The sequence below is a fragment of the Agromyces sp. LHK192 genome, from assembly GCF_004006235.1.
In the GTDB taxonomy this organism is placed as follows: domain Bacteria; phylum Actinomycetota; class Actinomycetes; order Actinomycetales; family Microbacteriaceae; genus Agromyces.
The window spans coordinates 1,202,699-1,317,754 of the sequence record NZ_CP034753.1 but is presented as its reverse complement, the minus strand read 5'-3'; the positions used below and the strand labels follow the sequence as shown (position 1 = coordinate 1,317,754).

101 protein-coding genes and 2 tRNA genes (2 of these 103 only partly in view) are annotated in these 115,056 nt (G+C 70.9%); 37 read left to right on the top strand and 66 right to left on the bottom strand.

The features are described 5' to 3' along the window. The 6 genes from ELQ40_RS05870 to ELQ40_RS05845 form a co-directional block, all read left to right on the top strand. Positions 1-1,016: the 3' portion of a BTAD domain-containing putative transcriptional regulator gene (locus ELQ40_RS05870; RefSeq protein WP_164863489.1), read on the top strand. 3,211 nt of this gene lie to the left of the window's left edge; the window shows 1,016 of its 4,227 coding nt (coding positions 3,212-4,227); the start codon falls outside the window, past its left edge; the stop codon is at positions 1,014-1,016. A gap of 66 nt (positions 1,017-1,082) precedes the next feature. Further along, positions 1,083-1,997, top strand: coding sequence for a pseudouridine-5'-phosphate glycosidase (locus ELQ40_RS05865; protein WP_127792845.1), 915 nt, complete (start codon positions 1,083-1,085; stop codon positions 1,995-1,997). Then, positions 1,981-2,916, top strand: a complete 936-nt coding sequence (locus tag ELQ40_RS05860) for a carbohydrate kinase family protein (RefSeq protein ID WP_240665961.1) — start codon at positions 1,981-1,983, stop codon at positions 2,914-2,916. Before ELQ40_RS05865 ends, ELQ40_RS05860 begins: the two co-directional genes overlap by 17 nt. Before the next feature lie 32 nt (positions 2,917-2,948). Then, positions 2,949-3,173, top strand: a complete 225-nt coding sequence (locus ELQ40_RS05855) for a hypothetical protein (RefSeq protein WP_127792844.1) — start codon at positions 2,949-2,951, stop codon at positions 3,171-3,173. A 78-nt stretch (positions 3,174-3,251) separates the two neighbouring features. After that, positions 3,252-5,411, top strand: coding sequence for an ABC transporter ATP-binding protein (locus ELQ40_RS05850; protein ID WP_240665960.1), 2,160 nt, complete (start codon positions 3,252-3,254; stop codon positions 5,409-5,411). A 171-nt stretch (positions 5,412-5,582) separates the two neighbouring features. Beyond that, complete coding sequence (locus ELQ40_RS05845) at positions 5,583-6,389, top strand: hypothetical protein (RefSeq protein ID WP_127792843.1); 807 nt, start codon at positions 5,583-5,585, stop codon at positions 6,387-6,389. 25 nt (positions 6,390-6,414) lie between these two features. Here ELQ40_RS05845 and ELQ40_RS05840 read toward each other — a convergent pair whose 3' ends face one another. Continuing rightward, positions 6,415-6,987, bottom strand: coding sequence for a TetR/AcrR family transcriptional regulator (locus ELQ40_RS05840; RefSeq protein WP_127792842.1), 573 nt, complete (start codon positions 6,985-6,987; stop codon positions 6,415-6,417). Positions 6,988-7,114: 127 nt separating this feature from the next. Between ELQ40_RS05840 and ELQ40_RS05835 the strand changes: the two genes are divergently transcribed. Then, a complete protein-coding gene (locus ELQ40_RS05835) occupies positions 7,115-7,975 on the top strand; it encodes an alpha/beta hydrolase (RefSeq protein ID WP_127792841.1) in 861 nt (286 codons plus the stop codon). Positions 7,976-8,088: 113 nt separating this feature from the next. Here the strand turns inward: ELQ40_RS05835 and ELQ40_RS05830 are convergent, their stop codons facing one another. Further along, positions 8,089-8,493 (bottom strand): DUF1622 domain-containing protein, encoded by a 405-nt coding sequence (locus tag ELQ40_RS05830; protein WP_127792840.1) that lies wholly within the window; start codon positions 8,491-8,493, stop codon positions 8,089-8,091. Positions 8,494-8,748: 255 nt separating this feature from the next. Continuing rightward, a complete protein-coding gene (locus ELQ40_RS05825; protein WP_127792839.1) occupies positions 8,749-10,611 on the bottom strand; it encodes a phosphoenolpyruvate carboxykinase (GTP) in 1,863 nt (620 codons plus the stop codon). A gap of 125 nt (positions 10,612-10,736) precedes the next feature. On the opposite strand from ELQ40_RS05825, the gene ELQ40_RS05820 reads away from it, so the two are divergent. The 4 genes from ELQ40_RS05820 to ELQ40_RS05805 all read left to right on the top strand — a co-directional run bounded on the left by ELQ40_RS05820 (position 10,737) and on the right by ELQ40_RS05805 (position 14,668). Continuing rightward, positions 10,737-12,179, top strand: coding sequence for a helix-turn-helix transcriptional regulator (locus ELQ40_RS05820; protein WP_127792838.1), 1,443 nt, complete (start codon positions 10,737-10,739; stop codon positions 12,177-12,179). Between the two features lie 103 nt (positions 12,180-12,282). Then, complete coding sequence (locus ELQ40_RS05815) at positions 12,283-12,675, top strand: PadR family transcriptional regulator (RefSeq protein ID WP_127792837.1); 393 nt, start codon at positions 12,283-12,285, stop codon at positions 12,673-12,675. Beyond that, complete coding sequence (locus tag ELQ40_RS05810) at positions 12,672-13,646, top strand: permease prefix domain 1-containing protein (RefSeq protein WP_127792836.1); 975 nt, start codon at positions 12,672-12,674, stop codon at positions 13,644-13,646. Before ELQ40_RS05815 ends, ELQ40_RS05810 begins: the two co-directional genes overlap by 4 nt. After that, positions 13,643-14,668, top strand: a complete 1,026-nt coding sequence (locus ELQ40_RS05805; protein WP_127792835.1) for a hypothetical protein — start codon at positions 13,643-13,645, stop codon at positions 14,666-14,668. The genes ELQ40_RS05810 and ELQ40_RS05805 overlap by 4 nt, the downstream gene beginning before the upstream one ends. Positions 14,669-14,710: 42 nt before the next feature. Here the strand turns inward: ELQ40_RS05805 and ELQ40_RS05800 are convergent, their stop codons facing one another. The 3 genes from ELQ40_RS05800 to ELQ40_RS05790 form a co-directional block, all read right to left on the bottom strand. Next, the gene (locus ELQ40_RS05800; RefSeq protein ID WP_127792834.1) at positions 14,711-15,499 is read right to left on the bottom strand and encodes an SDR family NAD(P)-dependent oxidoreductase; all 789 of its coding nucleotides are present in this window, start codon (positions 15,497-15,499) and stop codon (positions 14,711-14,713) included. A gap of 111 nt (positions 15,500-15,610) precedes the next feature. Continuing rightward, a complete protein-coding gene (locus ELQ40_RS05795) occupies positions 15,611-17,125 on the bottom strand; it encodes a glyceraldehyde-3-phosphate dehydrogenase (protein WP_240665959.1) in 1,515 nt (504 codons plus the stop codon). Positions 17,126-17,300: 175 nt separating this feature from the next. Next, complete coding sequence (locus ELQ40_RS05790; protein ID WP_127792833.1) at positions 17,301-17,597, bottom strand: hypothetical protein; 297 nt, start codon at positions 17,595-17,597, stop codon at positions 17,301-17,303. A gap of 162 nt (positions 17,598-17,759) precedes the next feature. Here ELQ40_RS05790 and ELQ40_RS05785 point away from each other — a divergent pair, with 162 nt between their 5' ends. From ELQ40_RS05785 to hpaD, 7 genes are all read left to right on the top strand, one after another. After that, complete coding sequence (locus ELQ40_RS05785; RefSeq protein WP_127792832.1) at positions 17,760-19,436, top strand: thiamine pyrophosphate-binding protein; 1,677 nt, start codon at positions 17,760-17,762, stop codon at positions 19,434-19,436. Positions 19,437-19,504: 68 nt separating this feature from the next. Then, positions 19,505-20,290: a 2-oxo-hept-4-ene-1,7-dioate hydratase gene (gene hpaH / locus ELQ40_RS05780; RefSeq protein WP_127792831.1), complete on the top strand. Its 786-nt coding sequence runs from the start codon at positions 19,505-19,507 to the stop codon at positions 20,288-20,290. Then, positions 20,275-21,084: an HpcH/HpaI aldolase/citrate lyase family protein gene (locus tag ELQ40_RS05775; RefSeq protein ID WP_127792830.1), complete on the top strand. Its 810-nt coding sequence runs from the start codon at positions 20,275-20,277 to the stop codon at positions 21,082-21,084. Before hpaH ends, ELQ40_RS05775 begins: the two co-directional genes overlap by 16 nt. A 207-nt stretch (positions 21,085-21,291) precedes the next feature. Next, positions 21,292-22,920, top strand: coding sequence for a fumarylacetoacetate hydrolase family protein (locus ELQ40_RS05770; RefSeq protein WP_127792829.1), 1,629 nt, complete (start codon positions 21,292-21,294; stop codon positions 22,918-22,920). Continuing rightward, positions 22,917-23,618, top strand: a complete 702-nt coding sequence (locus tag ELQ40_RS05765) for a GntR family transcriptional regulator (protein ID WP_127792828.1) — start codon at positions 22,917-22,919, stop codon at positions 23,616-23,618. The genes ELQ40_RS05770 and ELQ40_RS05765 overlap by 4 nt, the downstream gene beginning before the upstream one ends. An 8-nt stretch (positions 23,619-23,626) precedes the next feature. Continuing rightward, positions 23,627-25,123, top strand: a complete 1,497-nt coding sequence (gene hpaE, locus ELQ40_RS05760; RefSeq protein WP_205649440.1) for a 5-carboxymethyl-2-hydroxymuconate semialdehyde dehydrogenase — start codon at positions 23,627-23,629, stop codon at positions 25,121-25,123. Position 25,124: 1 nt separating this feature from the next. Beyond that, positions 25,125-26,267 (top strand): 3,4-dihydroxyphenylacetate 2,3-dioxygenase, encoded by a 1,143-nt coding sequence (gene hpaD, locus ELQ40_RS05755; protein WP_127792826.1) that lies wholly within the window; start codon positions 25,125-25,127, stop codon positions 26,265-26,267. 305 nt (positions 26,268-26,572) lie between these two features. On the opposite strand, the gene ELQ40_RS18760 is transcribed toward hpaD, so the two are convergent. Continuing rightward, complete coding sequence (locus tag ELQ40_RS18760) at positions 26,573-27,262, bottom strand: hypothetical protein (protein WP_164863488.1); 690 nt, start codon at positions 27,260-27,262, stop codon at positions 26,573-26,575. A 278-nt stretch (positions 27,263-27,540) separates the two neighbouring features. On the opposite strand from ELQ40_RS18760, the gene ELQ40_RS05745 reads away from it, so the two are divergent. Continuing rightward, the gene (locus tag ELQ40_RS05745; RefSeq protein WP_127792825.1) at positions 27,541-28,974 is read left to right on the top strand and encodes an aldehyde dehydrogenase family protein; all 1,434 of its coding nucleotides are present in this window, start codon (positions 27,541-27,543) and stop codon (positions 28,972-28,974) included. Between the two features lie 123 nt (positions 28,975-29,097). Then, the gene (locus ELQ40_RS05740) at positions 29,098-29,685 is read left to right on the top strand and encodes a TetR/AcrR family transcriptional regulator (protein WP_127792824.1); all 588 of its coding nucleotides are present in this window, start codon (positions 29,098-29,100) and stop codon (positions 29,683-29,685) included. 58 nt (positions 29,686-29,743) lie between these two features. Here the strand turns inward: ELQ40_RS05740 and ELQ40_RS05735 are convergent, their stop codons facing one another. Beyond that, on the bottom strand, positions 29,744-31,774 hold the full coding sequence (locus tag ELQ40_RS05735; RefSeq protein ID WP_240665958.1) for a primary-amine oxidase: 2,031 nt from the start codon (positions 31,772-31,774) through the stop codon (positions 29,744-29,746). Between the two features lie 75 nt (positions 31,775-31,849). On the opposite strand from ELQ40_RS05735, the gene ELQ40_RS05730 reads away from it, so the two are divergent. After that, positions 31,850-32,494, top strand: a complete 645-nt coding sequence (locus tag ELQ40_RS05730) for a hypothetical protein (protein WP_127792823.1) — start codon at positions 31,850-31,852, stop codon at positions 32,492-32,494. Here ELQ40_RS05730 and ELQ40_RS05725 read toward each other — a convergent pair. Beyond that, positions 32,491-34,023 carry an APC family permease gene (locus tag ELQ40_RS05725; RefSeq protein ID WP_240665957.1) on the bottom strand — a complete coding sequence of 511 codons (1,533 nt, stop codon included), beginning with the start codon at positions 34,021-34,023 and terminating at the stop codon, positions 32,491-32,493. The genes ELQ40_RS05730 and ELQ40_RS05725 overlap by 4 nt on opposite strands. Positions 34,024-34,232: 209 nt before the next feature. On the opposite strand from ELQ40_RS05725, the gene ELQ40_RS05720 reads away from it, so the two are divergent. Next, positions 34,233-35,198 carry a helix-turn-helix domain-containing protein gene (locus ELQ40_RS05720; protein ID WP_127792822.1) on the top strand — a complete coding sequence of 322 codons (966 nt, stop codon included), beginning with the start codon at positions 34,233-34,235 and terminating at the stop codon, positions 35,196-35,198. 67 nt (positions 35,199-35,265) lie between these two features. Here ELQ40_RS05720 and ELQ40_RS05715 read toward each other — a convergent pair whose 3' ends face one another. The 8 genes from ELQ40_RS05715 to topA all read right to left on the bottom strand — a co-directional run bounded on the left by ELQ40_RS05715 (position 35,266) and on the right by topA (position 45,105). Beyond that, complete coding sequence (locus ELQ40_RS05715) at positions 35,266-35,889, bottom strand: isochorismatase family protein (RefSeq protein ID WP_127792821.1); 624 nt, start codon at positions 35,887-35,889, stop codon at positions 35,266-35,268. Positions 35,890-35,979: 90 nt separating this feature from the next. Then, a complete protein-coding gene (locus tag ELQ40_RS05710) occupies positions 35,980-37,494 on the bottom strand; it encodes a D-alanyl-D-alanine carboxypeptidase/D-alanyl-D-alanine-endopeptidase (RefSeq protein WP_127792820.1) in 1,515 nt (504 codons plus the stop codon). A gap of 150 nt (positions 37,495-37,644) precedes the next feature. Then, a complete protein-coding gene (locus ELQ40_RS05705) occupies positions 37,645-38,628 on the bottom strand; it encodes a Gfo/Idh/MocA family protein (protein WP_127792819.1) in 984 nt (327 codons plus the stop codon). Positions 38,629-38,716: 88 nt separating this feature from the next. Next, positions 38,717-38,792: transfer RNA gene (locus ELQ40_RS05700), tRNA-Thr, on the bottom strand. 95 nt (positions 38,793-38,887) lie between these two features. Beyond that, on the bottom strand, positions 38,888-40,408 hold the full coding sequence (locus ELQ40_RS05695) for an alpha/beta hydrolase (RefSeq protein WP_127792818.1): 1,521 nt from the start codon (positions 40,406-40,408) through the stop codon (positions 38,888-38,890). Then, on the bottom strand, positions 40,405-41,625 hold the full coding sequence (locus ELQ40_RS05690; RefSeq protein WP_127792817.1) for a DNA polymerase III subunit delta': 1,221 nt from the start codon (positions 41,623-41,625) through the stop codon (positions 40,405-40,407). Before ELQ40_RS05690 ends, ELQ40_RS05695 begins: the two co-directional genes overlap by 4 nt. Before the next feature lie 67 nt (positions 41,626-41,692). Continuing rightward, positions 41,693-42,313 (bottom strand): dTMP kinase, encoded by a 621-nt coding sequence (tmk, locus tag ELQ40_RS05685; protein ID WP_127792816.1) that lies wholly within the window; start codon positions 42,311-42,313, stop codon positions 41,693-41,695. Further along, positions 42,310-45,105, bottom strand: a complete 2,796-nt coding sequence (topA, locus tag ELQ40_RS05680; protein WP_127792815.1) for a type I DNA topoisomerase — start codon at positions 45,103-45,105, stop codon at positions 42,310-42,312. Before topA ends, tmk begins: the two co-directional genes overlap by 4 nt. 183 nt (positions 45,106-45,288) lie before the next feature. Between topA and ELQ40_RS05675 the strand changes: the two genes are divergently transcribed. After that, the gene (locus ELQ40_RS05675) at positions 45,289-45,525 is read left to right on the top strand and encodes a hypothetical protein (RefSeq protein ID WP_127792814.1); all 237 of its coding nucleotides are present in this window, start codon (positions 45,289-45,291) and stop codon (positions 45,523-45,525) included. A 72-nt stretch (positions 45,526-45,597) separates the two neighbouring features. Here ELQ40_RS05675 and ELQ40_RS05670 read toward each other — a convergent pair whose 3' ends face one another. The 5 genes from ELQ40_RS05670 to ELQ40_RS05650 form a co-directional block, all read right to left on the bottom strand. Next, entirely contained in the window at positions 45,598-45,939 is a 342-nt protein-coding gene (locus tag ELQ40_RS05670) for an Rv3654c family TadE-like protein (protein ID WP_127792813.1), read from the bottom strand. After that, positions 45,936-46,280: a TadE family type IV pilus minor pilin gene (locus tag ELQ40_RS05665; protein ID WP_127792812.1), complete on the bottom strand. Its 345-nt coding sequence runs from the start codon at positions 46,278-46,280 to the stop codon at positions 45,936-45,938. The genes ELQ40_RS05670 and ELQ40_RS05665 overlap by 4 nt, the downstream gene beginning before the upstream one ends. After that, the gene (locus ELQ40_RS05660) at positions 46,261-46,491 is read right to left on the bottom strand and encodes a DUF4244 domain-containing protein (RefSeq protein WP_127792811.1); all 231 of its coding nucleotides are present in this window, start codon (positions 46,489-46,491) and stop codon (positions 46,261-46,263) included. The genes ELQ40_RS05665 and ELQ40_RS05660 overlap by 20 nt, the downstream gene beginning before the upstream one ends. A 61-nt stretch (positions 46,492-46,552) precedes the next feature. Then, positions 46,553-47,626: a type II secretion system F family protein gene (locus ELQ40_RS05655; protein ID WP_127792810.1), complete on the bottom strand. Its 1,074-nt coding sequence runs from the start codon at positions 47,624-47,626 to the stop codon at positions 46,553-46,555. Further along, a complete protein-coding gene (locus tag ELQ40_RS05650; RefSeq protein ID WP_127792809.1) occupies positions 47,623-48,765 on the bottom strand; it encodes a TadA family conjugal transfer-associated ATPase in 1,143 nt (380 codons plus the stop codon). Before ELQ40_RS05650 ends, ELQ40_RS05655 begins: the two co-directional genes overlap by 4 nt. 540 nt (positions 48,766-49,305) lie before the next feature. Here ELQ40_RS05650 and acs point away from each other — a divergent pair. After that, a complete protein-coding gene (gene acs / locus ELQ40_RS05645; protein WP_127792808.1) occupies positions 49,306-51,261 on the top strand; it encodes an acetate--CoA ligase in 1,956 nt (651 codons plus the stop codon). Between the two features lie 82 nt (positions 51,262-51,343). Here acs and ELQ40_RS05640 read toward each other — a convergent pair whose 3' ends face one another. Both ELQ40_RS05640 and ELQ40_RS05635 read right to left on the bottom strand, forming a co-directional pair. Then, on the bottom strand, positions 51,344-51,811 hold the full coding sequence (locus ELQ40_RS05640; RefSeq protein ID WP_164863487.1) for a RidA family protein: 468 nt from the start codon (positions 51,809-51,811) through the stop codon (positions 51,344-51,346). Beyond that, positions 51,811-52,038 carry a hypothetical protein gene (locus ELQ40_RS05635; RefSeq protein WP_127792807.1) on the bottom strand — a complete coding sequence of 76 codons (228 nt, stop codon included), beginning with the start codon at positions 52,036-52,038 and terminating at the stop codon, positions 51,811-51,813. Before ELQ40_RS05635 ends, ELQ40_RS05640 begins: the two co-directional genes overlap by 1 nt. A 182-nt stretch (positions 52,039-52,220) precedes the next feature. Between ELQ40_RS05635 and ELQ40_RS05630 the strand changes: the two genes are divergently transcribed. From ELQ40_RS05630 to ELQ40_RS05620, 3 genes are all read left to right on the top strand, one after another. Next, entirely contained in the window at positions 52,221-54,899 is a 2,679-nt protein-coding gene (locus ELQ40_RS05630; RefSeq protein ID WP_164863486.1) for a transglycosylase domain-containing protein, read from the top strand. Between the two features lie 11 nt (positions 54,900-54,910). Continuing rightward, on the top strand, positions 54,911-55,873 hold the full coding sequence (locus ELQ40_RS05625) for a metallophosphoesterase (RefSeq protein ID WP_127792805.1): 963 nt from the start codon (positions 54,911-54,913) through the stop codon (positions 55,871-55,873). Positions 55,874-55,951: 78 nt separating this feature from the next. Further along, positions 55,952-56,028 (top strand) — tRNA-Pro (locus ELQ40_RS05620). Positions 56,029-56,141: 113 nt separating this feature from the next. On the opposite strand, the gene ELQ40_RS05615 is transcribed toward ELQ40_RS05620, so the two are convergent. Next, positions 56,142-57,443, bottom strand: coding sequence for a UDP-glucose/GDP-mannose dehydrogenase family protein (locus tag ELQ40_RS05615; protein ID WP_127792804.1), 1,302 nt, complete (start codon positions 57,441-57,443; stop codon positions 56,142-56,144). Positions 57,444-57,518: 75 nt separating this feature from the next. Between ELQ40_RS05615 and ELQ40_RS05610 the strand changes: the two genes are divergently transcribed. Continuing rightward, positions 57,519-57,983, top strand: a complete 465-nt coding sequence (locus ELQ40_RS05610) for a VanZ family protein (RefSeq protein ID WP_127792803.1) — start codon at positions 57,519-57,521, stop codon at positions 57,981-57,983. 9 nt (positions 57,984-57,992) lie between these two features. Then, positions 57,993-58,496: a VanZ family protein gene (locus ELQ40_RS05605; RefSeq protein WP_127792802.1), complete on the top strand. Its 504-nt coding sequence runs from the start codon at positions 57,993-57,995 to the stop codon at positions 58,494-58,496. Between the two features lie 13 nt (positions 58,497-58,509). Here the strand turns inward: ELQ40_RS05605 and ELQ40_RS05600 are convergent, their stop codons facing one another. The 7 genes from ELQ40_RS05600 to ELQ40_RS05570 are packed head-to-tail and all read right to left on the bottom strand — an operon-like array spanning position 58,510 to position 66,505. After that, a complete protein-coding gene (locus ELQ40_RS05600) occupies positions 58,510-60,219 on the bottom strand; it encodes a S8 family serine peptidase (RefSeq protein ID WP_127792801.1) in 1,710 nt (569 codons plus the stop codon). After that, positions 60,219-61,382 (bottom strand): glycosyltransferase family 4 protein, encoded by a 1,164-nt coding sequence (locus ELQ40_RS05595; RefSeq protein WP_164863485.1) that lies wholly within the window; start codon positions 61,380-61,382, stop codon positions 60,219-60,221. Before ELQ40_RS05595 ends, ELQ40_RS05600 begins: the two co-directional genes overlap by 1 nt. Beyond that, the gene (locus ELQ40_RS05590) at positions 61,379-62,338 is read right to left on the bottom strand and encodes a glycosyltransferase family 2 protein (protein ID WP_127792799.1); all 960 of its coding nucleotides are present in this window, start codon (positions 62,336-62,338) and stop codon (positions 61,379-61,381) included. The genes ELQ40_RS05595 and ELQ40_RS05590 overlap by 4 nt, the downstream gene beginning before the upstream one ends. Beyond that, positions 62,335-62,946 carry an acyltransferase gene (locus tag ELQ40_RS05585; protein WP_127792798.1) on the bottom strand — a complete coding sequence of 204 codons (612 nt, stop codon included), beginning with the start codon at positions 62,944-62,946 and terminating at the stop codon, positions 62,335-62,337. Before ELQ40_RS05585 ends, ELQ40_RS05590 begins: the two co-directional genes overlap by 4 nt. Continuing rightward, positions 62,943-64,316 carry a wax ester/triacylglycerol synthase domain-containing protein gene (locus ELQ40_RS05580; protein WP_164863484.1) on the bottom strand — a complete coding sequence of 458 codons (1,374 nt, stop codon included), beginning with the start codon at positions 64,314-64,316 and terminating at the stop codon, positions 62,943-62,945. Before ELQ40_RS05580 ends, ELQ40_RS05585 begins: the two co-directional genes overlap by 4 nt. 10 nt (positions 64,317-64,326) lie before the next feature. Continuing rightward, a complete protein-coding gene (locus tag ELQ40_RS05575) occupies positions 64,327-65,268 on the bottom strand; it encodes a glycosyltransferase family 2 protein (RefSeq protein ID WP_127792796.1) in 942 nt (313 codons plus the stop codon). Next, complete coding sequence (locus ELQ40_RS05570) at positions 65,252-66,505, bottom strand: glycosyltransferase family 4 protein (RefSeq protein ID WP_127792795.1); 1,254 nt, start codon at positions 66,503-66,505, stop codon at positions 65,252-65,254. Before ELQ40_RS05570 ends, ELQ40_RS05575 begins: the two co-directional genes overlap by 17 nt. Positions 66,506-66,769: 264 nt before the next feature. Between ELQ40_RS05570 and ELQ40_RS05565 the strand changes: the two genes are divergently transcribed. The 5 genes from ELQ40_RS05565 to ELQ40_RS18745 are packed head-to-tail and all read left to right on the top strand — an operon-like array spanning position 66,770 to position 72,516. Then, positions 66,770-67,615, top strand: a complete 846-nt coding sequence (locus tag ELQ40_RS05565) for a hypothetical protein (protein WP_127792794.1) — start codon at positions 66,770-66,772, stop codon at positions 67,613-67,615. A gap of 2 nt (positions 67,616-67,617) precedes the next feature. Then, complete coding sequence (locus ELQ40_RS18755; protein ID WP_164863483.1) at positions 67,618-69,195, top strand: O-antigen ligase; 1,578 nt, start codon at positions 67,618-67,620, stop codon at positions 69,193-69,195. An 8-nt stretch (positions 69,196-69,203) separates the two neighbouring features. After that, complete coding sequence (locus ELQ40_RS18750) at positions 69,204-70,091, top strand: glycosyltransferase family 2 protein (RefSeq protein ID WP_164863482.1); 888 nt, start codon at positions 69,204-69,206, stop codon at positions 70,089-70,091. Next, on the top strand, positions 70,088-71,644 hold the full coding sequence (locus tag ELQ40_RS05555; RefSeq protein ID WP_164863481.1) for a lipopolysaccharide biosynthesis protein: 1,557 nt from the start codon (positions 70,088-70,090) through the stop codon (positions 71,642-71,644). The genes ELQ40_RS18750 and ELQ40_RS05555 overlap by 4 nt, the downstream gene beginning before the upstream one ends. Next, entirely contained in the window at positions 71,641-72,516 is an 876-nt protein-coding gene (locus ELQ40_RS18745) for a GDSL-type esterase/lipase family protein (RefSeq protein WP_164863480.1), read from the top strand. The genes ELQ40_RS05555 and ELQ40_RS18745 overlap by 4 nt, the downstream gene beginning before the upstream one ends. Positions 72,517-72,575: 59 nt before the next feature. Here the strand turns inward: ELQ40_RS18745 and ELQ40_RS05545 are convergent, their stop codons facing one another. The 16 genes from ELQ40_RS05545 to ELQ40_RS05470 form a co-directional block, all read right to left on the bottom strand. Beyond that, positions 72,576-73,529: a glycosyltransferase gene (locus ELQ40_RS05545; protein WP_127792791.1), complete on the bottom strand. Its 954-nt coding sequence runs from the start codon at positions 73,527-73,529 to the stop codon at positions 72,576-72,578. Between the two features lie 28 nt (positions 73,530-73,557). After that, a complete protein-coding gene (locus ELQ40_RS05540) occupies positions 73,558-75,021 on the bottom strand; it encodes a sugar transferase (protein ID WP_164863479.1) in 1,464 nt (487 codons plus the stop codon). 284 nt (positions 75,022-75,305) lie between these two features. Next, positions 75,306-76,508 (bottom strand): glycosyltransferase, encoded by a 1,203-nt coding sequence (locus tag ELQ40_RS05535; protein ID WP_127792789.1) that lies wholly within the window; start codon positions 76,506-76,508, stop codon positions 75,306-75,308. Beyond that, positions 76,505-77,065 (bottom strand): DapH/DapD/GlmU-related protein, encoded by a 561-nt coding sequence (locus tag ELQ40_RS18740; RefSeq protein WP_164863478.1) that lies wholly within the window; start codon positions 77,063-77,065, stop codon positions 76,505-76,507. Before ELQ40_RS18740 ends, ELQ40_RS05535 begins: the two co-directional genes overlap by 4 nt. A gap of 14 nt (positions 77,066-77,079) precedes the next feature. Next, entirely contained in the window at positions 77,080-78,402 is a 1,323-nt protein-coding gene (locus ELQ40_RS18735) for a hypothetical protein (RefSeq protein WP_164863477.1), read from the bottom strand. A 128-nt stretch (positions 78,403-78,530) separates the two neighbouring features. Continuing rightward, complete coding sequence (locus ELQ40_RS05525; protein ID WP_127792788.1) at positions 78,531-79,808, bottom strand: polysaccharide pyruvyl transferase family protein; 1,278 nt, start codon at positions 79,806-79,808, stop codon at positions 78,531-78,533. A 71-nt stretch (positions 79,809-79,879) separates the two neighbouring features. After that, positions 79,880-81,082 carry a heparan-alpha-glucosaminide N-acetyltransferase domain-containing protein gene (locus ELQ40_RS05520; RefSeq protein WP_164863476.1) on the bottom strand — a complete coding sequence of 401 codons (1,203 nt, stop codon included), beginning with the start codon at positions 81,080-81,082 and terminating at the stop codon, positions 79,880-79,882. Positions 81,083-81,086: 4 nt separating this feature from the next. After that, entirely contained in the window at positions 81,087-81,938 is an 852-nt protein-coding gene (locus ELQ40_RS05515) for a universal stress protein (protein ID WP_164863475.1), read from the bottom strand. Between the two features lie 126 nt (positions 81,939-82,064). Further along, positions 82,065-82,571, bottom strand: coding sequence for a hypothetical protein (locus ELQ40_RS05510; protein ID WP_127792785.1), 507 nt, complete (start codon positions 82,569-82,571; stop codon positions 82,065-82,067). A gap of 81 nt (positions 82,572-82,652) precedes the next feature. Further along, positions 82,653-84,308, bottom strand: a complete 1,656-nt coding sequence (locus tag ELQ40_RS05505; RefSeq protein WP_127792784.1) for a DUF4012 domain-containing protein — start codon at positions 84,306-84,308, stop codon at positions 82,653-82,655. Positions 84,309-84,731: 423 nt separating this feature from the next. Next, positions 84,732-85,904 (bottom strand): aminotransferase class I/II-fold pyridoxal phosphate-dependent enzyme, encoded by a 1,173-nt coding sequence (locus ELQ40_RS05495; protein WP_205649439.1) that lies wholly within the window; start codon positions 85,902-85,904, stop codon positions 84,732-84,734. Further along, the gene (locus tag ELQ40_RS05490) at positions 85,901-86,917 is read right to left on the bottom strand and encodes a GDP-mannose 4,6-dehydratase (RefSeq protein WP_240665956.1); all 1,017 of its coding nucleotides are present in this window, start codon (positions 86,915-86,917) and stop codon (positions 85,901-85,903) included. Before ELQ40_RS05490 ends, ELQ40_RS05495 begins: the two co-directional genes overlap by 4 nt. Then, positions 86,914-87,978 (bottom strand): sugar phosphate nucleotidyltransferase, encoded by a 1,065-nt coding sequence (locus ELQ40_RS05485; RefSeq protein ID WP_127792782.1) that lies wholly within the window; start codon positions 87,976-87,978, stop codon positions 86,914-86,916. Before ELQ40_RS05485 ends, ELQ40_RS05490 begins: the two co-directional genes overlap by 4 nt. Positions 87,979-87,986: 8 nt before the next feature. After that, on the bottom strand, positions 87,987-89,123 hold the full coding sequence (gene neuC / locus ELQ40_RS05480) for a UDP-N-acetylglucosamine 2-epimerase (protein WP_127792781.1): 1,137 nt from the start codon (positions 89,121-89,123) through the stop codon (positions 87,987-87,989). Further along, positions 89,120-90,148 carry an N-acetylneuraminate synthase family protein gene (locus ELQ40_RS05475; RefSeq protein ID WP_127792780.1) on the bottom strand — a complete coding sequence of 343 codons (1,029 nt, stop codon included), beginning with the start codon at positions 90,146-90,148 and terminating at the stop codon, positions 89,120-89,122. Before ELQ40_RS05475 ends, neuC begins: the two co-directional genes overlap by 4 nt. Beyond that, positions 90,145-90,774 carry an acetyltransferase gene (locus ELQ40_RS05470; RefSeq protein WP_127792779.1) on the bottom strand — a complete coding sequence of 210 codons (630 nt, stop codon included), beginning with the start codon at positions 90,772-90,774 and terminating at the stop codon, positions 90,145-90,147. The genes ELQ40_RS05475 and ELQ40_RS05470 overlap by 4 nt, the downstream gene beginning before the upstream one ends. An 89-nt stretch (positions 90,775-90,863) precedes the next feature. Between ELQ40_RS05470 and ELQ40_RS05465 the strand changes: the two genes are divergently transcribed. Beyond that, a complete protein-coding gene (locus ELQ40_RS05465) occupies positions 90,864-91,589 on the top strand; it encodes an acylneuraminate cytidylyltransferase family protein (RefSeq protein WP_127792778.1) in 726 nt (241 codons plus the stop codon). Positions 91,590-91,599: 10 nt separating this feature from the next. Here the strand turns inward: ELQ40_RS05465 and ELQ40_RS05460 are convergent, their stop codons facing one another. Both ELQ40_RS05460 and ELQ40_RS05455 read right to left on the bottom strand, forming a co-directional pair. Next, the gene (locus ELQ40_RS05460) at positions 91,600-92,892 is read right to left on the bottom strand and encodes a hypothetical protein (RefSeq protein WP_127792777.1); all 1,293 of its coding nucleotides are present in this window, start codon (positions 92,890-92,892) and stop codon (positions 91,600-91,602) included. Between the two features lie 49 nt (positions 92,893-92,941). Beyond that, positions 92,942-94,393: a lipopolysaccharide biosynthesis protein gene (locus tag ELQ40_RS05455; protein ID WP_127792776.1), complete on the bottom strand. Its 1,452-nt coding sequence runs from the start codon at positions 94,391-94,393 to the stop codon at positions 92,942-92,944. A gap of 394 nt (positions 94,394-94,787) precedes the next feature. Between ELQ40_RS05455 and ELQ40_RS05450 the strand changes: the two genes are divergently transcribed. Beyond that, positions 94,788-95,285 (top strand): DapH/DapD/GlmU-related protein, encoded by a 498-nt coding sequence (locus ELQ40_RS05450; protein ID WP_127792775.1) that lies wholly within the window; start codon positions 94,788-94,790, stop codon positions 95,283-95,285. On the opposite strand, the gene ELQ40_RS05445 is transcribed toward ELQ40_RS05450, so the two are convergent. Genes ELQ40_RS05445 through ELQ40_RS05415 form a run of 7 tightly spaced genes read right to left on the bottom strand, consistent with a single transcriptional unit; the run spans position 95,282 to position 102,645 of the window. Next, on the bottom strand, positions 95,282-96,526 hold the full coding sequence (locus tag ELQ40_RS05445; protein WP_127792774.1) for an O-antigen polymerase: 1,245 nt from the start codon (positions 96,524-96,526) through the stop codon (positions 95,282-95,284). The two genes, ELQ40_RS05450 and ELQ40_RS05445, sit on opposite strands and share 4 nt — an antisense overlap. Before the next feature lie 46 nt (positions 96,527-96,572). Continuing rightward, a complete protein-coding gene (locus ELQ40_RS05440) occupies positions 96,573-97,352 on the bottom strand; it encodes a glycosyltransferase family A protein (RefSeq protein WP_127792773.1) in 780 nt (259 codons plus the stop codon). Beyond that, positions 97,349-98,224, bottom strand: a complete 876-nt coding sequence (locus tag ELQ40_RS05435; protein WP_127792772.1) for a glycosyltransferase family 2 protein — start codon at positions 98,222-98,224, stop codon at positions 97,349-97,351. The genes ELQ40_RS05440 and ELQ40_RS05435 overlap by 4 nt, the downstream gene beginning before the upstream one ends. Next, complete coding sequence (locus ELQ40_RS05430) at positions 98,224-99,660, bottom strand: sugar transferase (protein WP_255424723.1); 1,437 nt, start codon at positions 99,658-99,660, stop codon at positions 98,224-98,226. Before ELQ40_RS05430 ends, ELQ40_RS05435 begins: the two co-directional genes overlap by 1 nt. Positions 99,661-99,686: 26 nt before the next feature. Then, positions 99,687-100,613: a hypothetical protein gene (locus ELQ40_RS05425; protein WP_127792771.1), complete on the bottom strand. Its 927-nt coding sequence runs from the start codon at positions 100,611-100,613 to the stop codon at positions 99,687-99,689. Further along, the gene (locus tag ELQ40_RS05420; protein ID WP_127792770.1) at positions 100,603-101,187 is read right to left on the bottom strand and encodes a low molecular weight phosphatase family protein; all 585 of its coding nucleotides are present in this window, start codon (positions 101,185-101,187) and stop codon (positions 100,603-100,605) included. Before ELQ40_RS05420 ends, ELQ40_RS05425 begins: the two co-directional genes overlap by 11 nt. Further along, positions 101,188-102,645 (bottom strand): polysaccharide biosynthesis tyrosine autokinase, encoded by a 1,458-nt coding sequence (locus tag ELQ40_RS05415; RefSeq protein WP_240665954.1) that lies wholly within the window; start codon positions 102,643-102,645, stop codon positions 101,188-101,190. It abuts the gene before it with no gap. 104 nt (positions 102,646-102,749) lie between these two features. Between ELQ40_RS05415 and ELQ40_RS05410 the strand changes: the two genes are divergently transcribed. Further along, positions 102,750-103,481 (top strand): CPBP family intramembrane glutamic endopeptidase, encoded by a 732-nt coding sequence (locus ELQ40_RS05410; RefSeq protein ID WP_127792769.1) that lies wholly within the window; start codon positions 102,750-102,752, stop codon positions 103,479-103,481. A 39-nt stretch (positions 103,482-103,520) separates the two neighbouring features. On the opposite strand, the gene ELQ40_RS05405 is transcribed toward ELQ40_RS05410, so the two are convergent. From ELQ40_RS05405 to ELQ40_RS05365, 9 genes are all read right to left on the bottom strand, one after another. Beyond that, positions 103,521-104,141, bottom strand: coding sequence for a thymidine kinase (locus tag ELQ40_RS05405; protein WP_127792768.1), 621 nt, complete (start codon positions 104,139-104,141; stop codon positions 103,521-103,523). A gap of 65 nt (positions 104,142-104,206) precedes the next feature. Further along, on the bottom strand, positions 104,207-105,358 hold the full coding sequence (locus ELQ40_RS05400; protein WP_127792767.1) for a hypothetical protein: 1,152 nt from the start codon (positions 105,356-105,358) through the stop codon (positions 104,207-104,209). Further along, entirely contained in the window at positions 105,355-106,620 is a 1,266-nt protein-coding gene (locus tag ELQ40_RS05395; protein ID WP_127792766.1) for a sensor histidine kinase, read from the bottom strand. Before ELQ40_RS05395 ends, ELQ40_RS05400 begins: the two co-directional genes overlap by 4 nt. Before the next feature lie 164 nt (positions 106,621-106,784). Then, complete coding sequence (locus ELQ40_RS18935; RefSeq protein ID WP_205649436.1) at positions 106,785-108,920, bottom strand: intein-containing Rv2578c family radical SAM protein; 2,136 nt, start codon at positions 108,918-108,920, stop codon at positions 106,785-106,787. Positions 108,921-109,138: 218 nt separating this feature from the next. Next, complete coding sequence (locus tag ELQ40_RS05385; RefSeq protein ID WP_127792765.1) at positions 109,139-110,944, bottom strand: ATP-binding cassette domain-containing protein; 1,806 nt, start codon at positions 110,942-110,944, stop codon at positions 109,139-109,141. Positions 110,945-111,226: 282 nt separating this feature from the next. Further along, positions 111,227-112,768 carry a malate:quinone oxidoreductase gene (locus ELQ40_RS05380; RefSeq protein ID WP_127792764.1) on the bottom strand — a complete coding sequence of 514 codons (1,542 nt, stop codon included), beginning with the start codon at positions 112,766-112,768 and terminating at the stop codon, positions 111,227-111,229. A gap of 23 nt (positions 112,769-112,791) precedes the next feature. Then, positions 112,792-113,961, bottom strand: a complete 1,170-nt coding sequence (locus ELQ40_RS05375) for an ROK family transcriptional regulator (RefSeq protein WP_127792763.1) — start codon at positions 113,959-113,961, stop codon at positions 112,792-112,794. Positions 113,962-114,165: 204 nt separating this feature from the next. Further along, positions 114,166-114,990 (bottom strand): ABC transporter ATP-binding protein, encoded by an 825-nt coding sequence (locus tag ELQ40_RS05370; RefSeq protein WP_127792762.1) that lies wholly within the window; start codon positions 114,988-114,990, stop codon positions 114,166-114,168. Beyond that, on the bottom strand, positions 114,987-115,056 hold the 3' portion of the coding sequence (locus ELQ40_RS05365; protein WP_127792761.1) for an ABC transporter ATP-binding protein. It continues 830 nt past the right edge of the window; 70 of the gene's 900 nt are visible here — the last part of the coding sequence; the start codon falls outside the window, past its right edge; its stop codon occupies positions 114,987-114,989. The genes ELQ40_RS05370 and ELQ40_RS05365 overlap by 4 nt, the downstream gene beginning before the upstream one ends.

Genomic DNA, 115,056 nt, shown 5'->3' with positions numbered 1-115,056 from the left:
ACGGCCACCTCGTCGTGAACGGATTCGACCCGGGCGGCAGCGCGTTGATGCTCGAGCGGATCGGCGACGTGGCGGGCGGGGGCATCGCACCATCGATCCTCTGGGACCCGGAGGCCGACGAGGCACTGGAGACCGGCATGGACTCGGCCGTCAGCCTCGCGTCCTGGGCCGGTCCGGGCGTCGTCGCGGCGCGGCGCGACGGCATCCTCACCTTCTTCGACGTGAGCACCGGTCGCTCGTACGGCGACCCGCTGATGCCGCCCGGGGCCGACTTCGCGTTCCCGAGTCGCGACCCGGACCGCACGTACGTCGTGATGCTCGATCCGTCGACCGACGACGGCGAGCTCTACGGCGAGGCGGCGACCTACTCGTCGGTCGCCCTCGCCGACGTTCGGACCGGGCGACTCACCGGCGTCGACCTGCCGGCGATCAACCCGCTCGCCGTCGCCGACACGACCGACGGCGACCGCGTCGTGATCGACCAGGACGACGTCGCCGGGGCCGGCGCAACGCTCGTCTACGACGGTCGGACCGGAGATCTCGTCGCCGAGGGCCTGCCCGACGCGCGCGGGGTGCTCGTGACCGCCGACGGCACGGTCGTGAGTTCGGGCACCGAGGAGCTGCTGCTCAGCGGGGTCGACGACCTCGAGCCGTTCGGGGCCCTGCCCAGCTCCCGTGATTCGTGGTGGTCGATCCAGATGGATGCCCCGGGTCGCACCCTGCTCTCGCCGACGCGGTCGGACCTGGTCTCGATCTTCGATCTGGAGACGCGGCGGTTGATCGGCGATCCGCTGCAGGCCGACTCGCCGTTCGCGCCGCCCGCCTACCTCCGCCACGACGGGATGCGCATGGCCCTGAACCTGGGCGACGGGGTGGCGTATTGGACGCTCGATCCCGCCGACCACTTCCGCGCCGCGTGCCGGCTCGCCGGGCGCGAGCTGACCGACACCGAGTGGTCGACCTATCTCGGCTCGATCGGTGATCGCCGCGAGACGTGCGCGGGCGTGCTCGGCTGACCCCGGGCGTGGCATCCGATGCCTCCGCCCCTGACGCGCGACGGCGGCGCCTCGTACGATGACCGGATGCAGACTCCCCCAGCCATCCGCGTTTCCGAGGAGGTGCGGGCCGCGGTCGCCGACGGCCGGCCGGTGCTCGCGCTCGAGTCCACGATCCTGAGCCACGGGCTGCCGAGCCCGCGCAACCTCGAGGTGGGCCTGCGCAGCGAGCAGGAGGTGCGCGACCTCGGCGTCGTGCCCGCGACGATCGGCGTGGTCGGCGGCGAGGCCGTCGTCGGGCTCGCGCCCGAGGAGATCGAGCGGCTGTGCTCGTCGGAGTGGGTGGTGAAGGCCAGCGTCCGCGACCTGCCGATCGCCCGTGCGAAGGGCCTCGACGCCGGCACGACCGTCGCCGCGACGGCCTGGCTCGCGCATCGCGCCGGCATCCGGGTGATGTCGACCGGCGGGTTGGGCGGCGTGCACCGGGGAGCGGCCGAGACGTTCGACGAGTCGGCCGACCTGCCCGTGCTCGCCGAGACGCCGATCCTGTTGGTGAGCGCCGGCGTGAAGTCGATCCTCGACATCGGTGCGACGCTCGAGCGGCTCGAGACCCTCAACGTGCCCGTCGTCGGCTACCGCACGACGAGCTACCCGGGGTTCTACGTCGCCGACTCCGGCTTCACGCTCGACTACCGCGTCGACTCCCCCGCCGAGGCCGCCGACCTCGCGCGCGCCCGCGACGAGTTCGGGCAGCGCTCGGCGGTGCTGGTCGCGAACCCGGTCGCGGCCGAGCACCAGCTCGATCCGGCCGAGCACGACCGCATCCTCGCCGAGGCGCTGGCCGCCGTCGTCGACGCCGGTGTGACCGGGCACGACTCGACGCCGTTCCTGCTCGACTGGGTGCAGCGCGCGACCGAGGGCCGCAGCCTCGAGGTGAACCTCCAGGTCTATCGCGGCAACGTCGCGCTCGGCGCGGAGATCGCGCGTGCCCTCGCCGGCTGAGGGCGGCGACGGCCCGCGGCGACCGGAGCAGCATGGCGTGCTCGCGGTCGTCGGCGACCTGGTCGAGGACGTCGTCGTGTGGACGTCGGAGCCCGTGCGGCACGGCACCGACACCGCGGCCCGGGTCTTCCGCACGCGCGGCGGCAGCGGCGCGAACGTCGCCGCGCTGGCCGCCTCGGCCGCGGGTGCGGCGGTGCGATTCATCGGATGCGTCGGGCCGGATGCCGCGGGCGACGCCCTGGTCGCCGCGCTCGAGGCGTCGGGGGTCGACGTGCGCGTGCAGCGGCGCGGCACGACGGGCGCCGTCGTACTGCTCGTCGACCCCGACGGCGAGCGCACGATGTTCCCCGACCGGGGCGCCGCCGCGGAGCTCGGCCCGGTCGACGCGTCATGGCTCGACGACGTCGCCTGGCTGCACGCGCCGCTGTACGGGTTCGAGCGCGAGCCGATGCGCGGCAGCGTCCTCGCGCTCGTGGATGCGGCGCGGGCCCGGGGCATCCGGCTGTCGGTCGATGCGTCGTCGACCGGGCTCGTGGCGAACCTGGGCGTCGATGCGGTCATCGAGCTGCTCGCCGACCTGCGGCCGGACGTGCTGTTCGCGAACGAGACCGAGGCGGCGCTGCTCGGTGTCGAAGCAGGGGGTCCGGTCGCGGCGAACGTCGCGGCATCCGTCGTCGTGAAGCACGGTGCGGTGCCGACCGAGGTGTTCGAAGCCGGCGAGCGGGTGCTCCGGGAACCGGTGCCGCCCGTCGCCGACGTGCGCGACCTCACCGGCGCGGGCGACGCGTTCGCGGCCGGGTACCTCGAGGCGGTGCTGGGCGGCGCGGACGCCGCCGCCGCCGCGCGGTCGGGGCACGCCGCGGCGGCGACGGTGATCGCCGCGCCCGGGGCATCCGGGGCGTCCGTCAACTTCGGTTGACGGATTACCCGTCGTCAACTACGGTTGACGACATGGATGACACCCTCCGCACCGCGATCGCCGCGGCAGACGGCGACGACCCGTATCGCGCGCTGCGCGCACTGCACCACGCCAGGCTCGAGGCGACCCGCGAACTCGACCGTGCCGAGGCCGTCGCCGTGCGCCGCGCGCGGGCGGGCGGATCGAGCTGGCAGCTCATCGCGCTCGCGCTCGGCGTCTCGAAGCAGGCTGTCCACAAGAAGTACGGGCGGGGCTGACTCCCGGCGAAGCCGATTAGGATGCCAGACGGCCCGCCGTCCCTACCGGCCGGGAACCGCTGTCGACCAGGAAGAATCATGAGCCAGAGCGACATCTCCATGTCCCGTCGTGAGCAGCGCGACGCCGAGCGCGCCGCGGCCCGCGAAGCCGCGCGCCATCCGTTCGCCGCACGCCGCGAGGCCGCGAGTCCCGCGACCGGCGGAACCCCCGTGGTCACCGGCGCGACCCCGGTCGTGACCAGCGCAGCCGCCACCGGCTCGAACGCCGTCGTCGCCGCGGCGGCCTCGCCCGAGGCGGCGTCCGGGGAACCACGGGATGCATCGGCGGGCGGGATCCTCGCGCGCCTGCGCCCGCGCAGGGGCGCCGCCGGCGGGTCCGGCAGGCCCGGCAGGTCCGGCACCGAGAAGCCGGGTCCACGCGCCACGCTCCGCCAGCTCATCCCCTACCTGACCGAGCACCGGGGCATCCTCGCCTTCGTCGTCGTCCTCAGCCTCGTGCTCGCCGCCGCGAGCCTCGCACAGCCGCTCGTCGTCGGCCAGGTCATCACGCTCGTCGAGCAGGGCCGCCCGCTCGACGGGCTCGTCGTGCTCCTCGTCGTGCTCGTCATCGTGCAGGGCGTGGTGAGCGGCTACCAGCACTACCTGCTGCAGCGCACCGGCGAGGGCATCGTGCTCACGAGCCGGCGCAAGCTCATCGCGCGCATCCTGAAGCTGCCCATCGCGGAGTTCGACACCCGCCGCACCGGCGACCTCGTCTCGCGGGTCGGCAGCGACACCACCCTGCTGCGCGCCGTGCTCACCCAGGGCGGCGTCGAGGCGATCGGCGGGCTCGTCACGTTCATCGGCGCGCTGATCGCGATGCTCATCCTCGACGCGGTGCTGCTCGGCCTCACCGTGCTGGTCGTCGCCGTCGCGATCGGCACCGCGGCGGCCCTGTCGCTGAAGATCCGGGATGCCTCGCACCGCGCGCAGGAGAAGGTCGGGGCCCTCGCCTCCGCCGTCGAGCGGTCGATCAGCTCGGTGCGCACCATCCGCGCCGCCGGAGCCACCGAGCGCGAGATCGCGGCCACCACCGAGGAGGCCGAGGGCGCCTGGCGCGAGGGCGTGCGGGTGGCCAGCATCTCCGCGCTCGTCGTGCCGGTCGCCGGCATCGCGCTGCAGGTCTCGTTCCTCGTGGTGCTCGGGGTCGGCGGATACCGCGTCGCGGCCGGCGACATCACGGTCGCGAACCTCGTCGCGTTCATCCTGTTCCTCTTCATGATGATCATGCCGCTCGGCCAGATGCTCGGCGCGGTCATGGCGATCAACCAGGCCCTCGGCGCGCTCGGACGCATCCAGGAGGTGCTCGACCTGCCCGACGAGGACACGAACGACCGCGCGCTCGCGCCGCTGGCGGTCATGGTCGGCCCGGCCAACGAGGGCCTCCTGCCCGATGCCCCCGCCATCGAGTTCGCAGACGTGTCGTTCGCGTACGCGCGGACCCGGCCGAACGATCCGGCGGACCCGGCGAACGACTCGCCCGACGAGCACGCCCCCGAGCCCGACGTCACCGACCGCCAGCCCGTGCTCCGTGGCGTCTCGATGCGGGTGCCGCGCGGGCAGCGCGTCGCGCTCGTCGGGCCGTCGGGCGCCGGGAAGTCGACGATCCTCGCCCTGATCGAGCGCTTCTACGACCCGAGCGTCGGCACGGTCAGGCTCGGCGGGCTCGACCTGCGCTCGCTCGACCGCGACGAGCTGCGCGCGCAGATCGGGTACGTCGAACAGGATGCCCCGGTGCTCGCCGGCAGCATCCGCGACAACCTGCTGCTCGGCACGCCCGACGCCACCGACGTCGAGTGCGATCACGTGCTGCGCCAGGTCAACCTCGGCCACGTGCTCGACCGCGACGCCGCAGGGCTCGACGCGCAGGTCGGCGAGGACGGCATCATGCTCTCGGGCGGCGAGCGTCAGCGCCTGGCGATCGCGCGGGCGCTGCTGGCCGCGCCGCCGATCCTGCTCCTCGACGAGTCGACGTCGTCGCTCGACGGCGTGAACGAGCGGATGATGCGCGAGGCGATCGACGCGGTCGCCGCGGGCCGCACGCTGATCGTGATCGCGCACCGGCTGTCGACGGTCGTCGACTCGGACCGCATCGTCGTGCTCGACCAGGGCACCGTCATCGGCGAGGGCCGGCACGAGGAGCTCGTGCAGACCGTGCCCCTGTACCGGGAGCTCGCGGAGCACCAGCTGCTCGTCTGAGCTCAGCCTGAGGCATCCGGTCGCCTCGAACGCGCCGACGTGGGCATCCGATTTCAGTGCGGAACCCGAGCGGAACTCAGGGATGATACGGAGGCCCGCGGTGCGGGGCATCCGTAGCGTGGCGCCGTTCCCATTCCCCGCCGGTGCCGCCGGCCGACCGGAAGACCTGCCATGACGATCATCGACGCCCCGCGCCCCGCCCGCCTCGCCGCTCCGCCCATCGACCGAATCGCCGCACTCGGCGACACCGCCTCGACCGGCGCCGGCATCGCCTCGACCGAGACCCTGCCCGCCGAGGCGCTGGGCGACGGCTTCGACGGCGTGCACGGCCGCATCCGCGACTGGTTGCGCAGCTGGGACCAGGTGCACCTGCCCGCATTCGAGGCCGTGCGTGACAGCTTCCCAGCCGAGGAGCGCCGGAGTTCGCTGCGCGCCGCGCCCACTCGGGCCGACGGTGCGGTGCGCGTCACCGCGAGCCTCTACGACCCGCCGACCCGCTCGGGCGCGCCGTACGCGTGGTCGCGCAACTGGGTGAGCGTCGTCGAGTTGCCGAAGACGGTCGAGGCCGGCCGCCTGCACTACCGCTTCAGCGTCGGCAGCCGCCTCGTGCTCGACGGGCAGGCCGAGACGGGACTCGTCTCGACGAGCCTCAACTTCGGCCTCGTCGCGGACGCCGCCACGGCGAGCCCGTTCGACGCCCCCGGCTTCTCGACGCCGCTCTGCCGCCCGCTCGTCGCGGTGCAGTGCCGTGAGGACGCCGACGCCGACGCGCAGCACGCGTTCGAGGGGTCGATCGACGTCGAGGCCGGCGACCAGCCGGCGATGGCGTTCGTGATCGGCACCGACGTCGTGTTCCGCGACGGGTGGGCCCGGATCCACGAGGGATCGAGCACCTGGATCGGCATGGCCGGACGCGGCGGCAGCGGCACGATCGAGGTCCGCTTCACGCCCGCACCGATGCTCGCACTGTTCGGCTGAGTCGAGCGCCCGCAGGGCCTGCACCTCAGCCCAGGGTGCGCCCTGCCGCCGTGCGGAACGCCTCGCTCACGGCGTCCCAGCCGTCGAGGTAGCCGCCGACCATCGCGGCGTCGCGCAGCAGCACGAGTTCGCCGGCGCGTTCGGCGGGTCGGTCGACCCCCGCGTTCGTGAGCACGTCGACGAGTTCGGCCCGGAACCAGTCCCGGTGGGACGCGACCGTGCGGCGCACGCCGCTGGCGGGGTCGGGGTACTCGGCGGCGGCGTTGATGAACGGGCATCCGCGCGTGTGCCGCCCGGCGATGTCGGCGGCGAGGCCCTCGACGACGAGTCCCGGCAGGTCGGCCGGCGCTTCGGTCATCTCGCGCGCAGCGGCGAACGCACCGCGGATGCCCGCGTCCTCCTCGCCGAGGTACGCCTCGACGAGGTCCTCCTTGCTCGGGAAGTGCCGGTAGAACGTGGCGCGCGTGACGCCTGCCTCGGCGATGATGCGGTCGACGCCGACCGCGTGGATCCCCTCGCGGTAGAAGAGATCGCTCGCGGTTCGCAGCAGGCGGTCGCGTGCGGCTGAGGTGCCCTGGGGTGTCGTCCTGGTGGCCATGAAAAAAGTCTAGAACGATCTTTCTCTTTTTGCTTGACACGGAATACGCCGTGGGCGTACATTGCTACACATCAAGACAGAACGATCGTTCTACTTCAAGGACGACCACACCGAAGGAGCAGGAACCGTGAACACCACCGCCACCACCTCGGCCACCACCACCTCGACCCGCGAAGACCTCGCCCCGATCGTCCTCGTGCACGGCCTCTGGATGACCCCGAAGAGCTGGGACACCTGGGCCGAGCGCTTCCGGGCCCGCGGCCACGAGGTCATCGTCCCCGGCTGGCCCGGCATCGACGACCGCACCGTCGAGGACATCCGGTCGAACCCGGCCGCGCTCAAGGGCATCGGCCTGAAGCAGATCGCCGACCACTACGAGCGCATCATCCGCTCCCTCCCCCGTACGCCGATCATCATGGGCCACTCCTTCGGCGGCGTCATCACGCAGCTGCTCGCCGACCGCGGCCTCGGCGTCGCGTACGTCGGCGTCGAACCCGGGCAGACCGCCGGCATCACGACGCTCCCGCCGTCGACCATCTGGACCGGCACGCCGATCCTCTCGAACCCGTTCGACATCAACGGCGCGAAGCCGATCTCGAAGCAGCACTTCCACTTCACGTTCGGCAACGACCTCAGCCGCGCCGAGTCCGACCGCATCTGGGAGGAGCAGGCCGTGAACTCGTACAACCGGGTCTTCTTCGAGGGCGTCGCGTCGACCCTGAACGAGAAGGGCGGCGTCACCCACGTCGACTACGCGCGGGCCGACCGGGCGCCGCTGCTCATCCTCACCGGTGAGATCGACCACGTCGTGCCGCCGGCCATCGGCCGCGCGATCGTGAAGAAGTACACGAAGACCGGCAGCCCCGCGATCGTCGAGTACAAGGAGTTCGCCGGCCGCACGCACCGCATCGTCAGCCAGGACGGCTGGGAAGAGGTCGCCGACTACGCCCTCGACTGGGCGCTCGCGCACCAGCGCGTCGCCGCCTGATCGCCGCGGTGCACCTTCCCGATTCAGGAGAACGGAAGCTCTTCAGGACGAATCCGCGAATGCGGTCCTGAGCAGCCTCCGTTCTCCTGAATCCGGCACATGGGTCGCCTGGGTCACGAACGAGCGGATGCCCCTGAGCCCGCACCACCGGATGCCTCTGCAGCCTCGGCTGCGGAGGCATCCGCTCGTTTCTGCCACGGCCAGCGGCCCGAGATCTCGAGCTCGAGCGACCAGCTGAGGAACGTCCGGATCAGCACGATCAGGCCGAGCACGGCGACCGACTCGAGCGTCGGCGTCACCGCGACGGTCTTGATGATGTCGGCGGCGACCAGCAGCTCGAGCCCGAGCAGGATCGCCCGCCCGAGCACCCGGCGGAACCGGTCGTAGACCGGCGAACGCCCGCGAAGCGCGCGGAACGCGGCATCCGCTGCGGCGTAGAGCACGCCGACGACGATCGCGACGACGCCGACGACGTCGATCACCTCGCCGACCGTCTCGATGACCTCGCTGAACTCCACGGCGACCCCCTCGGCTCACGCTAGCCAGCTCGGCGGTCGACGGCGGGATCGGCGCGCGATCGCGCGCGATCCCGCTCCCGCGCGATCCCGATCCCGCCCAGGGATGCCCCGGCGCACGGATGCCCGGGACGCAGGGATGCCCCGGCGCACGGATGCCCCGGCCGCGCCTTCCCTTGCCCGGCCGGGGCATCCGACGCGACGACGCTGTGCTCGCCGTCGCGACCTCCGTGACGCGCTGCCGCGCTGGAGGTGGTCCTACGCGATCTCGCGCTGGAGGTGGTAGCGCAGGCTCGCGAGCTCCGCGTTCAGTGCTGCGGGCACGCGGTCGCCGAACTGGGCGAAGTACTCCTCGGTCAGGTCGCACTCGGCGAGCCACGACGCGGGGTCGACGTCGAAGAGGTGCGCGAGCGTCTCCTCGCTGATCTCGAGCCCGTCGAGGTCGAGCGCGTCGTGCGCGGGCAGCAGCCCGATGGGCGTCTCCGTCGCTTCGGAGCGGTTCTCGAGCCGGCCGACGATCCACTCGAGCACGCGGGCGTTCTCGCCGAACCCGGGCCAGAGGAACGAGCCGTCGGCACCCTTGCGGAACCAGTTCACCTGGAAGATCTGCGGAGCATTATCGCCGAGGATCCGGCCCATCTTGACCCAGTGACCCCAGTAGTCGGCCATGTTGTACCCGCAGAACGGGAGCATGGCGAACGGGTCGCGGCGAAGCTCGCCGACCGTGCCCTCGGCCGCGGCGGTCTTCTCGGACGAGATCGTGGCGCCCATGAAGACGCCGTGCTTCCACGAGCGGGCCTGCGCGACGAGCGGCACGTTGGTGGCCCGACGACCGCCGAACAGGATCGCGTCGATCGGCACGCCGTCGTGCGCGTCCCAGTCGTCGGAGATCTGCGGGCACTGGGCGGCGGCGACGGTGAACCGCGAGTTCGGGTGCGCCGCGGGGCGGCCCGAGTCGGGCGTCCAGTGGTTGCCCTGCCAGTCGGTGAGCTCGGCCGGCGGAGTGTCGGTGAGCCCCTCCCACCACACGTCGCCGTCGGGTCGCAGCGCGACGTTCGTGAAGATCGTGTTGCCCCAGAGCGTCTGCACGGCGGTCGGGTTGGTCGACTCGCCGGTGCCGGGCGCGACGCCGAAGAAGCCCGCTTCGGGGTTGATCGCGTAGAGGCGGCCGTCGGCGCCGGGACGCATCCAGGCGATGTCGTCGCCGATGGTCTCGACCTTCCAGCCGGGGATCGTGGGCTGGAGCATCGCCAGGTTCGTCTTGCCGCACGCTGACGGGAATGCCGCGGCGACGTGGTAGGCCTTGCCCTCGGGCGAGGTGATCTTGATGAGCAGCATGTGCTCGGCGAGCCATCCCTCGTCGCGGGCCATGACGCTCGCGATGCGCAGCGCGAAGCACTTCTTGGCGAGCAGGGCGTTGCCGCCGTAGCCCGAGCCGTACGACCAGATCTCGCGCGAGTCGGGGAACTGCACGATGTACTTCTCGTCGTTGCAGGGCCAGTCGGGCTCGGCGCGGCGGTGGCCGACGCCGTCGACGAGCGGGTAGCCGACCGAGTGCACGGTGCGCACCCACGGCTCGCCGGCTTCGATGAGCTCGAAGACGCGCTCGCCCATTCGGGTCATGATGCCCATGCTGAGCACGACGTAGGGCGAGTCGGTGACCTCGACGCCGAGCTGCGAGATCGGCCCGCCGAGCGGCCCCATCGAGAACGGCACGACGTACATCGTGCGGCCCTTCATCGAGCCGTCGAACACCTCGGCGAGCTCCGACCGCATCTCGCGGGGGTCGCGCCAGTTGTTGGTGGGGCCGGCGTCCTCCTCGTACGTGGAGCAGATGAAGGTCCGGTCCTCGACCCGGGCGACGTCGCTCGGGTCGGTGCGGGCCAGGTAGCTGTTCGGCCGCCACTCGGGGTTCAGCTTGGTGAGCTTGCCCTCGTTGACGAGCAGGCGCGTGAGCTGGTCGGCCTCGCGGCGCGATCCGTCGCACCAGACGATCTCGTCGGGCTTGGTGAGGGCGGCGATCTCGGCCACCCAGGCGGCGAGGCCGGCGTCGGCGGTGCCGGTGCGGCGGGCTTCGCCGAGGGATGCCTCGGCGCCGACGGAGTACTCGGAGATGGTCATCGTCGTCCCTTTCCTGATGATTCGGGGTCCGGAGTGGGGCTGTGTTTCCAGAATGCGGGGTTCGGGACACTCGTATCGACGAAACAGGATGTTAAGAACCGACGTTCTTTCGATACGCTTAATTCATGAAGGCAGGCACCCCCGACCTCGCGACCCTCGGCCACCGCATCCGCCACTTCCGCGGCGAGCGCGCCCTCACGCTCGACCAGCTCGGCGAGGCCGTCGGACTCGCCGGCAGCCAGCTCTCGCTCATCGAGAACGGCAAGCGCGAGCCGAAGCTGTCGACGCTCGACGCCCTGGCCGTCGCGCTCGGCGTCGAGCTGGGCGACCTGCTCGCCCGCGAGGCGCCGTCGGCACGCGCGGCCCTCGAGCTCGAGCTCGGGCGCGCGCAGGCGAGCCCGCTGTACGCGAGCCTCGGCCTGCCGCCCGTCAAGCCGGGCCGGGGCATCAGCGACGAGACGCTCGAGGCGATCGTCGGCCTGCACCGCGAACTGCAGCGTCGGGCGAGCGAGGCGATCGCGACGCCGGAGGAGGCGCGCCGCGCCAACACCGACCTGCGCGAGCGCCTGCGCGCCCACAACAACCACCTGCCCGACATCGAGGAGCTCGCCGAGCAGCAGGTGCGTGCGTCGGGACACCGTGCCGGCGCGCTCACGCACCGCGAGGTCAGCGTCATGGCCGAGCGGCTCGGGTTCCGCCTCATCTACGTCGACGACCTCCCCGACTCGACGCGGTCGATCACCGATCTCGCGAACGGCCGCATCTACCTGCCGCCGGCCTCGATCCCCGGCGGCCACGGGCTGCGGTCGATGGCGCTCCAGGCGATGGCGCACCGACTCCTCGGGCACACTCCCCCGGCCAGTTACGACGAGTTCCTGCAGCAGCGTCTCGAGATCAACTACTTCGCGGCGGCCTGCCTGATGCCGCGCGAGGCATCCGTCGCGTTCCTCCAGGAGGCGAAGAAGGACAAGCGCCTGGCGATCGAGGACTTCCGCGACGCGTTCGGCGTGACGCACGAGGCGGCGGCGCTGCGGTTCACGAACCTCGGCACCGAGTACCTCGACATGACGATGCACTTCCTCCGCGTGAACGGCGACGGCGCGCTGCTGAAGGGGTACGAGAACGACGGGCTGCCGCTGCCGACCGATGTCACGGGTTCGATCGAGGGCCAGTGGGTGTGCAAGAAGTGGAGCGCGCGCACGTCGTTCGACCAGACGAACCGGACGACGGAGAACTACCAGTACACCGACACCCCTGCCGGCACCTACTGGTGCGCGACGCAGACCGGGCGGACGGATGCCGGCGAGTTCTCGATCACGGTCGGCGTGCCGTTCAACCAGGCGAAGTGGTTCCGCGGCCGCGAGACGACGGTGCGCGCGGTGTCGACCTGTCCCGACGAGTCGTGCTGCCGGCGGGCGCCGATCGCGCTGGCCGAGCAGTGGGCGGGCCGCGCCTGGCCGAGCGCCCGGCTGCACGCGCACGTGCTGTCGCCGCTGCCGTCGGGCACCTTCCCGGGCGTCGACGACGCCGAGGTGTACGCGTTCCTGGAGCAGCACGCCGGGCAGTAGCGCACCGCGAAGCCCATGCTCGGACGGATGCCTCCCCGAGGAGGCATCCGTCACTTCATCGTGTCTATTGCAATAGTGTGCGTCACACAGTATCGTGTGAGCCATGAGCACCGATGAGATCACCGCCGGCCACCTCCAGGAGTTGCGCCGCGGCACCGTCGTGCTGGCCTGCCTGATCCGGCTGCGCACTCCCGACTACGGGTACGCGCTGCTCGAATCGCTGAACGCGACCGGCATCACGGTCGACGCCAACACGCTCTACCCGCTGCTGCGCCGCCTCGAGAAGCAGGCACTGCTCACCAGCGAGTGGAACACCGAAGAGGCCCGACCGCGCAAGTTCTACCGCACCAGCGCCGACGGCGAGCGACTCGCCGCAGCGCTCACCGCCGACTGGCACCTGATCGACGAGGCGCTCACGCGACTCACCGAGCCCGGCGCCGATTCCCCCGACTCCGCAACCGACAACGACGATTCCTCGAAAGGGGACGCATCATGACCGCCTCTTCGCTCACCGACCGCTACGTCTGGGCCGCCGTCCGAACGGCACGACCGGCGCAGCGCACCGAACTCGACCGCGAACTCCGCGAACGCATCGGCGACGACATCGACGCCCGCATCGAGCAGGGCGAGCAGCCCGCTGCGGCCGAGCACGCGGCGCTGACGGACCTCGGCGACCCGGCCGCCGTCGCAGCCGGGTACATCGACCGCCCGCTCATGCTCATCGGCCCGCGGTACTACCTCGCCTGGCAGCGGCTGTTGAAGCTGCTGCTGGCGATCGTCCTGCCGTTCGCCGCGCTCGGCATCACGATCGGCCAGGTCGTCGCGGGAACGCCCGCCGGCGGCATCGTCGGCGCGGTGATCGGCTCGACGATCACGGTCGGCATCCACGTCGCGTTCTGGACCACGCTCCTGTTCGTGGTGCTCGAACGCCTGCCCGACACTGCGCGTTCGACCGGCAAGAGCTTCGACTGGTCGCTCGACATGCTGCCCGAGGTCCCCGACCCCGCGGCCACCGCACGGCGCGGCGAACTGATCGGCTCGCTCGTCTTCCTCGGCCTCTTCGCCGCGGCGATCGTGCTGGTGCAGGTCTTCGGCATCCCGTGGGTGCCCGCGCTCGACGGCGAGCCGCTGTTCGACCCCGACCTGTGGAGCTTCTGGCTGCCCTACTTCCTGGTGCTGATCGGGCTCGAGGCGATCTTCGCGGTCGTGCTCTACCAGCGCGGGTGGAACTGGTGGCTGGCGACGGTGAACCTGATCCTGAACCTCGCGTTCGTCGTGCCGGCCCTCTGGCTGTTCCTCTCCGGGCAGCTGATCGCCGAGGGCGCGCTCGAGGCGATGCGCTGGCCGTGGGGCGATTCCGGCCCCGTGATCGTGACGATCGTCGTCGTCGCCGTGATCGCCGCGGCCGTGTGGGACGTCGTCGACGGGGCCGTCAAGGCCTACCGCGCCCAGGGGGTCGGGCGATGAGCACGCACCCGAACGCGCCGACCGCCGCGGGCGCGCCCTCCGACCTCACCGCCCGATACGTGTTCTCCGCGGCGCAGCGCGTGCCGCGGGCCCAGCGGCCCGAGTTCGCCCGCGAACTCGCCGAGCGGATCCGCGACGACATCGACGCCCGCATCGATTCCGGTGCATCCACGTCGGATGCCGCCGAGCACGACGCCCTCGCCGCGCTCGGCAACCCGGCCCTCCTGGCCGTCGAATACGCCGACCGCCCGCCGATGCTCATCGGCCCGAGGTGGTACGACACCTGGAAGCGCATCCTCATCCTCGTCGAGATCATCGTCGTGCCGACGGTCGCCGGCGCCTGGGTGCTCTCGCAATTCATCTCGGGCGACGCGAACCCGGGGCTCATCGGGTCGACGTGGGGCATCTCGGTGCTCGTCGCGACCTCGGCCGCGTTCTGGGTGACTCTCGTGTTCGCCCTGATCGACCGGGCGCCGGCCGCCGAGGTCGAGGTCGCGGAGTGGACTCCGGCCGACCTGCGAGACCTCCCCGCCGAACCACGTTCCGACCGGCGCATGCTGCTGATCGGCAGCCTGTTCTGGCTCGTCGTGCTGGTCGGATTCCTCGTGTGGCAGCAACTCGCTCCGAGCCCCGGCGGCGACGCCGACGGCATCCTGCCGGTGTTCGATCCCGCGCTGTGGTCGTCCTGGATGCCGTACTACCTCGTGCTGTTCGCGCTCGAGGCGGCGCGCACGGTGTGGATGTACCGGGTCGGCTACACCTGGCCGATCGCCGCCGTCACGATCGCGCTGAACCTCGCACTCGGAGTGCCGGCGATCTGGCTGACCGTCTCAGGGCAGCTGTTCGCGCCGGGGTTCGAGGCCCTGTTCGAGGCCAACCTCGACGCCGCCGCGCAGCAGGTGCTGCCGATCCTGCTCATCGCGACGATCGTCGGAGGCGTGATCGCCAACTCGGTGCTGTTCGCGGTGCGCGCGGCCCGCGCCTCGCGGCAGCGATCGCTCGGCGCCGACTGGTCGAGCTGACCGTCGGCCGACGCACCATCCCGCGACGCGATCCGGATGCCGCTACTTCGGCTGCATCCGGATCGCGCCGTCGAGGCGGATCACCTCGCCGTTGAGCATCGGGTTCGCGACGATCGCCCGCACCAGGTCGGCGTACTCGGCCGGCGAGCCGAGCCGCGACGGGTGCGGCACCTGCGCGGCGAGCGAGTCCTGCACGTCCTGCGGCATCCCGGCCATCATCGGCGTCTCGAAGATGCCGGGCGCGATCGTCATCACGCGGATCAGCAGCTTCGAGAGGTCGCGCGCGATCGGCAGCGTCATGGCCGCGACCGCGCCCTTCGACGCCGAGTAGGCGGCCTGGCCGATCTGGCCGTCGAACGCCGCGACCGACGCGGTGTTCACGATGACGCCGCGCTCCGGGGTCTCAGGTCCCCCGGGAACCCCGGCGGACACGGGCTCGTTCGCGGCCATCGCCTCGGCGGCGAGCCTCGTCACGTTGAACGTCCCGATGAGGTTCACCCGGATCGTGCGCTCGAACACGTCGAGCGGCGCCGCGCCGTCCCGGCCGACCGTGCGCCCCGCGGTGGCGATGCCCGCGCAGTTCACCGCGACGCGCAGCGGCGCGAGCGCCTGCGCGGCCTCGACGGCCGCGCGCACCTGGGCCTCGTCGGCGACATCCGCCGCGACGAAGCTCGCCCGATCGCCGAGCGCGGCCGCCGCCTCCTCGCCTCGGGGCCCCGGCAGGTCGACGATGACCACGGATGCCCCGCCGTCGATCAGCGCGCGGGCGGTGGCGTTGCCGAGGCCGGAGGCCCCGCCGGTGACGATCGCCGATGTCCCGGTCAGTTCCATGTCGTGCCCTCTCCGTCGCCGTCCACGCGGGCTACGCTACCCCGCCGGAATGCGCAGAGACGACGGATGCCCCGGGCTCGCGCCCGAGGCATCCGTTCGTCTCGATCGGGGTCAGTGCTCGACGAGCACGCCCGCATCGACGGCCGCGGCGATCTGCTCGACGCGCACCGGCTCGCGCTCGGGGAGCACGACCGGGTGGGTGCCGGCCATCGCCTCGATGACGCGGACGACCTGGCACGAGTAGCCGTACTCGTTGTCGTACCAGACGTAGAGCACGACGTCGGTGCCGTCGGCGATGGTCGCGAGGCCGTCGACGATGCCCGCGCGGTTCGAGCCGACGAAGTCGGTCGAGACGACCTCGGGCGATTCGATGTAGTCGACCTGCTGGCGCAGCGGCGAGGTGAGCGACACCTGGCGCAGGTACGTGTTCAGGGTCTGCTTGTCGGTGGGGCGCTCGAGCTGGAGGTTGAGGATCGCGAGCGAGACATCCGGCGTGGGAACGCGGATCGCACTGCCGGTGAGTTTGCCCTCGAGCTGCGGCAACGCCTTCGACACGGCCTTGGCCGCGCCCGTCTCGGCGATGACCATGTTCAGCACGGCCGAGCGCCCGCGACGGTCGCCCTTGTGGAAGTTGTCGATCAGGTTCTGGTCGTTCGTGAACGAGTGCACGGTCTCGACGTGTCCGCGCACGACGCCGTAGGCCTCGTCGATGGCCCCGAGCACCGGCGTGATCGCGTTGGTCGTGCAGCTCGCGGCCGACAGGATGCGGTCGGACGCCTCGATGGCGTCGTGGTTGATGCCGTGCACGATGTTCTTGATCGGGCTCTTGCCGGGCGCCGTGAGCAGCACCCGGGCGACGCCGGTCGACCGGAGGTGCTGCTCCAGGCCCGCCTCGTCGCGCCAGCGGCCGGTGTTGTCGACGACGATGGCGTCGGAGATGCCGTACGCGGTGTAGTCGATCGACGCCGGGTCGTCGGAGTAGATGACCTGGATCAGCGTGCCGTTGGCGAGGATCGTGTCGTTGTCCTCGTCGACCTCGATGGTGCCCTGGAAGGGGCCGTGCACCGAGTCGCGGCGCAGCAGGCTGGCGCGCTTCTGCAGGTCGTTCGCGCCGCCCTTGCGCACGACGATCGCGCGCAGGCGCAGGCCCTGTCCGCCGCCGGTGTGGGCGATGAGGATGCGGGCGAGCAGGCGCCCGATGCGACCGAAGCCGTAGAGCACGACGTCGGTTCCCTCGGTCGGCGCGGCGTCGTCGGCGACGAGCACGGGGGCGAGTTCGCTGCGCAGGAACGCGACGAGGTCGGATGCCCCGCCGGCCGCGACCTGCTCGGCGTGGCGCTGCACGAGTCGGGCGACGTCGATCGAGGCGGGGCCGGGCGCGACCTCGCGGAGGGCCTCGAGCATGCGGATCGTGTCGGCCGGGTCGAGTTCGCGGTCGCCGGCCTTGCGCGAGAACCGGTGCGCCTTCAGCAGGTCGACCGGCGACAGGTTGATGAGGCGGCGGCCGTGGATGGAGGTCACCACCCCGAGGTCGCGGTAGAGGCCGCCGACGAGCGGGATGATGCGCTCGGCGAGCTCCTCTCGAGAGATCCAGGCACTACGACGGGCGACGAACTCTTGACTCACGAAGGTCCTCTCCGGTCGAGCCGCCTGGTGGGCAGCGTCGACCACAACTCGAATCCGGGGGGATGCCTCGATCCTATGCCCGCGCGCCCGTGAGCGGCCTGTACACCATGGCCTGCACGTCACGCAAGGACCGACAGCGCGTCGAGCGGGCCGTCGAGCCGGGAGGGCGTCGCACTCAGTACAGCGAGACGAACGAGAGCGTCGACTCGGCGACGCGCTGCGGGAGCCCGTCGAACACCTCGGCCCGCTCGGGCGAGACCTTGTAGGCCTCGTCGACGCGGGTGAACTCGGCCTCGTCGCCGGGCACGCTGACGGCCCAGGTGAACGTGCCGTCGGCCGGCGACCCGTAGGCGAACTCGACCGTGTAGCCCATGCGGGTCCGCAGCTCGGGCATCGTGGCCTGCCACCATTCGACGAACGCCTCGTATTCGCCCTCGACGATCCGGTATTCACGCAGCTGCACGGTCTTCACCCGAGCCATCCTGCCGCATGCGACGTATACTCGGTGCCGTCGAGGCGCTCGTCGAAGCGCCGGTACTCGAAAAATGGGTACGAAGCCCGGGCGGCGCAGCCGCCGGCCGCGTGAGACACATACGGAACCAGCATCCGTCACGTCTCCCGAAGGAACCGGCCCATGTCGTCCGTCTCCGCGCTCGTCGCGCGCACCCTCGCCGCCCACCTCGACCACGTCTTCGGCGTGATGGGCAACGGCAACGCCCACCTGCTCGACGCCCTCGAACGCGAGACGTCGATGACGTTCGTCGCGATGCGCCACGAGGTCGGCGGCGTCGTCGCGGCCGACGCGCACTACCGCGCGTCCGGGCGGATCGCCGCGGCGACCGCGACCTACGGCGCCGGGTTCACGAACACGCTGACCGCGCTGGCCGAGGCCGTGCAGGCCGAGATCCCGCTGGTGCTCGTAGTGGGCGACCAGCCGACGGCCGGGCGCCGGGCGTGGGACGTCGACCAGATCGCGCTGGCCTCCGCGGTCGGCGCGCGCACCTACACCGTCGGGCGGACGGATGCCGCCGCCACGGTCGTGCTCGCGATCGAGCACTCGCTGGCCAGACGCCAACCGGTCGTGCTCTCGCTCCCCTACGACGTCGCGGCGCTCGACGTCGGCGAGTCGATCCCGCCGCCCGCACTGCGACTGCCCGAGCCCGTGCAGCCGCGGGGCGGGTTCCAGCGGGCGGCGATCGCCGAGACGGCGCAGTTGCTCGCCGGCGCGAGCCGGCCCTTCCTGCTCGCCGGTCGCGGCGCGTGGCTCGCCGGTGCCGGCGGAGCCCTCGGCGAGCTCGCCGCCGCCACGGGTGCGGTCACCGCGTCGACCGCGCTCGGCCGCGGCATCTTCCCCGACGCCGACTTCGATCTCGGCGTGACCGGCGGCTTCGGCGCACCGGCCGCGATGGAGCTGATCCGCGAAGCCGATGTCGCCGTCGTGTTCGGGGCGTCCCTCAACCAGTTCACGATGCGGTTCGGCGAGCTCTTCTCGCCGGGCACTCGGATCGTGCAGGTCGACGTCGCCGCGTCGGCGACGCATCCGAACGTGGGCACGTTCCTGCGAGCGGATGCCACGGTCGTCGCGCGCGAGCTCGTCGCCGAGCTCGCGTCGCTCGGCGCGGAGAGCTCCGGCTGGCGCGAGTCGCTCGGCGCGGCGGCGATCGCCGACCTGCGCGAGCAGGAGCAGGGCGCGGATGCCGCGAACGCGGGCCTGACGCCCGAGGGCGAACTCGACCCGCGCGCGCTCGCGATCCGGCTCGCCGAGCTGCTCCCCGAGGACCGCGTCGTGGTCTCGGACGGCGGCCACTTCATCGGCTGGGCGAACATGTACTGGCCGGTCGCGTCGCCCGACCGCATGATCATGATCGGCACGGCGTACCAGTCGATCGGCCTCGGATTCCCGAGCGTGCCGGGCGCCTCGGTCGCCCGCCCGGAGTCGACGATCGTGCTGACGACCGGCGACGGCGGCGGGCTGATGGCGCTCGCCGACCTCGAGAGCGCGGTGCGCGTCGCCGGCGGCCGCGGGATCGCGGTCGTGTGGAACGACGCCGCCTACAGCGCGGAGGTGCACGTGTACGGCCGCAAGGGCCTCGCGGAGGAGCCCATGCTGATCCCGCAGGCGGACTTCGCGGCGGCGGCCGCCGCGTTCGGCGCCGAGGGCGTGGTCGTGCGCACCCTCGACGACCTCGAGGCGCTGCGCGTCTGGGCCGCCCGCCCGGCCGAGGACCGCCCGTTCCTCATGCTCGACTGCCGCATCTCGGGGTCGGTCGTCGCGCCGTTCCAAGACGAGATCTTCCACGTCAACCGGTAGGCCCCACCTCGACCCACCGCGGTGGATCGTATACGATTTGGTGGACGCCCTTGACGAAGAGGAGCCCGATGCTCGAGACATCCCGGATCTCCGCGATCGCCGACGAACTGTTCGCCGCCGATCGCGACCGCACGACCGTCCCGCTACTCACCGCACGCAACCCCGGCATGGTCGTCGAAGACGCCTACGCGGTGCAGAGCGAATGGGCGAAGCGACGGCAGGAGGCTGGGGCCCGGCTCGTCGGCCACAAGATCGGACTCACCTCAAAGGTGATGCAGGTCGCGACCGGCATCACCGAGCCGGACTACGGCGTGATCCTCGACGACATGGTCTACGACTCCGGATCGGTGATCGAATACGACCGGTTCTCGAACGTCCGCATCGAGGTCGAGCTCGCGTTCGTGCTCGGCGAGGCGCTCGAGGGCCCGCACACGACGATCTTCGACGTGCTGCGCGCGACCGAGTACGTCGTGCCCGCGCTCGAGGTGCTGAACTCCCACATCGAGCTCGAGGGCCGCACGATCGTCGACACGATCAGCGACAACGCCGCCATGGGCGCGATGGTGCTCGGCGGCCGGCCCGTCGCGGTCGACGAGGTCGACCTGCGCTGGGTCGGTGCGCTGCTGAGCCGCAACGAGACCATCGAGGAGTCCGGCGTCGCCGGCGCCGTGCTCGGGCACCCCGCGATGGGCGTCGCCTGGCTCGCGAACAAGCTCGCCCAGCACGGCCGGTCGCTCGCGGCCGGCGAGATCATCCTCGCCGGATCGTTCACCCGCCCGATGTGGGTCGAACGCGGCGACACCGTGCATGCCGACTACCACGACCTCGGGAGCATCCAGTGCCGATTCATCTGACACTGCCGCCCACGCTCGCGCAGCGCATCGCGGAGGCATCCCGCCCCCAGATCGGCATGTGGGTCTGCTCCGGCAGCCCGCTCGTCGCCGAGATCGTCGCCGGGTCCGGCGTCGACTGGGTGCTCATCGACGCGGAGCACGCGCCCAACGGCCTCGAGTCCGTGCAGGCGCAACTGCAGGCCGTCGCCGCCTACCCGGTCGCGCCGGTCGTGCGGGTGCCGTTCGGCGACACGGTGCTGATCAAGCAGTTCCTCGACCTCGGCGCGCAGAACCTCCTCGTGCCGATGGTCGACTCGGCCGAGCAGGCCGAGGCCGTCGTGCGCGCGACCCGGTATCCCCCGCACGGCGTCCGCGGCGTCGGCTCGGCGCTCGCGCGCGCGGCCCGCTGGAACCGGGTGCCCGGCTACCTGCAGGATGCCGCCTCGACGATCAGCCTGACCGTGCAGATCGAGTCCGCGACGGCGGTCGCCGACGTCGAGGCCATCGCGGCCGTGGACGGCGTCGACGCGCTCTTCGTCGGACCCGCCGACCTGGCCGCCTCGATGGGGCTGCTCGGGCAGCAGGGGCATCCCGACGTCGTCGAGGCGGTGCTCACCGCGATCGCCGCCGGCGTCGCCGCCGGCGTGCCCGTCGGCGTCAACGCATTCGTCGCGACCGACGCCGACCGGTATCTCGAGGCCGGCGCGTCATTCGTCGCCGTCGGAGCGGATGTCTCGAGCCTCGCCCGCGCGTCCGAGGCACTCGCCGGCCGGTTCATCCCGGACGACTCCACCGGCGATCGCTCGAGTTACTGAGCCGCCCAAGCCCAAGCCCAAGCCCGTGCCCGTGCCCGTGCCCATGTCCATGCCCATGTCCGGTTTCAGGAGATCGGAGGCTGATCAGGATGCTTCCGCCGATTTCGTCCTGAGCAGCCTCCGAACTCCTGAAACCGGCACTGAACCGCAGGTTGCAGGACCTGCCAAATCGTATATGATTTCAGATATCAGCAGACGAGGACGTCCATGACCGACACCGCCACCACCGACATCTCCGCACCGGGCAAGATCATCGCCGTGCACCTCAACTACCCGTCGCGCACCGCGCAGCGCGGGCGCACGCCGGCGCAGCCGAGCTACTTCCTGAAGCCGCAGAGCTCGGTCTCCGGTACCGGCGGCACCATCGAGCGGCCCGCGGGTACCGAACTGCTCGCGTTCGAGGGCGAGATCGCGATCGTCATCGGCACCGCCGCGCGCCGGGTCTCCCCCGACGACGGCTGGGCGCACGTCGCCGCGGTCACCGCCGCCAACGACTTCGGCCTCTACGACCTCCGCGCGGCCGACAAGGGTTCGAACGTCCGCTCGAAGGGCGGCGACGGATACACGCCGCTCGGTCCGGTCGCGATCCCGACGGCCGGCATCGGGCAGGATGCCTGGCGCGTGCGCACCTGGGTCAACGGCGAACTCGTGCAGTCCGACACCTCGGACACCCTGCTCTTCCCGTTCGGCCGGCTCGTCGCCGACCTCTCGCAGCACTTCACGCTCGAGCCCGGCGACGTGATCCTCACCGGCACGCCCGCCGGTTCCTCGGTCGTCGTTCCGGGCGACGTCGTCGAGGTCGAGGTCGACGCGCCGGGCGCCCCGGGCGCCCCGACCACCGGCCGGCTCGTGACCACGGTCACGCAGGGCGAGGGCGTGTTCGGCGACAGCGCCTACGGGGACTTCGGCTCGAAGCCCGCGGTCGACGACCTCCAGCGCGTCGAGGCGTGGGGATCCGAGGCCGAGCACGCCGCGGCCGTCGCCACCGGTCGCGCGACACCGCTCGACGCGGCATCCGAGGACGCGACGGATGCCTCCGCTCCGCCGGCGATTCCGGATGCCCCCGCCTCCGTGCTCACCGACGAACTGCGCGAATCGATCTCAGGCGTCGCGGTCGCGACGCTCTCGGTCGCACTCCGCAAGCGGGGGTACCACGACGTCTTCATCGAGGGCGTGTTCGCCAACCACCCCGGCGACCGGATCGTCGGCACCGCGCGGACGCTCCGGTTCATCCCGTCCCGGCCCGACCTGTTCGCCGAGTTCGGCGGGGGGTTCAATGCGCAGAAGCGCGCGTTCGACACGGTCGGCGCCGGCGAGGTGCTCGTCGTCGACGCCCGCGGCGAGCGCGGCACCGGCACCGTCGGCGATGTGCTCGCGCTGCGCGCGAAGGTGCGGGGCGCTGCCGGCATCGTCACCGACGGCGGAGTCCGCGACTTCGACGCGGTCGCCGCGATCGGCATCCCCGTGTTCTCGCAGGGGCCGCACCCGAGCGTGCTGGGCCGTCGGCACGTGCCGTGGGAGACGGACGTGACCGTCGCCTGCGGCGGGGCCGCGGTGCAGCCCGGCGACGTGATCGTCGGCGACGGAGACGGCGTGATCGTGATCCCGGCGAAGCTCGTCGCCGAGGTCGTCGCCGAGACGGCCGAGCAGGAGGCCGCCGACGCGTGGGTCGCGCAGCGCGTCGCCGAGGGCGAGGCCGTCGACGGCCTGTTCCCGATGGATGCCGCGTGGCGCGCCCGGTACGAGGCCGAGCGCGCGGCATCCGACGGCGACGCCGGCTCCGACGGCGACGCACCGACCGGCGCCGCGGCATCCGATTCCGGGGCGTGGCGATGACCCTCGAGAGCAAGTCGCAGCGGTCGTACCGGTTCATCCGCGAGCGCATCGACGACGGGCGATACGTACCGGGGTACCGGCTCGTGCTCGCGCAGATCGCCGGCGAACTCGACGTGTCGGTCGTGCCGGTGCGCGAGGCGATCCGACGGCTCGAGGCCGAGGGGCTCGTCACGTTCGAGCGCAACGTCGGCGCGCAGGTCGCGCTGATCCAGGAGACCGAGTACCTGCACACCATGCAGACCCTCGCGCTCGTCGAGGGGTACGCGACGGCACTCGCCGCGCCGTTCCTGACACCGGATCATCTCGAGCGCGCCCGCGCGATCAACGACCGGATGCGCCGCACCCTCGACGACTTCGACCCGCACCGGTTCACCGAGCTCAACCTCGAGTTCCACTCGGTGCTGTTCGAGGGCTGCCCGAACCCGCACGTGCTCGACCTCGTGCACCGGGGCTGGAACCGCATGCGGGTGCTCCGCGACTCGTCGTTCAGCTTCGTCCCCGGGCGCGCCCGCGAATCGGTCGAGGAGCACGCGCGCATCGTCGACCTGATCGAGCAGCGCGCCGACCCGCTCGAGATCGAGCTCGCCGCCCGCTCGCACCGCACGACCACGCTCGACGCCGTGCTCGCGTACCAGTCCGAACACCGGCCACCCGCCGCCATCCGAACCCCAGCCGCCGCCACCGCGGCCGACGAATGAGGAACACCATGACGCAGCACACCCCCGAGGGCCTGCCCGACCGGATCCGCCACTACATCGACGGCGAGTTCGTCGACTCCGTCGACGGCGACACGTTCGACGTGCTCGACCCCGTCACGAACGAGACCTACGTGCAGGCCGCCGCCGGCAAGCGGGCCGACATCGACCTCGCGGTCGCGGCCGCCCGCCGCGCCTTCACCGACGGCCCGTGGCCGAAGATGGCCGCGCGCGAGCGCTCGCGCATCCTGCACCGCATCGCCGACCTCGTCGAGTCGCGCGACGCACGGCTCGCCGAGCTCGAGAGCTTCGACTCCGGCCTGCCGATCACGCAGGCGCTCGGCCAGGCGCGCCGCGCCGCGGAGAACTTCCGGTTCTTCGCCGACCTGATCGTCGCCCAGGCCGACGACGCCTACAAAGTGCCCGGCCGCCAGATGAACTACGTGAACCGCAAGCCCATCGGTGTCGCCGGGCTCATCACCCCGTGGAACACGCCGTTCATGCTCGAGTCGTGGAAGCTCGGCCCCGCGCTCGCGGCCGGCAACACGGTCGTGCTGAAGCCCGCCGAGTTCACGCCCCTGTCGGCGTCGCTGTGGGCCGGCATCTTCGAGGAGGCGGGGCTGCCGAAGGGCGTGTTCAACCTCGTCAACGGACTCGGCGAGGAGGCGGGCGACGCGCTCGTCAAGCATCCCGACGTGCCGCTCATCTCGTTCACCGGCGAGAGCCGCACCGGGCAGATCATCTTCGGCAACGCAGCGCCGTACCTCAAGGGCCTGTCGATGGAACTCGGCGGCAAGAGCCCCGCCATCGTCTTCGCCGACGCCGACCTCGACGTCGCGATCGACGCCTGCATCTTCGGCGTGTTCTCGCTGAACGGCGAGCGCTGCACCGCGGGCAGCCGCATCCTCGTGCAACGCGACGTCTACGACGAGTTCGTCGAGCGCTACGCCGCGCAGGCGAAGCGCGTGAAGGTCGGCCACCCGCAGGACCCGACCACCGAGGTCGGCGCGCTCGTGCACCCCGAGCACTACGACAAGGTGATGGGCTACGTCGAGCTCGGCAAGTCCGAGGGCCGGCTCGTCGCCGGCGGCGGACGCCCCGACGGGTTCCCGACCGGCAACTACGTCGCCCCGACGGTGTTCGCCGACGTCGCGCCCGACGCCCGCATCTTCCAGGAGGAGATCTTCGGCCCGGTCGTCGCCATCACGCCGTTCGACACCGAGGCGGAGGCGCTGGCCCTCGCGAACGACACGAAGTACGGCCTCGCCGCCTACGTCTGGACCAACGACCTCAAGCGGGCGCACAACTTCGCCCAGGCCGTCGAGGCCGGCATGGTCTGGCTCAACTCGAACAACGTGCGCGACCTGCGCACGCCGTTCGGCGGCGTGAAGGCCTCGGGCCTCGGCCACGAGGGCGGCTACCGCTCGATCGACTTCTACACCGACCAGCAGAGTGTGCACATCACGCTCGGCGCCCCGCACAACCCCACCTTCGGCAAGGACGCCTGACATGACCAGCCGCGATGACATGACCCTGACCTCGTCCGGGTTCTATGTGAGCCAGGAGGCTCCGATCGAGACCTCGAACCCGGTGCCGACGCCCACGTCGCCGGCACCCGACATCCTGCGCTGCGCGTACATGGAACTCGTCGTCACCGACCTCGCCGCCTCGCGCCAGTTCTACGTCGACGTGCTCGGCCTCTACGTCACCGAGGAGACCGACACCGCGATCTACCTGCGTTCGACCGAGGAGTTCATCCACCACAACCTCGTACTTCGGCGCGGCGACCTGGCCGCAGTCGCCGCCTTCTCGTACCGGGTGCGCGAACCCGAGGACCTCGACCGGGCCGTCGCCTTCTACACGGAGCTCGGATGCCGCGTCGAGCGCCGCCCCGAGGGCTTCACCACGGGCATCGGCGACTCGGTGCGCGTCGAGGACCCGCTCGGCTTCCCGCTCGAGTTCTTCCACCACGTCGACCACGTCGAGCGCATGTCGTGGCGCTACGACCTGCACGTTCCCGGCGAGCTCGTGCGCCTCGACCACTTCAACCAGGTCACGCCCGACGTGCCGCGCGCGGTGAAGCACATGCAGGACCTCGGGTTCCGCGTGACCGAGGACATCCAGGACGAGGAGGGCACGATCTATGCGGCGTGGATGCGCCGCAAGCCCACCGTGCACGACACCGCCATGACCGGCGGCGACGGCCCGCGCATGCACCACGTCTGCTTCGCCACGCACGAGAAGCACAACATCCTCGCGATCTGCGACAAGCTGGGCGCGCTGCGCCGCTCCGACGCGATCGAGCGCGGACCCGGCCGCCACGGCGTGTCGAACGCGTTCTACCTGTACCTGCGCGACCCCGACGGCCACCGAGTCGAGGTGTACACGCAGGACTACTACACGGGCGACCCCGACAACCCGGTCGTCACGTGGGACGTGCACGACAACCAGCGTCGCGACTGGTGGGGCAACCCGGTCGTGCCTTCCTGGTACACGGATGCCTCTCTGGTGCTCGACCTCGACGGCGACCCGCAGCCCGTGGTCGCGCGCACCGACGACTCCGAGATGGAGGTCACGATCGGCGCCGACGGCTTCTCGTACACGCGCAGGGGCGACGAGGAGCAGGGCTTCAAGCTCGGCAACACGCTGTAGCTCCCTTCGGTTCCGCCCCACCCACACGGTCCCCACCGCCTCCCCGGCCGAACTCCGGATGCCGCGAGCGGCACACCGGCCCGACCCCGCGGTCACCCGGCGCGTCGCCGCAATGTTCCGGAGTTCGGTCGGGCCGCGGGCTGCCACAGGTGCTCACCGCGGGGCATGAGCATGCGGACGGTCGCCTCGACCGAATCCCAGTCGTGCAGCACCTGGCGGTGGGTGAACGAGACGTGGGCGTACCCCGCGGCGAGTCGTTGCGGGATACCGGAGAACGGCGGCTGCCCGGCGCGGTCGGGTCGGGCTCAGCCCTTGAAGAAGACCGGCTGGCCGTCGTACTCGCTGAACGGGTTCTCGTCGGCCGAGCTGTTGCCCGTCCAGATCATGCCGCCGATGGCCTCGGAGCTGGGCAGCTTCGCACCGACCACGCACTGGTCGATCACGGCGCCCGCCCCGAACTCCTCGGTGAACGACTCGCTCGCGCACTCGTCCCAGCCGATCACGCTGACCTCCTGCGCCTGGGCGCCGGTGACGTCGGCCGGACGGAAGTCGGTGTAGTTCGCGTCGTACGTGATGTCGTCGCCCGAGACCTTCTGCTGCTGGTAGCGGATGAGCGTGACCTCGTAGTCCGCCAGTTCGGGGATCTCGGCGACGAGGAAGTCGACCTGCGCCTGCGTCGCCGGCTCGATGCTGACGAGCTTGGTGTTGAGCACCGCCTTGCGGCCGTCGTAGCTCTCGTACTCGTAGGTGCCCCACTGGCCGAGCGCAACGGTCTGCCCCGGCTGGAGCAGTTCGCCCTCGACGGCGGCACCCGCCGACGATCCCTCCTCGTCGGCCGCTTCCGCCTCGGTGCCGGCGGGCTCGGCGGCCGCGGTCTCCTCGGCGGGCGCGTCGAGACGCTTCGCGTTCGAGAGGTCGGGGCCGGTGCACGCGGTGAGCGCGAGCGAGCCGGCTGCGAGCAGCGCGAGCGCGGCGATCTGGATCTGCTTCTTCACGAGGTCTCCTGTTCGGTGCGGCCGGGCCTCTGCCGGCGGCCTCCCCCGCGACGCAGCACGATTCCGGGCGCGCCGGTGCAGGGCGCGACCGGACGCCGATGTCGGAGGGGGTTCCGGTCAGCCTATGGGCCCGATGAACGGCCGCGAGACGCCTGTGGAGAACGGACGGATGCCGCCGCCGAGTGCGTGCGCGCTGCGTCAACCGCACCGCGCCAGGAGGCAAGGAGCCGCACGGCGTCCCTGCCTACCGTGGGAGTCCGACTCACCGTGGAGGTGCCATGAACAGCCCGACCCCGACGCTCGACCAGACGCAGGACGACCTGCTCGAGCGGATCACGCCGACCGGCGGCGAGCGCCGCGAGATCCTCGACCCCGCGACCGGGCAGCTCGTCGGCCACGCGCCGGTCCACGGCCTCGACGACCTCGAGGCCGCCGTCGCCCGCGCGGCGGCCGCGCAGCCGGCATGGGCGGCGCTCGGCCACGAGCGTCGCAGCGCGGTGCTGCTGGAGGCCGCCGATGCGATCGACGCCTCGGCCGAGGCCCTCGCGCGGATCCTCTCGCGTGAGCAGGGCAAGCCCCTGAACGGCCCGAACGCACGGTTCGAGGTCGGCGGGGCGTCCGGATGGCTGCGGGCCGCCGCCGCCACCCCCCTGGAGGCCGAGGTGATCCTCGACGACGGCGACGTGCACGCCGAACTGCACTACCGGCCGATCGGCGTGGTCGGCGCGATCGGACCGTGGAACTGGCCGCAGATGATCACCGTCTGGCAGATCGGCCCGGCGCTCCGGATGGGCAACACCGTCGTGGTGAAGCCCTCGGAGTACACCCCGCTCAGCGTCCTCGCGCTGGTCGAAGTCCTGAACACCGTGCTGCCCGCCGGTGTGCTCGAGATCGTCAGCGGCGGTCGCGAGGTCGGCGCCGCGCTCGCGGCGCACCCGTCGATCGGCAAGGTGATGTTCACCGGCTCCACGTCGACGGGCAAGGCGATCATCCGGTCCTCGGCCGACACCGTGAAGCGGCTGACCCTCGAACTCGGCGGCAACGACGCCGGCATCGTGCTCCCGGACGTCGACCCTTCGGCGATCGCCGAGGGCCTGTTCTGGGGCGCGTTCATCAACACCGGCCAGACCTGCGCCGCGCTCAAGCGCCTCTACGTCCACGACGACGTCTACGACGCGGTGGTCGAGGCCCTGGCCGACGTCGCCCGCGCCATGCCCATGGGAGTCGGCCTCGACGAGCAGAACGTGCTCGGGCCGCTGCAGAACCGGCAGCAGTTCGAGATCGTCGACCGCCTCGTCGAGGCGGCGAAGCGCGCCGGCGCGAACGTGCTGGTCGGCGGCGACCCCGACCGCGACGGCCCCGGCAACTTCTACCCGACGACCCTGGTCGAGGTGGCCGACCACGACCTCGGCCTCGTGCAGGAGGAGCAGTTCGGTCCGGCGCTGCCGATCGTCCGCTACCACGACGTCGACGAGGCGGTCGCCCTCGCGAACAGCGTCGACGTCGGGCTCGGGGCATCCGTCTGGTCGTCCGACCTCGTCGAGGCGCGCCGGGTCGCAGCCCGGCTCGAGGCGGGTACGGTCTGGATCAACGCGCACGGGGCGATCCACCCGATGGTGCCGTTCGGCGGCGCGAAGCAGTCGGGGTACGGCCTGGAGTTCGGGGTCGAGGGTCTCAAGGCGCTCGGCGTGCCGCAGGTGATCAACGGCTGATCGCGTCCGGCGCGACATCGGAGGGCCGGGGGCACGCGCTCCCGGCCCTCCGCCGTACGCGTATCGTGGACGGCGGCGCCGCTCCGCCCACGATGGAGCGCCGCGGTGCCGCGGGAGGGGAGCATGCCGAAGATCGTCGACCACGACGAACGTCGACTGCGGATCGTGCACGCGACCTGGCGGCTCATCGCGGAGAAGGGCTTCCGCGCGACGACGATGCGCGAGATCGCGCGCGCGGCGGGTTCTGCGAACGGCGGGCTGTTCCCCTACTTCCGCAACAAGGAGGAGCTCATCGGGGCGACCTTCGAGCACGTGTACTCCGCGACGAACGCGCGATTCGCGGCGGCCCGGGCGGACCTCGAGGGCCTGGCGGCGCTGCGCGCGCTGATGCTGCAGATCTTCCCGCTCGACGACGAGCGGATCCTCGAGGCCCGCATCGTCATCCCGTTCTGGGAGTACGCGGCGAACGAACCCGAGCTGCTCGCGCTGCACGAGCGGACGATGGATGCCTGGCGCGTGGAGATCGCCTCGCACCTCGAACGTGCGCGCGAGCTCGGCGAGCTCGGCGACGGGGTCGACATCGCGGTCGCGACCGACCATCTCATGACGATGGCCGACGGTGTCCAGGTGGTCGCCGTGGTGCTCCCGGGCAGCGCCGCGCCCGACCGGCTCGAGCGCATGCTCGACGGCTACCTCGACCTGCTTCGCTGAACGACGGGCGGATGCCGGAAGCATCCGCCCGTCGCACGGAGCACTCTCACGCGCCCCGTCAGTGGGCGTGCCCCTCGCACCCGCACGCGCCGGCGCCGCAGCGGCATCCGCCCGCCGTGTCGCCCGCTGGTGCGCCCGCCGCGTCGCTGTGGCAGGACGCGCCCGCCGCGGCCGTGGACGGCACGTTCAGCGTCGGGTTGCGGTCGAAGAAGCCGTAGGGCTTGAGCGTGAACTTCGCCGTGTCGACGGGCATGACCGGCCAGTCCTCGGGACGCGGGAAGTGGGTGGGCCCGAAGGTGTGCCAGAGCACGATGTCGTCGCCGTCGATCGAGCGGTCCGCGGCCGAGAACCGGGGCAGGCCGTCGCCGCCGGGATGCTGGTTCACGAGGTCGCCGGCGGGGTAGCGCTCCGTGGCGTCGTACCGGGTCACCCAGAGGTGGTTGCGCGTGAACGCGGCGCGCTGTGCGATGACGGAGTCCGGGTCGGCGAGCAGGGTCGGGGCGCCCTGGGCGATGAGTTCGTAGCCGACGGGCCGTCCGAGCCGGTTCGTGCGCTCGGTGTTGACGATGTGCCAGGTGCGTCCGGCGACCGGGTCGGCGTGGCGTGCGCCCTCCCCCTCCGTTCGCAGCCGCGTGGTGCGCTTGGTGAACGCGTTCCCGTAGGCGTTGCCCTCCCCCATCGGCACGCGCGCCGCGTCGACCTCGTCGACCGCGTTCGCGATGCCGTCGACCATCATGTCGAGGCGGGCGCTGAAGAGGTGCTGGTGGTACGGCGCCCCGAGTCCGGGCGCGACCTCGCCGGCGTGGTCGCCCGCCTCGGCGTCGTAGGCGGAGGTGAAGAGCACGCCCGTGAGCTTCGCCTCGCACTCGATCGTGCCGTCGAGGTAGAGGTACCAGTAGAACCCGTAGTCGTAGTTGCCGACGGTCGTGAAGAAGCTGATCACGAGCCGGCGCTGGCGCCGCACCTCGTTGGAGCCGGTGTAGATGTCGGTGTGCTTCCAGAGGGTGCCGTAGTCCTCCTCGTGCATGCAGATCGCGTTCGGGATGACCCGCGGGTGCCCGAACTCGTCGGCGATCGTCGCGTCGAAGTAGCGGATCTCGCCGAGGCAGTCGCATCCGAGCTTGAGCGAGTTCGCGTAGCGGCCGAAGACGTACTCGCCCGTGTCGAAGTAGTTCTGCCAGAACCTCGACGGCGACGGGTCGCCGTATGGCACGACCATCTCGGCGATCGAGGCGCGGTAGACGATGTCGCGCTCCACGCCGCCCCGGTCGGCGTCGACGTATCGGATGCGACGCAGCACGAGGCCCTCGCGGGCGTCGAAGGCCAGTGAGAACCGCCAGTTCGCCCAGCTCACGCGATCGCCGTCGACGGTGAAGCTCGGACCCTGGGGCTGCGTGATCTCGATGGGCTTGAGCGTGTCGAGCGGCGCGCCCTGCACGGCGGGGTCGTCGAAGTTCCCGCCTTCGGCCGGGATGTCGTACACGCGGTGGTCGACGAGTTCGAACATGCGGCCCTCGATCATGTCGACGTAGGCGCACAGCCCGTCGACCGGGTGGGCCCAGCAGTGGTCCTGTTCGTGCTCGCGCATGAACGCGAGGACCCGGATGACCCGCCGCCCGCGTTCGGCCTCGAAGCCGTAGTTCCCGGCGGAGAGCGGCGCGAGGGCGACCTGCTCGTGCGTGATGCCGCGCTTTGCGAGGGCGGCATTCCACTCGGGTTCGGCGCCGAGGAGGTCGTAGATCGCCTCGAACTCGACGTCGAGGATCGGCACCTGGCCGGAGGCACCGTCGATCACGGTCGTGGCCACCGCTCGATCGGCGAGGGCGATCCGATGGTCGGCGGCGTCGCCGGTCGCCCGGTCGAGCACGAGCGCACGGACGATTCGTGGCGAGTCGGCGCCCGCCAGCACGTCGGCCTTCGCGGGTTCGTCGAGTCCGACGTAGACGAAGCGGGTCTGCTCGGCGAGCAGCCCTCGCTCCTGGAGGATCTCGCGGGCGAGGTCGATCTCGTCGGCGGTGAGACCGCGCAGCGGGTCGGTCTCGGCGGCGAGACCGCCGAGCGGGTCGGTCTGGGACATCGTCGTCGTCATGTGACACCTTTTTTCTCTACGTTTGTCGAGTAATATAGCCGCACTCACCGGACCAGGGAAGCTTCGGAGGACGGAATGGGCGAACTCGCACACGCAGCGATGCTGACCTGCGCCGTGATCGGCGCCGCAGCGACGCTCGCCGCCGGACGCCGGGTGCGGCCGCTCGACGCCCTCGCAGCGCTCGTGATGCTCGCCGCGATGCTGGACACCGCCGGGGATCGACTCGTCCCCGCGATCGGCTGGGCCTGCGCGCTCGGCATCGCGGGCGTCGCCATCGGCATCCGCACCCGCGCCGACCGCGCCCGCATCGAGCCGTCCCGCGCCGACCCGTCCCGCGTCGTGCCGAACCGCGCCGACCTGTCCCCCGCCGCGCCGATCCACGCCGAGCCGGCCCGCGCCGTCCCGACCCGAGCCGCCGGCGCCGCGCACGCCGACCTGCACCACGCGCTGGCGCTCGTGGTGAGCGGTTGGCTCGTCGCCGGCGCGCTCGGCCACGCCGATGGCGCCGCCGCGATCCCGACGGAACCGCACGGCCACGCCGGGCCGGTGCTCGCGCTGCAGGTCCTCGCGGTGGCCCTGCTCGTCGCCTCGGGGGCCGTCGTGGCGCTCCGCGCCTGGCGGACCGGGCGCCGAGGCATCCGACACGGGGCGATGGCGGCGAGCATGACCGTCATGCTCGCCGCCATGGTGGTTCCCTCGCTGCTCGCCGCCGTCGGCTAGAGCCCGCGGCGCAGCTCGGGCTCGAAGGCCTCCGCCTCGGCCTCCTCGATGCCGTGCCCGATGCGCGAGTACTGTTCGGGGTCGCGGCGGCGGATGACGTACGCCCAGATCACCCCAGCGATCCCCGGCACGATGAGCAGGGCCGGGAGCACGAAGGTCGCGGGCGTCGTCTCGGCCTGCCCGAGCAACACGTTGAAGTTCGCCACGATGAGCGCGAACACGGTGAACAGCACCACTGCGGAGATGAGCGGTGCGATCAGGGTCGGCCAGGGACCGTGGCCGCGGCGGTCGCGCCGGAAGAACCCGATCACCGCGATCGCGATGATGCCCATCAGCAGGACGAGACCCATGGCACCCGTGTTCGTGAGCCACGTGAACATCGTGAGCACCGGGTAGAGGAACTCCGTCGGGGCGAAGTCCTGCTTGAGCCCGAGCACCTCGCCGGCGATCACGAATCCGAGGGTGACGACGAGCGCGATGATCGACTGCGCCACCGATCCGGCCCACGGCGCCCGCGACGACGCCCGGACGGCACCCAGCCCCCGGTGCAGCACGCCCTCGCGGCCGAGCGCGTACAGGTACCGCGCGACGGCGTTGTGGAAGGACTGGAGGGCGGCGAACAGGCTCGTCAGGAACAGCACCTGCATGAGGTCGCTCACGATGACCGGGGCGTGCTCGGACATGAAGACGAACATCAGGTCGGGGCCGAACGTCGCAGACGCCTCGGCGATCTGCGACGGGCCGATGCCGACCGTGAACGCCCACGCGCTGAAGGCGTAGAACACGCCGATGATCGCGACAGCCGCGTAGGTGGCCCTGGCCACGGTCCGCTTGGGATCCTTGGCCTCCTCGCCGTAGATGGCCGCGGACTCGAAGCCCATGAACGCCGCGATGCCGAAGGAGAGCACGGCGCCGACACCCGGCACGAACAGGTTCGAGAGTTCGAGCCCGGCGGTCGAGACCCCCGCGGGAGCGACCGACAGCGAGACGACGTCGAACACCAGCACGGCGGCGAACTCGAGTGCCACGAGGATGCCCAGCACCTTCGCCGAGAGGTCGACGCGGTTGACGCCGAGCACGCCGACGACGACGATGCAGGCGAAGATCCACAACCACCACGGGGTGACGAGGCCGAACTTGGCCTCGAGGAACATCGACAGCTGGAATCCGAAGAGGCCGTAGATGCCGACCTGCATGGCGTTGTACGCGACGAGCGCGACGAGCGAGGCCCCGACACCGAGCGGGCGGCCGATGCCCTGCGCGATGTAGGCGTAGAACGCGCCCGCGTTCGTGACATAGCGGCTCATCGCGGCGTAGCCCACCGCGAAGACGGCCAGCGCAGCGGCGAGCACGATGAAGCCGATCGGCACGCCGATCACGCCGGTCACCGCGAAGGTCGTGGTCACGCCGCCGGCGACGACCGTGAGCGGCGCCGACGCCGCGATGATCATGAGGGTGATGGACGGCACGCCGAGTCTGCGGTGGCCGAGGCCGGCGGTGGCGGGCGGGGGGTTCGTCGTTTGGGTCATGGCAGGGGATCCTCGATCGAGTTCGACGGGAGGGCGGGCCACGGCGGCATCGCCCGGTTCCGGCTCATCGTGGCCTCGCTCCCGCCGCACCGCTTGTCGCTGTGCGTCCGCCGGTTGACCGCGGACGCACGCTTCGCTGTCGCTTTACTCTCGACACGCGTAGAGTTTCCTCCACCGACACCGCAGTCGACCGAGCGAAGGAGCACGGCATGCCCGGACATCCGTTCCCGACCCGAACCGTCGAGACGGCCGGCCTGCCGCTCGGCTTCGGAGCGTTCAGCGCGCTGGTCTCGCAGTCGTTCGTGCCGTTGCAGGTGCGCGCCGACCGACAGGATGCCTTCCACGCCGAGATCCGCGCCGCCGTGCACGACGACGTCCAGCTGTCGGTCGTCACCGCCGATCGCCACGAGATCCACCGGACACCCGAGCTGGTCGCCGAATCGACCCACCGCTGCTTCAAGGTCGGCCTCCAGCTCGCGGGAACCGGGTTGCTCATCCAGGACGGCCGCGAAGCCGTGCTGCGCCCGGGCGATCTCACCATCTACGACACCGACTCGCCCTACTCCCTCGTCTTCGAGGAGGGGTTCTCGACCCTCGTGCTCATGGTGCCGCACCGCGCGCTGGAACTCCCGACCGAGGCGGTCCGCGGCATGGCGGCCGTCACGCTCGGCGGTGAGGACGGCCTCGGCGGCGCCGTGTCGCACTTCCTCGGAGACCTCGCCGCCGACCTCGACCAGCTCGACGGCCCGATCGGCGGCAGGCTCGCGCGCAACGCCGTCGACCTCGTATCGACGCTGTACGCCCGCGAGCTCGACGTCAGCCGGGATGCCGGGAACCCCCACCGCGCGATGCTCCGTCGCGTGCAGGCCTACCTCGAGGAGCACCTCGGCGACGCCGACCTCTCACCCGGCGCCGTCGCCGCCGCGAACTTCGTCTCGACGAGGCACCTGCACGCGCTCTTCCACGAGGAGGGCACGACCGTCTCGACGTGGATCCGCTCGCGCAGGCTCGACCGCTGCCGCCGCGACCTCGCGGATCCGCTCGGCGCCCATCGGCCGGTGGGCCTGGTCGCCGCCCGCTGGGGCTTCGCCGACGCGGCGCACTTCAGCCGCACCTTCCGAGCCGAGTTCGGCGAGTCGCCGACCGCGTTCCGAGCGCGCACGCTGGCGGCCTGAGCGCGGCTCCGCGACCGCTGCACCGCCATCGCTGCTGCGCGGCCCGCCGATCCGCGATGACGGGGCGTCAGTCGGATGCCCCGCCCGCTGCCTCGTGGTCGGAACCGAGCGCCCGCGACTCGGCGAACACCGCACCGGCATGCCCGAGCTCGGCGAGCGCCCGCGCCGAGGACTCGGCGGCGACGCCCGCCACGAGGTCGGTGAAGACCCGCACGTGCCGGCCGTGCTCGATCGCGTCGAGCGCGGTCGCGCGCACGCAGTAGTCGGTCGCGATGCCGACGACGTCGACCTCGGTCACGCCGTGCGCGTCGAGCAGCTGCGACACCGTGCGGTCGTCGTCGTCGACGCCTTCGAACGCCGAGTACGCAGGCCTGCCCTGGCCCTTGCGGATGTGCGCGTCGATGCCCGACGCGTCGAGCGACGGATGGTACTCCGCACCCTCGGAGCCGGCGACGCAGTGCTCGGGCCAGGTCTCGACGAAGTCGGGATCCTCGCCTCGTGCGAAGTGCCCGCCGTTGTCGTTGTCGGCGTCGTGCCAGTCGCGCGAGGCGATCACGATCGAATAGGCGTCGCGGTGCTCGGCGAGCAGCCGGGTCACGCCCTGCGCGACGGCGGCTCCGCCGTCCACGCCGAGGGCGCCGCCCTCGGTGAAGTCGTTCTGCACGTCGACGATGATGAGCGCACGGGTCATGCCTCCATTGTCACCCTCCGCCGCGGGGTACGGGCAGACCGGGGCCGGGACATTCGCCCGTCAGGTGTTCGACCGTCCGCTGTTCGCCCGTCAGGTGTTCGCGAGGTTGTCGCCGCAGAGGAAGAATCCGGTCGTCAGCGTGTCGATGGCCTGCTTCGCCGCATCCGTCACGTCGCCGAGCGCGTAGATCGCGAACGTGAGCGTCGATCCGTCCTGCGCGTGGATCACCCCGGAGAGCGTGTAGCCGGTCTCGATCCAACCGGTCTTGGCGAACACCGCGCCGTCGGCCACCGAGTTGTCGCCCGCGAACCGGTCGCTGTACGACAGCGACCCGCGAACACCCGACACGGGCAGGCCGTCCAGGAGCACCCCGAGGTTGCCCTCGCGCGCGTTGATCTTGACGAACAGCTGCGTGAGGTACGACGGCGGCACGGCGTTGAAGTCGCTGAGCCCGGAGCCGTCGACGACCGTCACTCCGGTCGTGTCGACGCCGTACTCCTGCAGGCCCTGCAGCACGCCGGCGTTGATCGCCTCGAAGGTGTTGCCCGCGCCGGTCTGGATCGCGACGAGCCGCGCGAGCATCTCGGCGACCGAGTTGTCGGAGACGACGAGCGCCTTGTCGACGAGCTGCGCGACGGTCGGCGACGACACCGCGCCGAGCTGCGCGGCACCCGCCGGCGCGACGCCGCGCTCGATCGTGGAGATGCCGCCGAGTTCCGACGCGAACGCGTCGCCCGCCCGCCCGATCGGGTCGGTGCTGCGCGTCGACGTGTTGGCACCGGGATCGTCGCGGTCGCCGTCGACCTGCAGCGCCGTGATCTGCGACATGTAGCCCTGGTCGCGTTCGACGGTGTCCCAGCTCGACTGCCACTCCTCGCCGCCGAAGTAGCTTGCGTCGAGGATGAGCCTGGTCAGCGGCGGGTTCGACGGGTCGGCGTTCCACGCGGCGCGCACCTGTGCGGCGAGGTCGTCGAGGTGCGCCGCCCCCGGGTAGACGGTCTCGGTGCCGCTCGGCGTGCGCGACAGGGTCACGTCACCGCCGCCGACGAGCACCGCGGAACCGGGCTCCGCGCCCTTCACGACGGTCGTCGTCGCACGGTGGTCGGGGCCGAGCACGTTCAGCGCCGCGGCGGAGGTCAGCACCTTCATGACGCTCGCGGTGCGCGACGGCGTCGTGCCGCCCCGGTCGTAGAGCACCTCGCCCGTCGCCGCGTTCACGACCTGCGCCTGCAGGTTCGCGAGACGTCCGTCGGCGGCCCGGTCGGCGACCGAGCAGGTGCGCACGCGGTTGACGCCTGCGGCTGCGGCGGGCTGCGGGCGCCCGGCGTCCGCCGTCGGCGTGGGAGTCGGCGTTGCGCTCGGAGTGGCCGACGTCGTTGCGGCGACGGGTTCGGCCGTCGCGACGCCGCGACCGGTGAGCACGGCGGCGGTGCCGACGAGCGCGAACGCGAGGACGCCGGCCCCGATCGCCAGCGGCATGCGATGCCGCCTGGCGAACGTCGAGATGCGCGTCAGGATGCCTCCCGCCCCGGCGGCGTGCGCGGGTGCGGCGGCCTCGGGGTCGACCGACGGCTCGTCGCGCGGGGCATCCGTCTCGTCGGCCATCCCGGAAGTGTATGGGCGGATCCCGGGAGATTCCCGAGGACTGCTCGAATCCCGGCTGGGAGGCCGGCGGCAGGGAGGCGCCCGGCAGGGAGGCGCCCGGCTGGGAGGCCGGCCCGTCGGCCGGCACGCCCGGCGCGCAGCCGGCGCGGCCTACTCCCCCGGGTAACGCAGCCCGATCTCCTCGCGGATCGCGTCGAGGGTCGCCATGATCGCCACGGTCTCGTCGATCGGCAGGATGTCCCCGCGCAGGTCGCCCGCGGCCACGAGTCGCTCGACGGCCTCGGCCTGGAAGTGCATGCCGCGTCCGGTGACCTCGGAACGGTACTCCTCGAGCACGCTGCCGTCGTGCGACACGACCCGGAACGTGGTCGGCGTGTACCAGACCGTGTCGATCTCGATGCGGGCCTCGGTGCCGAGGATGACCGCCGTGTTCGGGCCCTTGCTGTCGCTGATCGACAGGCTCTGCGCGATGCGGTCGCCGCCGTACCCGAAGGTCGTCGCGATCTGCCCGTCGGCACCGGTCGCCTTGAACGTCGCCGTCGAGTGGATCGTGACGGGCGCCCCGAACAGGTCCCAGGCGAACGAGATCGGGTAGATGCCGAGGTCGAGCAGCGCCCCGCCGCCGAGGGCGAGGTCGTTGATGCGGTGCCCCGGGTCGTCGCTGAGCTTCTGCGAGTGGTCCGCGATGAGCGTGCGCAGCTCGCCGAGCGTGCCCGCCGTGATGATCTCGCGGATGCGCACCATGTGCGGGAGGTAGCGGGTCCACATCGCCTCGAGGGCCAAGACGCCGCGCGCGGCCGCGAGGTCGGCGATGCCCTTCGCCTCCGCGGCGTTCATGGCGAACGGCTTCTCGACGAGCACGTGCTTGCCCGCCTGGATCGCGAGGGTTGCGTGCTCGGCGTGGAACGGGTGCGGGGTCGAGACGTACACGACATCGACCTCCGGGTCGGCGACGAGCTGCTCGTAGCTGCCGTACGCCGTCGGGATCTCGAACTCGGCGGCGAACGCGTCGGCCGCCTCCTGCCGGCGCGAACCCACGGCGCGAACGTCGAAGCCGTTGAGCTTGAGGTCGTTGGTGAAGGCGTGGGCGATGCCCCCGGTCGCGAGGATGCCCCAGCGAAGTCGATCGGTCATCGCGCCAGCCTATCGGCGGGCGGCCTCGGCTGCTCCCGCACGAGTCGAGTCTCCGGCAACGCGAATGGCCCCGGCGAACCGGGGCCATTGGAGCCGCCTGAGGGAATCGAACCCTCGACCTATTCATTACGAGTGAATCGCTCTGCCGACTGAGCTAAGGCGGCGTGACCGCGCTGCGCGAAGCGCACCGGGCACGAGCATCAATACTAGCGGAGAATCCGAAGGCTCATGACCACGGATGCCCCGGCCCGCGAGCCGCTCAGCACTTCGGGTCGGCCGACGGCACGACGCCGTCGATGAGGTAGTTCTCGACCGCGTCGGCGACGCACCGGTTCGACTTGTTGTAGGCCGTGTGCCCCTCGCCGTCGTAGGTGACGAGCACGCCGCTGTCGAGCTGTTCCGAGAGGTTCACGGCCCACTGGTACGGGGTGGCCGGGTCGCCGGTCGTGCCGACGACGAGGATCGGGTCGGCACCCTCGGCGTGCAACGGCTCGCGCACGGCCTCGCTCGCGACCGGCCAGCCCGCGCACGCCGGGCCGACGGTGTACGGGCCGATGATCGGCGCCGCGGCGATGATCTCGTCGGCCGAGGCGTGGATGGCCTCGAGCGTGTCGAGCGGCAGGTAGTCGAGGCAGTTGACGGCGTAGAACGCCTCGCTCGAGTTGTCGGCGTAGGTACCGTCGGCGTTGCGGCCGTTGTAGGCGTCGGCCAGGGTGAGCGCGAAGTCGGCGTCGCCGAACTGCACCGACGTGAACAGGTCGTCGAGGTACCCCCAGGCGTCGGGGCTGTAGAGCGGGTAGATGATGGCCGTGATCAGCGTGCCGGCCCCGACGAACCGCCCGTCGGTGCCGCGCAGCGGGCTCGCGTCGACCGAGGCGAGCAGGTCGCCGATCTCGCCCATCGCGGCGTCGACGCTGCCGGTGAACGGGCACTCGCTCCCGGTGAGGCAGTTCTCGAGGTAGGCGCGCAACGACTGCTCGAACCCGGCGTACTGGGCGGCGGACACCTCGGTGTAGTCGGCCTCGGGATCGAGGGCGCCGTCGAGCACGAGCCGGCCGACCTTCTCGGGGTAGAGGTCGGCGTACGTCGCACCGAGGAAGGTGCCGTACGAGTAGCCGAGGTAGTGCAGCTGCTCGTCGCCGAGCACGGCGCGGAGCAGGTCCAGGTCGCGCGCCGCGCTGACCGTGTCGACCTGTGCGAGCAACGCCCCCGTGCCCTGCTCGCACGCGTCGCCGAAGGCGGTCTGACGCGCGGCCATGTCGTCGAACCACTCGTCGCTGTTGCGCTCCCCTTCGGGGATGCCGTAGAGGAATTCGTCCATGCCCTCGGCGTCGTAGCAGGTGACGCCGGCCGAGCGCCCGACGCCCCGCGGGTCGAACCCGACGACGTCGAACCGTTGCTGCAGCCGCTCGCCGACCGCGTAGTCGAGGGTGTCGAGCACGAAGTCGTAGCCCGAGCCGCCCGGACCCCCCGGGTTCACGAGCAGCGAGCCGATCCGATCGCCGGTCGCGACGTGCCGTACGAGGGCGAGCTCGGTCTCCCCCGCTGCCGGGTCGTCCCAGTCGAGCGGCGCGATCGCGGTCGTGCATCCGAAGCCGTCGCCGCACGGCTCCCACTCGAGCACCTGCGTGTAGAACGGCTCGAGCTCGGCCGACACGGACTCGTCGGTCGGCGACGAGGTGTGCACGGGCGGCGGCCCGAACCACGAGGTGCACCCGGCGAGCACGAGCGTCGCGGCCACGGCGACGGCGGCGGCCGCGCGCTTGAAGATCGGGTTCACGCGACTCCTCGTCGGTCGTCCGGTCGTTGCAGGTCGGGTCGGCGGATCGCGGAGACCAGCATGGCCTCGAGCGCGAGCACGGGCTGCACGTTGCCCTCGATCCTCGTGCGCGCCTCCTGGATCGCGTCGAGGGTCGCGAGCGTGCGCGTCGGCGGCACGGATGCCCCGGCCTCGCGCAGTTCGCGTTCGAGTTCGCGGTTGACCAGCGGCACTTCGGCGCCGAGCTGCAGCACGAGCAGGTCGCGGTACAGCGACGCCAGGTCGACGAGGATGCGGTCGATGCCGTCGCGGAGGCTTCGCGTGGCGCGGCGCTTCTGGTCGTCCTCGAGCGCCTTGATCTGCGCGCGGAGCGCCGGCGGGATGGCCTGCCCGGGGTTGAGCCCGAGCGAGCGCAGCGCGTGCTCGCGCTCCTCGGCGTCGCGGATCTCGGTGATCGCCTTCGCGTCGTCGCCGGCGATCTCGAGCATTCGCGCCGCGGTGCGCACGGCGCCCGATGCCGAACGCACCCCGAGCGCGAGCCGCAGCGTCTCCTCGCGGCGGGCCCTCGCCTCCTCGCTGGTCGCGAGGCGGTGCGCCATGCCGATGTGGCTCTGCGCCTCGCGGGCGGCGCGCTCGGCGATCACGGGGTCGACCCCGTCACGACGCACGAGCAGTTCGGCGACGTCGTCGATCGACGGCACCTGCAGCCGCACGGTGCGCACGCGCGAGCGGATCGTCGGGATCAGGTCGGCGTCGCTGGGTGCGCACAGCAGCCACACGGTGCGCTCGGGCGGTTCCTCGAGCTCCTTGAGCAGCACGTTCGAGGTGTGCTCGGTCATGCGGTCGGCGTCCTCGACGATGATCACGCGGTGCCGGCCGACGGACGGCGCGTAGTGCGAGCGGCGCACGATCTCGCGGACGTCCTGCACGCGGATGATCACGCCCTCGGTCGAGAGCACGTGCAGGTCGGGGTGGCTGCGCGCCTCGACCTGGATGCGGGTGGCCTCGTCGCCGTCGGCGTCGCCCGCGATGAGCGCGGTCGCGAACGCGAACGCCAGGTTCGAGCGCCCCGACCCGGGCGGCCCGGTGATCAGCCACGAGTGCGTCATGGCGCGCGCCGAGACGGCCGGGGAGGCATCCGGATCGGCGGCGGACGACGACGCGGCCGCGGACGCAGCCGCGTCGCGGAACACCGCGATCGCGGCATCCTGCCCCGTCAGCTCGTCCCAGACGCTCATGCGTCCACGCTACCCGGCGCCGCCGACGGTGCCACGGTCGCGAGTGCCGCCGCCGCGAGCGCCACGGTCACGCGAGCGCGGCGACGCGCTCGCGGATCCGCTCCGCGATCACGTCGATCGGCTGCGCCGCGTCGACGACGAGGAACCGATCGGGTTCGGCGGCGGCCAGTCCGAGGAACGCGCGCCGCACGCGCTCGTGGAACTCGGATGCCTCGGCCTCGAGCCGGTCGAAGCGGGTGCGCGCGGCGTCGAGCCGTGATCGCGCCGCCCCCGGGTCGAGGTCCAGCAGCACCGTGAGGTCGGGCAGGAGCCCGCCCGTCGCCCACTCCGAGAGGCTGCGCACCTCGGCGGGGTCGAGCACCCGACCCGCGCCCTGGTAGGCGACCGACGAGTCGAGGTAGCGGTCCTGCACGACGACCTCGCCGCGCTCGAGCGCTGGGCGCACGAGCGTGGCGACGTGGTGAGCCCGGTCGGCGGCGTAGAGCAGGGCCTCGGCGCGCGGGTCGATATCGCCGCGGTGGTGCAGCACCAGCTCGCGGATCTCCACGCCGACGTCGGTGCCGCCGGGTTCGCGCGTGCGCACGACGGTGCGACCCTCGGCGGTCAGCCACTCGCGGAGCAGCTCCGCCTGGGTCGACTTGCCGGTGCCGTCGCCGCCCTCGAGCGTGATGAAGAGGCCTCGGCTCACGCCTGGCTCTTCTTCGGCGCCGCCTTGCGCGTCGTCGTCTTGGCGGCGGGCTTCCTGGCCGCCGTCTTCGTCGTCGTGCGCTTGGCGCGAGCGGGCGCCGGCCCCTTGTCGCGCTTGATCTGCAGCAACTCGATCGCGCGCTCGAACGTGAGGTCCTCGACGTTCTCACCGCGCGGGATCGTCGCGTTCGTGGTGCCGTCGGTGACGTAGGGGCCGAACCGGCCGTCCTTGACCTTCACGGGCTTGCCGCTGACCGGGTCCGCGTCGAACTCCTTCAGCGCGCTCGACGCCCGCCGAGCGCCGTACTTCGGCTGCGCGTACAACTCGAGCGCACCCGCGAGGTCGATGTCGAAGATCGCGTCCTCGCTCGGCAGCGTCCGGGTGTCGGCGCCCTTCTTGAGGTACGGACCGTACCGGCCGTTCTGCGCGGTGATCTCGTCGCCCGACTCGGGGTCGAGGCCGACGGTGCGCGGCAGGTCGAGCAGCTTGAGCGCGGTCGCGAGATCGACCTCCTCGATCTGCATCGACTTGAACAGCGACGCGGTGCGCGGCTTCGGCGCGGCGGCCTTCTTCGCGCCGCGCTTCGGCTTCTCGGGCTCGGTCACCTCGCCGGTCGACGGATCGACGGATGCCTCGGCCTCGGGCTCGAGCTCGGTCACGTAGGGCCCGAAGCGGCCGTCCTTCACGACGATGCGCTTCCCGTTGTCGGGGTTCTCCCCGAGCACGCGGTCGCTCTGCACGGGAGCGTCGATGAGCTCCTGCGCCTTCGCGGCGGTCAGCTCGTCGGGCGCGAGCCCCTCGGGCAGGTTGACGCGACGGGGAGCCGCGTCGGGAGCGGCATCCGGTTCCTGCGTCTCGAGGTAGGGGCCGTACTTGCCGATGCGCAGCGTGATGCCCGGAGCGATCTCGACGGAGTTGATCTCGCGGGCATCGATATCGCCGAGGTTGTCGACGATCTGACGCAGGCCCTTGTGGCGGTCGCCGCCGAAGTAGAAGCCGTTGAGCCAGTCGACGCGGTCGGCCTCGCCGGAGGCGATCCGGTCGAGGTCGTCCTCCATCTCGGCGGTGAAGTCGTACTCGACCAGGTCGCCGAAGTGCTCCTCGAGCAGGCGCACGACCGAGAACGCGGTCCAACTGGGCACGAGCGCCTGGCCGCGCTGCGTGACGTAGCCGCGGTCGAGGATGGTGGAGATGATCGATGCGAACGTCGAGGGGCGGCCGATGCCGAGCTCCTCGAGGCGCTTCACGAGGCTCGCCTCGGTGTAGCGCGGCGGGGGCGACGTCTCGTGGCCCTTCGCCTCGAGCTCGTCGAGTGCGACCTGCTGGCCCTCCTCCAGCGGCGGGAGCTTCGCCTCGCCGGGTGCGTCGTCGGCGTTGCGCTCCTCGTCGCGGCCCTCCTCGTACGCGGCGAGGAAGCCGCGGAAGGTGATGACCGTGCCGCTCGCGGTGAACTCGGCGATCGCGCCGCCGACGGGCGTGGTGGGCGCCTCCGGCGCCGGGGCATCCGCCGCCGTCGGACCGACCTCGATCGTCACCGTGGCGGTGTGGCCCTTGGCGTCGGCCATCTGCGAGGCGACCGTGCGCTTCCAGATCAGGTCGTAGAGCTTGAACTCGGAACCGCGCAACTGACCCTCGACCTCGGCCGGGGTGCGGAACACCTCGCCCGACGGGCGGATCGCCTCGTGCGCCTCCTGCGCGTTCTTCGACTTCCCGGCGTACGCGCGGGGCTTGTCGGGGATCGAGTCGGCGCCGTAGAGCTTGGTGGCCTGCGAGCGGGCGGCCTGGATCGCCTGCTGCGAGAGCGACGGGGAGTCGGTTCGCATATAGGTGATGTAGCCGTTCTCGTAGAGCGACTGGGCGACGCGCATGGTGTCGCGCGCCGAGAGCCGGAGCTTGCGCGCCGCCTCCTGCTGGAGGGTCGACGTCGTGAACGGCGCAGCGGGCCGGCGGGAGTAGGGCTTCGATTCGACCTTCGAGACGCGGCGGGCGACCGTGTCGTCGCGCAGGGCCGCGGCGAGCGCGGTCGCGGTCGCCTCGTCGAGCACGACGGCGTTGCCCTTCAGCCGACCGGTGTCGTCGAAGTCGCGTCCCGAGGCCACCCGGGTGCCGCCGAGCCTGGCGAGCTTCGCCTCGAACGACGAGCCCGAGCCGGCGAAGCGGGCGACGAGGTCCCAATAGGCCGCGGTGACGAACGCGAGGCGCTCGCGCTCGCGGTCGACCACGAGCCGGGTCGCCGCGGACTGCACGCGGCCGGCGGAGAGGCCGGGGCCGACCTTGCGCCAGAGCACCGGGGACACCTCGTAGCCGTACAGGCGGTCGAGGATCCGGCGGGTCTCCTGCGCGTCGACCAGCGAGGTGTCGAGTTCGCGGGTGTGGTCCTTCGCGGCGAGGATCGCGTCCTTCGTGATCTCGTGGAACACCATGCGGCGCACCGGGACCTTGGGCTTGAGCTCCTGCAGGAGGTGCCACGCGATGGCCTCGCCCTCGCGGTCTTCATCGGTGGCGAGCAGGAGCTCGTCGGCGTCCTTCAGCGCGCGCTTGAGTTCGGCGACGGTCTTCTTCTTCGAGTCGGACACGACGTAGTAGGGCTCGAAGCCGTTGTCGACGTCGACCGAGAACTTCGCGATGCCGCCGCCCTGCTTCTTCAGCTCGGCCGGCAGGTTCTTCGGTTCGATGAGATCGCGGATGTGACCCACCGAGGACAGCACCTCGTAGCCGTCGCCCAGGTACTGGGCGATGGACTTCATCTTGGTCGGCGACTCGACGATGACCAATTTCTTCGCGCCTGACACAGACTCCTCTGATTCCATTCGAAAGCGAGAACGCACCGGATTCCCGCGCCCCCGAGCGGTGTGCTGTCGACCCGCGGATCGCCGGGTCTGCCCACACCATACACATTGCAGCCGGGAGCGCACCTTCACCGACCCTCCGTCCACACCCTTGCGGATGCCGCGAAGCGGAGGACAATGGCGGACATGGACACGTCACTCGCGGGTTCGTACACCGCCAAGCTGATCGACGGCCCGCTCGAGGGCAAGACCGTCGCGACCGCCTTCGCCGATTCCGGCGACCCGCAGCCCCGTCTCGAACTCCGAGGCGACGGCGGCAAGCACTACGTCTACTCCCGCGGCGGGGGCCTCGAGTTCTCCGCGGAGGACGACGAGCGCCCGTCGGCCGTCGAGTACCGCTTCATCGAGACCGTCTTCGACTGAGCGGCACCCGCGGCGCGTCGCGCCGCGGGCGTCTGCATGCGGTCGCGACCGACGGATCCTCGGCGGCGCACGTCACCCCGGTGGTCCCGCGCGCGCCCGCGCCGTGACCACGAGGCCGAGCACGCCGATCTCGACGTCGACGACGGCCGTCGAACCGGAACCGCCGTCGCCGCACGCGGTGAGCACGGCGCCGTTGCGCCGTGCGACGAGCGCAGCGAGTTCGCACGGCTCGCCAGGGACGGCCCCGGACATCGCATCCGCCGCGGCCAGGGCTGCGGCGTCCGCGGCGTTCGCTGCGCGCTGCGACTCGACGTGGACGGCGAGCACGGGCACCAGCGACGCGGTGAGCAGCACGACGGCCGCGACGATCGCCAGCGCGAGCACCGATCCTGCGCCGCGCTCGTCGCCGATCATCCTCCGCCCCCGACGGCGCACGACTCGGCCCGCAGGCCGAGCAGGCCGAGCACGCCGCTCGCGGCCGACCTGAGCGTCACGCAGACGAGCGGGGGCTCGTCCACCGTGCTGAGCGCGACGGGCACGCCGGCGACACGGCCCGCGATCGCGATCGCCGTGCCCGGCGCCTCCCCGCGACCGAGCGCCCGCGCGGCGTCGGCGGCAGCGTCGGTCAGGCGCACCTGGGTCGCGACGACCTGCACGGCACCGAGGCACAGTGCGAGCACGAGGGCCACGGCGGGCAGCGCGACCGCGAGTTCCGCGGTCGCGCTCCCGCGCTCGTCAGCCCACCGTGAGCGCATTCCTGACCAGGTCGGTGAGGATGCCGCGCACCTCGTCACCGCGGAGGATGACGACCAGCAGCCCGGCGAAGCCGACCGCGGCCATGGTGGCGACGGCGTACTCGGCGGTGGCTGCGCCGCGTTCGCCGGCGAGGCGCCGCAGCAGTGAGCGGGCGCGACGCCGCACGCGGTCGCGGCCGCGGCCGGTGCCGGCATGGGTTCGGATGGACATGGGGGTTCCTTTCGTCGGTGGCCGCGATGCGGCCCGGTCCCGGCACGAGACGGGGCGGCCGTCACCGGGCACCGCCGAGCGTGCCGGTGACGACCGAGATCATGAGGGGCGCGACGCCCAGGAGCACGAACGCGGGGAGGATGCATGCGCCGAGCGGCAGCATGAGTCGCACGCCGAGCGCTGCGGTGCGGGTCGCTCCGGCCGCTCGCGCCGCTCGCCGGCGACGGTGCGCCTCGGCGCGCAGCAGGTCGGCCACCGGAGCGCCGGCGGTCGCGGCGACCTCGACGACCGCGGCGATGTCCCTGGCCGCACGGTCCGCACCGGGCAGGTGCGTGCGGAGCGCAACGTCGGTCGCACGCGACGACGCCTCGACTGACGCGCCACTCGACATGGCGATGGCGAGGAGGTCGAGCGCGATCCCGGGCGCGGCTCCCGCCGGATCCGCACGGGCGACGAGCGCCCGATTCCATCTCGCCCCGGCCCAGAGCAGGGCGCCGCCCGCGGCGAGGAGCGTCCAGCCGACCGGACCCGCGACGAGCACGCCGACGCTGTCGAAGCCGAGGAGCACGCCGAACCCGACCGCGACGATCGGCAGGGCGGTGACCAGCCGGGCGCTGGCCAGCGGCCCGGCGAGCGCGGCCTGCACCTCGCGCCGGAGCTGCGCCTCGTCGCGCAGGGCCCCGGCGAGGTCGTTGAGCGCGATCGCGAGCGGCGCCCCCGTCGCCGAGGCCACCGACCACGCCGCCGCGACGGCCTGCCAGCCGGATGCCTCGGCCGCACCGAGACCTTCCGGGAGCGACCTGCGGCCGGCAGGCAGCCGGCTCCGCAGCAGTGCGCGCAGGCCGGGTCGGGCCGCATCCGCGCTCGCCGCCCGCACGGCCGCGTCGATCGCAGGCGCGACGGGGTCGCCCTCCGATGCCGCGGAGGCTGCCGCCGCCAGCACGCGGTCGGCGGGATCGGCCGCAGCGAGATTCCGCCATGCCGCGGTCGCGGGCACGCCCGCGCCCATGAGCACCGCGACGCGCTCTGCGATGCCGGCGACGCGGTCGACGCCCGCCGCCTCACGCGACCGGCCGCCCGCGCGCGACGTGCGGCGCACCCGCGACGCTGCGCTCACGTCCGGCTCGCCGCTCATCGTCGCTCCACGGCGAGCCGACCGCGCTCGTCCAGCCGGAACGCGCCGATGCCGCCGACGCGACGTCCGCCCGAGCCGCGTTCGAGGTGGACCACCAGGTCGAACGCGCTCACCGTCTGCCGGGCCACCGCTTCGGCGGTCATGGCCGCGATCGCGCCGAGCGCCTCGAGGCGCGCGGGCACGTCTTCGAGCGAGTTCGCGTGCAGGGTGCCCGCGCCGCCGTCGTGACCGGTGTTCAGCGCCGCGAGGAGTTCCCGGAGTTCGGCGCCGCGGCACTCGCCCACCACGAGCCGGTCGGGCCGCATCCGAAGCGCCTCGCGCAGCAGCGCGTCGAGGCCGATCCGTCCGGCGCCCTCGAGGTTGGGTTGCCGCGCCTCGAGGGTGATCGCGTGCGGATGCGGCACCTGCAGTTCCGCGACGTCCTCGATCACGACCAGGCGTTCGTGCTGCGCGGCTTCGGCGAGGAGTGCCGCCAGCAACGTGGTCTTCCCGGTTCCGCCCGCGCCCGTCACGAGGAGGTTGCGCCGGGCGGCGACCGCGTCGCGGAGCATCCGTTCCTCGTCCGGTCGCAGCATGCCCGCGCGGCCCAGCGCGGCGAGGCTGAATCCTCCGGCTCTGGGGACGCGCACCGAGATGAGGGTGCCGGCCGCCGAGACCGGCGGGAGCACGACGTGCACGCGGATGCCCCTCCCGAGCCGGACATCCACCGCAGGGCTCGACTCGTCGACGTGTCGGCCCCCGCGTGCGATGAGCTTGACCGCGAGCGCTCTGACCTCCGCCTCGTCGGCGACCCATGCGGGTTCGCGGACCGGCCCCGCGCCCCGATCGATCCAGAGGCCGCGGTCGCCGTTGACGAAGAGGTCGGTGACCGGTCCGGCGGCGGCGTACCCCGCCAGAGGCCCCAGCAGGTCCAGGCCCGCCGAGGCGACACCGCCGTCACCGACGTCGTCGGCCACGACCTTGGCCGCGAAGCCGGCGATGCCGACCGATCGATCCTCGGCGACGGCGGACGGAGCCTCCGCGAGATGCCCGTGCGGCTCGGCCGAGGTCGGGCGGGCGCGGGCATCGGCCCACGGGGATGCCTCCTCGACGGCGGGCAGGTCCTCCCAGGAGGGTCGGGCCACGAAGGGGATCGTCATGCCGCGAATCTACGAACGCGGTGGCGCCGAATCGGGCCGAAGCGGGCCGGGAACAGCGAAGTCCTCCCCCACGCCGTTGTGGAGGAGGACTGCTCGTCGACTCGGCGAACCGAGTCCGTTAAAAGAAGGGGGCGGCACCCATTGGGGGGAACAGGTGCCGCCTCGGCAATGCGCGGATTGGGGGGAATCACATCGCATTGCAGGCCTCGGACGATGTCCGGGCGGTACTCAGTGTACGGGTTCCGAATGCATGTGCAAGTACTTTTTGTCCTCATTTGTGTGGACACACAGTTTCCTCGGTGAAAGTACACAGATTCGGCGTGGGCGACGCCCGAAATCACACGGAGAGAGCGTGATCTCGCCACGGCGATCGACAGGTGTAGGACATCTCCGGCGCAATCGAGCCCGACGCGGGACGAGCCGACGTCGCAGCCGGTCGACCCGGCCCCGAATCGGTTCCGCCGAGGTCGGGCGCTACAGTTCCAGTGGGGCAGGCGAAACCCAACGGAACCACCAATCGCGAAGGAGCGACGGAGAACCATGACCGTGCAGATCGATCACGCCCTCGAGGAGATCAGGCGCTTCCGGCCCAGCCCCGAGTTCGCCGCCCAAGCCGTCGGTGACGCAGGCCTCTACGCCGCGGCATCCGAGGACCGCCTCGCATTCTGGGCGGAGCAGTCGCGCTCGCTGCTCACCTGGGCGAAGCCGTTCACCGAGACCCTCGACTGGTCGAACCCGCCGTTCGCGCGCTGGTTCGGAGACGGTGAACTCAACGTCGCCGTCAACTGCCTCGACCGTCACGTGGAGGCGGGCAACGGCGACCGGGTCGCCATCCACTGGGAGGGCGAGCCGGGCGACAGCCGCTCGATCACCTACGCCGAACTGACCGAAGAGGTCAAGCGCGCAGCGAACACCCTGACCGAACTCGGAATCGGGCGCGGCGACCGTGTCGCCATCTACCTGCCGATGATCCCCGAGGCCGTCGTCGCGATGCTCGCGGTCGCCCGCATCGGCGCCATCCACTCGGTCGTCTTCGGCGGGTTCAGCGCCGACAGCCTGGCCTCCCGCATCGACGACGCCGAGGCATCCCTCGTCATCACGGCCGACGGCGGCTACCGCAAGGGCAAGGTGTTCCCGCTGAAGCCCGTCGTCGACGACGCGCTCGCGAAGGCCGAGGGCGGCACCGTCCGCAACGTGCTCGTCGTCAAGCGCGGCGACAACGAGGTCGACTGGAACGACGACCGCGACCTGTGGTGGCACGACACCGTCGCGCAGGCCTCCCCCGAGCACGAGGCCGAGGCGTTCGACGCCGAGAACCCGCTGTTCATCCTCTACACCTCGGGCACCACGGGAAAGCCCAAGGGCATCCTGCACACCTCGGGCGGTTACCTCACGCAGGCGGCGTTCACGCACAAGAACGTCTTCGACCTGCACGCCGAGACCGACGTGTACTGGTGCACGGCCGACGTCGGCTGGATCACCGGGCACTCGTACGTCGTGTACGGCCCGCTCGCGAACGGCGCGACCCAGGTGCTCTACGAGGGCACGCCCGACACGCCGCACCCCGGCCGCTGGTGGGAGATCGTCGAGAAGTACGCGGTGTCGATCCTCTACACCGCGCCGACCGCGATCCGCTCGTTCATGAAGCTGGGCCGCCAGATCCCGCAGAGCTTCAACCTGCGGAGCCTGCGCCTGCTCGGCTCGGTCGGCGAGCCGATCAACCCCGAGGCGTGGATCTGGTACCGGCATGTCATCGGCGGCGGCTCGATCCCCGTGGTCGACACGTGGTGGCAGACCGAGACCGGGGCGATCATGATCTCGGCCCTGCCCGGCGTGACCGACCTCAAGCCCGGCAGCGCCCAGGTGCCCGTGCCCGGCATCACGGTCGACATCCTCACCGACGACGGCGAGCACGTCGAGGGCGAGGGCGGTGGCCTGCTGGTCATCACCGAACCGTGGCCGTCGATGCTGCGCGGCATCTGGGGCGACCCGGAGCGGTTCAAGGAGACCTACTGGGAGAAGTTCGGCGACAAGTACTTCGCCGGCGACGGCGCCCGCCGCGACGAGGACGGCGACATCTGGCTGCTCGGCCGTGTCGACGACGTCATGAACGTGTCGGGCCACCGCCTGTCGACCGCCGAGATCGAGTCGTCGCTCGTCGCCCACCCGTGGACGGCGGAGGCCGCCGTCGTCGGGGCATCCGACGAGACGACGGGTCAGGCCGTGGTCGCGTTCGTGATCCTCAAGTCGAGCCAGGCCGAGCGCGTGACCGACGTCGCCGAGGCCGCCGACGAACTGCGTCGCCACGTCGCCGCGCAGATCGGCGCGATCGCGCGCCCGCGTCAGGTGTTCATCGTGAACGAACTGCCGAAGACGCGGTCGGGCAAGATCATGCGGCGCCTGCTGCGCGACCTCGCCGAGGGTCGCCAGGTCGGCGACACCACGACGCTCGCCGACACCTCGGTCATGACCGCGATCACCGAGCAGGTGCGCTGACCGGTCCGGGACGACCGGCTCGGAACGACGGATGCCGCGGCGGGAACGCTTCCCGCCGCGGCATCCGTGTTCGTGGAATCGGCTACGCGAACTCGACGACCAGCTCGATCTCGACGGGAGCGTCGAGCGGCAGCACCGCGACGCCGACGGCCGAGCGCGCATGGCGACCGGCGTCGCCGAAGACCTCGCCGAGCAGCTCGGATGCGCCGTTGACCACGCCGGGCTGGCCGGTGAACGACGGGTCGGATGCCACGAACCCGACGAGCTTCACGATGCGCACGACCCGGTCGAGCGAGCCGAGCTCCGCCTGCACGGCGGCGAGCGCGTTCAGCACGGCGGTGCGGGCGTAGTCCTTCGCGTCGGCCGCGGGCACCAGCCCGTGGCCGTCGCCGACCTTGCCGGTCGCGGGCAGCGCCCCGGCGACGAACGGGAGCTGGCCCGACGTGTAGACGAGCGACCCGGTCGCGACGGTCGGGATGTATGCGGCGACGGGCGCCGCGACTCCCGGGAGTTCGATGCCGAGCTCGGCGAGGCGCGCCTCGAACGACATCAGGCGTCGCCCTCGAACTGCTTCGCGGCCTGCGCGGCCGCCGCGGCGCCGGCGTTCGCCGCCTGCGACTCCTCGCCGCCGACCGGGCGCTTCAGGTAGGCGACGAGGCCGCCCTCTGGCCCCTGCACGACCTGCACGAGCTCCCAACCCTCCGAACCCCAGTTGTTCAGGATCGCGGCGGTGTTGTGGATGAGCAGGGGGGTGGTGATGTACTCCCAGGCCGGCATGCTGGCTCCTCGTCTGAGCGGTCGAAACTGAGCGGCGGAAACGCGGTGGGAATCCGGATCGGATCCGGATCGGATCTGCCGAGATCGGCGTGTCCGCGCGGATCTCCGGCACACAGGCCGCTAAGCGGGATTCCCCAGCCTTCTCCGTTAGGCTCCACTATATGTCTGCCCAGAATCGATCCGTGAGCGGTGTTGCCTCCGGCCTGCTCGCCTTCCTCGGCCTGAGCGCGCTCACCGGCATCCTCGTCACCGCGACCGTCACCCCCGCGATCGCCGTGACCGGCATGGCCGCCAGCAGCGGCATCAACCTGTTCGAGAACATCCCCGACTACCTCGACATCAACGAGCTCTCCGAGAAGACCGACATCTACGCGACCGCCCCCGATGGGTCGCAGCGGCTGCTCGCGTCGTTCTTCAGCGAGAACCGCGAAGAGGTCCCGCTCGACCGCATCAGCCAGTTCGTGAAGGACGCCGCGGTCGCCGGTGAGGACCCGCGGTTCTTCGAGCACGGCGGCATCGACATCCAGGGCACCACCCGTGCGGTGGTGAACGAGTTCGTCATCGGCGGCGACACGCAGGGCGGCTCGTCGATCACCCAGCAGTACGTGAAGAACGTGCTCATCAACAACGGCATCCGCGAGGCGAAGACGCAGGAGGAGCAGGACGCCGCATACGAGGCCGCGACCGAGTCCTCCGGCAACGCGGGCATCACGCGCAAGCTCAAGGAGATGAAGCTCGCGATCGCCCTCGAGAAGAAGTACGACAAGAACGAGATCCTCAAGGGGTACCTGAACATCGCGCACTTCGGCGGTCGCGTGTACGGCATCGAATCGGCGGCGCAGTACTACTTCGCGAAGTCGGCAGCGGATGTCTCCCCCGCGGAGGCCGCGAGCCTGATCGCGATCGTGAACCACCCGGAGAAGTTCCGCCTCGACCAGCCCGACGATCCTGAGAACGGTGTGGCCTCCGTCGACGAGGAAGGCGTTCCGACGCCGTACGCGGCCAACAAGGACCGGCGCGACTACATCCTCGGCGAGATGCTGAAGTACGGCAAGATCACCCAGGCGGACTACGACGCCGCCATCGCGACTCCGGTCGCACCGAACATCCAGGAGCCGAGCACCGGGTGCCAAACGGCCGGCAGCTACGCGTACTTCTGCGACTACGTGAAGAACGTCATCCTGAACCACTACGACGACCCGGCGACCACCGACGTCGACGAGGGCCTGAAGCTGCTGCAGGAGGGCGGCCTGCAGGTGCACACCACGCTCGACATGGACCTGCAGGACCGCGCTCAGGGCACCATGCTCGAGAACGTGCCGTGGGTCGACGACCGGTTCGACGTCGGCTCCTCGGCGGTCACCGTGCAACCCGGCACGGGCAAGATCCTCGCGATGACGCAGAACAAGAATTACTCGCAGGACCAGGAAGTGCTGGCTGCCGACCGGGCGTACTCGGCGGTCAACTACAGCACCGACTTCGCGTACGGCGGGTCGAGCGGGTTCCAACCCGGTTCGACCTTCAAGGTGTTCACGCTGGGCGAATGGCTCAACGAGGGGCACTCCCTGTTGGAGTCGTTCAACGGCGCGCGACGCGCGTTCACCTCCTTCCCGGGGCTCTGCGACGGCAGCACCTGGCGAGGCAACTTCAACCCGCGCAATGACGACTCGCGCACCGCGAACAATTCGGTGGACGCGACCAAGTACTCGGTGAACTCCTCGTTCATGGCGATGGCGCAGCAGCTCCAGCTGTGCGGCGTGAAGAACACCGCACAGGCGTTCGGCATCTACCGCGCCGACGGCCTGGAACTCGGTCAGCGAATCGCGTACGACGACGAGGGTGTGGCGCTGACCAACGCCGACGGCTCGTTCCAGGCCGACCCGGCCTCCACGTTCCAGCCCTCCGCAGTGCTCGGCACCGAAGAGGTCTCGCCGCTATCGATGGCGGTCTCGTTCGCGGGCATCGCGAACGACGGGCTCGCCTGCACGCCGATCGCGATCGAATCGATCACGAAGATCGACGGCAGCCCCATCGAGGCTCCGAAGTCGACGTGCACGCAGGCGGTCACCCCCGAGGTCGCCCGTGCGATGCAGTACGCGATGAAGCAGACGTTCAACGGCGGCACGGCGAGCGCGTCGAACACCGGCACCGGCATCGAGCACATCGGCAAGACCGGAACGACCGACAACGCGTTCGACACGTGGATGGTCGGCTCGAGCAAGACCGCGGCGACTGCCGTGTGGGTCGGGAACGTCACCGGTGGCGACAATCGGACGAGCATGCGCGAGGTGAGCTTCGACAGTGGCTCGGCGGCGACTGCGCGCCACCGGATGTGGCCGGCGATCATGGAACTCGCCGACGAGAAGTTCGGCGGCGGCGACTTCACCGATCCGGATGCCTCGGCCTTCAAGCAGGTGCTCGTGGACATCCCGCAGGTCGCCGGGCTCGCCTTCGACGCCGCGAAGCAGGCCCTCGAGGCCGCAGGTTTCGTCGTCGAGGACGGCGGTCAGCAGGACTCGAACCTCCCCGCCGGCCAGGTCTCCGGCACCGACCCGTCGGGGCAGGCGGGCCGTGGCACCACGATCCGCGTGTTCACCAGCAACGGCCAGGGCACGACCGTGCCCGACCTGACCGGCATGACGCAACAGCAGGCGAAGGCTGCGCTCGACCAGGCCGGCCTGAAGATGAACGCGGGCGGCGGCGGCCAGAACGCCGTGGTCACGGCGCAGAACCCGGCAGCGGGCACCGCGAGCAAGCGCGGTGAGACGGTCAGCGTGCAGTTCGGCGTTCCGAGCACCGGTTCGCCGGGCGACGGAGACGGAGACGGCGACGGGAACGGCGGCAACGGCGGGAACGATTGAGCGGTCGGAGCATGTCCCCCGTGGCGAAGATCGCGATCGCGATCGGCGCCGCGGGGGCGGCCGCGTTCGCGTGGGGCTCGCTCGTGGAGCGCACCCGATGGACCCTCCGACGCGTCGAGGCCCCGGTGCTCCCTCCAGGATCCTCGCCGATCCGGGTCCTGCACCTGAGCGACCTCCACATGGCTCCGTGGCAACGCGGCAAGCAGCAGTGGGTACGCGCGCTGGCCGACCTGCAGCCCGATCTCATCGTCGACACCGGCGACAACCTCGGCCATGAACGCGGCCTCGACGGCATCAAGCAGGCCTTCGAGCGCTTCGCCGGCGTGCCCGGCGTGTTCGTCAACGGCTCGAACGACTACTTCGGGCCGGTGGTGAAGAACCCGTTCCTGTACTTCTCCGGACCGTCCGGGCATGTCCCGCGGTCGAAGCACCTCGACATCGACGCGCTGCACGCCTACTTCGACGAACTCGGCTGGGTCGACCTCGACAACGCGGCGGCCGCGCTCGAGATCCGAGGCATCCGACTCGAGTTCTTCGGGGTCGACGACCCGCACAAGGGGTTCGACCGATTGGACCTGATCGCGGGAGCCGTCGATGACCTCCGAGCCGACGATCCGCTCGCCGACGAGACCTGGCCCGACAGCGGCACACCGGCGAAGCCCCGACCGACGGTGACGATCGGCGTGACGCACGCGCCTTACCAGCGTGTGCTCGACTCGTTCGTGAACCACGGTGCCCAGGTGATCTTCGCGGGACACACCCATGGCGGCCAGGTCTGCGTGCCGGGATACGGTGCACTGGTCACCAACTGCGACATCCCGCGTCGTCAGGTGAAGGGACTCAGTGTCTGGCGGCACGGCCTTCGCTCCGCGTTCCTCAACGTCTCGGCGGGCCTCGGCACCTCGATCTACGCGCCGGTGCGGTTCGCGTGCCCGCCCGAAGCCACGCTGGTGACCCTCACCGCCGCGGCGTGAGTCGGGCGTTCCCGGGCTTCCAGGAGTGGTCGGGACGGCCTGGAATATGGGCTATCCTTGTGGAGGCCCTCGGGCCACCGGGGTGTGGCGCAGCTTGGTAGCGCGCTTCGTTCGGGACGAAGAGGTCGCAGGTTCAAATCCTGTCACCCCGACCAGATGATGTCTCAGGCATCGACGACGAAAGCCCCTCCTTCGGGAGGGGCTTTCGTCGTCTCCGGCGCGGTGCGCGGGGATCCAGACGCCGACCCGAGCGGGCCGGCGAGCCGGCTCAGGGCCGGCCCATCCCCCGGTACTCCCAGCCCGCCGCCCGCCATTGCCCCGGGTCGAGCACGTTCCGCCCGTCGATGATGCGCCGCGCAGCGACGAGGCCGCCGACCGCTTCGGGGTCGAGGTCGCGGTACTCTCGCCATTCCGTGACCAGTACGACGAGGTCGGCCCCGCGCAGGGCGTCCTCGACCGAGGCCGAGTAGGTCAGTTGCGGATGCCGCGACCGCGCGTTCTCGATGCCGGCGGGATCGGTGGCGACCACGTCGGCTCCGAGCCCCTTCAGGCTGACCGCGACGTCGAGCGCGGGAGAGTCGCGGACGTCGTCGGAATCGGGCTTGAACGCCACGCCGAGCACGGCGATCCGCCGCTCGTAGACCGATCCGCCGAGTGCATCCTCGGCGAGGTGCACGACGCGCTGCCGCTGGCGCAGGTTGATCTGGTCGACCTGCTCGAGGAACGAGATCGACTGCCCGACGCCGAGCTCGTCGGCACGGGCGGCGAACGCGCGGATGTCCTTGGGGAGGCATCCGCCGCCGAATCCGACGCCCGCGTTCAGGAAGCGGCGGCCGATCCTCGCGTCGTGTCCGATCGCGTCGGCGAGGGCGGTGACGTCCGCGCCCGTCGCGTCGGCGATCTCGCTCATGGCGTTGATGAAGCTGATCTTGGTCGCGAGGAAGGCGTTCGCGGCGACCTTGACGAGTTCAGCGGTCGCGTAGTCCGTCACGATGCGGGGCGTGCCCGCATCGATCGCGGCCTGGTAGACGCGGTCGAGCAGGTCGGCCGCTTCGGCGTCGGCGACGCCGTACACGAGGCGGTCGGGCTCGAGGGTGTCCTTGACCGCGAATCCCTCGCGGAGGAACTCGGGGTTCCAGGCGAGGCTCGCGTGCGGCGCCGCCGAAGCGAGGCGTTCGGCCAGGCGCTGTGCGGTGCCGACGGGCACCGTCGACTTGCCGACGACCAGCGCGCCGTCCGCGAGGTGCGGCAGCAGCCCCTCGAACGACGCGTCGACGTAGCTGAGGTCGGCGGTGGGGCGGCCCGGCTGCTGGGGCGTGCCGACCGCGATGAAGTGCACTTCGGCGTCCGCGGCATCCGCGATGTCGGTGCTGAATCGCAATCGCCCGCTCGCGGTCGCGCTGGCCAGGATCTCGGGGAGTCCCGGCTCGTGGAACGGGGGATGCGCCTCGGCGAGCTGGGCGATCTTGCGTGCGTCGACATCGATGCCGATGACGTCGTGGCCGAGCTCGGCCATCGCGGAAGCGTGCACTGCACCGAGATAGCCGCAACCGATGACTGAGATGCGCATGTGGTCCCTTCATGTGGTCTATTGGCCGAAGCCAGTCTTCCAGCCGGCAGCGGAATCGCGGACTAACCTGTGCGGATGGTTCCCGCGCGGTTGCTCCTCGTCCCGTACCTGGTCGTGCTGGGGCTCTTCGTGTTCATGCCCGGAAGCGACGTGCAGCCGGTCGGCGGGGCACTCGTTTGGGCGGCAGACATGCTGTCGTCGCTCGGGGTGCCGTTCGACGCGGCGTACGCATTCGTCGAGTTCACCGCGAACATCGTGCTGTTCGTCCCGCTCGGGCTCCTGCTCTCGCTCGCGGGGTGGCACCTGCCGTTCTGGGCGATCGTGCTGATCGGCCTCGTGTCGACGTGCGTGATCGAGGCCGTGCAGCTCGCGATCCCCGGGCGGTACTCGACGCTGTCGGATGTCGTGGCGAACACCCTCGGCACGGCGCTCGGCGCGCTGGCGGCGCGGTGGATCGGCGCCGTTCGCGAGCGTCGGTCGGCGAGTTCCGATCGCGACCGGTCACGCGTTCGTGACACGGACGTCACCCGGAACTCCTAACCTGTGCCGATGGCCGCCGTCACGCAGTTCGCGCAGGCCGGCGCGCGTCGTGAGATCGCCGTCGCCTACGGCGCCGCGGTCGTGCTCGTCGCGTGGTGGCCGTCGCGGGTCGACCGGCCCTATGGGGAGGGCCTGCATCAGGCGCTGTCCGTGCTGCACGCTGCCGGCATCGCCGGCTGGTTGGACTACGCCGCGACGGAACGCCTTGCGAACGTGGTGCTGTTCCTTCCGGTCGGCTGGCTCGTCGCCGCGTTCCTCGGCACACGGCGCGGGTGGGCTGAGACGATCCTCGCCGGCACGGCGGCCGGGGTCGCGCTGAGCCTGGTGCTCGAGTTCGTGCAGTCCGCACTGCTCACCGATCGCGTCGGGTCGATCGCGGACGTCCTCGCGAACGCGTGCGGGGCGGCGGTCGGCGCAGCGCTCGTCGCAGTGTCCGACGCCCGCGCCCGCGGGCGATCCGCGATGCCGTCGGGTGCGGCGGGCGCCCGCGGAGGCTCCAGCCGTCGTCGATGAACGCATGCGGCTCCTAGTTCCTGATGGTGATGGTGATCGACGGGCTCGCGCCGGTGTTCCCCGCATTGTCGACGGCGCGCGCCGTCACGGGGTAGGTGCCGTTGCGGAATCCGCGGGTGTCGAGTGACATCCGCCAGGTGCCGTCGGACTGCCGGGTCGCGTCGCCGAGCTTCTGGGAGCCCGAGTAGTACGCCACGGATGCCACGCCGCTCGCGTCGCTCGCGGTCGACGTCGTCTGCACGACGCCGGAGACCGTGCTGCCGCTCGCCGGCGCCGTGATCGAGACGGTCGGCGGCGTCCGGTCGGGCGTCGGGGTCGGGGTCGGCGTGGGCGTCGGGGTGGGAGTCGGCGTCGGGGTGGGCGTCGGCGTCGGGGTGGGCGTCGGCGTCGGCGTCGGCGTCGGTACGTCGCCGGCCGGAATCGTCGAGGCGAGGTATCCGTAGTACTTCCCGGCGACCGGACTGAGCGGGTCGCCCTGGTACCGGTGTCCGCGCTGGGCGGCGGCGGCGGCCTGCGCGATCACGATGCGGTGGACGGCTTCGACGTCGTCCTCGCCGCGGCACGCCCCGCCATCGGCGAGGCAGTTCAGCACGACTCCGCTGAGGGCGGCCGCGGACATGCTGGTGCCCGACTGGATGACGCCGTAGCGGTTGCCCTTCTGCGTGGTGTACGGGCACATGCCGGGCGCGGCGATGGTGTGCGCCTGGTCCGCCGCGGTGACCGCGTAGTTGCTGTTCGCAGCGGGCCGATCGTCGAGCGTCGACACGGCGCACGGCGCGCGGCCGGCGCCGCCGGGCTTCCCGTCGTAGTCGGCGACGTTCGTGGCGGTGAGCACCTCGTCGTAGGCGGCCGGCACGAAGCCGGCGAGGTTCGTGGTCGAGTTCGCGGCGCTCGCGACGACGACGATCCCGCGATCGGTGAGGTTGCAGACCGCCTGGTGCAGGACGTCGCCGCTCGTCCTGCCGCAGTTGCCGTCGTCCGCCCCGGGAGCGCCGAGGCTCAGGTTGACGACGCCGATGCCGTACTGCTCGGCATGCTGCGCCACCCAGTCGAGACCGCACACGATGGTGCTCGTCGTGCCGCGGTTCTTCGCATCGAGCACGCGCACCGAGTAGACGGGCGCGCCGGGTGCCACGCCGACCGTGCCCGAGTCGTCGTCGAACGCGCCGAGGTACCCGGCCACCGCTGTACCGTGCCCGTTGCCGTCGGCGGCGGTCCCCGAACCGAAGCAGTTCACGCCGAGTGCCAGGTCGTAGTCGGAGTGGGCGCTGACGCCGGAGTCGATGACGGCGACGGCCGGACCGTTCCAGTCGGTGACGCCGTCGCCGGCGTCGACCGGCGCCTCGTCGGCCTCGACCGACGGCACATGCGGAGGCACCGTCTGCGCCTGCCCCTCGAAGGTGCGCTCCATCGAGATCCCCTCGACGAGGGTGCTGGCGGCGAGCTTCGTCGCCTGCTCGGCCGTGAGCCGAACGGTCACCCCCTCGACGGCTTCGTGGTACCGCTTCGACGGCTCGAGCCCGAATGCCTCCACCACCCGGTCGACGGATGCCTCGGAGGCGAAGCTCACGGTGTACGTCCCGCCGGGCAACGGTTCCGCCGCGGTGGGCGGGCCTGCGGCGAGGGCGAGTCCCATTGCGGCCAGCGCGGCGGTCGCGCTGATCGCGATGGCGCGGCGCAGGCGTGAGGCATCCGTGCGGCGGGCGGCTTCGGTCGACGTCATCATCGGCTCCTGACGGGTTGGAGATGGGATTCGGTGTGTCGGTTGGACGCGGATCGGTCGTCGGGCGGCGCGTCGTGCAGGGTCTCGGTGCTCCGGCTCGGCCGGTCGTGGTCGAGCACGGTGCGGTAGGCCTCGAGGGTGCGGTCGGCGATCCGCGGCCAGTCGAGTTCGGCGAGGTCGGGCGCCTCGGGCCGAGGTGCGCGCGCCCACTCGACCGCGTCGGCGAGCGTTGCGGCGTCGAGTTCGCCGTCGTAGCAGCGCACCCAGTCGGCGCCGACGAGGCCGGCGAGCTCGCGCATCGCCCCGATCGCGGGGACGAGCACGGGACGCCCCGCCGAGAGGGCGAGGATCGCGGACCCGGAGTTCTGGATCCGCGTGTACGGCAGGACGACGAGGTCGGCCGCACGCAGCCACCGCGCGAGGCGCTCGTCGGACTGGAAGCCCGGATCGTAGACGACCCGCCGGTCGCGTTCGGCGGCGGCGGCGAGCTCGGCGGCGAGTCCGGGCGTCGCCGGCTTGCCCGCGACGACGACGCGCAGGTCTGCATCGCCGACCCCGGCCGCGACCTCCAGCAGGTGCGGCACGTTCTTGTACGGCCGGATCATGCCCACGCTCGCGATGACGGTGGCGCCCCGCGGGAGTCCGGTGTGCTCGCGGGCTCGGGCGCGCGACTCGGAGAAGTCGTACGCATCGCGGTAGTGCCCGTGGGGGGTGACGAACGCCGGCACGTCCCGGAGTTCCGGGTAGGCGCGGCGGGCGGCATCCACGCCGTCGTCGGTGAGCGCGATGACCCCGTCGACCGCGCCGAGCAGCAGGTGCCGGTACCGGGCGCGCAATCGCGGCGTCGCGCGCTGCTCGTGCGATTCGACGTTGTGCACGGTCCACACGAGCCTCGTGCCTCGCGCCCTGGCCACGCGGAGGAAGCCGAAGAAGAGCGTAAGCCTGGCGCTGATGCGCCAGGTGCGATGCCCGGAGAGGAAGGTCAGGTCGGGCCAGTGCAGGTGCACGATGTCCGTCCGCCGCGCGAGCAGCCGCAGGTACGAGAGGTCGCGCACGTCGGCGCCCGCGCGTTGCAGGCTGCGCGCCAGGTCGGCGTTGTACGGATTCGCCCTCGCGGTGCGGAACGCGGGCTCGGCCTCGACCCGCAGCCGCCGCGGGCTCACGCGGCGACCTCGCTGGCCTCGAGGCCGAACAGCGTCCGCTCCGCCTCCGGGTAGCCGGTGCGCCAGTCGGCGCGTCGGCGCCACACGATCGACCAGTCGGGCTCCGTCCCGGTGACCTGCTCGAGGGCGGCCCGGAGCCCGGCGCCCGCCTGGAGCAGGGCGACGCCGAGGCCGGCCGCGGCGGGTCGCCAGGTGAGCCGGAGCAGCGTGGCCTTCCCGGCCATCACCATGCACATCTTGCGTCCCTTCGACGACGTCGAGCCCCCGACCTCGTGCACGATGACCGCGTCGGGCACGATGACGGGCCGGTAGCCGCGCCGGCGCGCGCGACTCGAGAACTCGGCGTCCTCGCCGTAGAGGAAGAACCGTTCGTCCATCCCGCCGATGCGATCCCAGTCGGCCCGCCTGGCCAGCAGGAGGCATCCGGTGATGACCGGGACCTCGCGGACGCTGTCGCGTCGCCACCGGCCGAGCGATTCCGGGTCGAAGAGCGTCGAGTGCCGGAACGCCGTCGACAACCCGGTCGCGAAGCAGGCCAGCGACCACAGCGTGGGCTCGCCCCAGCACGAACTGGGATCGAGGGTGCCGTCGGGCCGCAGCGTGCGGCCGCCGTAGACGCCGTGGGCCGGGTTCGCGTCGGCGAAGTCGACGAGTCGCTGCAGCGATCCCGGCAGCAGGAGGGTGTCGGGGTTGAGCAGGAGGACGGCGTCGCCGGTGGACGCGGCGACGCCGAGCTCGACGGCCCTGGCGAATCCGAGGTTCGCACCGGCTTCGACGACGATCGTGTCGGGGTGCGCCTCGCGGATCGCGGCGGCGCTGCCGTCGCCGGACGCGTTGTCGACGACGACCACCTCGATCGGCACGCCGCGGTGCGCGGAGGCGATCGACGCGAGGCATTCGAGCGTCGCCTCGCGCGTCTCGTAGCTCACGAGGATGATGCTGACGAGCGCGATCACGCGGCGCGCTCCCCCGGTACGCGGACGACGGATGCCGCTCCGGCGAGTTCCTCCGCTGCTTCGTCCGCAGGCTCCACCGCGGATGCGGGCTCGGGCCGTCGCCCGATCACCTTCGCCGGGACGCCGCCGGCGATGCAGTTCGCCGGAAGGTCCTTCGTGACGACCGCGCCGGCCCCGACGATCGCGCCGTCGCCGATCGTGACCCCGGCGACGACGACGACGTTGGCCCCCAGCCAGACGTCGCGGCCGATCCGCACGTCGCGCTCGACCTTGGGCTGGTGCATGACCGGCGTGCCCTGTTCGATCCCGTAGTTCGACGCCGTGATGGTGACGTTCGGCGCGAGCAGGCAGTGGTCGCCGAAGACGATGCGACCGGTGGAGTTGCCGGCCCAGATGACCGAGTGCTCGCCGATGTGGGTACCCGCTCCGATGGTGATGCGCTCGGCGTTGCGGAACGAGACGTTCGGGGCGAAGCTCACGTCGGCGCCGCGGTGCAGCCGGCGCACCTGCTGCACGTGCGAGTACGCCGAGAAGTGCGCGAGGCGCAGCGAGTGCGCCCAGACGCGAGGGTCGGCGATCGACCTGAGGAATCCCAGGGCGCGGCTCATGCGCCCACCGCTTCCGGCTCGTGCACGGGGGCAACGGGCTCCGTGAGCGCCGCGATCGCCTCCCGGAACTCTTCGACGACCGGTCCGAGGTCGACGTCGGTCCTCGCGGTGACCGCGAGCGTGTAGCCGCGGTGGTACGACGAGGCGAAGATCGCGATCGCGTCGGCCGGTTCGAGGACGGGCCAGAGCGTGACCGACCGCACGGGTGCGGGTCCGAAGTGGGCGGCGCGCGGGCGCCAGGGCAGGTACGACGCGTACCCCGCGCGCGGGTGCATGGGCCCTGCGCCCGCCTCGCCGTCGCGTGCCGCGGCGACCTGCTCGGCGACCATCGCGACGGTCTCCGCGATCGTGGCCTCGCGCGGGGCGGTGACCCGCGTCATGACGATGTGGTTGCGCTGGTTGCCGCCGGTCGCCCGATCCCGGCGCGAGATCGGCACGAGCAGCGCCGGTTCGTCGGGGAGCACCCGGGCGACGGCACGCAGGGCGAGCGCGACGGTGAGGTCGCTCACCGTGCCGCCGGCCGCGCGCGCGGCCGCCCGGAGGTCGGCGAGCGCGAACTCGGCGATCGCGGAGTGGCGGGCGGGCAGCATCCGCTCGACCAGCCCACGACGTTCGATGACGACGTCCTTCACCGGCCGTGCGAGGCGGCCGCCCCAGCGTCGCAGGCGGCGCCGGAAGGGCTTGCGGGTGTACTCGCGCCACGCGCCGCCGATGCCGTCCTGCGCGGCCCACCAGTCGCGTCCGGCCGCGATCAGGAGGCCGGCGCCGGTGCGCGGGCCGGCCGGCGCGGCGGGCTCGGGCGTGCCGGCGCCGCCGCCGTGATCGGATGCCGCTCCCTCGCCCTCGCCCTCGGAATCGAACGGATCGAACGGTTCGGTCTCGACGAGCGAGTCGATCACCCGAAGGCCGTAGATGCCGTCGCCGAGGGCGTGCTGCACCCGCCCGACGAGCGCGACGTCGCCCGACTCGAGCTCGACCGCCATGAAGTCCCACAGCGGCCGATCGAGTCGCATCTCGCCGTTCCGCCGCCCCGAGAAGGTCTCGGCGCGATCGGGGCCGTCGGGCACGACGCCGCCTGGGAAGCGCACGTGGAAGTCGAAGTCGACCTCGGTCGCCGGCACCCAGAACGGCGCCGTCAGGCCGAGCGGCGCGCGCCGCACCCGCATGCCGAGCGCGGGCATGCGGTCGACGGCCCGCCGGAACACGGCACGGACGAGCTCGCGGTCGATCGTGCCGTCGGGGCGGCGCAGCGCCGCCCCGTCGACGACGATCGCGCACGACGGCCTCGCCGCCTCGAAGGCGACCGTGTTCGCGATGAACTTCTCGTCGAGCGTGGCCATCAGCTCGACGTCGGCACGGGTTGCGGCCATCGGGCCCTCCTCAGATCGGACCCGACCTCCCCGGCGCGGCGGCCGGGAGGACGGGCGTCGGTCGATGGTCATCGACGAAGCGCTCGCCATCGAGCCGCATTCGGGTGGCGCGGGCGAACCCGCTGAGGATGCCGCGCAGCATGGCGCGATCGGCGGCGCCGCGCCGCGCGTGGCGGGCATGGCGCACCGCCCGGACGACCGTCCGCTTGAGCAGCACGAACAGCATCGCGACACCGGACGCGGGGCGGAACCGCACCCACTTCGCGGTCATCGCGCCGAGGCCGAGGCCGTACCCGCGGTAGAGCCGGGTGTACTCCTCGCCCTCGCGCGTGTTCACGTGGTGCACGACGGCGCGCTCGTCGCGGACGAGCACGAATCCGGCGGCGATCACCCGGCAGAAGGCGTCGAGGTCCTCGGCTCCGGCGAACTCGCGCCCGGCTCCGAGCACGTCGTCGAACCCGCCGATCCGGTCGACGGCCTCGCGGCGGAACGCCATGAGGGCTCCGTGGCCGCCGTCGAGCCCGCCGAGGATCCGTTCGATGCGGTCGACCCGGGCGGGGGCCGGATCCGTGCCCGACGCGGTGACGAGCGTGTGGTCGAGCATGCGTCCGGTGACGACGCCGACGCGCGGGTCGTCGAAGTTCCGCAGCACGGCGTCCGTCCAGCCGTCGAGCGCCACGCAGTCGTCGTCGGTGAACAGCACGATCGGCCGGTCGGTCGATGCGACGCCGAGGTTCCGCGCGATCGAGAGGCCCTTCACGTCGGACCGCACGACGCGGACGCCGGCCGAGGCGGCGGCGTCCATGGTGGCCGTCGTGGTCGAGGCCGAGTCGACGACGATGACGTCGACCGCCGGGGGCGTCGCCGCGACGATGGACGCCAGCGAGCGCGCCAGCATGTCGGCGCGCTCGCGCGAGCAGACGATCACGGCGAGCTCACTCGGCGACGGCATGGCCCGCTCCTTCCGCTGCGGTCGGTCGGGCGACGGATGCCTCGAGCTCGGCGAGCCCGATCGCCGCACGGTAGGCGCCGACCAACGTGACGTTGGCGGCCGCCCAGGTGAGCTCCTCCGCGTGCGCGAGCGCGTTGGCGCGCATGCGGGCCAGTGCCGCCGGGTCGGCCGAGAGCCGGTCGAGCTGCGCGGCGAGCGTCGCGACGTCGCCGGGACGGTGCAGCAGTCCGTGCACGCTGTCGGTGAGCAGCGCGCCGGCGGCCGTCGAGACGAGCGGGACGCATCCGGCGAGCTGCGCCTCGTAGGTGACGAGCGCGCTGCCCTCCTCGACGGTGGGCAGCAGCAGGACGTCGGCGTCGGCGAGCACGGCCCGCGGATCGTCGGCGAATCCGCGGTACTCGACGCTCGGGTGGTCGAGCATGGCCTGCAGGGACTCCCGGTAGGCGGGCACCAGCGAACCGTGGATGAGGAACCGCCCGCCGTCGCAGGCGCTGCTCGACAGCCAGGCGCGCAGCGCATGGTGCAGGCCCTTGCGCGGTTCTCCCCGCCCGAGGAACACGGCCGTGAACGGGCGGTCCGGGCGTCGCTCCGCGACCGGGCCCGGTTCGGGCCGCGCGCCGTACCGATGCCGGAGCAGCCGCTCGGGCGCGAGGCCGCGTTCCGCGAAGGTGTTCGCCACCGTCTCGGAGGGCGCCAGCACGGCGGTGGCCGCGGCCCACTCCCGCTCCTCGATCGCCAGGCGCTCGGAGTTGAAGGTGTGCGAGGCGCCGTGCGGCATCTCGATGCCGAGCAGCTCGATCTCGCGGGCGACCACGGCGTAGGCGTGCGCCGTGTGGGTGTTGGGGGCCTCGCGCACCGAGGCGATGCCGAGTTCGCGCGCGGACTCGCAGGTCCGCCGGCAGCCGAGCGGCCATCCGTGGACGATGTCGGGCGCGAGCCTGCGCAGGAGGCGTTCGGCTCGCCGGTCGTGCAGGTCGTAGGCGCGATCGCCGCCGAGCAGGCGGTGCGGGACACGACGGCCCGCGATGCTCATCGTCGTGTGGCGCGAAGCGGCGCCGTCGACCGGCTTGGCGAATGCCGCGGCGACGACGTGGACCTCGTGCCCGTCGGCGATGAGCTCGACGACCTGGTTCCAGGCGGTCCACCCGATGCCGGGCGCGCCGATGGGATGAGGGAAGCTGTACAGGATCCTCAGTCGATCCTGAGCCCTCGCCGTGCGGTGGGTTGCGTCCGTCATCTGGACCCTCACTCGAGGTGGCTCGTCGGGGTGGACTCATGAGAACCCATGCGACGCCGGCCCCGCAAGGGCGCAGGGCGTCTGGTCGCCGAATCGTCGCGGAGGATTTACACGCTCGCAATCTTCCGAGGAACTGTCGGTAATGCCGGCGATGAATCATGGCGACGTGGGCCGCTCATGCTCTTCGCGGCTCTCGGGCACCGGCGCCCTGTCCTTGTACGCACACGGCACCGATCGTCCGACCCGGAAGGAACGGTCTCGATCATGGACGTTCCCAAGTACCTCCAGACCCTCTGGTCCGCCCGCTGGCTCCTCGTCGTGGGCCTCGTCGTGGCGGTCCTCGCGGCCCTCGTCGCGGGGTTCACCATCAAGGACGGCGCGATCACGAGTCGCGCCGAGCAGACCTACACGGCGGCGACGACCGTGCTCGTCGGCAGTGAGAACAACCCGTTGTTCCAGGCATCCGTGCCCGGCGAGACGATCGAGGAGGGCACCACGGCACCGACCGAGCAAGATCTCTCGTCGACCGCGGTCGTGTACGCCTACCTCGTCACCGGCTCCGAGATCTCCGAGCGGGTGCAGGCGGAGGTCGGCGAGTTCGCCGATGACGAGTCGCTCACCGCCGTGCGGCGGACCACGCAGCCGGCGGGCGACGAGTCGTTCCCCGGTCGGCTCAGCCTGCCCATCCTCGACATCGTCGGGGTCTCGAGCGATCCCGCCCGCGCCGAGGAGATCTCGCGGACCGCGAACGACCTCTTCCAGGACTACGTGCTCGAGGAACAGGAGGAGGCCGGGATCCCCGAGGACAACCGGGTGGAGCTCACCACGGTCAAGGAGGGCGACGCAGTGGCGGAGCCGGGTTCGAATCCCGCCATCCCGATCCTCGTCACCGGGCTCGGGGTGTTCCTGCTCTTCGTGGCCCTCGCGTTCGTGCTCGACGCCATGAAGCGGAGCCGTCGACGCCGGCGCGACCGCGCCCGCACGGGCGGCACGACCCCGGCGGAGTCCGCGCCCGGCGACCCGGAGGCGACACTCGATGATCGCGAGCTGCAGGAGGTGCTCGAGGGCGAGCGGCGCTCGGTGCTCGCCGGCGACTCGCGTCCGGACTGATCGTGGCAGGCTCCGCCGAGGCGCCGCCCGAGGCGCCGGCCACGTCTCGACCAGACGCGCCGCCGCGCGGTCGGCGGGTCGATCCCGGCGAGGCGGCCCGCACCGACCTCCGGGCGACGGTCGCGACGGCCGTCGTGACGTTCGCGGCGATCGGGTCGGCCTTCGTCCTCCCGCCGATCGTGGCGGGCGGTGCGATGCTCGCGGTCGCGCTGCTGTACCTGACCCGCACGCTGGTGTTCAGCTGGACGGGTGGCCTGGTCGCCCTCGCAGCGATCGTCATGCTGGTGCCGATCCGCCGGTACGCCCTGCCCATCCCGCTGCCGTTCGCGCTCGAGCCGTACCGGGTGGTGATCGTCGCGCTCATCGTCGCCGTCGGGGTGGCGCTGGTGGTCGATCCGTCGTTCCGGTGGCGGCCCGTGCGGTTCGGCTGGCCGATCGGGATCTTCCTGACCACGATGCTCGCGTCGCTGTGGGTGAACGGCGCCGGGCTCGCCGAGCAGGGCCTCGTCGGGGGTGCCATCGGTGCATTCGTCAACCTGCTGCTCCTGCTCAGCGTCCTGTTCACGACGCGGCAGCTCCTGCGCGAGGAGCGGCACGTGATGCTCCTGCTCACGTTCCTCGTCTGGGCGGCCGCGGCCGTGGGGTTCCTCGCCCTGGTCGAGAAGGCGACGCGGGTGAACGTGTTCCTCCTGCTCGGCAACGTGCTGCCGCTCACGCTGCTGCGCGAGGAGGGCGAGTCGCTGCGGGCGGGCGGCGCCCGGGCGTACGCGTCGGCGCAGCATCCGATCGCGCTCGCGGTGCTGCTGTGCATGCTGATCCCGATCGCGATCTACCTGGCGAAGTACGCGGGCTGGCCGCGCAACGAGATCAACCGGCGCATCGTGTACGGCATCGCCGTCGGGATGATGCTGCTGGGCGTGGTGGCGGCGATCTCGCGGACGGCGGTCATCGTGCTCGTCGTGATGTTCCTGCTGACGCTCATCCTGAGACCCCAGTTGGCCGTCGCGCTCGGGCTGTTGGCGCTGCCGTTGGTGCTCTTGGGCCTGGTGGTCCAGCCGAAGATCTTCGGCGAGATGATCGGCTCCTTCTTCGACGTCGATTCGCTGATCGCGTCGCAGTACACGTCCGCCGGATGGGGCGGGGCGGGGCGACTCGCCGACCTCGAGCCGGCGATGCGCGAGGCATCCGCGTTCCCGTTCTTCGGCACCGGGCTGGGCTCGCGCATCGTGATCGGCGAGGATCGCAACGCGTACATCCTCGACAACCAGGTGCTCGGGACCCTGCTCGAGACGGGAGCGCTCGGCGTCATCGGGCTCGCGGTGTTCGTGCTGACCCCGCCGATCATGCTGCTCGTCTTCGCGTTCCGGTCGAAGGCGGCTCCCCGCCACACGTTCCTCGCCTTCGCGATCGCGATCTCGTGCGCCGGGTACACGGCGGCGCTGTTCTTCTACGACGCGTTCGGCTTCATGCAGACCTTCCTGGTGCTGTGCCTGCTGCTGGCCTGCGGCGCGTGGCTGCTGACGGAGGCGCCGGATCCGACGCCTGCACCGGCGCCGGCACCTGCGGAGACCCGCCGATGACGGCGCGGATGAGCGTCGTCATCCCGGCGCACCAGGAGGCCGCGCTCATCGGCCGGATCCTGCGGCGGATCGTGCGCGAGGACCCCGACGGCGCGATCGAGATCGTCGTCGTCGCGAACGGCTGCACCGACGACACGGCCCAGGTCGCGGCAGCCGTCGATCCGCGGATCACGGTCGTCGAGCTGGCCGAGGGGTCGAAGACCGCCGCGTTGAACGCGGGCGACCGCGCCGCCTCGGCCTTCCCGCGCGCCTACGTCGATGCCGACGTCTCGATCTCGGTGCCCACGCTGCTCGCGCTGGCCGATGAGCTCGACCGCCCCGGCGGCCCGCTCGTCGCCTCCCCGCGCTTCCACGTCGACACGAGCGGCGCATCGGCCGCCGTGCGCGCGTACTACCGCGTGTGGGCGCTCTCCGAGTACCGCGCCACGGGCCACATCGGCTCGGGCGTCTACGCCGTGTCGGAGGCCGGCCGCGCGAGATGGGACGAGTTCCCCGACGTGATCGCCGACGACCGGTTCGTGCAGCAGCGGTTCGTGCCCGACGAGCGGGCGACCCTCGAGCGCGCGTCGTTCACCGTGCGGGCGCCGCGCACGTTCGCCGCCCAGCTCGCCCGCGCCACGCGCATCCACGCCGGCAACCGTCAACTGCCGGCGGCGATGCAGGTCGCCGCGCAGGCGCCGGCATCGGATCGCTACGGCGCCCTGCTGCGGCGCGTGGCCTCCCGGCCACGTCTGTGGCCGGCGTTCGCGGTGTACTGCGTCGGGTACGGCGTGCCCATCGTGCGCGCCCGGATCGCGGCGGCCCTCGGCCGCACGACCGGCTGGAACCGGGACGACACGGTTCGCGACGACACGGTTCGCGACGACACGGTTCGCACGGGCACGGTGCGCGCATGAGCGGGCGGGGCGGGCCGACGGCGGAGACCTCCGAGCAGGGGCGCGATCCCAGGCACGAGCACCTCGGGCATCGCGCCTCGCGCGGTGTCGCGGTCACGATGGGCGGGCTCTGGACGAAGACGCTCATCCAGATGGCGTCGACCGTCGTGCTCGCGCGGCTGCTCGACCCCGCCGACTTCGGCCTCCTCGCGATGGTGACGGCGATCGTCGGGGTCGCCGACCTCGTCCGCGACTTCGGCATGACCGGCGCGATCCTGCAGGTGAAGGCGCTCGACGCACGGCTGTGGTCGAGCGTGCTGTGGTTCTCGGTGGCGCTCGGCGTGGTGCTCATGGCGATCATCGCCGCGAGCGCGCCGTTGATCGCCGCACTCTACGGTGAGCCCGAGCTGGTCGTGCTGACACTCGCGATCGCACCGATCCTGCTCGTGAACGGCCTGGCGATGCCGATGCAGGCGAAGGTGCAGCGCGACCTGCGGTTCGGCACGCTCGCGAACATCGACGTGGTGTCGATGGCCGTCGGCGTCGCCGGTTCGATCGCCGCGGCGTTCGCGGGCTGGGGCGTGTGGTCGCTGGTCGTGCTGGCGGGCCTCGGCCAGGTGTACCGGCTCATCGCGCTCTGGGTCGCTGCGCGGCCTCGGTTCGGCCGTCCGCGCATCGAGCGGCGTGTGCTGCCCCTCGTCACGACCGGCGGCAGCATCTTCGGGGTGCAGCTGCTGAACTACGCGGCGCGCAACCTCGACAACGTGTTCATCGGCCAGCAGCTCGGGCCGGCGGCGCTCGGCCAGTACACCCGCGCGTACGCGCTGTTCCTGCTGCCGCTGCAGCAGCTGACGGGGCCGCTCGGGCGGGTGGCGCTGCCGGTGCTGAGCTCGCTGCAGGACGACGGCGAACGGTATCGGCGGTACATCCGCGGCGCGCTGCTCGTGATCGGGTACCTGTCGCTGCCGACCTACGCGGTGCTGGCGGCGGTGTCGGCGCCCCTCGTCGAGGTGCTGCTCGGGCCGGGATGGTCGGCGGCCGCCCAGGTCTTCAGCATCCTCGCGATCGCCGGCGTCGCGCAGGCCATCGGCAACGTGCAGGGCTGGCTGTACATCTCGCTGGGGCGCGCGCACCGGCAGCTCGTCTACTACCTCGTGACCCGGCCGATCGTGATCGGCGGCTACCTGCTCGGGCTGTGGTGGGCGGGTCTGAACGGCCTGGCCCTCGTGTACGGCCTGACGACGGCGGCGCTGCTCGTGCCCGGGTTCTGGCTCGCGATCCGCGGCACGTTCGTGACCGGCGGCGACATCGCGCGCCCGGTGCTGCGACCCGCCCTCGTGACGCCGTTCGTGTTCGCGGCGTCGTGGGCGATGGTGCACGCGGTCGACCTGCTGCCGATCATCGAGCTGGTGCTCGGCGGGCTCGCGGGGCTGGTGCCATTCGCGCTCGCGCTCGCGATTCCCGCGTATCGTCGCGACGTGTCGCAGATCGTCGCGTTCGTGAAGAAGATGCGCAAGCCGTCGGCCGCGGCGCAATCACCGTCACCGTCACCGTCGGCGGGGGATCCCGCGTGAACCGGAGGTCGGGCCGGATCGCCGCGGCCGGGGCGCTGCTCGCGGTCCTGCTCGCCGGGTGCACGGCGCAGCCAGAGCCGACGGATGCCGCTCCCCCGGCCTCACCGACTCCGACGTCGGCCGTGGCGGCGGTGGAGCGGTTGACCGCGGTCGGCGATTCGATCACGCTCGGGGTCAATGCGTGCGGCGAGGTCGCGCGCTGCCCCGAGGCGGCGTGGGCCACCGGCACGGATGCCTCGGTCGAGAGCCTCGCCGCCAGGCTCGCGGCCGAGACCGGCGTCGCGCCCGAGACCTCCGTCGTCGCCGGTGAGGGAGCGCAGATGGGCGACCTCGTCGACGACGTGCCGGCGATCGTGGCCGGTGCCCCCGACCTGGTCGCGATCCTGCTGGGGGCCAACGATGCGTGCGCGACCTCGCTCGACGCGGTGACCTCGGCGGCCGACTACCGAGAGGCGGCCGAGTCGGTGGTCGGCGGCATCGCCGACGCCCTCCCCGAGGCGACCGTGCTCGTGCTCTCGGTGCCGGGTGTCGGACGCCTCTGGGAGCAGGGCAGGCAGGTCGACGCGGTCGTCGCGACGTGGGAGCGCTGGTCGGCGTGCGCGTCGATGTTCGCCGATCCGACGTCGGATGCCGCCGACGACGTCGACCGCCGGGCGCAGGTCGAGGCGCGCATCGACGAGTACGACTCCGCCCTCGCCGAGGTGTGCGCCGCCAGGGCGAACTGCCGGTTCGACGGCGGCTCGGTGCACGACATGCCGATCGAGGCGGCGGATGTCTCGACGCTCGACTTCTTCCACCCGTCGGCGGCGGGCCAGCGCCAGATCGCGCAGGCCGCGTGGGACGCGCTCACCGCGGAGCCGGGTTCGCGGTAGCGGGTCCCGGGGCCGGCACGGGGGTTCGTCCGACCCCGGGACGTCGAGTCGGCGTCGGCTCAGGCGGCCGCGTCGAGCACGAACGGGGGTGCCGCCACGCGTTCGGTCGCGCGCGATGCGGCGAACTCGAGGTCGGCGGCGGTCAGTTGGTCGGCCTCGCGCATGATCGCCAGGTCGCGGCGCTGGAGTTCGGCGCCGATCTGCAGTTGATGGTCGTCGACGTGTTCGCGGTGCGCCGCGCGGCGGGGCACGAGTACGGGGAACTTGCCGTGCTCGAGCGCGGTGATGGCGGCGCCGGTGCCGCTGTGGGCGATGACCACGTCTGCCTCCGCCACGGCGTCGGAGAGTTCGCGGTGCGGCACCGAGGCGCGAGCGCCGGTGATGCCGAACGGCGTGACGTCCTGCGGCCCGGTCTGCCAGAGCACCTCGTCGCAGTCCGCGAGCAACGGCACGAGCGAACGGTAGAGCCGGTCGAAGCGGTAGCCGTCCTGCGTGCCGACGGACACCACGGCTCGTCGAACGGCTCGCGGAGTCCGCGCCTCGACCGGCTGGTAGGCGTCGAAGATCGAGCCGCGGTACTGCCAGCGTTCGCTCGCCCACGCCGGGTACTGCGTGAACGTCGGGATGCCTCCCGCGAGGGTGATGAGTCGGCCGCTGACGCTGGGCCCGTCGGCCCGGGCGGCGCTCTCGATGTAGAACGACGGGATGCCCCGTGAACGCGTGAGCGGCAGGAAGGCGACGGCGGGGCTCGATCCGGTGCTGATCGCCCGCTCGAAGCTGCGTTCACGGAGGATCCGCTTCGCGAGCATCCGGATGCGGAGGATGTTCAGCGCGTCGCGGGGTGCCGCGAAGGGCGCGTAGATCACCTCGCGGTCGGCGAGGATGCTCCGGCTCAGGGCGTTGTCGAAGGTCACCCAGGTCTGCTCGGCGCGCGGGATGCCCATGCGCTCCGCGAGCGTGTGCAGTTGCTTCAGGTGTCCGCCGCCGGAGCAGACGAGCAGGGTCGAGGTCATGCCGGGAGTCCCCTCGGTCGGTGGGAGGTCAATAGGCGCCGTCGCGACCGACGACCGCGCGGACGGTGCGGAGGAGGATCAGCAGGTCGCTGGTGACCGACCAGTTCTCGACGTAGTAGAGGTCGAGCTTGACGCTCTCCTCCCAGCTGAGGTCGCTGCGCCCGCTGACCTGCCAGAGTCCCGTGATGCCGGGCTTGATCAGCAGGCGACGGCCGACGCGTCGCTCGTACTGCTCGACCTCGGCCGGCAGGGGCGGGCGCGGGCCGACCAGGCTCATGTGGCCCAGGAACACGTTCCACAGCTGCGGTAGTTCGTCGAGCGAGTACTTGCGCAGCACCCCGCCGACGCGGGTGACGCGAGGGTCGTCGCGCAGCTTGAACAGCACGCCGTTGCCGTCGTCGCCGTCGGCGGCGACGAGTGCCAGCCGCGCCTCGGCGTCGACCACCATCGAGCGGAACTTGAGCATCGTGAACCGTGCGCCGTGCGCGCCGACGCGTTCCTGGCGGAAGAGCACGGGCCCCTCGCTGTCGAGCCGGATCGCGAGCGCGACGACCGCGAACACGGGTGCCAGCACGACGAGCGCGATGCCCGCGACGATGACGTCGAAGACGCGTTTCACGGAGTGGCTGAACCCGCTGTACTGCGGCAGGTCGACGTGCACCATCGGCAGCCCCTCGAGGCGCCGGAAGTGGATGCGGGGGCCGGCGACGTCGGTGAGTCGCGACACCAGGATGAGTTCGACCTTCGAGTTCTCGAGGTCCCAGCCGAGGTCGCGGATCTCGCCACGGCCCCCCGGGAGCTCTCCGGCGATCATGACGGCGCGGGTGCGGGTGCGGCGGACGATGTCGACGAGCCGTCCCCGCGCGATCCGGGGCAGGTCGGCGACCGTGGGTGCGCGGTCGTCGTCGGTGAGCACGACGCCGATCGGCCGGTACCCCGACTTCAGGTTGCGTTGCAAGCCGGCCACCGTGCGTTCGACCTCGGCTCGCGGCCCGACGACGATCGCCCCGGTGAGCGCGCGGCCGGCGCGTCGGAGGCGCTGCAGCGAGTGCCGCCAGAGCATGCGTCCGACCAGCAGCAGCACGAGCCCGACGGGCAGGGCGACGCCGAGGTATCCGCGGGCCAGGTCGACGCCCGAGAGGTAGGCGAGGATCGCGACCGCCCCGAACGTGATGAGCGTCGCGTTCGCGACGCGCTGGTACTCCGTCACGCCGACGCCGATGATGCGCTGCTCACGGGATCGGAGCGCCGACAGCGCCGCGAGCCAGAGGCCTCCGATGCCGGCTCCCGCGACGAGGTAGCCGAGGTCGAGCCCCGCTGCGGCGAGCCCGCCGGGATCGACGCCGAAGCGGACCACCTGGGCGATCAGGAGGGAGCTGATCACGACGAGGGCGTCGGTCGCGACCAGCGCCCACGCCAGCTTGCGCGGCCAGGCGAGGGTTCGAGGCTGGTAGACGACGCTCGTGCGGAGGTCGTCCCGGGTTCGACCCACCGCGGCGAGCGTCGGGATCGAGCGGGTCGGATTTCGAGGTGCGGCAAGCGCTGATTCGGACATCGCATCTTCCCTGGCGTCGAACTCGGGTAATCGGAACCTCGAGTCGTCGACCGACGCGAGGAGCGTCGGCGGTGACGGGCGGTGGTGCGTGTTCGGGGGAATGTGCGATCTGCCGAGGGTTCGGGTCATCGGCGATGTGGAAACCCTACGGAATCCCGGCCGGCGCCGGAACCTCCGGCGCACCGGATTTACCCGTTCGATCGGTGCCCGTCATCGGCCGGTCACATTGCGGCCCGAAGTGCCAGTCGCATGACCTCCCGGTGACGCGCCTCCCACGAGTTGTCCACGATGAACCGCTCGCGCTCGGCGTCGCTCGTTGGCCCGTCGGCGAGCGCCGCGTCGACGACGTCGGCGAAGTCCGACACCGACGGCACGAGGTGCACACGCTCTCCCAGGCCGCGCACGGGAGGCAGGTCGATCGAGATCACCGGCGCGCCCGCCGCCAGGTACTCGTACACCTTGAGCGGGCTCATCGCCTCGGTGAGCGGCGTGATCCGGTGGGCGAGGAGCGTGAGCTCGGCGTTGCGCAGGGTCGCTGCGAGTTCGCTGCGCCCGACGCCGCCGTGCACGTGCACGTTGGGCAGGTCCTCGATCGTCGTGAGGTAGCCGGGGTCGGGCTGGGGCCCGAGGAGGACGATCTGCAGGTCGGGGCGACGGCGGGCGAGCACGTCGAGGCCCTCGACGTCGAGCCGGGAGTCGAGGGTGCCGACGTAGACGGCTCGCGGGGTCGGGATGGCGTCGAACCAGTCCGGCGCGGGCGGCTTCGGCCCGAGCCATTCGGCCGGTTCCACGCCGTTGGGCACCACGAGGTGCGGACCGGTGGGCGCGATCCGGTCGATGATCTGCTGGGAGACCGCGGCGACGGCGGTGCCTTCGGCGGCCATGCGGCGATAGGCCTCGCGGTAGGCCGGCCAGTACTCGCGCCGGGCCGGCGAGCTCGACCAGTCGTCGCGTCCGAAGTACGTGACGGGGCCTGCCCAGTCGAAGTCGCCGAAGCCGGCGACGAGCGGGTTCGCCGTCAGCACGAGCGGCGACGACAGGCCGCGTGCCGCGCGCCCGATGCTGCGCGAGTACGCGCGGTAGCTCCGCTCGACCCCGGCGCGGTGGACCGGGTCGTGTCTGGTGGGTCGCAGCGGGGTGTGCAGGATGCGCCCACCGCCCGTCGGGAACGACGCATCGACTCGGAGCATCCGCCTGGCGGTCGCCGACGGCGCCCATCGCCAAGGGTTCGCGACGACGAGCCGGCGCACGTCGGCGCGCTCGATCAGGTGCTGCGCGAGCCGATCCGGCGGACGCATCATGCCGCGCGATCGGGCGTCGCTCCAGGTCTCGTACGAGAACGTGAAGACCGCGTCGAATGCGCCGGCGCCCGGTTCGGCCACCCCGGCGTGCTCGGATCCGACGAGGTCGTGCGCGCTGGTCATACGACGAGGCTCCGGACCACCCGGGCGGGGCTGCCGACGGCGACCGTCCTGGCCGGCACGTCTTCGCGCACCACGCTGTTGGCGCCGATCACGGCCCCCGCGCCGATGGTGACCCCGGGGAGCACGACGACGTTCTGGCCGAGCCAGGCACCGCGTCCGATCCGCACCGGTTCGACCCGGGCGAGGGGTTGGTCGCGGATGAAGCTGCTCGGGTCGTCGAACCCGTGGGAGTGGTCGGAGATGTAGACGCCGCGGGCGATGCCGACGCCCTCCTCGATGACGACGCTGGCGACCGCCGTGATCGAGGTCTGGTTCATCCGCACCCGGTCGCCGATCTCGATGACGGGGGCGGCGTGGTCGCGCCGCGGCACGAGCAGCCAGGACCCGGCACCGATCAGCGCGCCGTCGCCGATCGAGATGAGGTCGGCGTTGCCGACCCGGAACGGCAACAGGATGCGAGAGCCCCGCCCGAACCGGTGGAAGCCGCCGGCGACGATCCGGCTGTAGGCGGCATCGCGTGCCCGCTGGAGGGCGAGCATCAGGTCGAGTCCGTTCACGTGGCTCCTCCGGCTCAGCGCCAGATCTTCGCGAGATAGGCGTCGGTGGGTCTGGGGGCGACGGCGTCGAATTCGGCGGCGCCCCAGTTCGAGAGCGACGGGTCGACGGTCCAGCCGCCGCTGCTCGAGGCGTTCTTGGTGCGGGCGTTCAGGTACGAGGTCGACGAGCGTTCGACGGCGCCCCACTTGGTGTCGTAGAGCGATCCGAACACCAGGGAGTCGTACGCGAACATCTGCCCGGGCTCCCCCGAGCCGTTGATCGCCTGTGCGAGCCGGGCCTGGTCGGCGCCTGCCGGCACGGGGTACCGCGCACGCACCGCGAACGCCTGGGCCGCGGCGATCGAGTGGTCGAGCGTGAAGTAGGGGGTGCCGAGGTTCGGATCCTTCGGGTGGGGGCCGCCGAGCTGGAGGGCGCAGTTCAGGCCGCCGAAGACCACGGAGTCGCGCACCGTGAGCCCGCGGGTGTACCCGCGACCGTACATCTGCAGCGCGTCGAGATGCTGGTCGCCGCCCGCCGGCCGGAAGACCGGGGCGATGTAGCATCCCTCCCACGTGCAGTCGGCGATGGACCCGCCTTCGCCGGTGGCGTAGCCGAACGGGTCCGCGGTGTCGATGCGGGCGTCGGGCATGACGACCTCGTAGGCGTCGCACCGCGTCACGCTGGTCTTGGACGCCGTCATGCGCAGGCCGTTCTGCACCTTCGTCTGCGCCACCGCGGTGCGGGCGCAGTCGGTGAGGAGGATGAACCGCGCGGTGAGGCGCGCGAACGTGACACCGCGGACGCCGTTGAGGCGGATCGACTCGGGCAGCGTCACGGTGCCCCACCCGTCGCGCGGGCTGACGAGGATGTTCTTCGCCCAGGCGACGTCGCCGAGGTTCTGCAGCACCGGCGTCGAGCCGGCGGCGGCCCCGTAGCCCGGAAGCGTGCCGGGGCGCACCCGCAGGTGCAGGCCCCTGGCGACGTCGGCCGGCTTGGCGGCCGCGATGGCCGCGCCGATCGCCTTCCAGGTGCAGTCGACGTCGACGACCACGGCGGCGGTGCCGACGCGGGGCGTGTGCGCGGGCCAGTGCGTGCCGTTCGGCCCGTACGACGGCACCCGGGTCGAGACCGCAGCGGCGGTGCTCTCGGCCGATCCGTCGACGGCGGCGTCGGCCGCAGCGGTCGGCGAGCTCAGGGTGGATTCCGGCTCGGTCGCGGGCCCGGGCGTGCGGCTGGGCCGCGCGCGGTTGCCCTCGGCGATGGCGCTGATGCCGGCGGTCGCGCCGACGCCGACGATCACGGCGGCCGCAGCACCCGCGGCGCCGATGATGACTGAACGCCGGTTGATCTCACTCACCCGATGCTCCTTCCTCGCGGGATCCGTGTCGAAGGATTCGGCGACGAATCGTGGAGTGGGAGGCACGGGAACCGCGCGTCTCGTGCGGCCAGCATGTCACGCCCGAGCTCGCCCGCGAACCATCCCGGTCAGGTCGAAACGAGCTGTTCACCCAACGGAAACACCGGCAGCGCGTCGAAGTTGCGTTCGGCGAGCGCTGCGACCCCGGGCAGCCGTTCGGAGATCCGGCTCGCGATCCGCTCGTGGTCGGCCAGCACGGCGGCGACGCGTGCCGGGAGCTCCTCGGCCAGCGCGGGGCCGGGCTCGATGCAGAGTTCGGGAAGCCCGAACAGCGCCATGAGCCCTTCGACCTTGCCCTGGCTGGCCATCGTGATCGCGGGGACCCCGGCCATGAGCGACATCACGGCGAGGTGCATCCGTCCGGTCAGCACGAGGTGCGCGCGCGATGCCAGCTCGCGCACCTGCGGAGGAGTCAGGAGTCGTTCGACGAGGACCACCCGGTCGTCGTCGGCGAAGGCCCCGGCCAGGTCGCGGCAGTGCGGCAGGTCGTCGGCGCCGGGCCGCGACACGTGCGGCAGCACGACGACGCGGTCGCACGTCTCGAGGAGGTCGCGGACGACGGCCGCGTAGGTGCCGGGCGGCACGTGCTCGGCGATGAGGCCGCTCACGTTGACGACGGCGGGCCGCTCGGCCCCGGCGAGCGCTGCGTCGAGCGCCTGTGGCAGCGGTTCGCGGCGGTTCGCGGTGAAGACGAGGTCGGCTGCGGCGACGGGCCACGCCGCCGGCACGTCGCGACGGAACCGTTCGAGCGAGATCGGGTCGCGTGGGGCGAGCAGGGCGCCGGATGCCGCGGCCTCCCCCATCGCCCAGACGGCCCGATGGTCGGGCGCGGCGTTCCAGCTGAAGCCGAGGATCCGCGCGTCGCGACCGGCCTTCGCCGCGGCGGCGGCGATCAGCGCACGGTTGACGGATGCCGCGGGGTGGTAGGCCCCGTCCATGATGTCGGCGCCGAGCACGGCGACGACCGTGTGCGGGCCGACGTGGCCGCGGAGCTCGCGCACGCCTCGGGCGAAGTGCCCGGTGCCCCCGTACAGCAGCATCGGGAGCGCGAGCACGCGCACGCGCTTCCCGTAGGCGGACACGTCGAAGTCGTCCTCGCCGCGGGTGACGACGAGCACCGATCCGGTCACGCGGTCGAGGTAGGCGCCGAGGAGCGCCGCGTCGCCGATGTTGCCGTGCCCGGGCGGAGCGATGACGAGGTGATCGGGCGCAGGCGCGGACCCCGACGTTACATGCGCGGCCGGCGCGGCGAACGCCGCGACAGCGAGGGCCGCGTGGCGGCGCGGCGAGAACCTCGCTCGGGCGCGTCGTTGGAGGCGGCGGGCTGCGGCGACGATCCGGGACATGGCACCTTCCCTGCTGGGTCGGCACGGGGGCGGACGCCCCCACGCCGTCCGGCCACGGTATCCACGCCGTGTTACGGCTGCGTGCCCATCGGGTGTCGATCGGTGGGCGGATCGGCGGTGGGCGGATCGGTGGAGGGCGGATCGGTGGGCGGCGTCTCGCCCCGTCGGCCGTCTCGTCGTCGCCCGCTCGCGATCCGCAGCAGTTCCTCGAGCGGCCCGCGGCCGATCCAGCGTCGCCAGCACCAGGCGAACACCATCGAGCCGACCACGAGGGCGAGGAGCAACGGCCACGAGTCATCCGTCTCGATGCCGTTCTCGACCCGTTTCGATCCGGCGAGCACGATGAGCTGCGCGGTGTAGATCGTGAGCGGCATGGCGCCCATCGCGGTGACCGGCGAGAGCACCGCGGTCGTGATCCGGGTGGTGCGCGCGCCCGCGAGCGCGGTGAGCGCGACGAGCACGGCCACCACGACGGCGCCGATGCCGACGTTGCCGAGGGCCTGCAGCGATTCGCCGAGGGCGAGCGTGCGCACGGCCTCGGGCACGAGCGCGGGGTCGGTGAACTGTCGGGTGCCGAGTCGCAGCAGTTCCACGCCGATCGGGAGGAACGCGATGCCGGCGACGGCGCCGACCGCCGCGGTCGTGCCGACCACGCGAGGCCGCGTCGCCCCGAACCGGGCGATCGCGACGCCGATGAGCATGACGGGCACCCACTCGATCACCGGATAGGCGCCCGAGACGAACCAGGCCGCCGGCAGTTCGAGCCAGGTGCCGCGGGCCTGCACGACCCAGTCCTCGCGGGCGAGGAGCACCGCGAGGCCGGGCGCGACGGCGAGCCCGGCGATGCCGATGCCGAGCGCGACCCAGCGCGGCAGGAACAGCAGCGGGATGAGCACGAGGAACGCGACGCCGTACACGTCGAGGATCACGAACACGAGCGGCCTCAGGTACTCGGTGATCAGAAGTCCGAGCGCGATGAGGATGACGGCGCGGATCGCGATCTGCCGGCGGAGCCGGCGGCGCTCCGGTCCGCCGGCGAATCCGCGCGCCGCTGGCAGCGGCCGGATGCCTCCGCTGATGAAGCCGAGCGCGAGTCCCGCGGTCAGCGCGAAGAGCAGTCGTGGCCGTTCGTCGGCGATCGCGATGATCGCCTGCGCGTCGGCCGTGGCGGCCATCGGCGCGGTGTGCGCCACGAACATGCCGATGAGGGCGAGCCCGCGCGCCGCGTCGACGCCGATGACGCGGGGCGCCTGCCCGCCGCTCGCCTCGCTCACGCGGTCAGCGCACGACGACCGTCGGGCACTCGAGGTGCGAGAGCACCCCGTGGCTGACCGACCCGAGCAGGAACCGCGCCAGCGCGCCGCGCCCGTGACTGCCGACGACGAGGAGCGAGGCATCCATCGATTCGTCGACGAGGCTGCTGACGGGGTCGCCCGCGACGACGCGACGGACGATCTCGAGGTCCGGGTGGTCGGCCGAGACCGGCGCGATCACCTCGTCGAGCACTTCGGCCGCGGCGTCCCCCAGCTCGTCGGTGCCGACCATCGCGACGCCGTAGCCGTACTCGCCGCCGACCATGACGGCGATGTCCCACGCGTGCAGGGCGATGAGCGGTTCGCCGAGGCGGCCGGCCTCGCCGACGGCGAAGTCGAGTGCGCGACGACCCTGCTCGGATCCGTCGACGCCGACGACCACGCCGCGCCGGGCGCTGACGTCGATGTCGGGGATGACGGCGACGGGCGCGTGACTGGCCGCGGCGATGCGGAGGCTGTGCACGCCGCGTCGGCTCGGACGCTTGCCGCCGTGCCAGTCGCTGCCGACGACGAGCAGCTCGGCGTTGCGCGAGAGCCGGTCGAAGACCTCGACCGCCTGCCCCTGCTCGAGGTCGGCGCCGACCTCGATGCCCGGTGCGACCCGCGCTGCGACCGCCTTCGCGGCGTCGAGGCTGCGTTCGGCGACGCTGTGCGCGGCGAGCAGCAGTTCGGCGTCGCCGGTCGCCTGGATGGCACTGTCGACGACGTGCACGAGCCGCAGCGGCAGGCCTCGGCCGACTGCTCGGCACGCAGCCCATTCGACGGCCGCCTCGCTCGCCGGGCCTCCGGCGCTCACTCCGACGATGATCTCCGCCATGGATGCCTCCTCCCCGTGTGCTCCATCTTCACGCGAAACGGCGCGACAGGCCAGAGGCCGCGCAGACGAGCGGATGCCCCGGGCGTGGGCCCGGGGCATCCGTCGGTGTCGTGCCGGGGTGGTCGCTCAGGACTCGGTGCGCGAGCGGCGAACGGTGGTGAGGACGATGACGAGTGCTGCGCCCAGGATGAGTGCGCCACCGCCGATCCACATCCACAGGACCGGCAGGTCGAAGCCGGTCGCCGAGAGGCCGGTGCCCGCGCCGGCGGTGTCGGCTGGGACGACGGTGAGCGTGCCGGTCGCCACGTACTGGCCGGCGGTCGCGGTGACCGTGTAGGTGCCGGGCGTGTTCGACGAGACGGAGTACGAGACGGTGCCCGACGCATCCGTCGGCTTGGTGGCGGTGGCCGCCTTGAGCACGGCCGTGATGGTCACCGCGTCGTCGACCGTGGCGGTCGACGGCGTGGAGGGCGCGAGGCCCGAGAAGGTCATGGTGCCGACTTCGCCGACGGTCAGGGTGACGTTGGTGCCCTGGCCGGTGTACCCGGCGGTTTCGTCGGCGCTGGCCGCTGCCGGTGCCGCGAGCAGTGCTGCTGCGACGACGGCGACGCCGGCGAGAACTTTACGAATCATGATTGCTGATACCCCCGTATGCGTTCATGAGTCCCAGATTGGGAAACTGAGTCGCCCTCACCCCCAAGGACAACACCTTTCTCACCATAGGGCAGATTCACAGGAAAGCGCGACCCCCAGTATTTCGGGGACGTCAACAAGTGGCGTCGATTCGATGACCGGCGCCTTCTGGATCGGCTCGCCGCCGAGGAACGCGAAGCGGTACGTGGCGCTCTCTCCGGGGTCGAGCCGGGAGACGACCTTGCTCAGCGTGTAGCCCGTGTCGGACGTGGGGTGGTACCCGACGGGCTGGTCGTCCAGCAGCACGCCGAGGTTGTACGTGCCCTGTTCGCCGTAGACGTGCACCGACGTGGCGATCTGGCCGGGCGGCGTGCCGTGGTTCCCGTCACCGGTCACGTACGGCGGCAGGCTGGTCGCGGCATCCGCCGGCGCGGTGTTCGTGAGCGTCACGTGGATCTCGTAGAGCGGCAGCCGGTCGTTGCGGCACGTGGTGGCGCCGACGCCGTACTGCACGTCGAGGTAGGTGTCCATCTTGGAGCCGGTCATGTCGTTGAGGTAGACGCCGAAGACCTGGTCGTCGGGCGTCGAGGCGGGCAGTTCGCCCGAGAGGTCGGTGCCGGCGAGCACGGCCTGCTCCTCGACGTCGGCGTTCCACACGAGGATGCGCCGCTCGGCGCCGGCCTTCGCGAGCGCCTCGACCATGGCCCGCGCGTCGATGCTTCCCGAGGTGAGGGCGGCGAACACGCTGGCCGCGGCATCCTGGAACACGGCGTCGGCCTCGTTGCCCGAGTACTGGAGGTAGACGTCGGAGAGCAGGTACTGCACCGCGTTCTCGGTGCTGAGCTGGGTGCCGTTCGCGAGCGTGATGGGGCCGGTCGCGGCGAGCAGGTAGCTGAGCATCACCGGATCGACGGCGACGACCGACTGCGGTTCGACCGCGTAGCGCTGACGCCACATCTCCCGCGCGATGGTCGCCGCGAGCGGGAACTGGGGGGTGAAGTTCACGTCCTGGATGTAGCGGGCCGTGTTGTCGCCCCAGAGCGCCCGGGTCTCGATCGGCAGCGCGACGACCGGTTCGGGGAACCGCCCGATGTCGCCCGAGTCGGCCTGCTGCGTCATCGCGACCGCTCCCCCGTCGGCGTGCACGAGCGCGAGCGCACTCGAGACGCCGCCGAGGGTGCGCAGCTCGGCGTTGTTCTGGAACAGCAGGAGGATGTCGCGCGGCCCCTCGGCGCCGAGCATCGACGGCAGCAGCGTGACGGCCCGGTCGAGCGCGTCGACGGTGTCTCGTGCGTCGGCGACCAGGGTCGAGTACTCGTCGCGCGCGTCGGCGAGCGGGCCGACGACGTCGGCGGATGCCACCGCCGGGCGCAGCACCATCGCGGCGGCGATGTCGAACGCGGAGGCGGCGCTGCCGACCGGCTGCTGCAGGTCGATCATCGCCTGCAGGTCGATACGCCCGCCCGCCGGTGCGAACCGGTTCACATCGACGGAGCCGGCCGCCTGCGCCAGCGGCACCACGGCGCCGCGCGCGACCGTGTCGACCGAGGCCGACACCGACCGCAGCACCTCGAGATTCGGCCCGAGCAGCGGCAGTCGCTCGTACAGCCAGTAGACCGGATCGCCGGTCAGTTGGGCAGCGGATGCCGCGTGACCCGCGAACTCGTTGGCCGTGACCGTCGCCTTGGCCACGTCGCCGGCGAGGATCTGCTGCTGCGCCTGGCGTGCGAGCGGCACGGCGTCTTGCAGCTCCTGCGTCGCGAGGAACGCGCGGATGCCGACCCACGCGACCGACAGGACGAGGGCTGCGGCGACGCCGACGATCGTCCAGGTGATGATGCGCTTGCGGCGGGCTCGACGGCGGGACTTCGAGGAGCGGTGGTGGCGACTCTTTGAGCTGCCCGAGCCGGACCTGCCGGAGCTTCCGCGGCTGGAACTTCCGCGGCTGGAACTTCCGCGGCTGGAACTTCCGCCGCTGGACCCGGAGCCCGATCGATGGAGCGACGACCCCGACGAACTGCTCGACGATCCTTGCCGATCGGATGCACCTCCCCCGAGGTCCCGATTCGACGACCCTGAACCCCCTGAAGTCGGCGTCACGATGGGTAGCGTAACCAATCGGCCGCCGAGCACGATCGCGACCCGAATACGTCCACGAAGCTATCCGGCGTAGAACGTGCGCACGGCTGCAGCGACACGATCGCGCTCGCCGTCACCGAGGTGAGTGGAGCTGGGTAGCGAGACCCCTCGCTCGAACAGCGTGTCTGCGACTGTGCCCCCGAGCCTGCGAGCCGCGGAGAAGGGCGGCTGCGCATGCATCGGTCGCCACAGCGCTCGCGCCTGAATCCCGTGTCGGGCAAGGTGGGTGACGAAGGCATCCCGTTCGTTCGTGTCCCGGGTGAGCACCGAGTACAACCAGTACGTCGAATCGAATCCGTCGACCCTTGGAGGGAGCGTCACTCCTAAATCGTCGAGCATCTCGTCGTAGAACTGCGCAATCCGGCGTTTCGCAGTGACGAACTCATCGATCCGTGACAATTGCGCATTCCCGAGCGCCGCGGCCAGGTTCGTGAGGCGGTAGTTGTAGCCGACCTCATCGTGGAGGTACCCGACAGCCGGAACCTTCGCCTGCGTGGTCAAGTGTTTGGCGCGCTTGGCGAGGTCCGCATCATTCGTGACGATCATGCCGCCGCCGCCGCTGGTCGCGATCTTGTTCCCGTTGAACGAGAAGCAGCCGATCGTCCCGACCGCACCCGTATGCCGACCCGCGAGGCCTCCGCTGGACCAGGTCGCACCGAGGCTTTCCGCCGCGTCCTCGATAACCGGGACTCCGAACCGAGCCGCCGCGTCGAGGACCGGTCCGATGTCGGCCGGTTGCCCCAGCACGTGCACGATCTCGACCGCTGCGGGCATCCGGCGACCCTCGCGAGCCCGACGTTCGAGTTCTTCGATCACGAGACCTGGGTCCGCATTCCACGTCCGCTCGTCGGAGTCGATGAAGACCGGCTCCGCTCCGAGGTATGCGATCGGGTTCGCCGAACCGGCAAACGTGAAGTCGGAGCACAACACCTCATCTCCACGCGAAACACCGGCAATGATGAGCGCGACGTGGATCGCGGCGGTTCCACTTGAGCAGGCAATCGCGTGTTCCGCACCGACCGCTGTTGCGAAACTCGCCTCGAACTCATCGACGGCGGGGCCCACCGACGACACGAATCCGGAACGCAGCGCGTCGAGGACAGCGGCGTACTCCAACTGGCCGAGGTTCGGTTCCGAAAGCGGAATCACACCGGCCCTCGCGAGCGCACCAGGGGCATGCAATTCCTCGGTCAACGGTGGTACGTCCCCGCGGTCTCAGCGTCGACCCGACCCCGCAGCCAATCGGCAGTTCTCGCGATTCCGACCTCGAGCGACACAGTCGGCTCCCAGCCCAAGAGCGTTCGCGCTTTCGACGGATCCGAGAGCAGGATCTCTACCTCGGAGTTCGCCGGGCGAACCCGTTCGCTCTCGCTTTCGATACTCGCGGTGGTGCCGAGGACCCGCTGACAGATCGCGACGAGGTCACCGATCGACACCGTCCTACCGGTGCCTAGCTGCACCGTCTCGCCGAATGCGAGATCCGCCACAGCCGCGCGGGCGAATCCGTCCGCGGTGTCGGTGACGAACGTGAAGTCTCGTTGCGGCGAGAGCGAACCGAGCTTGATACGCTCCGCCCCCGCGATCAACTGCGAGAGCACGGTGGTGATCACCGCGCGCGCCGACTGCCTTGGGCCGAACGTGTTGAACGGCCGCAGTGTCGTGACCGGTAGGTCGAAGGACCGCGCGTACGACTCCGCCATCTTGTCGGCCGCGATCTTCGAGGCGGAGTACGGAGACTGTCCCTTCAGGGCATGATCCTCCGAGATGGGCACCGAGTCCGGCGTTCCGTAGACCTCGGATGTTGATGTGTGCACAATCCGCGCCGTTCCATGGCGGCGCGCTGCCTCGAGGACGTTGAGCGTGCCGATCACATTCGTGTCGACATAGGAGCGGGGGGCGACGTACGAATACGGGATAGCGATGAGCGCGGCGAGGTGAAAGACGATGTCGCGACCGGCGACGGCCTCAGCCACGAATTCAGCGTCCCGGACGTCGCCCAGTAGTACCTCGGCACGCCCCGCCCGGAGCCCTTCCTTGAACGCGTCCGATTCGTCGAGCCACCCGCGGGATCCGAACGAGTTGTACGCGCAGAAAGCACCGACGTTCGCCCCGAGCCCCAGAAGCGTCTCCACGACATGGGACCCGATGAAGCCGTCCGCACCGGTGACGAGGACGCGCCTTCCGGCGAGGTCTTCGAGTCGACTCACACTTCCCCCTTTGCACGCGCGAGGTCGCCGGGCGTCCCCACGTCGATCCATTCGGCTTCGATGCCCCATGCGGAAACGGCGATGCCCCGGTCCAAAGCAGACTGCGCGAGCTCGGGCATGGTGCTCGGCGCGCGCGGAGGCAGCAGTCCGATCAGTTGCGCGTCGACGCAGTACACCGCGGCGTTGATCTCGACAGAGAGGTCAGGCTTTTCGACGATCCCCGTGACCTTCCGTGCATCATCGAGTTCGAGGACGCCGAAGGGGACGGAATGCTGATAGCTCTTGGTGCCGATGGTTAGCCCAGCGCGCGTTGCTTCGTGGTGGGCGAGCAAGGCGCGGGCATCGAACTCGACCATGAGATCGCCGTTCAGCACGATCAGCGGATCCGCAGACGAAGCAGTCAGTTCCTCCGGGAGCAGGGTCAGCGAGCCGGCCGTCCCGAGAGGGCTCTCCGGTTCCTCGCGAAGATAGTGGATCTCGCAGCCGAGACCCCCACCCGAACCCAGGCGATCGATGATCTGGTCGGCCAGGTAGTTGACGCTGACGTGGACGTGTTGGATCCCGTCACCGACCAGCCCGAGGATGATCCACTCGATGATCGGACGCCCTGCGACCTGCATCAGCGGTTTCGGCGTGGACCGGGTCAACGAGCCCAGACGCGTACCCCGGCCGCCCGCCATGATCACGGCGTGGTTCGGCAGGTGCGACCCACCGACGATGTCGGACAGGGTCTGCACTTCGACCAGCACGCCGCTTTCCGAGACGATCGGGATTGCGTCGATTCGGTGCGCCCGCATCAGGTCGAGGACCTGCGCGCGCGGGGTGCCCGACGGCAGCGTGAGCGGTGAAAGAGTCGCATGCGGGAGCGCGGGACTTCCCACCTGTGCTCCTCCGATGAGCGCCCTGCGGACATCGCCGTCCGTCAGGACCCCGACGAGCACATCGCTGGATTCCTCCGTGATGCACGCGATTCCGCTGGCGCCTCGATCGATCGCCTGCACTGCGTCGAGCAGCGATGCGGACGGTCGGACGCAGGACGTGGCGAGCTGCGCATCGATCAATATTCCCCCTAGTAGGACACGAACGGCTTGGACATTGATAGGTCGGCAGCGGTTCGGACCGCCGCGAGGATACGAGGTGCCGCCCTTCCGTCCCCGTAAGGGTTCGGGACGGACGACGCGTGCGAACGCATGTCGTCGCGGAGCGCCGTGGAAACAGCCGCACCGACGCTCCGCACGTCCGCCGCCGCCGTCAGGACACTCGCCGCGCGCAGCCGCCCGGCCTGACGCACGCCCACGTCGACCGATGGAACGCCGGCTGCGGGTGCCTCGATGATCCCTGCCGACGAATTGCCGACCACCACATCGACTGAAGCCACGACAACGGGAAACGCGGCTCCCAAGCTTGGAACCCGAACCACGCGGTCATCGCGCCCAGCGAACTCATCGAGCACCGCCAGGATCTGGTCACGCCCATCGTCCATCCCCGGGTCCGTGGCGATGACCGTCGCGCAGTGTTCCAAGGTCGCCTGCAAGGCGTCGCGAGTGAGCCGACCCGCGGAGGCATACTCGGCCGCCGTCGCCGGGTGGATCGTGAACAGGGCGAGAGGCCGAGCGACCGGTGATCCGAGCAAGCTTCCAAGCGATGCATCGTCGACCCGTTCGATGGATCGATAGCGGTCCAGGCCCGGAGCGCCGGTGAGATGGATACGCCCCTCCGGCTCCCCCATCTGCCGAACCCGATTGCGTGCATCGACGGAAGCCACGCAGTGGACGTCGGCGAGCTTGGTCACCGCGTGCCGCACTCGTTCGTCGATCGCCCCCTCCGTCACCTCGCCGCCATGGATGTGGACGATTCGGACCCCGGCGAGGAATGCCGCAGGCACGACGTACAGGAGTTCCCATCGATCGCCCAGCACGACGATCGCATCGAGCTGGAGCCTGTCCAGGACCTCATGGATCCCCGCGGTCAGATCGATGCCTTCCCGAGCAATCGACTCGGAGTCGACGCGGCCGTCCAGTCGTGGTAGTTCATGGATCCCTGTCGCTGGCAGCGGGTCGCCGAGCGCTGCCCGGACATCCGCGGCAGAGACTGCGATGCCGCAGATGACGGCGAGGTCGATGTCGCTCGCGGCCGCCAGTTCGGCGATGACCGGCGACATAGGGCTGAGGTCCGCTCGTGTGCTGACGAACGCCGCGACGTTCATCCGTGATCCATGAGGGCATCGATCGTGAAGGTCTCGCCGCGCCGCACCGTCCGCGCCAGACGCTCTCCTTCGAGGTCGAGCGCCGGCGAGATACCGTTCGCCGGCCGCAGCGCGACCAGATCCTCGCGGCGCAGCACGTCGCCCGACTCGAGGTCACGCGCGGCGTGCCAGGATCGACGGACCACGTCACGATTCGCGAACTCGGATGGCTGCGCTCGCTTCACGCCGTCACCGAGCGCCACGGGGATCCGTCGCAGGATTCCGACGTAGTCGCGGAGTTCATCCGGCTCGAGGCTCGCCTGATGGTCCGGGCCAGGTAGGGTCCGATCGAGTGTGAAGTGCTTCTCGAACAGTCGAGCGCCCAAGGCCGCTGCGACGATGGCCGATTCACGACCCGGCGTGTGATCGGACCAACCCACGGGGATACCCAGAGCCGCGGCCATCGCGGGGATCGCGTTGAGGTTGCATTCCTCAAGCGGTGCAGGGTATGCCGACACGCAATGGAAGATGGCGATTTCGGGCGCCTGTGCGCATGCAGCCACGGCGTCCGTAACCTCCTGCATGTCCCCCATGCCCGTCGAGAGCAGCAGTGGCACACCGAGGGTGGCAAGCTCACGGAGCAGGGGCAGATTCGTCAGTTCGCCGGAGGAGACCTTGAGGGCGGTGACGCCGAGTCCGATGAGCATCCGTGCGCTGTCGATGTCGAATGGCGTGCTCAAGAACCCGATGCCTGAGGACTCCGCGTGCTCCCGCAGTTCCACCCAAGCTCGCTCCGGAAGCTGAAGGGAGTCCAGGAGTTCCCGCTGCGACGTCGCACCACGGGCTCGCTGGTACGGCGCTGCGGCAGCCGATTCGGACACGAGCTTGTCCGCATCGAACGTCTGGAACTTCACGAACTGCGCGCCTGCGCGGGCTGCGACGTCCACCAACTCATGGGCGATGTCGACGTCGCCGTTGTGGTTCACCCCGGCCTCCGCGATGACGACCGTCTCATCGCCGGCCTGCGGCTGCATGACCTGCTTCATATGCTCCTGGTCCGAGTGCTCGTTGCCGGGCTTCCGACGACGGTGGAACCGTCCTCGACGTCCCGTGTTACCAGTGCGTGTGCTCCGACCACCGTATCGTTCCCGATCTTCAAACCGGGGAGCACCGTCGCCCCGGCTCCGATCAGGGCGCCGACGCCAACCTCGACCCCTCCGAGCAGCATCGCCCCTGGCGCGACGTGCGTGCCGTCGCCGACCCGGCAATCGTGCTCGACGACCGCCCGGGTGTTGATGATCGCCATCGTCCCGACCCGGGCGTTCGGCCCGATGTGCGCGTGATGATGCACCGTGGTGCCGCGTCCGACGAGCGCCGAATCGGCCACCGTGGCCGACGACGCCACGATGGCCTCGACCCAATCGGGCTCCCGAATCGACGCATACAGCGAGGCTCGCCGGGCGTTGTCCCCGATCGCGACGAGGATCGGAAGTCCCTCGGCCCGCGCAGTGCGCATTGCCGACTCGTGATCGACGCAGGGCGCAGAGAGTTCCGAGCGGCTGTCACCGCCGAAACACACGATCTCCCACCCTGCGGACCGGACGACGTCATCGACGCTTGAGGCATGCCCCCCGGCACCCAAGACGACGCATCGACCCGCGGCTGAGGACATTTGATGCCCCGAACCCACAGGCAAGATACTAGTGGCGTCCTCCCGAACAACGGGGCTATGCGTGATCTGCGAGACGATCGGATGTGTTCATGGCGACGGTGGCGACGATCTGCGCACGTGGAGGGTCGAAGGGTGTGCCGGGGAAGAACTGGCGGCTGATGCATGGCCGACCACTCATCACGTACACAATCGGGCAGGCGCTGGCGTCCTCGAGCATCGACAGCGTGTACGTTTCGACGGACTCCGAGAGGATCGCCTCCATCGCGCGATCGGCCGGCGCCATCGTGCTAAGCCTGAGGCCCGCCCACTTGGCCACGGACGGTGCTCCGAAAGTGCCGGTGATCCGAGACCTCGTCGAGCAGATCGAGCGAACCGGAACCTCTGTCGAACGCGTCGTCGACCTCGATCCGACGTCCCCGCTTCGATCCCTCGCCGACATCGACGCCTGCATCGATCTCCTGGACGACCGCAGCGACCTCGTGATCACCGGGTACGTCGCCGAGAAGAATCCCTACTTCAACATGGTTGAAGAGAAGCAACCGGGCAGCTACGGGCTCGTCCTTCAAAGCAGCGTCACTGACCGGCAGAGTGCGCCACCCGTCTTCGCCATGAACGGTTCGGTGTACTGCTGGCGCAGATCGAGCCTCACCGACACGTTATGGGGAGGCACTATCCGACTCCACGAGATGCCCCGCGAGCGTTCGATCGACATCGACCACGAGATCGACTGGAAATTGGTGGAACTCCTCATGGCGGATCGGCCGGACCTCATGGGGCTCCGGCAGCAGGCTCAGGATTCATCGGCCTGGACCTAAGGCAGACGCCTCACGACCAATCGGCCGGAACAGCCGGGAGCCACGAGATCTCACGAGCAGGCGAGTCCGCGCCGGCCCAGCCGTCGACCAACCTGGCCGGCCGCCCACCTCTGAAGCGGGCTTCCGCCTCGGCGACGACCTCGCGGACTCGACGTGCCGCGGCTTCGCCATCGATCGCACACCAAGCCATCGCAGACACGCGCAGCAGTTCTCGATCGGTCGCCTCACTCCCACCTCCCAGCACGAAATCGGCGATCTCCCCGGAGTTCTGCAAGCGTGGGAAGACCGGGTCCTCCAAGAACGGATAGTTTGGGCGTGCCCCGCCGACGGAGACGTCTGCGGTCGGGATGCCCAACGCGGCCGATTCCCAAGCGACGCCACTCGAGTGATGCAGGAGGAATCGCGGTCCCTCGCGCAGCAGATCGAGCGTGCGGCGCCCCGCATGGACGCTCCACCCCTTCGGGACGAGCTTCGAGATCTCGGCGAGGTTCGAGCGAGGATGCGGTGCAACGATGAGGTGCTTTACTCCGCTTTCGCGGACCGCGTCGACGATCGCCCTGAGCAGTCGCGGCGGATGCGGGGACAAGGCGAGCACACCAGGCCCGGCCGTATCGATCGCAGGCATGGGAGCCGAGAGGACATCCGAGCTCGGGTTGCCCACCACGTCGAGCAGCTCCGCATCCGCGTTGAGGTGCTGCGCGCAGTAGTCGACCTCGCGACGCCCCCGCAGCCCCGCGAACGCCGTCGGAAGATCGGCGTACTGGGCGTTGCTCCCGATCGGAGCGTGGGGCAGGTAAACCACCGGTTTGCCCGCCTCCTGCGCCGCCAGGATCAACGAACGGACCATCAACTCGTGCTGCGTGGCAACGACCACCGACGAAACAGCCGTCCAATCGATCGCCCGGTAGAGCCGGATCGCGAATGCGGCCTTCGCCACCGACGTGTGCCACATCACCTTCGCGTCCGACCGTCCGATCGAATCGAGCACCGCATCGCCCCAGTCGGCGACCTCGATCGCCGCTGGCCGGCGTGGTCCCAGGCTCTCGAACCAAGACCGAACCACCCTGATTCGGAATGGTTGCAGACCACGAATGGTGAGCGGCTCGAGCGCTCGCCGCTGATTGAGCGTCGCAGAGGCGACGAGGCTCCCATTGACGAAACCCAGCGCCGGAAGCCGTATCGGCCGGGCGATCGTCGGTGCGATCCGGTGATCCGCCCGCGGTGCGCTCCACGACGCAGCCAGATCGAGCTGCGGTGCCAGACACCAATACAGCTCGCGTGGCCGCACGGTTCGGGGTTTCACGCTTCAGCCTCGCGATCGTATTCGGAGCAGGAGTGGCAGGCCCGCGATGTCATCTTCGTCGACGCCGTACTGCGCCGAGCTGCACGGCACCCACGAGCAATAGCGTCATCGCGAGCAGCACCCAACCGACCCAAGCAGGCACTGGCACGAACGCCCAGGTCGCGGTCAAGGCCACACTCCCCGCGAGATATGGAATCGCTGGACCCAGCTGAACCGGCGGTTCGTCGGTCCGGCTGCGAAGCCAGAGACTGACGAGACTCATCAACACCCAATTGAGCGTTACCCCTCCCACTATGAATCGGAGGTCTCCACCGAACGTCGAGCCAAGCGCGGCGGCCACCGAGATCGAGATGATCGTCGAGGTCGGAGACGTGATGCCGAGTAGACCCGTCCTGCCGTGGCGGAAGACCAGTTGGATGTTGGCCAGGTAAACGACCATGAAGCTCGCGCCGATCGCCGCGGTGGAAGCCGCGGACACGAAATCGGGAGTCGCCAGCACCGGCCCGGCGATCAACCGCGACATGGGCCCGATGAGTGCGACGAAGCCGGCGCTCATGACGAGAGTCAGAGCTGCGACGAGCACTGCCGAATCCCGTGAGACACGAACGCGCTGATCATCGGGCGTCCGCATGATGAGCGGAGACCATGCGTGGTTCAGCGAGCTGAGTACGAACATCGGAGCCGTGCCGAGTAGAAGGGCGAGTTGCACCTGCCCCGCGGCAGCTGCCCCGTAGAGGACGGTCGCCGCACCGACGAGGCCGGTCATCAGCAGCGGCGACGCCAATTGGTGCGGGATCGTCGGCAATGCCGTCCGAAACGCTGCTCGAAGCCGGACGTCGCTCCAACGAGGTCGCACAGACGCCGTCACCACGAGCACGGTCGCTGCGCCGATCACGAGGTGCCCGGAGGCAAGGGCCCACAGATAGACGAGCGCATGCGGACCGAAGATCCCCAGCATTGCGAGCCCGAGAACCGGAGGTGCCAGCGAAGCCGCCGCCGCCGCGATCACGAAAGCGCCTGCGCGTTCGAGCGCCCGTAACAGCGCCTGCGCCAACGACACCATCGCCAGACCGATCGCTGAGATCACCGGCGGCATCAGTCCGGTTACGCCGCCCGCGGCCTCGAAGATCGAAGGAACCCAGAACAGCGTCGACGCAGCGATCGCTGCCCCCGCGACGATAGCCACTCCGGCGCCGACGAGGACGAGCGCGGACGCCCCCGGCGCGCCTGCGGCTTCGACAATCGCGCTGCGCGTGATCGCGAGCGGCAGCCCGAAAGCGAGCAGCATGCTTCCGAGTTGCAGGAGCGTGATCGCGATACCGACGATCCCGTACTCGTGAGCGCCGAGCACTCTGGTCAATACCGGCGTCACTGCCAGCGAGACGGCGATCGGCGCGGCCGTCGCGATCGTGTAAAGACTGCCCCGACCGACGAGAACGGAAAGCACCCCTCCCGACTTCGGTACGGGTTGCGATTCCGGCGGCTCGAAGGACGCCGACATCACGCCTCGGCCACCTCACGACTCGGTCGACTCAGAGGGAGTACGGCGGGAGCCGCCGAACGCGACAGTCGCACGGATGTTGTCGGACTCGACCGGATCTGCGCCCCCACGCCACTCATCGCACGTCAGCCTAGTAGGCACGGAAGGCATTTCAGCGGCGTTCGCGAGACCGGCCGACATTCGGTCGGTCCCGGTTCCCCGGGTCTATCGGGCAGGGCGCACGATGCAGCGACACGGTCGCCCACGTCGAACGCGCAACGATGTCCGCGGATATGCTGATCAGCATTCGTCAGCGATGCGTCGTCGGACGTGGCGCCTCGAGGGTTCAACCTTGTGGGGCCGCTCGGCGCATGGCCCGCGTCGGCGCTCAGGGGGGTATGTGTCTGCGGTTGGAATGTTGCAGCAGTTCCGACGGCGTTTGAAGCGGTGGTATTGGACGCGACGTTCTCTCAAGCGGGTCGGCTCTTCCGGTGCGAACGTTCGCGTGAATGCTCGATCTCGTTTCACGCGCGCGACGCAACTGGGATCCAATGTGCATTTCAACGGAATCGAGATCCGCGGGAGGGGCCGAGTCACGATCGGCGACAACTTCCATTCGGGCTCGGAATGCGTGGTGATCACGGACGTCCACAACTACCGTGGCGACGCGCTCCCGTATGACTCGACCATCATCGAAAAGCCGGTCGAGATCGGCAAGAATGTCTGGATCGGCGCTCGCGTGACAATCCTTGGGCGCGTGACGATCGGGGACGGAGCGATCGTTCAGGCTGGAAGCACCGTCGCCCTCGACATCCCGCCTCTGGCGATCGCGGGCGGTCACCCGGCGAAGCCATTCGCATACCGGGACGCCGAGCATTACAACCGACTCGAATCGGCAGGCGAGTACTTCTAGGCCTCGCGCGCAGCTGGCTCCGCTGACTCGGCAATCATGCGTTGCCCCAGAATGAGGAGCAACGGGATCTGGAAGACGGTGTTCAGGTTCCCGAAGTTGTTGTTGAAGATCATCATGATCGTGCACTGATAGGCCACGAGATAGGCCAGCCCGCCAGCGAGACCTCGCGCGTTCCCCAGGAGGACCGCGGACACCAAGCCGAGGAGGAGTGCGTACAGGAACACACCCACCATGCCGGAGTCGACGAGCGGCACGATGAACCCGGTCGATACGTTGAAACTGCTCGTCAGCAACCAGGGGTAGTTGCCACCCGGGACCACTTGGTCCACCGCGTCACCACTCCACACGGTGGGGAGGAGACCGGCGAACACTCGCCATGGAAAGAGATCATTTCCCTCATGCCCATTGACATGGGCGTTCTGCCAGTTCGCCAACGGGGTTGCCAGATACGAGTAGATCCAGACGAACGCATCCGGTACCCACTCCGGACCGATGTACTTGAGCTTCTCCTTGATGCCGATGCCTGCATTCGACCGGAAATCGCCGAGGAATCCGAACACGAACACGACGGCGAGCAGGGCCGCGGTCCACTTCATCATTCTTGCGAGGCTGAGCCTCAGCACTTCCCTCGCAAGGAGCAATAGGAGGAGTTGGACCGCGATGACGATCATGTGCTTCCGGCCGATGAGCAGCAGGAGCCAGAAACAGATCACCAGCGTGTACGGTCCGAACGGCTGCCGCCCCTGGTTCAACCGCACTGCCTGCTCGATAAGTGCGAGAGCGCACGCCATGGCGAGCAGCAGCCCGTGGATCGACGGCAGCCCATAGTCGTTGTAGTCCGATCCCTGACCCATGAACGAGCGGAAGAGCGGCGGGACACCCTCCAGCACGATCTCCACCGCCGCGACCCCTGCCCACACGATGAAGATCAGCCGATACAGCGGTGCGAGGGACCTTCCTGAGGAGAGTGCCGCGGTGAGCCGACTTCGATCAGCACGCCCCGACACCAACCTCCCGCCCAGCAGGGCGAACCCGACGACGGTGCCGAGCAGCACAAGAAGGATTAGCGGGATCAGACCGGTGACCGGCTCGGTGAAGTACCGGCTCCATCCCAGCGTGTAGAGCAACGTGACGCTTCCCCAGACCAACAGCACGGCCGTGAGGTACCCAGGCAGCACCAGTGTGCGGATTCTCCGCAGTGCTGAGTTTTCCGTTTGGACGACAGCGGTCCTGGGCATCATCAGAACCCCTTCGCCGTTGATTGGGAGTTGACCGACCTTATGCCGATCATGTCGATCCCACCTCGGGTCGTCGTTGTCGGTGCCGTGCGCTCACGAGTCGGTCCGGGGCGTACGCCCGTGCGAGAAGGCGCGCCAGCGCAACCGGATCCTTCGAGACGGTGCGCCTGTGCTTGGTGAGAATTTGTCGAAGGCTTCGTTGTCGGACCTCGAGGGAGCCTTCGGAGATGCTATCTGTCTGCCGATGGAGCGTTGCTCCGATCAGCGGTAGATGTACGAACTCGACATCGGCCTCGATCAGCGCGAGCCAGAGATCCCAGTCTTGGAACCGAGGCAGGGAGGTGTCGAACGGGTTCGATCTCGCGAGGTCGACGGGCAAGAGTGCAGTCTGCATAGACGCGATGTTGCCCCGCAGGAGGGTTCGCCCCGGATTCGAAACCCGGCCCGATGGAACCACCTCGATGATCCCTGACCGGAAGATCACGGCGTGCGACGTGAACACCACTCGCTCGGGCGCGGCCCTTGCGACCACCGACTCGAGGAAACCTGGATCCCATTCGTCGTCGGAGTCCTGGAACGCTACCCAAGCGCCTCTCGCCGCGGCGACACCGCGATTGCGAGCGCTCGGAGCGCCCGCGTTCTCCTGCCGGATGAAGCTGACCCGCTCATCGCCCACCTGTTCGACCAACGCTGCAGTGTCATCGGTGGAGCCGTCGTCGACGACGATGAGCTCGAGTTCGCGATGGGTCTGCGACAGGACGCTCCCGATCGCTCGCTCGATCAGGCGCGCCCGGTTGTACGTCGGGAGAATCACGCTGACGTACGTCATCTCGACCTCCGCACGAGATGCTCCCCCGATGCGAGTGCACTTGTTATCGCGAAACGCATCCAAACCCCCGCCGTGACGACCGCATCCGCGATGAGATTCCGCCGGCTCACGTGATCGCGATAGAAGATGAGCATGCTCTTGTGAAAGTGGTAGTTCAGCTTCAATGGCCGGCGACCGTCGGTGCTTCCCCCTTTGAGGTGATGCGCGACGACTCGACCGTCGTACACGACGCGCCAGTTCTGGTCGAGGAAGCGTGCGCACCAGTCGAGGTCCTCGCCGTACATCCAGTACCGCTCGTCGAGGAGGCCGACGTCGCGGAGCGCTGACGAACGGATCAGCATGAAAGCGCCGTTCACCGCTTCGACGTCGGCGATGTCCGTTTCCTGGACGTCCGGGCGAACGTAGGCCGAACCCCTGCGACCGATCAGCCTCAACGCGAAATACTTCGCGGCAACGACGGGCGACGGAAAGGATCGCTTCGCGGCGTGATCCAGCGTGCCATCGGCAGTGAGCAGTCTGCACCCGATGACGCCGATCGTCGCGTCCCGTTCCATGACGTCGATGAGGTGGTCGATCGTGCCGGGTTCGAGTCGGGTGTCTGGATTGAGTACCAGGACGTAGGGAGCGGTCGATCTGCGCAGCGCGACGTTGTTGGCAACTGCGAATCCGTCGTTCGATGCGCGAGCGATGACTTCGACCCTCGGGTAAGCAGAACGAACTGCCTCTGCCGTTCCGTCCGGCGAATCGTTGTCGACGACCAGGACCCGGAACGGGACGGCGGGCTCGTTGTCGAACAGGCTGTCGAGGCAGTGCGTGATCAGGTCTCTGCTCGCGTAGGTGACGATCACGATGTCGAGCGCCGTTGATTTCATCAATACGCTCCGTCCTTCCTCACAACTGCCCGGGCAGTCCGCCAAAGGATGGCCACGTCGCCGGTGATCGACCAGTTCTCGACGTAATACAGGTCGAGTCGCACGCTTTCCTCCCAGCTCAGGTTCGATCGTCCGCTCACCTGCCAGAGACCGGTCATCCCCGGTTGCACGAGCAGCCGGCGATGGGCCCCTCGGTCGTAGAGCTCGACCTCCGCGGCAACCTGAGGCCGCGGTCCCACGAGGCTCATCGACCCACCGATGACGTTGAACAGCTGCGGCAATTCGTCGAGCGAGTATCTCCGGAGAACCCGACCGACGCGGGTGATCCGTGAGTCGTTCTCGACCTTGAAAAGCGGGCGATCCGCCGTCCCTTGCGCCTCGAGAAGGGCCGCGAGCTGCGCGTCGGCCCCCACGACCATCGAGCGGAACTTCAGCATTGCGAACGGCTCGCCATCCTTTCCGATTCGACGTTGGCGATACAGCAGTGGGCCTGGAGAGGATCCCTTCACCAACGCCGCGACGACGATGAACACCGGCGAGAGCAGTGCGACGATACCGACGCCGAACACGAGGTCGAACACCCGCTTCGCGACCAGCTTGCGTCCCTCGAACTTCGGCGTCTCCACGTGCATGAGCGGCAATCCGGCGACGGGGCGGGTGCGGATGCGTGGGCCACCGATGTCGATCAGGCTCGGTGCGACGACGAGATGCTCGGCTCCGGGCATCAGGCCCCAACTCAATTCCTTCACGCGCTCGGGGCCTAGCTCGTCTGCGCTGGTGATGATCACGGTGTCGGCGCCGAGGTCGCGCATCACCGCGAGCGCCGTCGTCGTTCGTGGGATCACCGGCACCCGCGTGCCCGGAAGCTGGTCGGCCGGTGCGTCGGTCGCGCAGACCCCGACGACGCGGTATCCCGCCTCCGGAGCCCGCGTTAGCTCGCGTGCGATCGTGACCACCGACGACCACGATCCGACCAGCAGCACGCGCGACGAGAGCTGCCCACGGCGGCGCATCATGCTCAGCCACTGCCGCCAGGTCCATCTGGAGAGCAGCAGCACCAGCACGCCAAGCGGGAACGCGATCAGGATGTAGCCGCGCGCCAGGTCGAGGCGGAACAGGAACGCGACGATCGCGACGAGACCGAACAGGCGAAGCGCGCTGTCGGCGATCGCCCGATACTCCTGAGTGCCGACCCCGAGCACGCGCGGCGAACGCGTGTCGTACAGCTCGAGCGCGATCATCCACGCTGCGACGATCACGAAGGAGACCACGGTGTAGCTGAGCGGGATGTCGTTCGCTCCGCTGAAACCCGACACGGCGTAGTCGAGTCCGAGCCACGCGATCTGCACCCCGAACACGACCCACACGAGCACGAGCAGGTCAGTGATCCGCACGCGCGTGGCGAGGTGCGACGCCCACTCCGTCGTCGTGGACATCTTCGCGATCGGCCCAGTCGCGCGCATCACCACGTCGCACCCCCGTCGGCCGATCGGGCGATGGCATCGCCGGCCCACACCCACACCGTGCCGTCCCCGGCGACATCGATCGCCGTCTCCCCCGGAGCGACCGCTACTGCCACGCATTCGCCGATCGCCCCACCGCCCGCAGCGATGACCCGCACCCCGTCGCAGTCCGGCGAGCCAGCCACGGCCACCAGGAACGCGTCGGTTCCCGCGGCCACCGCGACCGCATCGGCGACAGGGTCGACGGCAACCCAGGTGACACCGGCATCCGCGGTCGTGAGCAGCAGGCCGTCCTCGCACAGCACGACCGCCTCGGAATCATTGCGACCTGCGAGGTCGGCCACCCCGTCGCGGCACGGCGTGGTCGCGAGGCCGCCGGGAGCGATCGCCCGGCCACCGTCGGCGATCCAGGTCGGCTGGAACTCGGCTGCGGGCTCCCAGTCGATGCCGCCGACGAACGTCCAATACGCGGTGACCGCACAGGTCGCGGCATCCCGGGCGATCACGACGATCGGATCCTCCGGCGCCTGCGCGACCGCGCGAGCGTCGGTGAACTCCGTCGCGCCGGTCGCCCACGTCGCGCCGCCGTCGGTCGTCGACTCGAAGCTCGCGCCGACGCTCGGGCACGACCCTCGGGTGCCGCGGAACGCGGTCGCCCCGTCGACCGCGTAGAGGTAGCGCGCGGAGGGCACGACCGCGGCGGTCGCGGCCGCCGGCATCGTCGTCGCCGGCACCGTCGAGTCGGCCGCGGCGGTCTCCCGCGCGGGCAGCGTCGGCATCGTCTCCGCGGCCGGCGATCCGGCATTCCTCCCGACCGAGGCCAACGCCCACCACACGAGCGCCGTGTCGACGAGCACGAACACGACGAGCGCGACGATCACGACCGGGGTCGCGGCGAAGGGGCCCTTTCCGGCATCACGTGCCATCTCCACCACCCCACCCGGATGGAGCCGGCGACGGTTCGGCGAACCCGGCGATCGCGAGATCGATGAGTCCGGCCGCCTCGGCATACACCTCGGGTGGGCGGCGATAGGGGTCGACGATGTCGTCGTCCTCCGGGAACGCGGGCGGAGCCGCGAATCCGCGCTGGGTGGGCGCGGTGGCGATCAGGGCACGGAACAGGTCATCCGGCGGGGTCGGCAGTTCGGCCCCGACGACGGAGGCCACCCGCGCGAACTCGCGCAGCGTGTAGGCCCGGCGTGCCGCGGCCGGAACGAGCGACGCCACTTCGGCGCGGTGCGCTCGAGTCGCCGTGAGGATCAGCTCCGATCCGCGAATGAGCGCGTCCGTGAGCTGACGCGCGCGGTGCGGCATGGGTTCGACCCCCAGCGCGGCCAGCGCATCCATCGCCTCCGGGGTCATCGGCTCGCCGACCATGGCACGAGTACCGGCGCTCGAGACCTCGGCGGAGACGCCGATGCCGTCGAGCCTGGCCTGGAGCAGTTGCGCGGCGATCGGCGAACGGCAGATATTGCCGGTGCAGATGACGAGCACCTCCATTCAGCCCACCGACTCCCTGGGCGCATACCCGTATCCGTAGCCGTACCCGTACCCGTACTTGCCGTAGCCGTACGCGTCCGGGCCCTTCGTCGGCAGCATCGTGAGCACGATGCCCGCGGCCTGCGCGTCCACGTTGGCGAGCACGTCGAGTGCACCCTTGAGCTGACCCTTGTGCGCTCGGCCCGCCGCGACCACGACCAGTGCCGCACCCACCGCGCGGGTGAGCACCGCGGCATCCGTCACCGGCAGCAGGGGTGGCGCATCGAAGATCACCACGTCGAACGCGCGGTTGAGCTCGCGCACGACCTCGAGCATCGCCGTCGACCCGAGCAGCTCCGACGGATTCGGTGGTACCCGACCGGCAGGCAGCACGAACATCTGGTCGCGACCCCACGGTTGGATGACGTCGGCGAGCTGGGCGCGCCCGATCAGCAGGTCCGTGAGACCCACCGCCCCCTCGATCCCGAGGTACGACGCGACCTTCGGCCGCCGCAGGTCGCCGTCGACGAGCAGCACCCGGCCACCGGCATCCGCCACGGCGATCGCGAGGTTCGCCGCCGTCGTCGACTTGCCCTCCGACTCGATCGACGACGTCACGACGAACGCGCGGTCACGGCGGTCGAGGTCGAGGAACTGCAGGTTCGTGCGCAGCGAGCGGAACGACTCGGCGCGCGGCGAGTGCGGGTCGGCGTGCACGATGAGCGGCCGCTCCTTCGCCTTCGGATCGAAGACGATGCCGCCGATCACCGGAGTGTCGGTGATGAGCTCGATGTCGCGCTCGCTGCGGATCCGCGTGTCGAGCGTCGCGCGAAGCACCGCGATGCCGACACCGAGGGCGAGCCCGATGAACGCCGCGAGCACGAGGATCAGCGGAACGTTCGGGCTCACGGGCTTCTGCGGCACCGCCGCGTGCTGCACGAGGGTGAGCTGCACCGGCGACCCCGTGGTGGCCTCCCCCGCGGCGTTGGTCGCCTCGGTCGTCTCGATCGACTCGACGACCGTCGTCAGGCTCTCCGACACGCCGGTCGCGATCTCCGCGGCGAGCGCCGGGTCGGCATCCGTCACGGTGATCTCGATGAGCGTCGTGTCCGGCAGCGGCACAGCGGCCACCTTGCGCTCGAGCTGCTCGCCGGTCATGTCGAGTTGCAGGTCGCCGATCACGGGAAGCAGCACGATCGGCGTGGTGGCGAGGTCGGCGTACGTCGCGACGCGCTGCTGCGTGAACGTGCTGCCCTGCGTCAGCTCGCCGATCGTGCCGCCGTTCGACGTCGACACGAACACCTTCGCCGACGAGCTGTACTGCGGGGTCTGCATCAGGGCGTAGACGGCACCGACGCCGACGCCGAGCAACACGCACGCGACGATGACGATCCAGTTCTGCCGCAAGATGCGGATGTAGTCACGCAGCTCCACAAGCCCCCGCTTCGTCAGTCCCCACTGATGTGTTGCTGCGTTCATGCTCCCACATGGGAAGGCGCGATCCGCAAGGCGGGCGACGTTAAATCTGCGCGCGCCCGCATCGGGCCGCCGTCGCGCCACGGCCCGCCGCTACGCTCGCGTACGTGGAGCGGCATGGAACGTCGGTGCGGATGACGCCGGTCGCGCTCGGCATCCTGCTCGCGATCGCGGGGATCCTGATCTGGACCTGGCTCGTCCGCACGGTGATCCTGCCGCCGGTCGTCCAGGCGCTCGGCGCCTACCTCGTGGTGTGGATCCCGCTCGGCGCGTGCGCGTGGGCGGGGCGACGGCGCGCAGCCCTGCGCGTCGCGAGCAACCCGCGCGAATCCGCGGGCGCCGGCATCCCATCGTTCGCGTTCCGCCCGATCGACCTGCTCTGGGGCGCCGGCATCGGCCTCCTCCTGCGCGGCGTCGCCACGTCCATCGAGTTCGTCGCGACCGGGCGGATGCCGGCCGGCGGCGCGGCCGTGCTCATCGACCCGACGACCGCGTGGCTCGTGCTCGTCGTCGCGCCGATCCTCGTGGCCCCGTTCGTCGAGGAATGGTTCTTCCGCGGCACCACGCTGCCTGTGGTCCGCGACGCGACGGCATCCGCCGGTGCATCCCGAGTCTCGCCTCGCGTCGCGACGGCGACCGGTGTCGTGGTAAGCGCCCTGCTGTTCGGCCTGCTGCACGCCGTCGAGGCGCCCTCGCCGACGAGCGCCGTCGTGACCGCGGCATCCGCGCTGTGCCTCGGAATCGCGGTCGGGGCGCTGGTCGCGTTCACGAACCGGCTCGGCGGGGCGATCATCGCGCACGCCGTCTTCAACGGCACGCTCATCGCGCTGCTCGTCTGACGACGACGCCGGGCGTCGACGGACGCGACGGCAGGGTCGTCAGACGACCGGATGCCCGTTCAGCACGCCGCCCGACTCCTGCAGGTAGCAGACGCCGCACAGCGATTCGTACGTGACCTCGACGCCGTCGATCGCCACCTGGTCGCCGTCGAACACGTACACGCCGTCGATGCGGCGGCCGTTGAAGATCGCCTTCCGGCCGCACCGGCAGATGGTCTTCAACTCCTCGAGGCTGTGCGCGACCTCGAGGAGTCGCCGGCTGCCGGGGAACGCGACCGTCTGGAAGTCCGTGCGGATCCCGTACGCCAGCACCGGAACTCCCTCGAGCAGCGCGATGCGCAGCAGGTCGTCGACCTGGCGTTCGGTGAGGAACTGCGCCTCGTCGACCAGCAGGCAGCTCACGTCCCGCCCCGTCTCGGCCTGCACGCGCACCCGATGCTGCGCGAACGCGGCGAGCACGTCACCATCGGGCGCGATCGTGAAGTCGACCTCCCGGGCGACCCCCAGCCGCGACACGATCTCGCGGTCGCCCTTCGTGTCGATCGACGGCTTCGCGAGCAGCACCTCGTGCCCGCGCTCCTCGTAGTTGAACGCCGCCTGCAGCAGGGCTGTCGACTTGCCCGAGTTCATCGCGCCGTAGCGGAAATAGAGCTTCGCCATGCCGTGTTCGCCGTTCGGATCTCAGGGTGGTGCGGCCGCTTCGGCCCACCCGATCGTACCGCCGGCTACTCCACCCGGTATGCGAGCGACACCGAGAGCCGTTCGCCGTCGACGGTCGCCGATGCGCGGAACCCGACCGCCTCCGCGATGGCGATGAACCGCCCGAGCTCGCGCCGCGACGCCGGATGCTCCCCCGCAACGGCCTCCACGACGAGCATGCCGCCGCCCTCGTCGTCGTCGCGCTCCACGAGCACCTCGATCGCCCGGCAGCGCCCGCCATCGCCGAGGAACCTCAGCAGCGCCGCGACCGCGGCCCGGTGATCGTCGGGAAAGCCCCGCGCGTCGCGGTCGTGGTCGACGACCGTCACCGGCGTGCCCGAGGCATCCGACACGATCCCGGCGAGATCGTCGAGCCAGGTCGAGTCGATGCCGGCCCGGAGGGCGCGGTGCAGGGACTCCGAGAGCTCCCTCGCCCGATCGGCGTCGTCGACCGAGATCCGGTCGGCCGTCATCACCTGCACCAGGAACGGCAGCACCTCGCGGTCGAGCACCGAGACGCGCGAGAGCCGGTCATCGGGCACCAGTCCGGCCTGCATGCGCCGGTCGCGGTCGAGCACGTCGCGATTGACCTCGCGCTGCCACGAGAGCACGCCGTGCACCACGACCGCGGAATACGCCGCCGCCGCCGCCGTGAACGCGAGTACAGCGGTGACCACGACCACCACGTTCGCGGCGAGCGGGCGCTCGACCGCACCGTCCGTGCGGACGACGCCGATGACCAGCACCGACAGCACCCCGGTCGAGAACAACCCGGCCGCGGCGAGCGCCGACCAGGTGGTGAACGGCGCGAGCGACAGCAGCAGCAGCCCGATCACCGCCGGCCCGTAGTCGTCGAACAGGTACCGGTTGTGCCCGACCGTCGAGAGGTACTCCGCGATCGCCGCCGCGATCGCGAGGATCACGACGAGCCCCAACCGCTCCGCCGTGAACGGCGCCAGCTTGGGTGCGGTGCCCACCGCCGCCGCGGTGCCCGCCGCGACGGTCAGCAGGATCCCGACGGCGGCCGCCACCGGATCGACGATGTCCCCGACGTGCCAGATCGTCATGCCCGTTGCGAAGACGGTCGCCATGGTCGCGCCGATCAGCGTGATGCCGCGCGACGAGATCGCGCCGACCGGGTCGACCGCCTGCTGGCTGAGCCGGAGCATCCGACTCATCCGGGCACCTCCGTCGGTACCGCCAGGACGATGGTCGTGCCGACGCCCACGGTCGACCAGATCCGGGCGGTGCCCCCGACCTGTTCCATCCTGCCGACGATCGACGTGCGGATGCCGATCCGGTCGCTCGGCACGGACGCGAGATCGAACCCCGCACCCGAATCGATGACGGCGATCGTCACCTCGCCGCCGCCGAGCCCGACGAGCAACTCGACGTCGTCGACGCCGGCATGCCGCCCCACGTTCACGAAGCACTGTGCCACCGCGGCATCGAGCGCGAAGCGCCGCTCCTCGCGGAGGAGGCCGACGACCTGCGGCGATCCCGTCGTCCGCACGCGGATGCCGGCCGTGACGGCTGCCTCCGACGCCCTCGGCAACGCCGCGCCGGCGTCGGTGCCGTCGTCGGCCGGCATGGTCGGGCCGTGGCCGATGCCGGCGCCGGCATCGACGCCCGATGCGGAGTCGGGGGCGGGCTCGGGCGCGGGTTCGGCGGCGGGGCGGTCCATCGCCCAGTCCCGCCCGATGATCAGCTCCAGATCGCGCCGGATACCCGACCGCAACGCCTCGTCGACCCGACCCGACCCGTTCGCCGCGATCTCCATGAGGTGGCTCATGGCGATGTCGTTGAGGCGGGCGAGGGCGCGAACCTCGTAGTCGTGATGGACGCTGACCTCCCTCGCCTGCCGGCTCGCCTCGTCGAGTCGCGCGTGGTCGCGCGGATGCGCGCTCCTCGTCAGTCCGTCGTACGTGCGGGCCACGACCACGAGCACCAGCACCATCGCGGGCACCGCGCTCAGCTGCCAAGGGAAGTCGGCGACGAGGCAGCCGGCGACCACCGCGGCCTCGCCGAGCACGAAGCCGAGCACCGTCCAGAGGAGCGCGATGCCGGTGCCGGCGCTCGTCCCGCCGACGAGCACCATCGCCGCGATCGGGAGCGAGATGATCGGATTGTCGATCTCCGGGAACGGCGAATCGGGTTGGAGCGCGAGCACCGTGAACCCGAACACCGTCGCGACGCCGACCGCGAAGAACACCATGATGCTGAGCAGGCGCGGTCGGAACATCACGAGCAGGAGTGCCGCGATCATCACGACGGCGGCGGGAAGCACGACGAGGCGGCCGTCGATGTCGAAGTCGATCGTCGACACCACGGCGAGTGCCATCGTGCCGAGCAGGCAGAAGAACGCCGCCGACTGCGCTGCGCGATTGAGCCCGCGGCTGAGCGTCGTACGCGCCTGTTGCTCGGGCAGCCCCAGCGCCATGTGTCCGTGTCCTCCGGAATACCTCTGTCGCCAGAAGTATGGCATCGGGATCGGCGCCGGCGCTCGCGAACGTCGGATGTGCGGACCCGGATCGACGAACGGCGGTATTGCGGCGATGAACGGTCCCGGCTCAGGCCGGGACGCCGGTCACCGGCAGATCGAGCTCAGAACAGTGCCGACGGGTCGGGCGGTGGCGCGAACTCGGGAGCAGCCATCGCGGTTCGCGGTCGCCGCGTCGCACGCGTCCCGCGTTCGATTGCGCCCTCCGTAGCGCTCGACCGCACGCCGCCGGTCGCCGGATCCGGCACTCGGGTCGACAACCCGTGCGCGCGCAGCAGCGGACGCATCCGCTCGCCGAGCCACGCGCGATACGCCTTGGGCGCGTACGCGTTGCGCCCGTAGTACATCGACGTGTACTTCGGCACGAGCTCGGGATGCTCGCGCTCGAGCCACTGCATGAACCACGGTTTCACCGACCCCCGCAGGTGCAGGGCCGCCCAGGTGACGTGCGTCGCTCCCGCGGCCTTCGCGCGGCGGACGGCGTCGTCGAGGTGCGCACGCGTGTCGGTCAGGTAGGGCAGCACCGGCATGAGGAACACGCCGCAGTCGAACCCTGCGTCGCGGACCGCGGTGACGGTCTGCAGCCGCGCCTTCGTCGACGGGGTGCCGGGTTCCACCGACTGCTGCAACTCGTCGTCGTACACCGCGATCGACATCGCGAGGTCGACGGGCACGTGCTCGGCGGCGGCGGCGAGCAGCGGCAGGTCTCGGCGCAGCAGCGTGCCCTTCGTCAGGACGCTGAGCGGCGTGCCGCTCGACGCGAGCGCGTCGATGATGCCCGGCATGAGCGAATACCGCCCCTCGGCGCGCTGGTAGGGGTCGGTGTTCGTGCCGAGCGCCACCGGCTCGTGCCGCCACGACGGCCGCGCGACCTCCTTCTTCAGGACGTCGGCGACGTTCACCTTCACGATGATCTGCCGGTCGAAGTCGTCGCCCGCGTCGAGGTCGAGGTACTCGTGCGTGGGCCTGGCGAAGCAGTTGTGGCTCACCACGCCCGCCGCGATGAAGTCACCCGTCGTGGTGGTGATGTCGATGAGCTCCCGCTCGCCGTCCAACTGCTCGATGGCGACGACCCGCAGGTCGGCCATCGTCTTCACTGCACCGCCGAGGAGAGACATCTTCCTCGTGATAGCGGGCTGTGCCACGGCGAAGAACGCGTTGCGTGCCGCGAGCCCGCCACGCAGGCGAACATTCGCGACGCCGTTGGTTCGAGGAGCCTCGCGGACGAACGGCAACGAGTACGCAGCGAGCCCATCCTCGATGGCTCGGAGAATGGTCTCGTCGGAATTCGCGATGCGAAGAACTCCTCGGCTACATGAACCTTCTGCGTCGAATACTCCCCCAAGGAACCCTGCCTGCCATTCGACGCCCGGTTGACTCGGCCATTCGATCAGCTCGACGATCTGGTCGAAGTGGGCGGAGCGGGCGGTCCGGATCGCGGCCATCGCGCGCCGAGTCGACGTCGCGGGGGCGAACTCGTACCGGTGCACGCTGATGCCGAATGCGGCGAGGTAGCGCTCAGTACGTTCGAGGCCTTCGCCGTCGGCGAGCGCCAGCCGGAACAGCGAGACGCGGTTTCCACCGCCCGACCGCCGGGTGTACTCCCTGCGGATCATCATTCCGTCGCCCCTGATCATCCCGGTCAGGTAGCCCCGCATGTACTCGCTCGTCTCGATGCTCGTGACACCTACGCCGCGCGTTCCGAACCCGAGGAGCGAGTTGTTGAGCGTCAGGTGCGGTCGCGTGCCCGGGCCGCGAGCTGAGCCGACGACATACTTCCAGCCTCGCTCCGTGAGGAACCGGTGATCACCACTCGCGACGATCTTCGTGCCGTCGGCGAGCGAGATCCGATATGCGGGCTTTCGAGTCGTCCACTTCGCGAGCACGGTCGACGCCGTGAACCGGCGATACGAGCCTTGGAGTTGTGTGCCGACGACCTCGTCGCCGACCCGGATCTCCGACAGCGGCTTCTGCCGCCCGTCGCTCATGGTGATCGGCGTCGCCGGGTCGAGGCAATACGCACATGCATGCGAGCATCCCCGGTACGGGTTGATCGTCCAGGCGAACGGCATGGCCGATTGCCCGGGCACGTGGTTGAGCGCCGACTTCGCGAGCACCTCGTGGAAGGTCATCCCGGCGAACTCGGGCGTCTGCACCGACCGCACGAGGTTGTTCAACCGCGCGAGGCCGGGCAGCGCGTCGACCTGATCGACCCCGAGTTCCTGCCCGCTCCACCGCACACCCGTATTCGAACATACGTTCGAACCGACTGCAAGTCGCCGCGCCCCCTCGCCCACGCCCGTACTCCGGATGCACCCTCCGACGCGCCGCGCCGCAGCAGGGCGGGCACGGCGCGCCGGGCGTGGGGATCCGGAGTACGGGCGAGCGCAGCAGACGACGGATGCCGCGCCGCCCGACCCTGCGCGACGGCGCTGTGCGACGGCCCTGTGCGAGGACGCTACGCGACGGCCGCCGTCGCGCCCACCACCTCGCCCGCCTCGAGTCGCAGCTCGCCGCCCGACCATCGTCGACGCAACCAGCGGTCGTGGCTCGCGACCACCACCGCGCCGGGGTACGCGCCCAGCGCATCCTCGAGGTCGGTCGCGAGTCCGAGCGAGAGGTGGTTCGTCGGCTCGTCGAGCAGGAACACGTGCGGCGGCCGCGCGATCACCAGCGCCAGCGCGAGCCGGCGTTGCTGCCCGACCGACAGGGCGCCGACCGGGCGATCGGCGTCACGCGGCGCCACCAGCCCGAGCGACGCCAACGGCACCTGCTGGGCGCGCCGCTCCCCCAGCGCCCGCTCGTACAGCGCGCGCGGGGAGGCATGCGGATCGGCGAAGCGCACGTCCTGCTCGAGCAGCCCGACCCGCAGGCCGCGCCGCCGGTGCACGGCGCCGCCGGTCGGCCGGGTCCTGCCCGCGAGCAGGCCCAGCAGCGTCGACTTGCCGGCGCCGTTCGCTCCGGTCACGAGCAGCCGCTCGGTCGGTTCGATGCGGAGCGCCCCGACGTGCAGGCGGTCGTCGACCGAGGCATCCGACACCTGGATCAGCAGGCCGCCCTCGTCGGCCAGCGCGTGCGATCCGCTCGGGATGCCCGCGAACGCGAGGGGCTGCGGAGGCTTGCGCACCTGCTCTCGGTCGAGCGTCTCGAGCCGGAGCAGCGCGTTGCGAACGCGCCGGCTCACCTGCTGCTCGACCCGATCGCCGCGACGCCCGAACGCCATCTTGTTGCGATCGCGCATCGGCCCGTCGTGCGAGACGTTGCGCGCGGTCTCGTCGACCGCGAACCGGAGCCGGCGCAGCTCGTCCTGCTCGTCCTCGTAGCGCCGCTCCCAGCGCGCGCGTTCGTCGGCCTTCACCCGGAGGAACTCGGTGAAGCCGCCGCCGAACACCGTCGCGCCCACGACCGGCGCAGCGGATGCCCCGCCACCGCCACCGCCACCGGCACCGGCCGACGCCGTGCGGGCCGTCGGGTCGAGGTCGAGCAGCCCCGTCGCGACGCGATCGAGGAACGCCCGGTCGTGACTGGCGAACACGACCGGTCCGCGCCACGCGCGAAGCCGTTCCTCGAGGAACGCCACCGCGGCATCGTCGAGGTGGTTCGTCGGCTCATCGAGCAGCAGCGCGTCGGGCGCCCGCAACAGGAGGGCCGCGAGCGCGAAGCGGCTGCGCTGGCCGCCCGACACCTCGCCGATGCGGCGACCGTGGTCGATGCCGGCCACGCCGAGCCCCTCGAGGAGTTCGTCGCGCCGCGACTCGGCCGACCACACCTCGGCGCGCTCGGCGGCATCGAGCGCGGCGGCATACCGAGCGGATGCCGCGGCATCCGGTGCGCCCGAGGTATCCGAGGCGGCATCCGACGTCGTCGCCGACGCGAGCGCGGCCGCGGCGGCGTCGAGTTCGCGTTCGATCGCGCGCACCTCGGCGAGGGCGTGCTCGAGCAGGTCGGCGATGCGGTCGGTGGGATCGAACGCCACCTCCTGCAACAGCAGGCCGATGCGCGCAGGTCGCGTCAGCGAACCCGACGCCTCGACCGAGGTGTTCGACGCGGCATCCGATGCGGCATCCGACTCGTCGCCGACCTCGCCGTCACCGGCGAGCAGGCGCAGCAGGGTCGACTTGCCGACCCCGTTCTCGCCGATCAGGCCGAGGCGCTCGCCGCGGGAGACGGTCAGGGACAGGTCGGCGAACACGCGGTGCGCGCCGTAGGCGACGGAGAGTCCGTCGGCCCGGAGATGATCTGAATGGAAGGTCTGTACGGGCATGCGAGCCCTTTCGCGAGAATGCCCCCGGGCGGACGCCCGACGTCGATGACGGACGACCGGTTCGCACGGCAAGCGAGGCCGGTACGGCCGCCCGGGAGCGGAACGGATGACTCCCGCCGGGATTTCGCCGGACGCACGGGTGCACGGGCAACGCTGTCGCGATCAGCGGAACGGGTACACCACACAGGTCAACGGCGCCTCAGGCGCGGGAACGGTGGGTGTACTCACTTCATAGCGGGGTCGACTGTAGCAGATCGACCTGCGAAGACGGAAGTGCTCGGTTCAGGCGGCGAGCTTGAGGGCCTTCGCCGTCGCCGCGAGCGACTCGGCCGCGACCGCCGCGTCGTCGTTGAGCTTCACGCCGTAGTTCGGGATCATCTCGCGGATCTTCGGCTCCCAGCCGGCGAAGCGGTCGGGGAAGCAGCGCCGCAGCACGTCGAGCATGATCGGCGCAGCGGTCGACGCGCCCGGCGAGGCGCCCAGCAGGCCGGCGATCGAGCCGTCGGCACCCGTGATGACCTCGGTGCCGAACTGCAGCACGCCGCCCTGCTCCGGGTCCTTCTTCATGACCTGCACGCGCTGACCCGCGGTGATGAGCTCCCAGTCCTCGCTCTTCGCAGTGGGCATGAATTCGCGCAGCGCCTTCATCTTCGCCTCGCGGCTCGCGAGCAGTTCGCCGACCAGGTACTTCACGAGGTCGAAGTTCTTCAGTCCGACCTGGAGCATCGGCCCGAGGTTGTGCAGGCGCACCGAGAACGGCAGGTCGAACCACGTGCTCGACTTCAGGAACTTCGGCGTGAAGCCCGCGTACGGACCGAACAGCAGTGCCGTCTCGCCGTCGACGACGCGGGTGTCCAGGTGCGGCACCGACATCGGCGGGGCGCCGACCGCGGCCTTGCCGTACACCTTCGCCTGGTGCTGCGCGACGATCTTCGGATTCGTCGTGCGCAGGAACTGGCCGGAGATCGGGAACCCGCCGAAACCCTCGATCTCGGGGATGCCTGAGTGCTGCAGCAGTGCGAGGGCCCCGCCGCCGGCACCCACGAAGACGAACCGGGCGCGAACCGCGTCGGGGGTGTTGCCGACGAGACGGCGGAGCTTCAGGTCCCACTCGCCGTCCTTCCGGCGCTTGAGCCAGGTCACCTGCGTGTCGGTGTGCACCTCGGCTCCGCGACGCTGCAGGTCGTCGAAGAGGAACCTGGTCAGCGCACCGAAGTCGACGTCGGTGCCCGCGGCGATGCGGGTCGCGGCGACCTTCTGCTTCGGGTTGCGCTTCTTCGCGAGCAACGGGGTCCACTCGGCGATCTGCTCGACGTCCTCGGTGTACTCGAGGTCCGGAAACAGCGGCTGTCCCTTGAGCGCGTCGACGCGCTTGCGCAGGTACTCGATGTTCTTCGCCCCGTGCACGAACGTCATGTGCGGCGTCGAGTTGATGAACGACGACGGCTCGGGCAGGTCGCCCCGTTCGACCAGGTGCGCCCAGTACTGACGGCTGATCTGGAACTGCTCGTTGATGCTCACGGCCTTGGCCGGATCGACCGAGCCGTCCTTCGCCTCGGGCATGTAGTTCAGCTCGCAGAGGGCGGCGTGACCGGTGCCGGCGTTGTTCCACGCGTTCGAGGATTCCTGGGCGACCTCGCCCAGTCGCTCGTAGACCCTGATGCTCCAGTCCGGCTGGAGCCGGGAGAGGAGGGAGCCGAGCGTGGCGCTCATGATGCCCCCGCCGATGAGTACGACGTCGACGGTTTCCTCTGAATGCACGACTTCCAGTCTATGACGAGCCGAGGATGCCTCTTGACCACGGGCCCCCGCTGCGCTAGCCACCGACGGGCATCGTGACGGAACGGTTATGCCCCCAGCGGGATCGCCGCCGTCGAGATCTGCATCTCGAGCCGGTCGCGGATACGGCCGACGAGCAGCCGCCGGGCGCCGTCCAGCACGCCGTCGGGCCCGATCCCGCTCGCCCGGATCGGCACGCCCGGGTGCATCGCGAGATCGGAGCGCTCGGCGACGAGTTCGGCCAGCCGCGCGCCCCCGGCGACGCCGGTCGGCCCGCCGAGCACGACGACCTCCGGGTCGATCAGCGCGACGATGGGAACGACCGCGAGCGCGACGCGGTCGGCGAGCGCCGCGAGTGCGCCATCCTGCTCCGGAAGGCCCGCCAGCACCTCGGCGAGCCGCGCGCCGGGCTCGCCGAGCAGTCGCGCGACCGCGCGACCGCCGAGCAGGTCGGTGTAGTCCTCGGCCGCGGGATCGAGCCGTGCGGCGCTTCGCGGCACCTCGAGGTAGCCGATCTCGCCGGCGCCGCCGACCGCGCCGCGCTGCACGAGGCCGCCGACGTCGGTCGCGACGCCGAGACCGTCGCCCATCCAGAGCAGCACGAAGCTCGAGGCATCCGTCGCCGCCCCGCCTGCGCGCTCGGCCATCGCGGCGAGGTTCACGTCGTTCTCGAGCACGACCTCGGATTCGAGCGCGAGTTCGATGCGTCGGCGCGCACCGACGGCCGGCCAACCGGGCAGCGTGTCGGTGTACGAGATGACGTCGCCGTCGGCGTCGTACGCCGCCTGCACGCCCACGGTGACGAGCCGCACCGCGCCGGGGTCGATGTCGGCGACGCGGCACGCCGCCTCGACGGCGCGGCGCACATCACCCTCGGGTGAGCGCGAGGCCCGATCGTGCGGCACGATCGCGATCGGATGCTCCGCCCCGACCACGTCGACCAGGGTCGCGCGCGCCTCGTCGTTGAGCATGGCGACCGCGACGCCCGCGATGCGATCGGTGCGCACACCGTAGCTGACCGCGTTCGGACCGCGGCCGGCCGAGACCTCGCCGACCGCACGGATCAGGCCCACCCGTTCGAGGCGGCTGATCATCTGCGCGGCGGTCGGCTTCGACAGGCCCGACAGCTCCCCCAGGCGCGCCCGGGTGAGCGGGCCGTGCTCGAGCAGCAGCCGGAACGCCTCACGGTCGTTGCGCGCGCGCAACCACGTCGGTGTCCCCGCGTCGATCTCGGCCATCCTCGTGCCTCCCCTTCCAATGGTCGCGCTCCCACCGGATCGCGCGCAAAACGACGGCGGCGATCCGCAGGAACGCGGGCACCGCCTGCCGCCCGCCTCCCGCCCCCCGCTTCCCGCCTCCCGGGACGGTTCCCTTCGCTCGGGACCGCCGCATCCGCCCGTCCCGAGCGACGGGAACCGTCCCGACAACGGATGCCGGGACGCTCAGCGGCCGCTGCGCACCTCGTCGCGGAGCGCTCCGAGACGCTCGGGGTCGGCCGCGGCCTCGAGCAGCCGACGGGTGTACTCGTGCTGCGGGTCGAGGATCACCCGGTCGGACGCACCCCGCTCCACGATGTCGCCGCGGTACATGACCAGGATCTCGTCCGAGAAGTGGCGCGCGGTCGCCAGGTCGTGCGTGATGTACAGCACGCCGAGCCCCTGCTCGCGCTGCAGGTCGGCCAGCAGGTTCAGCACGCCCAACCGGATCGACACGTCGAGCATCGACACCGGCTCGTCGGCGATGATGAACCGCGCCCCCGGTGCGAGCGCCCGCGCGATCGCGACGCGCTGACGCTGCCCACCCGACAACTCGTGCGGGCGACGCTCGCGGAACCGCGACGCCGGCGAGAGCCGGACCCGCTCGAGCAGCTCGTCGACGCGGGCATCCACCTCGGCCGACCTCAGTCCCGGATGGTGCAGGCGGATCGGGCGCTCGAGGTGGTGCGCGATCGAGTGGAACGGGTTGAGCGACGCGAACGGGTCCTGGAAGACCATCTGCACCTCGGATCGGTACCGCTCGAGCGCTCGCCCACGGCGGCCGCTCGGCGTGCCGTCGAGCAGGATCTCCCCGGATGTCGGCGTCTCGAGCTTCAGGAGCATCTTCGCGATCGTCGACTTGCCGCTGCCCGACTCGCCGACCAGGGCCACCGTGCGACCCGGCTCGAGCGTGAACGAGACATCCCTCACCGCGTGCAGCGTCGTCGAACGCAGGCCGTTGCGCAGCGTGAAGTCCTTGACGAGGTTGCGGGCCTCCAGCGCCCCGTTCATGAGGCGACCTCCCGCCGCTGACCGGCGCCGTGCAGCGCCGTGCCGTGGAGCGCGCCGTCGTGGAGC

Excerpts from the sequence above, each read along its gene's own strand:
- ELQ40_RS05865 (WP_127792845.1), top strand. The coding sequence starts at position 1,083 with ATGCAGACTCCCCCAGCCATCCGCGTTTCCGAGGAGGTGCGGGCCGCG.
- ELQ40_RS05855 (WP_127792844.1), top strand. The coding sequence starts at position 2,949 with ATGGATGACACCCTCCGCACCGCGATCGCCGCGGCAGACGGCGACGAC.
- ELQ40_RS05850 (WP_240665960.1), top strand. The coding sequence starts at position 3,252 with ATGAGCCAGAGCGACATCTCCATGTCCCGTCGTGAGCAGCGCGACGCC.
- ELQ40_RS05845 (WP_127792843.1), top strand. The coding sequence starts at position 5,583 with ATGACGATCATCGACGCCCCGCGCCCCGCCCGCCTCGCCGCTCCGCCC.
- ELQ40_RS05840 (WP_127792842.1), bottom strand. The coding sequence starts at position 6,987 with ATGGCCACCAGGACGACACCCCAGGGCACCTCAGCCGCACGCGACCGC.
- ELQ40_RS05825 (WP_127792839.1), bottom strand. The coding sequence starts at position 10,611 with ATGACCATCTCCGAGTACTCCGTCGGCGCCGAGGCATCCCTCGGCGAA.
- ELQ40_RS05820 (WP_127792838.1), top strand. The coding sequence starts at position 10,737 with ATGAAGGCAGGCACCCCCGACCTCGCGACCCTCGGCCACCGCATCCGC.
- ELQ40_RS05815 (WP_127792837.1), top strand. The coding sequence starts at position 12,283 with ATGAGCACCGATGAGATCACCGCCGGCCACCTCCAGGAGTTGCGCCGC.
- ELQ40_RS05810 (WP_127792836.1), top strand. The coding sequence starts at position 12,672 with ATGACCGCCTCTTCGCTCACCGACCGCTACGTCTGGGCCGCCGTCCGA.
- ELQ40_RS05805 (WP_127792835.1), top strand. The coding sequence starts at position 13,643 with ATGAGCACGCACCCGAACGCGCCGACCGCCGCGGGCGCGCCCTCCGAC.
- ELQ40_RS05800 (WP_127792834.1), bottom strand. The coding sequence starts at position 15,499 with ATGGAACTGACCGGGACATCGGCGATCGTCACCGGCGGGGCCTCCGGC.
- ELQ40_RS05785 (WP_127792832.1), top strand. The coding sequence starts at position 17,760 with ATGTCGTCCGTCTCCGCGCTCGTCGCGCGCACCCTCGCCGCCCACCTC.
- hpaH (WP_127792831.1), top strand. The coding sequence starts at position 19,505 with ATGCTCGAGACATCCCGGATCTCCGCGATCGCCGACGAACTGTTCGCC.
- ELQ40_RS05770 (WP_127792829.1), top strand. The coding sequence starts at position 21,292 with ATGACCGACACCGCCACCACCGACATCTCCGCACCGGGCAAGATCATC.
- ELQ40_RS05765 (WP_127792828.1), top strand. The coding sequence starts at position 22,917 with ATGACCCTCGAGAGCAAGTCGCAGCGGTCGTACCGGTTCATCCGCGAG.
- hpaE (WP_205649440.1), top strand. The coding sequence starts at position 23,627 with ATGACGCAGCACACCCCCGAGGGCCTGCCCGACCGGATCCGCCACTAC.
- hpaD (WP_127792826.1), top strand. The coding sequence starts at position 25,125 with ATGACCAGCCGCGATGACATGACCCTGACCTCGTCCGGGTTCTATGTG.
- ELQ40_RS05745 (WP_127792825.1), top strand. The coding sequence starts at position 27,541 with ATGAACAGCCCGACCCCGACGCTCGACCAGACGCAGGACGACCTGCTC.
- ELQ40_RS05740 (WP_127792824.1), top strand. The coding sequence starts at position 29,098 with ATGCCGAAGATCGTCGACCACGACGAACGTCGACTGCGGATCGTGCAC.
- ELQ40_RS05735 (WP_240665958.1), bottom strand. The coding sequence starts at position 31,774 with ATGACGACGACGATGTCCCAGACCGACCCGCTCGGCGGTCTCGCCGCC.
- ELQ40_RS05730 (WP_127792823.1), top strand. The coding sequence starts at position 31,850 with ATGGGCGAACTCGCACACGCAGCGATGCTGACCTGCGCCGTGATCGGC.
- ELQ40_RS05725 (WP_240665957.1), bottom strand. The coding sequence starts at position 34,023 with ATGACCCAAACGACGAACCCCCCGCCCGCCACCGCCGGCCTCGGCCAC.
- ELQ40_RS05720 (WP_127792822.1), top strand. The coding sequence starts at position 34,233 with ATGCCCGGACATCCGTTCCCGACCCGAACCGTCGAGACGGCCGGCCTG.
- ELQ40_RS05715 (WP_127792821.1), bottom strand. The coding sequence starts at position 35,889 with ATGACCCGTGCGCTCATCATCGTCGACGTGCAGAACGACTTCACCGAG.
- ELQ40_RS05710 (WP_127792820.1), bottom strand. The coding sequence starts at position 37,494 with ATGGCCGACGAGACGGATGCCCCGCGCGACGAGCCGTCGGTCGACCCC.
- ELQ40_RS05705 (WP_127792819.1), bottom strand. The coding sequence starts at position 38,628 with ATGACCGATCGACTTCGCTGGGGCATCCTCGCGACCGGGGGCATCGCC.
- ELQ40_RS05690 (WP_127792817.1), bottom strand. The coding sequence starts at position 41,625 with ATGAGCGTCTGGGACGAGCTGACGGGGCAGGATGCCGCGATCGCGGTG.
- ELQ40_RS05675 (WP_127792814.1), top strand. The coding sequence starts at position 45,289 with ATGGACACGTCACTCGCGGGTTCGTACACCGCCAAGCTGATCGACGGC.
- ELQ40_RS05670 (WP_127792813.1), bottom strand. The coding sequence starts at position 45,939 with ATGATCGGCGACGAGCGCGGCGCAGGATCGGTGCTCGCGCTGGCGATC.
- ELQ40_RS05665 (WP_127792812.1), bottom strand. The coding sequence starts at position 46,280 with ATGCGCTCACGGTGGGCTGACGAGCGCGGGAGCGCGACCGCGGAACTC.
- ELQ40_RS05660 (WP_127792811.1), bottom strand. The coding sequence starts at position 46,491 with ATGTCCATCCGAACCCATGCCGGCACCGGCCGCGGCCGCGACCGCGTG.
- ELQ40_RS05655 (WP_127792810.1), bottom strand. The coding sequence starts at position 47,626 with ATGAGCGGCGAGCCGGACGTGAGCGCAGCGTCGCGGGTGCGCCGCACG.
- ELQ40_RS05650 (WP_127792809.1), bottom strand. The coding sequence starts at position 48,765 with ATGACGATCCCCTTCGTGGCCCGACCCTCCTGGGAGGACCTGCCCGCC.
- acs (WP_127792808.1), top strand. The coding sequence starts at position 49,306 with ATGACCGTGCAGATCGATCACGCCCTCGAGGAGATCAGGCGCTTCCGG.
- ELQ40_RS05640 (WP_164863487.1), bottom strand. The coding sequence starts at position 51,811 with ATGTCGTTCGAGGCGCGCCTCGCCGAGCTCGGCATCGAACTCCCGGGA.
- ELQ40_RS05635 (WP_127792807.1), bottom strand. The coding sequence starts at position 52,038 with ATGCCGGCCTGGGAGTACATCACCACCCCCCTGCTCATCCACAACACC.
- ELQ40_RS05625 (WP_127792805.1), top strand. The coding sequence starts at position 54,911 with ATGTCCCCCGTGGCGAAGATCGCGATCGCGATCGGCGCCGCGGGGGCG.
- ELQ40_RS05615 (WP_127792804.1), bottom strand. The coding sequence starts at position 57,443 with ATGCGCATCTCAGTCATCGGTTGCGGCTATCTCGGTGCAGTGCACGCT.
- ELQ40_RS05610 (WP_127792803.1), top strand. The coding sequence starts at position 57,519 with ATGGTTCCCGCGCGGTTGCTCCTCGTCCCGTACCTGGTCGTGCTGGGG.
- ELQ40_RS05605 (WP_127792802.1), top strand. The coding sequence starts at position 57,993 with ATGGCCGCCGTCACGCAGTTCGCGCAGGCCGGCGCGCGTCGTGAGATC.
- ELQ40_RS05600 (WP_127792801.1), bottom strand. The coding sequence starts at position 60,219 with ATGACGTCGACCGAAGCCGCCCGCCGCACGGATGCCTCACGCCTGCGC.
- ELQ40_RS05585 (WP_127792798.1), bottom strand. The coding sequence starts at position 62,946 with ATGAGCCGCGCCCTGGGATTCCTCAGGTCGATCGCCGACCCTCGCGTC.
- ELQ40_RS05580 (WP_164863484.1), bottom strand. The coding sequence starts at position 64,316 with ATGGCCGCAACCCGTGCCGACGTCGAGCTGATGGCCACGCTCGACGAG.
- ELQ40_RS05575 (WP_127792796.1), bottom strand. The coding sequence starts at position 65,268 with ATGCCGTCGCCGAGTGAGCTCGCCGTGATCGTCTGCTCGCGCGAGCGC.
- ELQ40_RS05570 (WP_127792795.1), bottom strand. The coding sequence starts at position 66,505 with ATGACGGACGCAACCCACCGCACGGCGAGGGCTCAGGATCGACTGAGG.
- ELQ40_RS05565 (WP_127792794.1), top strand. The coding sequence starts at position 66,770 with ATGGACGTTCCCAAGTACCTCCAGACCCTCTGGTCCGCCCGCTGGCTC.
- ELQ40_RS18750 (WP_164863482.1), top strand. The coding sequence starts at position 69,204 with ATGAGCGTCGTCATCCCGGCGCACCAGGAGGCCGCGCTCATCGGCCGG.
- ELQ40_RS05555 (WP_164863481.1), top strand. The coding sequence starts at position 70,088 with ATGAGCGGGCGGGGCGGGCCGACGGCGGAGACCTCCGAGCAGGGGCGC.
- ELQ40_RS05545 (WP_127792791.1), bottom strand. The coding sequence starts at position 73,529 with ATGACCTCGACCCTGCTCGTCTGCTCCGGCGGCGGACACCTGAAGCAA.
- ELQ40_RS05535 (WP_127792789.1), bottom strand. The coding sequence starts at position 76,508 with ATGACCAGCGCGCACGACCTCGTCGGATCCGAGCACGCCGGGGTGGCC.
- ELQ40_RS05525 (WP_127792788.1), bottom strand. The coding sequence starts at position 79,808 with ATGTCCCGGATCGTCGCCGCAGCCCGCCGCCTCCAACGACGCGCCCGA.
- ELQ40_RS05515 (WP_164863475.1), bottom strand. The coding sequence starts at position 81,938 with ATGGCGGAGATCATCGTCGGAGTGAGCGCCGGAGGCCCGGCGAGCGAG.
- ELQ40_RS05510 (WP_127792785.1), bottom strand. The coding sequence starts at position 82,571 with ATGATTCGTAAAGTTCTCGCCGGCGTCGCCGTCGTCGCAGCAGCACTG.
- neuC (WP_127792781.1), bottom strand. The coding sequence starts at position 89,123 with ATGAACGTCGCGGCGTTCGTCAGCACACGAGCGGACCTCAGCCCTATG.
- ELQ40_RS05475 (WP_127792780.1), bottom strand. The coding sequence starts at position 90,148 with ATGAAGCAGGTCATGCAGCCGCAGGCCGGCGATGAGACGGTCGTCATC.
- ELQ40_RS05470 (WP_127792779.1), bottom strand. The coding sequence starts at position 90,774 with ATGTCCTCAGCCGCGGGTCGATGCGTCGTCTTGGGTGCCGGGGGGCAT.
- ELQ40_RS05465 (WP_127792778.1), top strand. The coding sequence starts at position 90,864 with ATGGCGACGGTGGCGACGATCTGCGCACGTGGAGGGTCGAAGGGTGTG.
- ELQ40_RS05455 (WP_127792776.1), bottom strand. The coding sequence starts at position 94,393 with ATGTCGGCGTCCTTCGAGCCGCCGGAATCGCAACCCGTACCGAAGTCG.
- ELQ40_RS05450 (WP_127792775.1), top strand. The coding sequence starts at position 94,788 with ATGTTGCAGCAGTTCCGACGGCGTTTGAAGCGGTGGTATTGGACGCGA.
- ELQ40_RS05445 (WP_127792774.1), bottom strand. The coding sequence starts at position 96,526 with ATGATGCCCAGGACCGCTGTCGTCCAAACGGAAAACTCAGCACTGCGG.
- ELQ40_RS05440 (WP_127792773.1), bottom strand. The coding sequence starts at position 97,352 with ATGACGTACGTCAGCGTGATTCTCCCGACGTACAACCGGGCGCGCCTG.
- ELQ40_RS05435 (WP_127792772.1), bottom strand. The coding sequence starts at position 98,224 with ATGAAATCAACGGCGCTCGACATCGTGATCGTCACCTACGCGAGCAGA.
- ELQ40_RS05430 (WP_255424723.1), bottom strand. The coding sequence starts at position 99,660 with ATGTCCACGACGACGGAGTGGGCGTCGCACCTCGCCACGCGCGTGCGG.
- ELQ40_RS05425 (WP_127792771.1), bottom strand. The coding sequence starts at position 100,613 with ATGGCACGTGATGCCGGAAAGGGCCCCTTCGCCGCGACCCCGGTCGTG.
- ELQ40_RS05420 (WP_127792770.1), bottom strand. The coding sequence starts at position 101,187 with ATGGAGGTGCTCGTCATCTGCACCGGCAATATCTGCCGTTCGCCGATC.
- ELQ40_RS05415 (WP_240665954.1), bottom strand. The coding sequence starts at position 102,645 with ATGAACGCAGCAACACATCAGTGGGGACTGACGAAGCGGGGGCTTGTG.
- ELQ40_RS05405 (WP_127792768.1), bottom strand. The coding sequence starts at position 104,141 with ATGGCGAAGCTCTATTTCCGCTACGGCGCGATGAACTCGGGCAAGTCG.
- ELQ40_RS05400 (WP_127792767.1), bottom strand. The coding sequence starts at position 105,358 with ATGAGTCGGATGCTCCGGCTCAGCCAGCAGGCGGTCGACCCGGTCGGC.
- ELQ40_RS05395 (WP_127792766.1), bottom strand. The coding sequence starts at position 106,620 with ATGGCGCTGGGGCTGCCCGAGCAACAGGCGCGTACGACGCTCAGCCGC.
- ELQ40_RS05385 (WP_127792765.1), bottom strand. The coding sequence starts at position 110,944 with ATGCCCGTACAGACCTTCCATTCAGATCATCTCCGGGCCGACGGACTC.
- ELQ40_RS05375 (WP_127792763.1), bottom strand. The coding sequence starts at position 113,961 with ATGGCCGAGATCGACGCGGGGACACCGACGTGGTTGCGCGCGCGCAAC.
- ELQ40_RS05370 (WP_127792762.1), bottom strand. The coding sequence starts at position 114,990 with ATGAACGGGGCGCTGGAGGCCCGCAACCTCGTCAAGGACTTCACGCTG.